This is a genomic window from Nostoc sp., from assembly GCF_036919675.1.
Classification (GTDB): domain Bacteria; phylum Cyanobacteriota; class Cyanobacteriia; order Cyanobacteriales; family Nostocaceae; genus Nostoc.
Window position 1 is genome coordinate 1 of record NZ_JBALCP010000034.1, and the last position, 83690, is coordinate 83690.

At 41.1% G+C, this 83690-nt stretch carries 77 protein-coding genes and 4 pseudogenes; 41 read left to right on the forward strand and 40 right to left on the reverse strand.

Annotation, left to right across the window (positions count from 1 at the left end):
- Positions 1 to 205: 205 nt before the first annotated feature.
- A pseudogene (locus tag V7K49_RS05505) lies at positions 206 to 475 on the forward strand (ISKra4 family transposase); the annotation flags it as partial.
- 41 nt (positions 476 to 516) lie between these two features.
- Here the strand turns inward: V7K49_RS05505 and V7K49_RS05510 are convergent.
- The 5 genes from V7K49_RS05510 to V7K49_RS05530 form a co-directional block, all read right to left on the reverse strand.
- Complete coding sequence (locus V7K49_RS05510; protein WP_334871417.1) at positions 517 to 1140, reverse strand: hypothetical protein; 624 nt, start codon at positions 1138 to 1140, stop codon at positions 517 to 519.
- Between the two features lie 416 nt (positions 1141 to 1556).
- Complete coding sequence (locus V7K49_RS05515; protein WP_334871416.1) at positions 1557 to 1886, reverse strand: MgPME-cyclase complex family protein; 330 nt, start codon at positions 1884 to 1886, stop codon at positions 1557 to 1559.
- Positions 1887 to 1949: 63 nt separating this feature from the next.
- Positions 1950 to 2669, reverse strand: a complete 720-nt coding sequence (locus tag V7K49_RS05520) for a SnoaL-like polyketide cyclase (protein WP_334871415.1) — start codon at positions 2667 to 2669, stop codon at positions 1950 to 1952.
- Between the two features lie 151 nt (positions 2670 to 2820).
- Entirely contained in the window at positions 2821 to 3546 is a 726-nt protein-coding gene (locus tag V7K49_RS05525; protein ID WP_334871414.1) for a pyridoxine 5'-phosphate synthase, read from the reverse strand.
- 349 nt (positions 3547 to 3895) lie between these two features.
- On the reverse strand, positions 3896 to 4135 hold the full coding sequence (locus V7K49_RS05530) for a cytoplasmic protein (RefSeq protein ID WP_335204810.1): 240 nt from the start codon (positions 4133 to 4135) through the stop codon (positions 3896 to 3898).
- A 336-nt stretch (positions 4136 to 4471) separates the two neighbouring features.
- On the opposite strand from V7K49_RS05530, the gene V7K49_RS05535 reads away from it, so the two are divergent.
- The 3 genes from V7K49_RS05535 to V7K49_RS05545 are packed head-to-tail and all read left to right on the forward strand — an operon-like array spanning position 4472 to position 5579.
- A complete protein-coding gene (locus V7K49_RS05535; protein WP_335204811.1) occupies positions 4472 to 5110 on the forward strand; it encodes a Uma2 family endonuclease in 639 nt (212 codons plus the stop codon).
- Between the two features lie 17 nt (positions 5111 to 5127).
- Positions 5128 to 5361 carry a type II toxin-antitoxin system HicB family antitoxin gene (locus tag V7K49_RS05540; RefSeq protein WP_335204812.1) on the forward strand — a complete coding sequence of 78 codons (234 nt, stop codon included), beginning with the start codon at positions 5128 to 5130 and terminating at the stop codon, positions 5359 to 5361.
- Positions 5358 to 5579 carry a type II toxin-antitoxin system HicA family toxin gene (locus tag V7K49_RS05545; protein ID WP_335204813.1) on the forward strand — a complete coding sequence of 74 codons (222 nt, stop codon included), beginning with the start codon at positions 5358 to 5360 and terminating at the stop codon, positions 5577 to 5579. The genes V7K49_RS05540 and V7K49_RS05545 overlap by 4 nt, the downstream gene beginning before the upstream one ends.
- Positions 5580 to 5656: 77 nt before the next feature.
- Here the strand turns inward: V7K49_RS05545 and V7K49_RS05550 are convergent, their stop codons facing one another.
- The 6 genes from V7K49_RS05550 to V7K49_RS05575 all read right to left on the reverse strand — a co-directional run bounded on the left by V7K49_RS05550 (position 5657) and on the right by V7K49_RS05575 (position 12450).
- The gene (locus V7K49_RS05550; protein ID WP_335204814.1) at positions 5657 to 6241 is read right to left on the reverse strand and encodes an ABC transporter substrate-binding protein; all 585 of its coding nucleotides are present in this window, start codon (positions 6239 to 6241) and stop codon (positions 5657 to 5659) included.
- A gap of 182 nt (positions 6242 to 6423) precedes the next feature.
- On the reverse strand, positions 6424 to 7452 hold the full coding sequence (locus tag V7K49_RS05555) for an ABC transporter substrate-binding protein (RefSeq protein WP_335204815.1): 1029 nt from the start codon (positions 7450 to 7452) through the stop codon (positions 6424 to 6426).
- 156 nt (positions 7453 to 7608) lie between these two features.
- Positions 7609 to 8451, reverse strand: a complete 843-nt coding sequence (locus V7K49_RS05560) for a caspase family protein (protein WP_335204816.1) — start codon at positions 8449 to 8451, stop codon at positions 7609 to 7611.
- 34 nt (positions 8452 to 8485) lie between these two features.
- Entirely contained in the window at positions 8486 to 8863 is a 378-nt protein-coding gene (locus V7K49_RS05565; protein WP_335204817.1) for a hypothetical protein, read from the reverse strand.
- Positions 8864 to 9156: 293 nt separating this feature from the next.
- Positions 9157 to 10842 carry a dihydroxy-acid dehydratase gene (ilvD, locus tag V7K49_RS05570; RefSeq protein WP_335204818.1) on the reverse strand — a complete coding sequence of 562 codons (1686 nt, stop codon included), beginning with the start codon at positions 10840 to 10842 and terminating at the stop codon, positions 9157 to 9159.
- Positions 10843 to 11019: 177 nt separating this feature from the next.
- A complete protein-coding gene (locus V7K49_RS05575; protein ID WP_335204819.1) occupies positions 11020 to 12450 on the reverse strand; it encodes a calcium-binding protein in 1431 nt (476 codons plus the stop codon).
- 1275 nt (positions 12451 to 13725) lie between these two features.
- Here V7K49_RS05575 and V7K49_RS05580 point away from each other — a divergent pair.
- A complete protein-coding gene (locus V7K49_RS05580; protein WP_335204820.1) occupies positions 13726 to 13914 on the forward strand; it encodes a hypothetical protein in 189 nt (62 codons plus the stop codon).
- Between the two features lie 174 nt (positions 13915 to 14088).
- Here the strand turns inward: V7K49_RS05580 and V7K49_RS05585 are convergent, their stop codons facing one another.
- Together V7K49_RS05585 and V7K49_RS05590 are read right to left on the reverse strand one after the other, a co-directional pair.
- On the reverse strand, positions 14089 to 14823 hold the full coding sequence (locus V7K49_RS05585) for a calcium-binding protein (RefSeq protein ID WP_334871405.1): 735 nt from the start codon (positions 14821 to 14823) through the stop codon (positions 14089 to 14091).
- Positions 14824 to 15753: 930 nt separating this feature from the next.
- A pseudogene (locus tag V7K49_RS05590) lies at positions 15754 to 17373 on the reverse strand (MFS transporter); the annotation flags it as partial.
- Positions 17374 to 18839: 1466 nt separating this feature from the next.
- On the opposite strand from V7K49_RS05590, the gene V7K49_RS05595 reads away from it, so the two are divergent.
- From V7K49_RS05595 to V7K49_RS05610, 4 genes are all read left to right on the forward strand, one after another.
- Entirely contained in the window at positions 18840 to 20150 is a 1311-nt protein-coding gene (locus tag V7K49_RS05595) for a histidine kinase (RefSeq protein WP_335204821.1), read from the forward strand.
- Positions 20151 to 20301: 151 nt separating this feature from the next.
- A complete protein-coding gene (locus V7K49_RS05600; protein WP_335204822.1) occupies positions 20302 to 20763 on the forward strand; it encodes a BON domain-containing protein in 462 nt (153 codons plus the stop codon).
- Positions 20764 to 20948: 185 nt separating this feature from the next.
- Positions 20949 to 21383, forward strand: a complete 435-nt coding sequence (locus V7K49_RS05605) for a CAAD domain-containing protein (protein WP_335204823.1) — start codon at positions 20949 to 20951, stop codon at positions 21381 to 21383.
- A gap of 485 nt (positions 21384 to 21868) precedes the next feature.
- Complete coding sequence (locus tag V7K49_RS05610; protein WP_335204824.1) at positions 21869 to 22279, forward strand: hypothetical protein; 411 nt, start codon at positions 21869 to 21871, stop codon at positions 22277 to 22279.
- 117 nt (positions 22280 to 22396) lie between these two features.
- Here V7K49_RS05610 and V7K49_RS05615 read toward each other — a convergent pair whose 3' ends face one another.
- Both V7K49_RS05615 and V7K49_RS05620 read right to left on the reverse strand, forming a co-directional pair.
- Positions 22397 to 23959 (reverse strand): metallophosphoesterase family protein, encoded by a 1563-nt coding sequence (locus V7K49_RS05615; protein ID WP_335204825.1) that lies wholly within the window; start codon positions 23957 to 23959, stop codon positions 22397 to 22399.
- 134 nt (positions 23960 to 24093) lie between these two features.
- The gene (locus tag V7K49_RS05620; protein WP_335204826.1) at positions 24094 to 25065 is read right to left on the reverse strand and encodes a YegS/Rv2252/BmrU family lipid kinase; all 972 of its coding nucleotides are present in this window, start codon (positions 25063 to 25065) and stop codon (positions 24094 to 24096) included.
- Positions 25066 to 25256: 191 nt separating this feature from the next.
- Between V7K49_RS05620 and V7K49_RS05625 the strand changes: the two genes are divergently transcribed.
- Both V7K49_RS05625 and V7K49_RS05630 read left to right on the forward strand, forming a co-directional pair.
- Positions 25257 to 25676 (forward strand): lysozyme inhibitor LprI family protein, encoded by a 420-nt coding sequence (locus V7K49_RS05625; protein ID WP_335204827.1) that lies wholly within the window; start codon positions 25257 to 25259, stop codon positions 25674 to 25676.
- Between the two features lie 89 nt (positions 25677 to 25765).
- A complete protein-coding gene (locus V7K49_RS05630) occupies positions 25766 to 25954 on the forward strand; it encodes a hypothetical protein (RefSeq protein WP_442948640.1) in 189 nt (62 codons plus the stop codon).
- Here V7K49_RS05630 and V7K49_RS05635 read toward each other — a convergent pair.
- The 3 genes and pseudogenes from V7K49_RS05635 to V7K49_RS05645 form a co-directional block, all read right to left on the reverse strand.
- Positions 25914 to 26045: pseudogene (locus V7K49_RS05635) on the reverse strand (Uma2 family endonuclease); the annotation flags it as partial. The gene V7K49_RS05630 and the pseudogene V7K49_RS05635 overlap by 41 nt on opposite strands.
- 246 nt (positions 26046 to 26291) lie before the next feature.
- Positions 26292 to 26894, reverse strand: coding sequence for a PIN domain-containing protein (locus V7K49_RS05640; protein ID WP_335204828.1), 603 nt, complete (start codon positions 26892 to 26894; stop codon positions 26292 to 26294).
- Positions 26895 to 26903: 9 nt separating this feature from the next.
- The gene (locus tag V7K49_RS05645; RefSeq protein ID WP_335204829.1) at positions 26904 to 27365 is read right to left on the reverse strand and encodes a hypothetical protein; all 462 of its coding nucleotides are present in this window, start codon (positions 27363 to 27365) and stop codon (positions 26904 to 26906) included.
- A 135-nt stretch (positions 27366 to 27500) separates the two neighbouring features.
- Here V7K49_RS05645 and V7K49_RS05650 point away from each other — a divergent pair, with 135 nt between their 5' ends.
- The 4 genes from V7K49_RS05650 (at position 27501) to V7K49_RS05665 (ending at position 32478) form a co-directional block, all read left to right on the forward strand.
- Positions 27501 to 27731, forward strand: a complete 231-nt coding sequence (locus V7K49_RS05650; RefSeq protein ID WP_335204830.1) for a hypothetical protein — start codon at positions 27501 to 27503, stop codon at positions 27729 to 27731.
- Positions 27732 to 27895: 164 nt separating this feature from the next.
- The gene (hemC, locus tag V7K49_RS05655; RefSeq protein WP_335204831.1) at positions 27896 to 28867 is read left to right on the forward strand and encodes a hydroxymethylbilane synthase; all 972 of its coding nucleotides are present in this window, start codon (positions 27896 to 27898) and stop codon (positions 28865 to 28867) included.
- 131 nt (positions 28868 to 28998) lie between these two features.
- A complete protein-coding gene (glgA, locus tag V7K49_RS05660; RefSeq protein ID WP_335204832.1) occupies positions 28999 to 30444 on the forward strand; it encodes a glycogen synthase GlgA in 1446 nt (481 codons plus the stop codon).
- 945 nt (positions 30445 to 31389) lie between these two features.
- On the forward strand, positions 31390 to 32478 hold the full coding sequence (locus V7K49_RS05665; RefSeq protein WP_335204833.1) for an acyltransferase family protein: 1089 nt from the start codon (positions 31390 to 31392) through the stop codon (positions 32476 to 32478).
- Positions 32479 to 32678: 200 nt separating this feature from the next.
- Here V7K49_RS05665 and V7K49_RS05670 read toward each other — a convergent pair whose 3' ends face one another.
- Both V7K49_RS05670 and V7K49_RS05675 read right to left on the reverse strand, forming a co-directional pair.
- A complete protein-coding gene (locus tag V7K49_RS05670) occupies positions 32679 to 33950 on the reverse strand; it encodes a HEAT repeat domain-containing protein (protein ID WP_335204834.1) in 1272 nt (423 codons plus the stop codon).
- A 373-nt stretch (positions 33951 to 34323) separates the two neighbouring features.
- Positions 34324 to 35115 (reverse strand): DUF3598 family protein, encoded by a 792-nt coding sequence (locus V7K49_RS05675; RefSeq protein WP_335204835.1) that lies wholly within the window; start codon positions 35113 to 35115, stop codon positions 34324 to 34326.
- A 368-nt stretch (positions 35116 to 35483) separates the two neighbouring features.
- Here V7K49_RS05675 and V7K49_RS05680 point away from each other — a divergent pair, with 368 nt between their 5' ends.
- The 4 genes from V7K49_RS05680 (at position 35484) to V7K49_RS05695 (ending at position 37738) form a co-directional block, all read left to right on the forward strand.
- A complete protein-coding gene (locus V7K49_RS05680; RefSeq protein WP_335204836.1) occupies positions 35484 to 35777 on the forward strand; it encodes a DUF1838 family protein in 294 nt (97 codons plus the stop codon).
- 480 nt (positions 35778 to 36257) lie between these two features.
- Positions 36258 to 36497, forward strand: a complete 240-nt coding sequence (locus V7K49_RS05685; protein WP_334871388.1) for a hypothetical protein — start codon at positions 36258 to 36260, stop codon at positions 36495 to 36497.
- Positions 36498 to 36530: 33 nt separating this feature from the next.
- Positions 36531 to 37436 carry a HEAT repeat domain-containing protein gene (locus tag V7K49_RS05690; protein ID WP_335204837.1) on the forward strand — a complete coding sequence of 302 codons (906 nt, stop codon included), beginning with the start codon at positions 36531 to 36533 and terminating at the stop codon, positions 37434 to 37436.
- A gap of 137 nt (positions 37437 to 37573) precedes the next feature.
- The gene (locus tag V7K49_RS05695) at positions 37574 to 37738 is read left to right on the forward strand and encodes a hypothetical protein (RefSeq protein ID WP_335204838.1); all 165 of its coding nucleotides are present in this window, start codon (positions 37574 to 37576) and stop codon (positions 37736 to 37738) included.
- 651 nt (positions 37739 to 38389) lie between these two features.
- Here the strand turns inward: V7K49_RS05695 and V7K49_RS05700 are convergent.
- From V7K49_RS05700 to V7K49_RS05715, 4 genes are all read right to left on the reverse strand, one after another.
- Complete coding sequence (locus tag V7K49_RS05700; protein ID WP_335204839.1) at positions 38390 to 38998, reverse strand: HEAT repeat domain-containing protein; 609 nt, start codon at positions 38996 to 38998, stop codon at positions 38390 to 38392.
- Positions 38999 to 39421: 423 nt separating this feature from the next.
- The gene (locus tag V7K49_RS05705; RefSeq protein ID WP_334871384.1) at positions 39422 to 39916 is read right to left on the reverse strand and encodes a bleomycin hydrolase; all 495 of its coding nucleotides are present in this window, start codon (positions 39914 to 39916) and stop codon (positions 39422 to 39424) included.
- A gap of 78 nt (positions 39917 to 39994) precedes the next feature.
- Positions 39995 to 40552, reverse strand: a complete 558-nt coding sequence (locus tag V7K49_RS05710; protein WP_273763924.1) for a bleomycin hydrolase — start codon at positions 40550 to 40552, stop codon at positions 39995 to 39997.
- Positions 40553 to 41077: 525 nt separating this feature from the next.
- On the reverse strand, positions 41078 to 41245 hold the full coding sequence (locus tag V7K49_RS05715; RefSeq protein ID WP_273763921.1) for an NblA/ycf18 family protein: 168 nt from the start codon (positions 41243 to 41245) through the stop codon (positions 41078 to 41080).
- A 318-nt stretch (positions 41246 to 41563) separates the two neighbouring features.
- Here V7K49_RS05715 and V7K49_RS05720 point away from each other — a divergent pair, with 318 nt between their 5' ends.
- The 3 genes from V7K49_RS05720 to V7K49_RS05730 all read left to right on the forward strand — a co-directional run bounded on the left by V7K49_RS05720 (position 41564) and on the right by V7K49_RS05730 (position 43855).
- Complete coding sequence (locus V7K49_RS05720; protein ID WP_335204864.1) at positions 41564 to 42181, forward strand: phycobiliprotein lyase; 618 nt, start codon at positions 41564 to 41566, stop codon at positions 42179 to 42181.
- Positions 42182 to 42733: a hypothetical protein gene (locus V7K49_RS05725; RefSeq protein WP_335204840.1), complete on the forward strand. Its 552-nt coding sequence runs from the start codon at positions 42182 to 42184 to the stop codon at positions 42731 to 42733.
- A 354-nt stretch (positions 42734 to 43087) separates the two neighbouring features.
- Entirely contained in the window at positions 43088 to 43855 is a 768-nt protein-coding gene (locus V7K49_RS05730) for a phycobilisome rod-core linker polypeptide (protein ID WP_334871381.1), read from the forward strand.
- Between the two features lie 427 nt (positions 43856 to 44282).
- Here the strand turns inward: V7K49_RS05730 and V7K49_RS05735 are convergent, their stop codons facing one another.
- Entirely contained in the window at positions 44283 to 44474 is a 192-nt protein-coding gene (locus V7K49_RS05735) for a hypothetical protein (RefSeq protein ID WP_335204841.1), read from the reverse strand.
- A 300-nt stretch (positions 44475 to 44774) separates the two neighbouring features.
- Here V7K49_RS05735 and V7K49_RS05740 point away from each other — a divergent pair, with 300 nt between their 5' ends.
- Positions 44775 to 45299, forward strand: a complete 525-nt coding sequence (locus V7K49_RS05740) for a hypothetical protein (RefSeq protein WP_335204842.1) — start codon at positions 44775 to 44777, stop codon at positions 45297 to 45299.
- A 218-nt stretch (positions 45300 to 45517) separates the two neighbouring features.
- On the opposite strand, the gene V7K49_RS05745 is transcribed toward V7K49_RS05740, so the two are convergent.
- The 3 genes from V7K49_RS05745 to V7K49_RS05755 all read right to left on the reverse strand — a co-directional run bounded on the left by V7K49_RS05745 (position 45518) and on the right by V7K49_RS05755 (position 47508).
- Positions 45518 to 46435, reverse strand: coding sequence for an RluA family pseudouridine synthase (locus V7K49_RS05745; protein ID WP_335204865.1), 918 nt, complete (start codon positions 46433 to 46435; stop codon positions 45518 to 45520).
- Positions 46436 to 46762: 327 nt separating this feature from the next.
- Positions 46763 to 47113 carry a DUF952 domain-containing protein gene (locus V7K49_RS05750; protein ID WP_335204843.1) on the reverse strand — a complete coding sequence of 117 codons (351 nt, stop codon included), beginning with the start codon at positions 47111 to 47113 and terminating at the stop codon, positions 46763 to 46765.
- Positions 47110 to 47508 carry a KGK domain-containing protein gene (locus tag V7K49_RS05755; protein WP_335204844.1) on the reverse strand — a complete coding sequence of 133 codons (399 nt, stop codon included), beginning with the start codon at positions 47506 to 47508 and terminating at the stop codon, positions 47110 to 47112. Before V7K49_RS05755 ends, V7K49_RS05750 begins: the two co-directional genes overlap by 4 nt.
- A gap of 571 nt (positions 47509 to 48079) precedes the next feature.
- On the opposite strand from V7K49_RS05755, the gene V7K49_RS05760 reads away from it, so the two are divergent.
- The 3 genes from V7K49_RS05760 to V7K49_RS05770 all read left to right on the forward strand — a co-directional run bounded on the left by V7K49_RS05760 (position 48080) and on the right by V7K49_RS05770 (position 50415).
- On the forward strand, positions 48080 to 49384 hold the full coding sequence (locus V7K49_RS05760) for a hypothetical protein (RefSeq protein ID WP_335204845.1): 1305 nt from the start codon (positions 48080 to 48082) through the stop codon (positions 49382 to 49384).
- A gap of 39 nt (positions 49385 to 49423) precedes the next feature.
- Complete coding sequence (locus V7K49_RS05765; protein ID WP_335204846.1) at positions 49424 to 50143, forward strand: hypothetical protein; 720 nt, start codon at positions 49424 to 49426, stop codon at positions 50141 to 50143.
- A 68-nt stretch (positions 50144 to 50211) separates the two neighbouring features.
- Positions 50212 to 50415, forward strand: coding sequence for a hypothetical protein (locus tag V7K49_RS05770; RefSeq protein WP_335204847.1), 204 nt, complete (start codon positions 50212 to 50214; stop codon positions 50413 to 50415).
- A gap of 94 nt (positions 50416 to 50509) precedes the next feature.
- On the opposite strand, the gene V7K49_RS05775 is transcribed toward V7K49_RS05770, so the two are convergent.
- Together V7K49_RS05775 and V7K49_RS05780 are read right to left on the reverse strand one after the other, a co-directional pair.
- Positions 50510 to 52024, reverse strand: a complete 1515-nt coding sequence (locus V7K49_RS05775) for a thioredoxin-like domain-containing protein (RefSeq protein WP_335204848.1) — start codon at positions 52022 to 52024, stop codon at positions 50510 to 50512.
- Positions 52025 to 52376: 352 nt separating this feature from the next.
- On the reverse strand, positions 52377 to 52850 hold the full coding sequence (locus V7K49_RS05780; RefSeq protein ID WP_334871372.1) for a trypsin-like serine peptidase: 474 nt from the start codon (positions 52848 to 52850) through the stop codon (positions 52377 to 52379).
- Between the two features lie 301 nt (positions 52851 to 53151).
- Between V7K49_RS05780 and glsA the strand changes: the two genes are divergently transcribed.
- Positions 53152 to 54066 carry a glutaminase A gene (glsA, locus tag V7K49_RS05785; RefSeq protein ID WP_335204849.1) on the forward strand — a complete coding sequence of 305 codons (915 nt, stop codon included), beginning with the start codon at positions 53152 to 53154 and terminating at the stop codon, positions 54064 to 54066.
- A 37-nt stretch (positions 54067 to 54103) separates the two neighbouring features.
- Here the strand turns inward: glsA and V7K49_RS05790 are convergent, their stop codons facing one another.
- On the reverse strand, positions 54104 to 55870 hold the full coding sequence (locus V7K49_RS05790; RefSeq protein ID WP_335204850.1) for a hypothetical protein: 1767 nt from the start codon (positions 55868 to 55870) through the stop codon (positions 54104 to 54106).
- 922 nt (positions 55871 to 56792) lie between these two features.
- Between V7K49_RS05790 and psaA the strand changes: the two genes are divergently transcribed.
- From psaA to V7K49_RS05830, 7 genes and pseudogenes are all read left to right on the forward strand, one after another.
- Positions 56793 to 59051 (forward strand): photosystem I core protein PsaA, encoded by a 2259-nt coding sequence (gene psaA, locus V7K49_RS05795; RefSeq protein WP_334871369.1) that lies wholly within the window; start codon positions 56793 to 56795, stop codon positions 59049 to 59051.
- 120 nt (positions 59052 to 59171) lie between these two features.
- Positions 59172 to 61403: a photosystem I core protein PsaB gene (psaB, locus tag V7K49_RS05800; protein WP_334871368.1), complete on the forward strand. Its 2232-nt coding sequence runs from the start codon at positions 59172 to 59174 to the stop codon at positions 61401 to 61403.
- A 261-nt stretch (positions 61404 to 61664) separates the two neighbouring features.
- Positions 61665 to 63413, forward strand: a complete 1749-nt coding sequence (locus tag V7K49_RS05805) for a hypothetical protein (protein ID WP_335204851.1) — start codon at positions 61665 to 61667, stop codon at positions 63411 to 63413.
- On the forward strand, positions 63403 to 63609 hold the full coding sequence (locus V7K49_RS05810) for a hypothetical protein (protein WP_334871364.1): 207 nt from the start codon (positions 63403 to 63405) through the stop codon (positions 63607 to 63609). The genes V7K49_RS05805 and V7K49_RS05810 overlap by 11 nt, the downstream gene beginning before the upstream one ends.
- Positions 63610 to 63674: 65 nt before the next feature.
- Positions 63675 to 63986 carry a hypothetical protein gene (locus V7K49_RS05815; RefSeq protein WP_335204852.1) on the forward strand — a complete coding sequence of 104 codons (312 nt, stop codon included), beginning with the start codon at positions 63675 to 63677 and terminating at the stop codon, positions 63984 to 63986.
- Positions 63980 to 64411, forward strand: a pseudogene (locus V7K49_RS34545) (DUF7689 domain-containing protein). Before V7K49_RS05815 ends, V7K49_RS34545 begins: the two are co-directional and overlap by 7 nt.
- A 130-nt stretch (positions 64412 to 64541) precedes the next feature.
- A complete protein-coding gene (locus V7K49_RS05830; protein WP_334871360.1) occupies positions 64542 to 65447 on the forward strand; it encodes a DNA-methyltransferase in 906 nt (301 codons plus the stop codon).
- Between the two features lie 73 nt (positions 65448 to 65520).
- On the opposite strand, the gene V7K49_RS05835 is transcribed toward V7K49_RS05830, so the two are convergent.
- Positions 65521 to 65733: a hypothetical protein gene (locus tag V7K49_RS05835; protein ID WP_190728355.1), complete on the reverse strand. Its 213-nt coding sequence runs from the start codon at positions 65731 to 65733 to the stop codon at positions 65521 to 65523.
- A 515-nt stretch (positions 65734 to 66248) separates the two neighbouring features.
- Complete coding sequence (locus V7K49_RS05840; protein ID WP_335204853.1) at positions 66249 to 66473, reverse strand: helix-turn-helix domain-containing protein; 225 nt, start codon at positions 66471 to 66473, stop codon at positions 66249 to 66251.
- A 496-nt stretch (positions 66474 to 66969) separates the two neighbouring features.
- On the opposite strand from V7K49_RS05840, the gene V7K49_RS05845 reads away from it, so the two are divergent.
- The gene (locus tag V7K49_RS05845; RefSeq protein ID WP_335204854.1) at positions 66970 to 68037 is read left to right on the forward strand and encodes an SGNH/GDSL hydrolase family protein; all 1068 of its coding nucleotides are present in this window, start codon (positions 66970 to 66972) and stop codon (positions 68035 to 68037) included.
- 69 nt (positions 68038 to 68106) lie between these two features.
- Complete coding sequence (locus V7K49_RS05850) at positions 68107 to 68469, forward strand: DUF4864 domain-containing protein (protein ID WP_335204855.1); 363 nt, start codon at positions 68107 to 68109, stop codon at positions 68467 to 68469.
- Positions 68470 to 68494: 25 nt separating this feature from the next.
- Here the strand turns inward: V7K49_RS05850 and larE are convergent, their stop codons facing one another.
- A complete protein-coding gene (larE, locus tag V7K49_RS05855) occupies positions 68495 to 69322 on the reverse strand; it encodes an ATP-dependent sacrificial sulfur transferase LarE (RefSeq protein WP_335130243.1) in 828 nt (275 codons plus the stop codon).
- Between the two features lie 502 nt (positions 69323 to 69824).
- The gene (gene hrmK, locus V7K49_RS05860; protein ID WP_335204857.1) at positions 69825 to 71693 is read right to left on the reverse strand and encodes a hybrid histidine kinase/response regulator HrmK; all 1869 of its coding nucleotides are present in this window, start codon (positions 71691 to 71693) and stop codon (positions 69825 to 69827) included.
- Positions 71694 to 71908: 215 nt separating this feature from the next.
- Between hrmK and V7K49_RS05865 the strand changes: the two genes are divergently transcribed.
- Positions 71909 to 72775, forward strand: a complete 867-nt coding sequence (locus V7K49_RS05865) for a branched-chain amino acid ABC transporter permease (RefSeq protein ID WP_273763891.1) — start codon at positions 71909 to 71911, stop codon at positions 72773 to 72775.
- Positions 72776 to 72796: 21 nt separating this feature from the next.
- On the opposite strand, the gene V7K49_RS05870 is transcribed toward V7K49_RS05865, so the two are convergent.
- Both V7K49_RS05870 and lipA read right to left on the reverse strand, forming a co-directional pair.
- Positions 72797 to 72934 carry a photosystem I protein PsaX gene (locus V7K49_RS05870; RefSeq protein WP_104907558.1) on the reverse strand — a complete coding sequence of 46 codons (138 nt, stop codon included), beginning with the start codon at positions 72932 to 72934 and terminating at the stop codon, positions 72797 to 72799.
- A gap of 197 nt (positions 72935 to 73131) precedes the next feature.
- On the reverse strand, positions 73132 to 74052 hold the full coding sequence (gene lipA / locus V7K49_RS05875; RefSeq protein WP_335204866.1) for a lipoyl synthase: 921 nt from the start codon (positions 74050 to 74052) through the stop codon (positions 73132 to 73134).
- A 358-nt stretch (positions 74053 to 74410) separates the two neighbouring features.
- Here lipA and V7K49_RS05880 point away from each other — a divergent pair, with 358 nt between their 5' ends.
- From V7K49_RS05880 to V7K49_RS05895, 4 genes are all read left to right on the forward strand, one after another.
- A complete protein-coding gene (locus V7K49_RS05880) occupies positions 74411 to 75076 on the forward strand; it encodes a response regulator (RefSeq protein ID WP_335204867.1) in 666 nt (221 codons plus the stop codon).
- Positions 75077 to 76150: 1074 nt separating this feature from the next.
- Positions 76151 to 77446, forward strand: a complete 1296-nt coding sequence (locus V7K49_RS05885) for a hybrid sensor histidine kinase/response regulator (protein WP_335204858.1) — start codon at positions 76151 to 76153, stop codon at positions 77444 to 77446.
- 42 nt (positions 77447 to 77488) lie between these two features.
- Positions 77489 to 78640 (forward strand): FIST signal transduction protein, encoded by a 1152-nt coding sequence (locus V7K49_RS05890; RefSeq protein WP_335204859.1) that lies wholly within the window; start codon positions 77489 to 77491, stop codon positions 78638 to 78640.
- Between the two features lie 6 nt (positions 78641 to 78646).
- Positions 78647 to 79690 carry a sensor histidine kinase gene (locus V7K49_RS05895; RefSeq protein WP_335204860.1) on the forward strand — a complete coding sequence of 348 codons (1044 nt, stop codon included), beginning with the start codon at positions 78647 to 78649 and terminating at the stop codon, positions 79688 to 79690.
- 376 nt (positions 79691 to 80066) lie between these two features.
- Here V7K49_RS05895 and V7K49_RS05900 read toward each other — a convergent pair whose 3' ends face one another.
- Genes V7K49_RS05900 through V7K49_RS05910 form a run of 3 tightly spaced genes read right to left on the reverse strand, consistent with a single transcriptional unit; the run spans position 80067 to position 82181 of the window.
- Positions 80067 to 80219, reverse strand: a complete 153-nt coding sequence (locus V7K49_RS05900; protein WP_335204861.1) for a hypothetical protein — start codon at positions 80217 to 80219, stop codon at positions 80067 to 80069.
- 7 nt (positions 80220 to 80226) lie between these two features.
- A complete protein-coding gene (locus tag V7K49_RS05905; protein WP_335204862.1) occupies positions 80227 to 81660 on the reverse strand; it encodes an oligosaccharide flippase family protein in 1434 nt (477 codons plus the stop codon).
- A 53-nt stretch (positions 81661 to 81713) separates the two neighbouring features.
- Complete coding sequence (locus V7K49_RS05910; protein ID WP_335204863.1) at positions 81714 to 82181, reverse strand: hypothetical protein; 468 nt, start codon at positions 82179 to 82181, stop codon at positions 81714 to 81716.
- Positions 82182 to 83690 lie beyond the last annotated feature (1509 nt).

Sequence of the window (83690 nt, forward strand, 5' to 3'; positions counted from 1 at the left end):
CAAGAAACCGATACATAGAGGGCAAGGAGCTAAATTAGAAACACTCACTTTTTCTATTCTTAGTACCGCTTAGAGCTTAACCGAACCGTATTGGGTCTGAGCAAGAAGAGGAAGAACCAAAAGATTGAATTCCTATATTATTCGCGATAAATACTCGCGAATAACATGGATTCTTTTATTTTTGCCAAATAGGGATGTTCCCACTACTGACGTGATTGAGGGTGCAATTCGTTACTTAATTAAAGACAGAATGGACATTACTGGCGCTCGATGGAGTCTTGAAGGTGCTGAAGCTGTTTTACGTCTTCGTTCTCTCCATATTAGTGGTGATTGGAATGAACATTGGCGCTTTCATTTACTGCAAGAACGTCAACGTCATCATCTGGCTTTACATCAAGGTGGCATTCCTTTGCTCAAAGATGTCACTCAAGCTCGTTGTTCTACTACTCCACTACCAATAGCGTTGGTTGCTTGACTACATCTTCTTAAAAGAGCCGCACCCCAAACTTAATATCACTACAACCGCACAGTTGAGCGCAGCAGAATCACCTTACGACTATCTACTATACTTGCAACAAAACCGCCATTGTTCAGCTTTTGCAATGTGTTGTATGCTTCAGTTTGGTTAGTGGTATAAACTGCCAACAAGTAAGGGCGTTGTCCATAAGAAACAAAACCTACGTTACCTCCCACTACTCGCTGCACACTATTTACTAGTTCTGGACGGTTGTAATAATCTACCAGCACTGCATAACCCTCTCCTAATGCTTGAGGATTATAGTTAACTGTCTGCTGAGGTGGCTGTTGCTGTGCCTGAACATTTGGTGTTGTTGGTCGAGTAGTAATTATGGCAGACAAGCCAACAATATTGCTGACATATCTCGCCCAACGATTGGCATCGTCAATTTTGTTAAAGCCCCCTACTCGCGTCACAGTTTCGTTGAGATATTTGCAAGTAATGGTCTTCAGTTGAGGTGGTAAGGCACTACGCAACTGCTTTTGATTATTTGCTGTGGGACTGACTACTAATAAAAGATACTCACCCGCATTTGGTGGTTGACAAAGGGGAATGGCTTGTTGGGCAAAGACAGAACTCATACAACCAATCAACCCTGCGTAAGCGAAGCTCGTCGTAGACATCGCTAATCCTAAAACACTTGGTAAAGTCTGAAATCTATGCACAAAAGTTAGATTATATAAATCAAGGTGTCCTAAAAGATTTTATAAGAAAAAAGCTGAAAACCCAGTTACTTCAGTATGGGGATGAAAGGAGTGTAAAAAAATATATTTTGTTATGTGCAAATAAAATAGGGAGTGGGGGAGCAGGGGACAAGCGAGATGAGGGGAACAAGGGGAACAAAGGAGAATTTACTCCCCCTTCTCCCTTGTATCTTTTCCATACCCCATGCCTAATGACGCCAGTTGCTTCTCCTAAGGGAGACGCTTTAGCGCAACGAGCGTCGGGAACCTCCCAAAGGGAAAGCCAGTCGCCTACGGCGGGAAACCCGCCTACAGCGCTGGACTCACCGCAACGCACTAGCTCCCCAATGCCCAGATTAGGAAACAGTAGCAAGCGATGCCAAGGCATCGGGTATTGTTTCAGAAGGAGCCTGAAATTCTCCAGTGATGACGTACTCTAAACGCAGTTTTAACCAAGTAATAAATTGGGGATTAGTGGAAATAATTGCTACTGCTGGTTGGGGACATTTCGCCTTTAGCTCTGTAAACTTCGGTGTTTCCAAGAAAGCTGGTTGCGGAACCAACCAAAAATCTATTTGTTTTTCTTGCTCGTGGTAATGACGGGTGCGCTCTTTGATAACTTCGTGTATTGGTTCTTCTTGGAGAAGAAAGCGTTGACTGGCCAAAACATAATAGTATGTTTGCATTTTCATCCTTTGGTTACTATCTAAATAATTTAAGGGCACAGTTCTGCACTGTACCCTTACAAACTAACTTTTTTGGAATTTCTTGAACCAAGAACTGAACGGACAAGCACTTCGCTGGTTTTCAGCATTTGTTTGTTTGCCACCAGATGTTAGCTTTTCCAAGAACAGACTATTGTCAAAGTAGTGTTCTAAGGAAATAACCTTTAAGTCATCGGTAACTTTTGCAATGCTCATGCCGATAATTTCTATCGTCTCTCCAGTCGGTGCATGGCCTTTATATTCTCCGTTAAAATGTCCCCAATGCCGCCACTTGAATGTCACATTTGGTGGCCCTGAGAAAACTTCCACCACTTCCCAAGGAAATCCTTGGGGAAATGTTGTGTAGAAGAGTTTTCCGGATGATTCAAAGGTTTCTTCTGAAGCCTTGTAATGTTCTGAATCAGCCATAAACAAATTGTAAGTACCTTGGGCTGATACATCTGCTGCTGTGTACTCTACTCCACCATTGGTACTCACACGAAACTTGTCATTCACAATAGACAGCCACTGTTGCGGGTTAGCTTTGAAGGATACCTCCATCTCAAAGGTTCGTACTAAGTTTTGCACGATCGCTTCCAGTGTACCTTCAAGGTGATTGTAGTTACTTTCTTGGGCGAGATTCTCGTTTGAACGAGAATAATCAGGCGGTGTCTGATCGCGCCACTCGACATCAGTGCTTTCTGCTATTACCTTATCCCGATGCTGTACCCAAAGCGGTAAGTTGTTAGATTGTGTTGCGCTCATAGAAGTTTTTGCTGAAGATTTGATTCCAATTTCTAGATTTCGCAGTGACAACCCCTCTTTTAAGACAGGTTATAGGGGAGCAGGCAGTGGGGAGTGAGGAGTGGGGAGCAGAAAGGAAATTGTAGTAAGTGTTTCCCCTCTACCCAATGCCCTATGCCCCATCCCCTCGGATAGCTTGTTTCATCTCACGGACTGCCCTTTCCATACCTACTAATGCTGCCCGACTGATGATGGTATGACCAATGTTGAGTTCTTCCATACCTGGAAGCGCAGCCACCGGATAGACGTTCCAGTAGGTGAGTCCATGTCCAGCGTTAACTCGCAATCCAGCTTGAATCGCTTGTTCACACCCTTTAGCTAATATGGCTAATTCTCGCTGGCGATTTGTTTCATCCTTAGCCTCAGCATATTGTCCGGTGTGTAATTCAATAAAGCGCGCCTGTAGCTTGACAGATGCTTCAATTTGTGCTGATTCTGCATCGATAAATAAACTAACTGGAATGTTAGCGCTTTGCAATTTATCAACTATCTCACCTATTCTAGCAAGTTGCCCGACGATATTTAGTCCGCCTTCTGTTGTAACTTCTTCGCGCTTTTCCGGGACTAAAGTCACGTAATCTGGTTTGATATTGAGAGCGATCGCTAGCATTTCATCTGTAGGGGCCATTTCTAAATTAAGATGCGATCGCACTGTTTGCCGCAACAGTAGCACATCCCGATCTTGGATATGCCGCCGATCTTCGCGTAGATGCACCGTAATTCCATCTGCACCCGCTAATTCTGCCAGCACCGCCGCCGCTACGGGGTCTGGTTCCACCGTCCGCCGTGCTTGCCGAATGGTGGCGATGTGGTCAATGTTAACGCCAAGTGTAGCCACCCCAAATTTCTCCCAAATCCACAGTCCTCAGAACTTGATTTTACCGGAAATAGTGGGAGTTATGCTTGAGAGCTAAAAACACATCACACACGTTAGGAACTTCCAAAAAATAAAACATTCCCGCATAGATAATGATAATCACTAGGAAGGGGAGACGGAGGCAACCCCTTTTCTCTTTATGATAATAATTATTATTTTATCTTCCCTGTATTTTGTTTTTTCTGGAATAATTTATTTTTTGGAAGTCCCTTAATATTCGGCGGTACTTCCCGGTGTTAGAGAACGACCAGAAAAAAGCTGCAAAAACTAGCTAGTAGGCGTAGCAAATAGCATTCATGGTCAGACCACCTTAAAACCAGTATTGATGCAATTTTTTAAGGGTTTCTAAATCAATTGGATATCCAGAATTTGAGCCAATTACACTGTCGATCCCGCATTTGGGACAAAGTACAGTTGCGCCCCAATCACAGTACTCACAAATTTTTTTAGGAGCAAAAATACTTAGGCAGTAGTAACATCCAGCTTTTTCACTTACTTCGATTTGTTCTCTATTATTTATGGAGTATTGACTTGCTAATTTTATATCCATGATTAATTTACTACTTAGCGTTACTAACCGTTGAAAGTTAGGTTGAAATTATTATACTAAAAGTTGTCATTTAGAGGGGTTACAGATAATACGAATAGAGTCTGGAACTATTTAATTTGATTCTAACCCAGGACGTGGCACAGAGTTTACTATCTGTATTCCTTTAAAAATCAAAAAGTAAAAATTGCGAAAAACATTGAAACAAGTAAAGATGATTTCAATGATTTATTGGCTAATTTCTATACTCATGCTCAAAAGCGATATACTTTAAGAAAGTTGATTTGTAAATTCAATCTACTGGATATAATAGCTACTACATCAACTCTTTGAGGTGATATGTTTTTAAAACTGCAACAAATTATCGTCAAACCTGGTCAACAAATGTTACTCCAGGATATTAGTTGGCAGCAGTTAGAAAATATTTTAGAAGAAATGGGAGAAAAGCGTGCCGCACGTATTTCTTATAGTCATGGCTGGTTAGAAATAATGGTTCCCCTACCAGAACACGAAAAAGATAAAGAATATATTGGTGAGTTAGTAAGAGTTTTATTGGACAAACTCCAAATTGATTTTGAGCCTTTTGGTTCCACAACACTTAAAAATGAGCGAATGCGGCAAGCCGGAGAACCAGATACTAGTTTTTATATTCAAAATCAAGCTGCTATCATTGGAAAAAATCGCATTGATTTAAATATAGACCCACCACCAGATTTAGCAATCAAAATTGATATTATCTCCCGGACTCGATTTGAGAATTATGAAATTTTGGGAGTTCCTGAACTTTGGCGACATACACAACAAGGTTTAGAAATTTCTTTGCTCAAAAAAGGAAAATATATAAAATCTGAATCTAGTCCTAATTTTCCTGATATCCAAATTGTTGAATTAGTCAATAAATATGTTCAGCAGTGTTTAACAATTGGAAGAAGTCAAGCTATACGTAATTTTAGAGATTGGGTTAAGAATAATTTATAATAGTAAGATAAATATATTTGCAACAAATCTTGGAGTCAAAGTTGAAAAGACAAGTAATTATTTATCCAGGAGAAGATGGTTATTGGGTGGCTGGATGTCCTAGCTTACCTGCTTGTATCAGCCAAGGGAAGACCAAAGAAGAAGTTATTGCCAACATCAAAGAAGCCATCGAATTATACATTGATGTTTTAAAAGAAGAAGGTCGCCCTATTCCAGAAGATCATCTGGAAACTGTTTTGGTTGATGTATGAGCAAATTACCTGTCCTTTCTGGTCAAGAGTGCATTAAAGCTTTGGGAAAGGCTGGTTCTTATATTTTACGACAACGTGGAAGCCACATTATTTTACGTCGAGATGAGCCATTTGCTGAAGTGGTTGTTCCAAATCATCAAGAATTAGATAAAGGAACTTTACGAGCAATTATTAGACAGGTTGGGCTGAGTGTCGATGAATTTATCGAGTTGCTGTAAGTGAAAGACTGGATGCGATCGCTATTTTGAAACATTACGACAAATAAGTGCGATCGCTATTAAGTAATGCTGCAAAACTAAGGTTTAATCGGCACAAACTCATATTTATCAGTACCAGGCTTTTGTTGAACTTTGACTAAAAAGATGGGGTTGTTGATGCGATCGCCTGATGCTAAAAACTGAATCTTTCCCGTTGCACCATCGACTGAAAAATCTGGACTGTGCAGCACCTTTTGCAATTCATCGCGTTTGTTGGTTAGTTGTAAACCTGCAATGATCGCCAAAGTTGCATCATAAGCCGTAGCTGTTCGCCAATTCACAGTTGCATCCCAAAGTTTTTGGGCTTTTTGCGGAAAGATGTTACTAGGAAATGCTGCGGGATACCAAGGTGCAGAGATTATCAGTCCGTTGATACCTCTGCCCTCCTTTAAGGTTTCGTCAGTGAAAAGTGTAGGACTACCAAATACAGTCAACTGCCCTTGATTAGATTGTACCACCGCTAGACCTTGCTTTATTTTGTCTACATAAAGACCTAACACCAAGGCATTAGCACCGCTACGTACAGCTTGAAAAATGACAGCACTCAGGGTAAGCGCATCTAATTTTGTAGTTATTGATACAGACAAAAAGCTTAAAACTTTGTCTAAATATCGATTTTTCATTCAAAATAGAACGAATTGTCGTAAATGATTGAAAAAACATGAGTGAAATAGCTTTTTAGGTTTTTTAATCACATAAAGATGGAAATGTCAATCCCACCCCTTGACTCAGTGTAGTAATTTTGAACTTATTTGTGTTTTGGGTGAACCCCAAAACTACCGGATCAATAGGGTTTGAGATGCGCTTACCCTGTGACAGCACTAGGGTTAAAGTCACGGGCAGAAATATCGCATTCTGTAGAATTAATCTGACCGCCAGCAGCCTTTATCGCTTTAACAAACTCACTGTTAAACGATTGATTATCCATCCCCTGGTAATCAACACAGATAAGAAAATTGGTTTTGCCCGCTATTTTAATAGCGTAATTAGAAACGTTATCTGCTATGGATTTAACACTAGGAGCAGTGCGGAAGATATAATTGCCAATACTGGTAAGATTTTGGGCATAACTGGTGGGAGATATCATCACTAATCCACCTTTTTGATACACTGGGGCTGCGGAGATGGAAGCATTACTAAAATTATGTCCCACGACAGCAAGGATGCTGGCATCTTTGACAAAACGACTGGCAAGCTGTACAGCTTCACTTGGATCATTATTATCATTAGCGATCGCAACCTCTAAAGCTTTACCATTAATGCCACCACTCTTATTCACCTCATCTTGAGCTTGAGCGATACCGCGTAGCATCTCCTTTGCTACATTTGGATTTGTACCAATGGGTACGCTCACAGCTATTTTAACGTGTTCTGCCTGCTGACGAGCCTTAGCGTTATTCAAGTAAATCAATGTTTCTGGGTCTGTAGGATTAGTTTGACGGGATAAATTGAACTTATCAATAGCAAGCTGACAATTACCCTCTAAAAATGCTTTAACTCCAGCTTCTTTATCTGGGTTCGTATCTTGTTGTTTTGATAAAATTTCTTCACCCAAGCTAATTCTGTCATTCAAAATATACGGATCTTTAGCACATAAATTTACTGGAGTCGGAACTACTGTTGAAGGTCTATTTGGGATTTTGGGCAGCAAAATAAAGTAGAATACAGCACCACCTAAAAATACTCCAATTACTACGATTATGATAGTTTTAATCTTAGCTATATCTTTAGTTTCTTGGACGATAATTTTTTGAGATTGTATATTATTAATTCGGTCTTCAATTAGTTTTATATCTTCATCTCTAAGTACTAAAAGTTCCTGAAGACGTTTCAACTTAGCGCGAGTTTTTTCACTTAAATTAGGATCTGATTCTATTGCCTTACAGAACGCTTCTTCATACTTTTGTAATTTTCTTTTGTACTCTTGATAAGGTTTTAAAACCTGAGCTTCTATTGAATCTGCCTCCTCAAGGGTAAGTTGTAGATTTTCCTATTTCACTTGTAATGTAATCCGATCAAGTTGATGAATTTCACCACCGCCTTCCTTTGCTAATTCTTGAACTAGTTTGTGATAAATAAGCTTTGGATCGCCTTTTGGTGCTTTAGCTATGTAAATTTTATAACCTTCTTCCAGTGGATAGATTTTCGGTGTCATTGCTGGCGCTTCTTGCTTGACCTTAATACTGGCATATTCATGCAGTTCATCAACATAAATCCGTCCATCTCCGTCTTTATCGGCGGCTCCTTTTTCAATCCCCTCCACTAAATAGCGTGTGTAAACTGAAAGTTCTGAACCTTCTTGCTCAAATGAATACTGAGTGGATGTGGAAGAAGTCAGAATTGCTCGTCCTTTTCCGCCTAGCTCCTCTTGCAAATTTACCGTGCTGTCATCTCTTGGAATAATATCCCGAGCAATTGCCCCACTAAAGCAGCAATCCAAAATGACCACCTGTCTCTCAGATTTGCTTTCATTCATATTTTCGTTCAGAACACTAGCTGCTAGCGCTGAGTGCTTAACTAGCTTCCCATTCTCTTTACGAGTATTACAGTTTGACAAGTAAAGCTTGCAGTTTTCATCTTTTATTCCATGACCAGAAAAGTAAAACAGCAACAGGTCTTCTCTTTGGCGATTGTCAAAAAGTCTGTATATTGCATCTTCCACTTCCTGCCGATCCGGATTTTTTAGTGCTATAACATCGGTCTCGGCAAATCCTCCCATTTCTGGGTTTAGTAAAACTCGCTGCATTGCCTCCACATCTTTTGTAGCTGCAAGCAATGAGGTAATATCTGCTCCATACTCGCTTACACCAATTAGCAGCGCTACCTTCGCCATGTCGCTATTCTCCTTTATTTGTGGAATTTATCGGCTAGCTGCCTGCAATAAACTTTTGAGCTTGTTCAATGGCGGCGGTTAATTCTTTCTGACTGCTGGCTTTAACTTTTAGTTTTTTACCGTTAGCCTCAACTTCCAATTCAATGATTTTGTTGCCCAAGCGATCGCCCAAATATCCCAACAATTTCTTAAAATTGGCAAGGCTCACCTCTGTTTGCAACACTCCCACCAGAAAACCGCCAACAGACTTGGCTCCTTCAGGTATTTCTGTAACTGCTACGAATTCAGCACTTTCTACATCTAAGTCTTTGATTTCTCGGAGGAGATTTCGCGTTTCCCGTTCTTGCTCGTCTGCATCTAAGTCTGGATTAGAAAGAGCGATAGTCAATTTGACGTTAGATTCAAAACTCATTTTGTACCCTTTTCGGTTTTAAGCAGTTAACAGTCAACTATATTTCCGTGATTTCTCTATTGACATCATAGCTGCTATGTAAATTTCCTGAAACTTCTTCAAGATTTTTACAAAAACTCATAAAATTTAGGTAAAAATTACTAGAAATAGGAGGATCGCCCCTTTAGCTTTCAATAAACCACGCACGCAGCAGTTCTGGGGCATTATATCCTATATTCCGCACTTTAAATGAATTGGGAAGCCTACACTGTACCGTCAGTCCAGTGTAGGTAGTTAATATCATGTCAGGTTATTTAAAACAAGTCCAAATCTGTCACAGCACCAATGCTGCTAGAAGATACCAATTTGGCATATTTCGCCAACACGCCTTTAGTGTAACGCGGAGCGGGAGGTTGCCAGTTGGCACGACGACGAGCCAATTCTTCTTCAGATATATTCAACTGCAATAGGCGAGCGGGTGCATCAATAGTAATACTATCGCCTTCTTCTACAAGAGCGATCGCACCACCAACTGCCGCTTCTGGAGCAACATGACCAACCACCATGCCGTAAGTACCCCCAGAAAAGCGTCCGTCGGTAATTAATGCCACTGCATCACCCAAACCAGCACCGATAATTGCTGAGGTGGGAGCCAACATTTCTCGCATCCCAGGGCCGCCTTTAGGCCCTTCGTAGCGGATAACCAGAATATCACCAGGTTGAATCTTACCCGCCAAAATTGCATCTAAAGTGGCTTCTTCCGATTCAAAGACCCGTGCAGGACCGGTAATTACTGGTTTTTTCACCCCGGTAATTTTGGCGACAGCCCCTTCTGTTGCCAGATTACCTCTAAGAATGGCTAAATGCCCTTGGGGATACATTGGGTTATTCCAAGGACGAATAACATCTTGATTGGCAGATGGTTCTTCTGGTATATCTGCTAATATCTCTGCAATCGTTTGACCGCTGATGGTGAGGCTATCACCATGTAACAAGTCATGCACAAGTAGCATCTTCATTACTTGCGGAATGCCACCAGCTTTGTGCAAATCTGTAGCTACATATTTACCACTTGGTTTTAAATCACACAAAACTGGAACACGGGCGCGGATAGTTTCAAAGTCGTCCAGCGTTAACTCTACATCAATGGCGCGGGTGATCGCTAATAAATGCAACACTGCATTCGTCGAACCACCCACCGCCATAATCACAGAAATGGCATTCTCTATAGATTTGCGGGTGATAATTTGGCGGGGTAAGATTTGTTTCTGAATCGCTTCAACTAACACAAACGCTGATTTTTCCGTGCTGTCGCCTTTTTCGGCATCTTCTGCCGCCATTGTCGAGGAATAGGGCAAACTCATCCCCAGCGCTTCAAATGCTGAAGACATGGTGTTAGCGGTGAACATTCCCCCACAGGAACCAGCGCCAGGACAAGCCCGACTTTCAACTTCTAATAATTCCTTTTCGTCAATTTTTCCAGCACTGTATTGACCAACAGCTTCAAAAGAACTGACAACAGTTAAATCGCGTCCATTGTAGTGACCGGGTTTAATTGTGCCACCGTAAACAAAGATAGCAGGGATATTCATCCGCGCGATCGCCAGCATTGCCCCGGGCATATTTTTATCACAACCGCCAATAGCTAGTACACCATCCATACTTTGTCCAGTACAGACGGTTTCAATGGAATCGGCAATGACTTCCCGCGACACTAGGGAATATTTCATCCCTTCAGTTCCCATCGAAATCCCATCGCTAATAGTAATCGTGCCGAACACTTGCGGCATCGCTCCGGCGGTTTTTATCCCAACCTCTGCCCTTTGTGCCAGTTGATTGATCCCCATATTACAGGGAGTGATCGTACTGTAGCCATTGGCAATGCCCACAATAGCTTTATTGAAATCTTCATCTTTAAAACCAACTGCACGCAGCATAGCTCGATTAGGCGATCGCTGCACCCCTTGCGTTACAACTTGGCTTCTCAAATTCTCTGACATCTTTTTTCCTTCCGTGCCTCATCGCTTGTATTGCGATTGTATTACCTGATTTTCTCATGTATACGTGGCGCGCTCAAACAACTATAAAAAGGAGAGGCAAGTTTAACTTGCCTCTTTCCGCAACTATTCAATGTCAGAATTCTGCCTCCTGCCTTATTTTCAACACAGTCTATTAAATTAAAGGATAATGTCGCTTGCCATTAGTTGTGCTGCTCCTGCAAGCTGAATCTCAAATTCAGCCGACAAATCCCCATCAGTGCTACCTTGGAAAATCCCTCCTGAATAACGGATCTGACCGATTGCAGAGAATGCACGACTCCCAATGAAAGTGAAGGCTTGGTTGCCCCCGATAGTGGAGTTGGCGTCGATAGTAGATAAATCGATTTGATCACCTGCAAAGATACCGTTTCCAACAAAGTCAGTGATCACATCCCGTAACAAACCAGGTTGACTCTCAGAAACGAAATTGAAATCGAAAACATCGTTACCTGATTTTCCAGTGAGAACATCAGTCCCACCAACACCAATCAGGATACCAGCGTTACCAAAATCACCGCTAATCGTATCATTGCCAGATCCACCGACAAGGCTATCGTTGCCAAATCCGCCAACAAGGCTATCGTCGTCAGATCCTCCGTCAATCTTATCGTTGCCAGAACCGCCGTTAATCGTATCGTTGCCAGAACCGCCGTCAATCGTATCGTTGCCAAATCCGGTGTTAATCGTATCGCTGCCAAATCCGCCGGCTATTGTATCATCTCCAGATCCGGCATTAATCGTATCGTTGCCAAATCCGCCGGCTATTGTATTGTTCCCCGCTCCAGCGTTAATCGTATCGTTGCCAGAACCACCATTAATCGTATCGTTGTTAAATCCGGCGTCAATCTTATCGTCGCCAGATTGGCCGTCAATCCTATTGTTGCCAGATCCGGCGTTAATCGTGTCGTTGCCAGATCCGCTTTGAATCTTATCATTGCCAAATCCAGTGTTAATCCTATCGTTGTCAGATCCGCCGTAAATCGTATTGTTGCCATCACCGGCATTAATCGTATTGTTGCCAGAACCGCCGTCAATTGTATCGTCGCCAGATCCGGTGTTAATCGTATCGTTGCCAGATATGCCGTCAATTATATTGTTCCCCGCTCCGGCGTTAATCGTATCGTTGCCAGATCCGGCGTTAATCGTATCGTTGCCAGATCCGGCGTCAATCTTATCGTCGCCATCACCGGCATCAATCCTATTGTTGCCAGATCCGCTGTTAATTGTATCGTTACCAGATCCGCTTTGAATCCTATCGTTACCCGCTCCACCGTTAATTTTATCGTTGCCAGAACTGCCGTAAATCCTATTGTTGCCAGATCCGCTGTCAATCGTATTGTCGCCTCTTCCGCCGTCAATCGTATCGTCGCCAGAGCCGCCAAGAACGCTATCATTACCGTTTCCGCCAAGAAGGCTATCGTCCCCAGAACCGCCATTAATCGTATCGTTGCCAGATCCGCCCCTAATCGTATCGTTACCGTCAAATCCGTTGATTATATAAGGGATAACAGAAAAAGAATTACCAAGATTGTCAGGTAGTAGTAGGCTGCTAGGGAATAAACAGATCATTTTCTACGCAATTGCATAGGTTTTAGGACATTTTCACTGTATTTCTAATCACAAGAATTATGATACTACCTTCAAGCGTGCTTTTTTCCCTTTATAAAAAATAATAATTAACTTTCTTTTATTACTCTCGGCAGAACCTATCTGAACAAAGGTTTCAGATAGTGTTAGTTTTGCCTATTGAGATTTGTTTGGTGGTTCCTGTAGTTATGTATAATGAAGTAATTGTCAATCACTTAAAAGCCTTGTTGACTGATGCGATCGCTGCACCCCTTGCGTTACAATTTTGCTTCTCAAATTCTCCGACATCTTTTTTCCTTCCGTGGGATCATCGCAACTGTTGCGATTGTATTACCTGATTTTCTCATGCATACGCGGCGCGATCGTTTCTTTGAATTTAGAGGATAAAGGTATAAGAAATGACCTCCTCATTTCCTCTGACTTTTCACGGGATGTGGAAAGGATCATTTTGAGGGTTTCCCAAACTCTGATTTTTCCGTTATCTATTTTCATTAACCTAGAACTATTGAGAATTAAGCTGTGGAAAAAGCCACGCTTTTTTAGGGCTTTATGACTTCCTGTGAAAAATCAGGTCATTTCCTAGTGAGGAAATGACGAGAAGAAATGAAGAAATCAGCTGAATGTAACCTGATTTTAACAGGTCTTTGTCGTCAAGTCTGAAGATTTGAGAAGCACTGCATATATGAATGATGTTGGCATCAAAAATTGTGCAAGCAATCATATTTTATCCTTGCGTCTGATGTCTTCGCTGATTCAAAGACCAGGCTGCTAGACAAGAAGCAGATCTTATCGGATGCAGATGTAACTATAGGTGTCTTGAGACGTTTTTAATCTATATTGACCTGATAGTACCCCTCAGGGTACTTTTTTATTTATCAGAAAAAGTTATTATGCCAAAACGTTTTGCGATCGCCATCACCTCAATATTTATATTTATAGAGTATATTAAATATACTCTATAATTGGGGATTGCATATGCATGGTGTTCCACAGTGGTCGTTGCCACCTGGTGTGTAAAAGTCTGTCCAATAGCTAAACTGAGATACTTGCCCGGAAAAAAGCAATTATTGCAGGGGCAACCTCCTGAGTCCATTGCTATTGATGTAACAGAAATTCCAATTGAACATCCTCGGCACGCACAGCGTTCATTAGACCTCTTGCAAAAGTTCCTTTCGGGATACGATGAGGACTGGTAAAAAGGGATCGCACACTTACACACAGGCGATCGCTACCGGATAATCATAAGGTAAGCTTATAATGCACTCAAAAGTCAAACATCTGAAACCAGCAGAATTTCAACGCTTCTGGGGTGTAAAACCTGAGATATTTGAGCACATGGTCGAAGTAGTCCGCCACCACAGCCAACAAAAACACAAACCAGGGCAACCAGGAAAAATCAGTTTGTCAGACCAAGTATTGATGACTATCAAAAGAATGGAAAAATAATTTGTACAGCACAATCTCAAGGGAAAACTCATGATTTCCGATTGTTTAAAGAAAGCAAACTCTCTTTAAATAAAAACATTAGACCTCTTGCATAAATCAAAAATAAGAACCCCACTCCTAAGAACTTGCTCTTAGGAGTGGGGTGTTAAAGACTTTTGTAAGAGTCTATTAGAATTAAAGGATAAAGTCGTTTTGCACTACTAGTGGTGCATTTATAAGCCGAACCTCAAACTCAGGCAACCGATCCGCATCAGTGCTAGCTTGGAGAGTACCTCCTGAATAACGGAGCTGACCAGGTGCGGAGAATGCAGCAGCCCCAATGAAAGTGAAGGCTTGATTGCCCACTTTAGTGGAGTTGGCGTCGATAGCAGATAGATCGATTTGGTCACCTGGCAACTTACCGTTTCCTACAAAGTCAGCGATCAGATCCCGTCCAACAACACCACTATCTGAAACTGAGCTGAACTTGAAAACATCGTTACCTGCTCCTCCAGTGAGAATATCAGTCCCAGGACCGCCAGCGAGTGTGTCATTGCCAGCACCACCGCTAAGGATATCGTTGCCAGCACCACCGCTAAGGATATCGTTGCCATTTTCGCCAAAGAGGGTATCTTTGCCACTACCAGCGTTAAGGATATCGTTGCCATTACCACCTTTAACGGTATTGTTGCCATTACCAGCGTTAATGATATCGTTGCCATTACCGCCAGTGAGGATATCATTGCCATTACCAGTGTTAATGATATCGTTGCCATTACTGCCGTTAATCTTTTGGTTACCACTAGTAGCGTTAATGATTTTGTTACCATTAGTAATGACCTGGATTTTGTTACCAGCGCTTTTCACGATTTCGTCGATGATGTTAACATCTGGGATACCAGGGAAATTGATACCGTTGATACTTGCCATAATGAACTTCTCCTAAGCTTAGATGGGAAAAAAATTACCTCGTCACATCCCCATGAGAAAACGGCGTTGCTGATTAATAGTATGAATTTCGTTTCCCCCAAAGGCGCAAAGGAAACAGTTTCAAACATTAAATTTTTGAATTTCACACTTCTATTCAGCAACGCCGAGAAAACAAGGTGGACAAATAACGAGTGGGAAGATATAACTGAACCAGACTTGATTGGAACAGGTCTTTGCTGTTAAGTCTGAAGACTTGAGAAGATTTCAGAAGGACTGGATGTATTGATGATGTTGGCATCAAAATTGTGCCAAAAGTCATGTTATATCCTTGTGCCTTATGCATTCAATGGTTTAGTAGTAGGCTGCTAGGGAACAAGCAGATTTTCTCCTACGGAATTGCATGTGTTTTAGGACGTTTTTACTGTATATCATGAATCACAAGACTATGATATAACCCTCAAGCGTACTTTTTTCTATCTATAAGAAAGAATAATTAACTTTGATATTTTACTCTCATCAAAGTAAAATATGAAATCCTTAGATTCAGATCGGGTTTTTTAATCTATATCTGAATAGCAAGGTCGTAATAGTAAGTAGGTTGGTGAGGAAAAACTAAACCATCTAAAGGTATGTAAACGAGCAACTAAGCTTAATTCAAGCATATTTCAAAATCTTTACAAAACTTTACATAGTCACTTTTAATAGCACCAACCTACTTACTCTGGGGGGTAGTTTGTTTTATTTATAAAAAAAAATGGCATTCATTTGTAAAGACTGAATGCCACTTTGTATTTGATCAAAATTCCTGATGATAGAGATATTTTACCCAGGTAGAGTTATGCCAGTGACAGCGATCGCACCGGCAATCGCACTGGCTGCAAGGGAAGTCAATGCTGTCCCAAATAACCACCAAGCAGAACTTGCAACGGTTTTTTTGGTTTCTTCAGCTTGCTTTTTAGCTTGCTTTTGGATCGCTTTCAGACGTTTTTGTGTTTCTTGCTGGATGCGTTCGGCTCGTTGCAATACGCCATCCCGGGCCGTTTCTATTTGGTCGATAATGCGATTAGCATCCGCCTCAGAAATATCCTCATGAGAACTGATCACAGCAACTAAGGTGTCACGATCAAATTCACTGAGGCGATCGCGCAACGCTTCAAATCCAGCTTGCGGATCATTTAGTTCTTCCAACTCCCGTCTCACAGTTGTCGGATCCGCATTTACGTCATAGATGACTTCTTTAAATTCATCTACTAGCGTAATTCGGTTAAAATGCCAAGGAAATGAATTCAATATGTAGTCTTCTACATCTGCCTTAATTGTGTTTTCCGGTGATGGCAATTTTGCAGCTACTTGCTCAGTTGCTTGCTCTCTGAACTTTTGTAGTTGTTCTATAATTTGAGCAACATCTACATCTTGAACTTTCTCTTTCAATTTTTGCAACTGAGTTGTAATTTTGTTGACATCTATATTGGAAAAGTTCGTGCTATCCAGTACTGCTGGTACAGCAGCGCTCAAGCCATATCGAACCGCTTGGTTTATCACACCTTTACTTAGCTTGCCATTACCACCTCCAACTGTAAGCAGTTGCTGAAGCTGTTCACCTAATTGTTCGGAATTCAGTTCTTCGGGAGTGGCAGATTTGAGAAAGTTAATTACTTCTTCCGTTGGATTTTTGCGATTCAAAGCTTGTTGCCAAGCACCTTCAAATTGGTCAGTAATTCGATTGATATCTTCTTTAGATAAATCAGCACGACTGCTGATTAAATCTACAAAAGTTTGGCGGTTAATATTTTGTAATAGGTCACTGTTAGCAACAGATTGCAAATCTGTATCTTTAAGAAGCTGCTCAAATTGAGTCCGAATTTCTTTAATATCTAGCTTTGGTATTTGTAGAGAACCTAAGGAACTTTGGAGCGTATTTCTAATACCTTCAGCGTCAAAACCTGAAGTTAATTCCTGCCGGACTGCGGCTGTAATATCTTCAACAGTAGAAACTAACTGTTTTTTTGCAGTATTCGCACCAATACCAGCAGTTGCTGTACCTATTATACCTTGAAAACCAGAGGTGACAGTACTAGCGATAGAACCAATTAAAGAACCTACTGCGGATGAACCGAACCAAATTACTAGTGCGAAATAGGTAGACCAGATAACTACACCAATAATTGCTCCTAGAAATGCACTTTCGATTAAGCTAAGTTTTACCGCTAGAAAACAAGCAATAAATAATGCAATGCTAACGGTTATCAACGCCCAAGCACCAACTTTAGCCTGAACTTTACGAATTGTCTTACCCAAACTCTCGGAATCATCGTCAGAATCTGAGTCAATTTCCTAAGATGAAATTCCGACAGCGACTGAAAAGTTTGTGAATAACAATTGAAAGGCAAATGCCATTAAGACGCCAGCCAGCAATGCTACCAAAATTTTAGGGCCAGAAAAAAGAACTGATGCTTCTTCTGGAGTTAGTACTTCCTGAGCTAAAGTTATCGGCGCTAATCCAAAAGGCAGCGAGTTCCATCCCCAAATAGTTAAAACATCTTGAAACATAGTATTTTCTCACTTGCACTCAATTAATTACCCATTTAGAAAATGGCTTACTCATAACTTTAATTATCAGTTTGATAGCCTAACATTTTCTTAAGTAATAAATTCTTTTGCCAAAAGTCGTATTTTAAGAAAAGATTTTTTTATCACTCTTTTGTTAAAAAAATAATGTGATATTTGGTGATTTTTTTATATAGAAATTCGATTTGATTGTGTGAAAAAATCTAAGTATATGTAGGGTATGTTACGGACTCTGTTCTAATGCACCAAAACCTTGCGACGATGCCGTATTTTCATCTAAGGGACTTCCAGTTAAAAAAATATCTCATCGTAGGGGCGCAAGGTCTTGCGCCCCTACAAATGTAAAAATAATTTTGGATAATTTATTTTTTTTCAGTCCCTAACATAACGCTCTGACGCTCGTTCTTGGCGTCTCACTTTGGGAGAAAACTCGCTATCGGATGACGCTACACACAGTCGTTATCCCTACACTAACACCAGTCACCGTGACAGTTGAAAACCAACTTGGGTGCGCTGGTTCACCAGTTGCTACAACTTTGGAAAAGTTCACAATGTACTGGCTCCCCTACGTGTATTTCAAAAATCAATATGAGTCCTATATATTCAATCTTTAAGAAAATAAAATATTCTTAACAAAAGTAAATTTTATAAAAATGCATCTACAGATATAGCAGGTTTGAAATGGGTCTGGTACTTTACCAGACGATAAAGGCACAACAATGTTATTGGTGTCAACTTAATGTAAAAGTTACGTTCTCCAGTTGCTTTCATCCCCTAACCCCGAATCCTCAGTTAGAATTCGGGGAACTTATCGGGTAAGCTTTTCCTGTGGTAAACCCTCACCCATTGAAAATATTGGGGAGACGTGAGGGCAAAACCTTAAAATAAAGCAGATTTTTCCTTAAGCTTTCACCGATGCATAGCTGTGTTTTCCTACCACATATTGGATTTAATCAATAGTTGTGTAATATAAATGTAGTTAATTTTACAAATAAAGTTCTTATATAAAAAATCAAAAATTTTTGACAAATAAAATCTTCTAATATTTTTTATAAAAAAAATATATTTTATCCAGGAAGTTTTTACTTATCTTTAGTCTTTAGATAAAATCACCTATGTCTCATGATAGAGATAAAAATTCTTCCAAGCGATTGATGAAAAGGAAACATAAACATGTATTAATAAGGGTTATTGCCCAATGGCAACTAAAAAAAGCGTAAATCCTTAAATATGGTTGACTTTTGGCTGTAAGGGTGTAATGCAATAGGGGTTGCACGGTCAAGAACTAGCACGTGAAATCTAAGATCCGAGCCAGTCAGTGGGTGCTAGCCTCTCGCCTACACCCAGCCCTAACAGGGATTTGATTTTTTCTTAGTGACATTCGGGTTATTACCAGCTATAAATTTGTTTGTAAGTAAATAATTGATTTTTCCTGAGGAGAAAAAATAATGGTTGTAGGTGTACATAAACGTGGTGTAGGTGTATTTTCTAATCGTCGAGATGTTGAACATGCCCTACATGAATTGAAAAACACTGGCTTTGACATGGATAGAGTCTCTGTTATTACGCAGGATGGAGACAAAGATGATATTGCTGGCGCTGAAGTGAGCGATCGCGTCGGTGACAAATCTGACGAAGGTGCTAAAGTTGGAGCAGTTACAGGCACTGCTTTGGGTGGATTGACTGGCTTATTAGTTGGTCTTGGGACTTTGGCAATTCCTGGAGTCGGGCCAATTATGCTAGCTGGAGCTGCTGCAACCACCCTAGCTACCACCCTGACTGGAGCTGGTATTGGTGCAATAGCTGGCAGTTTGCTTGGTGCATTGGTTGGTTTAGGAATTCCCGAAGAACGAGCTAAAGTTTACGACGAACGCGTCAGACGAGGACACTATTTAGTCATCATAGATGGCACAGATACAGAAATTCTTAGAGCAGAAGCAATTCTACGTAAGCAGGGTGTGGAAGAGTTTGGCATTTACGACAATCCAGATGCTACAAATGCAAGTACTGGTTATGTGGCTCCAACTTCTACTAACACTGATTATGTCACTCCAACTCCGACTGCGGCTCGTAGTGGTGTAGAGAGACGAGCAATTGGAGTATTTTCTCATCGTCGAGATGCAGAAGCAGCACTTACAGATTTGCGAGATGCTGGTTTTCCGATGAGTAGAGTCTCGATCATTGCTAAGGATGCAAACGGTCAGGGAATCGCTGGTGTAGATGTAGATAGAACCGCAGGTGCAGGTAATAAAGCAGATGACGGCGCAAAAACTGGAGCAGCTACAGGCGGAGTACTAGGCGGCTTGACTGGTTTATTAGTTGGTCTTGGGACTTTAGCAATTCCTGGAGTTGGGCCTGTAATTTTGGGTGGCGCAGCAGCGACAGCTTTGGCGACAACAGTCGCTGGCGGTGCTATAGGTGCAGCAGCTGGGGGTATTGTTGGCGCACTGGTTGGCTTGGGAATTCCTGAAGACAAGGCGCGAGTTTATGGCGATCGCTTCCAAAGAGGCGACTACTTAATAATTATCGATGCTAATGAAGCTGAAATCCGCCAAGCTGAAGCTATTCTCAAACGTCGAGGGATTGAAGAATTTGCGATCTATGATGGCACTGATCTCGGCGAACATCGCCCAAGTTTAGATCGAGCAACCGATTACGGCACACCAGTCGTTAATAGCGATCGCACCAATTACTCTACAGGATCTTATACAGACGATCCTGCCGTAGTAATTGTTGACCGCCGTGATGAAACCCTCTAAGCTAAGGTAGTTACCACTCACACTAGTTCCCCAAAATTGCCGGAGCAAGAAGTTGAAAACTTGCTCCTAACTTAAGTAAACTTGCTCCTCACTTATGCCGTGAATATCAATAAACTCCACAACTTTCATTTTGCGATTCCGAATTCAATATATGCAAAAGCTAACTCCTTTTTTAATTAGTGGCCTTTTAGTTTTTGGTGTTGCTGCTTGTGATAATGCTTCTAAAACAAGTGAATCTGCACCCAATAGTACTAATGAAGCTCCCCAAACGCCGAGTGTACAAACAACACAAGCTTCTCAACAAGACGCACAAAGTGATGTCCGCAGAAGACAACTAAATGAGGATATTCGCGCCCGTGAACAGCGCAATAATACTACGGGTGGTGATACACAACGAGCCAAAGGTGACCTAAAAAGTGAAGTTCGCTCCAAGTTAGAGGCTAATATACCCAAGAGTCAATTAACAGTTGATGCCGCAGACAATGGAACTGTCACTGTCGCCGGAACTGTGAGCAATCAGCAGGAGTTAGCTAAAATTGAACCTTTAGCTAAACAAATTAAAGGTGTCAAAAGTGTAGTTGTTAAAGCAACTGTTCTCGCAACGAAAAAATAAGGCAGGTAACAACAAATCCGCGTGAGTAGGTAGGCATAAAGAAATTTAGATGCCCCTGCTCATTCATGCTGGTCAGTTATACTTAATACTGACCATTAATAATTGACAACTGACGACCTTAATAATTATATTTATTGACGCTCAGTCAGTTATAGAAACTCTTTTACTTCCCGAAAATAAAAACTATGGAAACCGAACAACAGCAACGTGAGTCCATCAATGCCCCCTTATCACAAGGTACGCTAGCACTTGAAGGTGTAGATACAGTAAACTTGCCAAAGTTACCAGCAGCAGCTGAACCGGAATCTCAATTGCAGCAAATTAGCAGACAAGTTTCTGAATTTTTGGAGCAATTACCCGAATACTTAAGTAGCTTTTTTCAGGACTACAAGCAGCCTCTAATAACTGTGGCTTTAATTTTGGCGGCGATTGTTACAGCCAAGATAGTACTAGCAGTCCTGAATGCAATCAATGGGACTCCACTACTATCACCACTCTTTGAGTTAATTGGAATTAGTTACGCCACATGGTTCATTTTCCGTTATCTACTGAAGGCTTCAACTCGGCAAGAATTAGCGGATGAAATTCAATCATTGAAAAGCCAGTTTTTAGGCGGATAAATTTCTAAACCATTAAAGTAGTACACTATGGCGGAAGTTTATCTACCTTTAACAAGAGGCTTAAGCCCCTTGTGTTGTTAATTGAGATGGTAGCTAGGATTTACACGAAGCTGTACTAGCCTCAGCGTAGTAGTGGGTATGGTTCGCTAATTAAATATATTCAATCCAAAGGTTCATATTCCCGACTTCTCTAAAAAATAGGGAATTTTGTAACTATCGTATTTTAGGTGCAAAAGGCAGTAGGGGCACAATAATGTTCATTGGTGTCAGTGTCAACTTCAGCCAAAACCCTTGTTTTACCCAATGAACTTAAATTATCAGTATTTAACCTGACTTCATATTAGTCTTTTAGATACATCCAAAGATAGAGAATATAACATTATTTTTAAATTTAAATCACTTCTAAAGATAGTAGATTTGAGATGAGAAACAGCCTAATCTAGTTTTTGAAGTTATTTAATACATTCTTTAAGAGGACATAATTTATGGCTAATGAAGGAGTAAACAAAGGTATAGATTCATCTGATAGAGCCGAAGTAAATACATACGATCGCGGCATTATCCCAGCTGAAACTGCTGCTCGAATGGAAAGAGAAGGAAATGAGTACAAAACACTCCCCACAGAAGAAAGGGAGGCAGATGCATCTACCGATGATCAAACTGATTCAGAAAGTATACGCACCACTGACGGCTATACCATAGACAAAGAAGGTTTGTCTAACAACTATGCAATTGAACCGGAAATGTACTACGAAGAACCGGGTGATGCACGCCAACAAGCAGCAGAAGATAAGGCAGCACGTATTGAAGAACTTAGAGAAGTTAGTCAAGACGACGAGGAAGGCAAGTTGACCGAAAAGGGTGACAATCGTGGTAGAGGGCCAGGAATAATTTAATTAGCACCATCCTTTTTGCTGGGTGTAATTACACGTAAGAAGGCTAAATAGGCGGTTAGTAGAGACGCAATCATTGCGTCTCTACTTTTATGGGCTAATATTTCCAGAAGTATGTTACTAGATGATCAGCGGCTCAAGTTCCCGATTATGCCATTGTCGCTGATGCCATTCAGCAACCAAGGGACGGACAATGAACTTGGGATGATGTTCGCCTTTAACGTCAATGCGTAAACCTGAGTAAGGTCGTCGCTTCTGAAAACCTTGACCGTTGCGACCAATGAAGAGATGGGATCGCGCCACTAATCTATTTTCGTTCCCAAAAGTCTCCATTAAATCTGCTCCCTCAATCCGCTGGCGTCGCAAACTAAACCCGCTACCACCACAAATAATCCAGTGAATATGAGAATCAGCATGTCCCGTATCTATTGTTTCCAGGTGTTCAAAGCAGTGCGCGTGACCGTTTAATACCAAATCAACCAAAGGACGCCCCTGAGTTAGGGAACCTATTTTTTTAGCTACCGCATCCAGCACACTACGGAGGCGATCGCGAATTATCAGAGTTTGTGCTTGTTCCCACTTTGTCGCCTCAGTTACATAGGGAGGATGATGGAAATAAATCACTCTTCCCCGAACTTCAGGATTATTCCAAGATTCAATTAATCTTTGCTTCAGCCACTCCAGTTGTTCAGTATCAGTCAGCGTTGTTTTATCAGCAGCTAGTTGCTTATCGATATCAACAATAATTTCTTCAATTTGTGACAGCTTGGCGTGGAAGTCGTCTAATTGGTCGGCTTCGGTGGGGATTTCTGGACGAAGCTTGGCTGAGGTTTCAACGATTTGCAGCTTTTCTTGCTCTAAATCTTCACGGCGTTTTTCTAAAACTTTGCGATCGGCTTCACCTTTTTTTGTTTTGGGTAGCGGTGGTGGATCGTTAAATGTATTAGAATCCAAGGCAAAGAAATCTATACCGCCATAGCGAAAAGTATAGTAGCGATTGGGAAGGCGGGTGAAGTGCCCAGGTTCATAGCTAAGACAACGACCTGTATCTGTCTTGGCTGTGTAGTACTGATCTAAATGATGATTTAACTCTCCTGGAAGCTGAAACGCCTTAAGATAGTCCAGAAATGCCCGTGCGTAAGCGTCACCGGTTCCTGAGCCATGCAAGCCCACATCTAGGTCTAACCGCGATCGCAACAGGCCACGAAGGGGTAATGTTGTTAGGGACGCCAAGCTCAATAAAATCGGCAAGTTATAGTAATCGTGATTTCCTGGTACAGGTAAAATGGGCAGCTTAAAAATCATCTGGTCATAGGCAATCCGTTTGGGATGCTCTCCGCCCAAAATAAACTCTCGGTAAGGCTGGATGAAGTTCTGGTGGTAGTATTCACTCGACCCTACTAAATAGATCACATCCCCCATGTGCAGCATAAAACGGGATTCGTTGTGATGGGGCAGCATCAGTTCAGCTACCTGTCGCTGGGGATTGTGTCCCCGGTGCTGGCCGGAACCACTATCACCTATAACTAAAAATGAGAACTCCGGATTATCTGCTTGACCATCTTCTAGCACCAGCCGAGTTTGGTCGATGTTCCGTTCCACAATTAACGGATCTTGCCACCGTACCCGCTGATTCATTTTACTAATTTTGTTAGCGATCGCTGGATCAGATACAAGTTTCAATGCAACCTACTCCTGAATCTTCAATTAAAGGGGACAGGGGAGCAAGGTTGTAGCAAGTCTCTCCCCATGCCCCATACTTCGGCTCTTTTCGGCTTCGCTCAAGGCAAGTCGCTCAGTACAAGTGCCCCATGCCCTTATTCTCCTACTGTGTCTTTCATCTCAATAATCAGGTTGGGGAGTCCCTCTAGTTTTTCAGTAGGCTCAACTTCTTCTACTAATGGCACAAAAATTCTCAAGCCTGCTGGAACACACTTAATTTCTACTGGAGTTGTGCCCACTATTTCACCATCTAGAACAACCTTTTGTGGTGGATTAGTCGTAATTTTAAATTGTTTGGCTCGCAGGAAGCCAATATCATCCCGATCTACGGCGTTACCTGTAGAAGCCGTTTGAAATAGATGAAATGTAGCAGCGATCGCTCCTGCCTTATTAACTGAAGCTACAATCGTTAAATCTAGTAGCCCATCATCATAAACCAGACCTGCTGGGCCCTGAGCTAAGACAGAAGTGGCAGGTGCAGCATTTGCTACTGTTACTGCACAGGCACTAGTTTTAATTATTTTGTCCTCAGTTTCAATTTCAACATCAAAGTTTTTTAAGTTTCTCAGTTGCTGAATTCCAGCTAAGACGTAGGCCATCATCCCAAAGCGATTCTTGGCGTCTCGGTCTGCCAATTCTACAGTTTCAGCTTCAAAGCCAATACCTGCCAAGAGTACCATTGGCTGATCGTTGCAATAGGCTACGTCTACACTGCGGGTTCCTCCCTGTAAAATTGTGTGACACGCAGCTGCGATCGTGTCAGGAATTCCTAAAGCTGTGGCAAAAGCGTTTGCTGTTCCTCTGGAAATGATCCCAAATGGAATATCAGTACTCACTAAAGCCGCTGCCGCCGCTGAGAGGGTGCCATCTCCTCCTGAAGCAATGATTGCATCTACACCCCTCGCTACCGCTGCATAGGCCAGTTCGTCAGCGTCGATTTCTTCAGTTGTGAGATAAATATCTAGGTCAATCTCTGACTCTAATATTGTCCGAATTTCTGCTAGTTCTAAATCTGGGTCACCCTGACCCGCAACTGGATTGAAAATGAGGCAGGCGGAACGATTCATAAAATATAAAAGCTAAACTTTAGATTACTAAAATACCAAATTATTTTTAGCATTGTTGTGAAATTTCGACTTCCATCTGACGGCTGGTTTACCTTTTGTAAAAAGTTCAGAAGTATTCTGCGTTGGAACATACCAATGCTGACGCGTATTTTGGTATCTTTTGTCTATACCTAAACAATAACAATTTTGCCATGCGTCAATTATTACTAGTTTTGGCAAGTATGCTAACTCTCAGCAGTTTAGATACCCCCACCATGACAATAGCAGGCACAACGCCTGATTTACCAATGCGCTTAGTTCAAAGGCTTAACTGCAATAATCCTCAAATTCAAGCAGCAATTAATGAATGCAAGAAGTTATCTTATCAGAATGCAGATAAAAAACTGAGTCGAGTTTATCAACAATTGCTATCTACGTTAGAAAGCTCTAGGAAACAGAAATTGATTGCTGCACAGGTAGCATGGATCAAGTTTCGAGATACCAATTGTGAGTTTGAGAGAAGCAGATATGAGGGAGGAAGTATTGCCGCAACCATTTATTTTGGTTGTCTAGAAAATTCCACTAAATTGCGTACTCAACAATTACAGGAATATCTCAAAGCCGACCCTTAATTCGATAAAAACTGTTAATTTTTTTGATATTTACCGATTTTTCCGCATCCATTCCGATGTGAGGTAAAATACGATAAAAAAGTGTTTCCATGACCGTAACTACAGCGAAGTGGACAATAAATGAATATTACCGCATGATCGCGGCAGGTATCCTAGATGATCGGCGTATGGAACTTCTAAAGGGAGAAATAGTAGAAATCTTCGCGGAAGGAGAACCTCATGCCTACTTCAGCAGTGAAGTCGGGAGTGGCGGGTTTTCGGCATTGGTTTCTGGCTAATTTCACCATCAATATAAATACTTGCAGACTTTGTTTCTGGTAACTTCAGAAACTCCTCTAGGGTTAGGGATGCGGATTTTGCAACACTCATGACTTTTGCTATTTTGAAAGTCCTATATCCAGTTTATCAACGTTCGCCACTAGCTGAATGCAAAAAAGCGATTGCCTATACATAGCACTAACTCAAAAGCACTCCACCAATAACTTCAAAGTACTGCTTTTGCAACAACCCCGCAGGAACTTAATGTTGAACACAGATAGATAACATGATAATATTTGTGTCCTCTTCTTACTGAAAGATGGAGTAAACTAACAATCATACTGCTAAGTACTACGGTCAAAGTTGAGATTGAAGAAAACTATAGCCGTGATCAAATCGTGGGATCATTCTGCAATTAAATCGATTTAGTTCATCAACAATATCAGGACTATCAAAGTCTTTTGAGTTTCGGTTAAGAAAACATGCTAGTTGTGGTTGATACTGACGCAGATGATTGATGACCGATGCATAGACAAAAGCATCTTGTGGTCTCAAATCATAAGTAGCTTCGCAGGACGCTGCCTCAATTAAGATATCGGCAGTGAGTGCAATAACTTCTGCAATGTTAAAAAGCCGCTCTCGATAATTAACAAAACGTTGCCGTTCCTCTTCATTGCTCTGCACCATTAAGCTAGCAATATCTTGGATACTTTTGATCCGACTTACATAAGATGCTGTACGTGAAAGCTGCCGCAACTCAGCATCGAGCAATTGCTGCAAATCCCGGCGACTCTTTGCCTGACGACTTAATTTCTCATGAGGTTCAGCAAGGCTATAAGCTGGAATAATAAGTTTTGCCTGCCCTATTTCACAAGATTGCAGAATCTGCTCACAGCTTACGCACTGTTCTTGCTCAAAGACTAGTTCTAAGACGAAGTTAGTTTCAACGTAAATATTCACGCAACCGCCTTATATGATCAAAAACCTGCCTCCAGCTAAGGCAGCGTATAATCCTGAATCAATTAACCATTGCTGAGATTCATTTATATCTTCGGGGGTTTTTTCAGAATGAATAATTTCTCCAAGCCAGGATGCAACAATTAACTCAAGGCTTTGCCCACTGATTTGATCAGCCTTAACTCCAGCCTGTTCAAAGTAACGATGAAGAATAGGTTGTGCATCAATGGTATAAGTTGGCTCGCTCTGATCTAGTCGGACATCAGCATCAGTCCATAAATAAAATCGATCAGGAAACACCATTAGAAAATAAGGAGCCACTAGAAAAGTTCCGTGTGCAAGGATATTGCGTCGAAGTCTCGCTGCCCATTCTGGTGATGCATTAAGTTTACTCTTAACCTCGACGACAAGAGTAAGTTGACCATTACGGTTATCAACTGACAAATCCCAACCAGAATCAGAGTTAGCAGTCATGGATAAAGCCCACTTAAGGAGACTAACTACTCAATATTGTGACGCAGAATGTTTCCTAAAAAGTATAATCAAGCTTATTCATTAGGGAAAGCCCGCGCCATCGCTAATGTTAAATAAGCTGATGCAGAACCATGTGTGGCAGACTTTGTGAAACAGTTAGGGTCAGCGGACACGTTGGCATTGTCAGCAGACGCGTTGGCATTGTCAGCGGATGCATTAGCATTGTCAGCAGACGCATTGGCATTGTCAGCGGACGCATTAGCATTGTCAGCAGACGCGTTGGCATTGTCAGCAGACGCATTGGCATTGTCAGCGGACACATTGGCGTTGTTAGGTATTGCCAAGTTTAATTTGCTACGAATTTAACGAAATGCTGTACCAAGTAGTATTGTTCGAGATTCCTCAAACCAGCCTTTGGTAAAGAATTGTAATCCAAAATCCAAAATCCAAAATCCAAAATTGGTATGAGTCCCTGACTACGGTAGTCTAGATGAGAGTTGAATTTATCGCCTAGTTTGATATATTGTTTTATGACTTCAGTTGTTTCTAGTCCCCCACGCACTATTCGGATTGGTTCACGCAAAAGCCAACTTGCTCTGGTTCAAACCTACTGGGTACAAGAGCAACTCCAGAAAAGCTTTCCTGATATCACTTTTGAAGTCCACACCATGTCTACCCAAGGCGATAAAATCTTGGATGTAGCATTAGCTAAGATTGGCGATAAAGGACTTTTTACTAAAGAACTTGAAGTCGGAATGCTCAATCAGGAGATTGACTTTGCCGTTCATTCCCTCAAGGATCTGCCGACTCATTTACCAGAAGGGTTAACACTGGCAGCAATCACTGAACGGGAAAATCCAGCAGATTCATTAGTGGTGCATGAAAAGCACAAAGATAAACAAATCGATACTTTACCCGAAGGTGCTGTAATCGGTACATCTTCGCTGCGGCGGTTAGCACAGTTACGCCACCACTTCCCCCACTTTACATTTAAAGATGTGCGGGGAAATTTGATTACACGGTTGGCAAAACTGGATGCAGGCGAATACGATGCTTTGATTTTGGCAGCAGCAGGGTTAGAGAGATTGGGAATGAGCGATCGCGTTCATCAAATTCTCCCCGCAAATATCTCCCTCCACGCTGTTGGACAAGGAGCCTTGGGTATTGAATGCCGGGCTGATGATAGTGAATTGCTATCTCTACTTAAAGCGATCGAACATCCCCAAACACGCGATCGCTGTCTCGCCGAACGCTCCTTTCTACGCTCTCTAGAGGGCGGCTGTCAAGTACCTATTGGTGTAAATACAGAAATATCTGGTGATAATTTGACCTTAACAGGGATAGTCGCCAGTGTAGATGGTCAAAAGCTCGTAAAAGATACCGTCACAGGCATTGCCAACAATGCCGAAGCGCTAGGCATAGAACTAGCAGAAGTGTTGCGGCAACAGGGAGCGCAAGAAATTTTATCAGAAATTTTTGCGGTGATTCAGCGCGGTTCTTAAGCAATTGGGCAAGCCGATGTGATTAGATAAGAATTGATCGCCGTTGCACTCTCATATGTGCCAGACGCGACAAATCGCGTTGGTCGGGATCATAGACTGAATTTGACAATCTCAGGGAAGCAAAAATTACCATGCGGATTCTATTTGTTGCAGCAGAGGCAGCACCCATTGCGAAAGTAGGAGGAATGGGTGATGTTGTCGGGGCATTACCCAAATTTCTGAGAGAAATGGGGCATGATGTGCGGATATTCTTGCCTTACTACGGCTTCCTGCCAGACAAAATGGAAATTCCCCAAGAACCCATCTGGTGGGGAGATGCCATGTTCCAGCACTTTGCAGTATACGAAAGTGTTCTGCCTGGTACTGATGTTCCCTTGTATTTGTTCGGACATCCCGCCTTCATGCCCCGCCGCATTTATTCTGGAGATGATGAAGATTGGCGGTTCACTTTGTTTGCTAATGGTGCAGCCGAGTTTGCCTGGAATTACTGGAAGCCAGAAATTATCCATTGCCACGATTGGCACACAGGGATGATTCCCGTGTGGATGCACCAAGATCCTGATATCAGCACAGTGTTTACCATTCATAATCTGGCTTATCAAGGGCCGTGGCGTTGGTATTTAGAGAGAATTACTTGGTGTCCCTGGTATATGCAAGGACACAACGTAATGGCAGCGGCAGTGCAATTTGCTAATAAGGTAAATACAGTTTCGCCCACCTATGCCGAACAAATTAAGACACCTACTTACGGTGAAACATTAGAAGGTTTGCTATCCTTTATTAGCGGGAAATTATCTGGGATTATCAACGGTATTGATACTGAAGTTTATAATCCAGAGAACGACAAATATATTATCCAAACTTTCAGTACTGCTACTTTAGATAAACGCAAGGCCAACAAAATTGCTTTGCAAGAAGAACTAGGGTTAGAAGTCAACTCCAAAGCCTTTTTTATTGGGATTGTGACGCGATTAGTGGAACAAAAAGGCATTGATTTGATATTACAAATCCTCGATCGCTTCCTGTCTTATACAGATGCACAGTTTGTGCTGTTAGGAACAGGCGATCGCTACTATGAAACTCAGATGTGGCAATTAGCATCCCGCTTTCCCGGACGCATGGCAACTTACTTACTGTATAACGATGCCCTGTCTCGCCGGATCTACGCTGGTACTGATGCCTTCTTAATGCCCAGTCGTTTTGAACCTTGTGGTATTAGCCAAATGATGGCTTTGCGCTACGGTTCTGTACCCATTGTCCGCCGCACAGGTGGATTAGTTGATACGGTAACGCATAACGACCCCGAAAATGCCGCAGGTACTGGTTATTGCTTTGATCGCTATGAACCGCTAGACCTTTTCACCTGTATGATCCGGGCTTGGGAAGGCTTCCGTTTCAAACCGCAATGGCAAGAACTACAAAAACGCGGCATGAGTCAAGATTTTAGTTGGTATCAATCTGCCAAGCAGTACGTGAAGCTATACAGATCAATTTACGGTTTGCCAGAAGAAGAAGAAGAGGAGATACCACAACCAGAGTTAGTGTTAAACCAAGCAGTCACCACTAGCAAGCCCTGAGCCGCTTAAATAACTACTTTTTGTAACTCGTGAGAGCATTGTTCAGATTAGTCTGAAGATGCTACTCATGAGTTTTTTTGTTTCAGAAACTTGCCAATTTGACAAATTTAATTTCCTGATATTTTCCGAGTCAGCTTGAAACAGCAAATAATCAGAAAGTGTCTGAATTCTTGTCAGGACTTACGCAAAAATTGCTAAAAAGCTTAATTTCTCTAACTCTTCTCTACGAGAAGCTACGCAGAGCCTTTCGTAGAGAAGAGTTCGTATGTACGTAAGTCCTAATTGTTTTAACAGGCTTGAACTTATGAAAAAGTTAGCATTTATCGATACCGTAGTTATAGACTAATTGGGTTAATATCCTTAATTACCCTATTAACGGGACTTAAACATTTTTGAAGCAGAAACAAGCCTCAAACCCATACAGGGCAAGGAAAATACAATAACGGCTCAAAAATGTTTGAAACCCAGATATATGAATCAACTAGGCAAAACGATGTCAAAGTCTCTCTGTATATACATTTGAGTGTTTTTTGTGGCTATTTTTTGTCTAAGTCCGATTAATTACAACTACATCTGCTCTAACACAGTTAGCAGACGGTTCCTCAATTGGGCAAACTCTTATCGCTGCTTCTAACTTTATCTGGCCGACTCAAGGGTTTATTTCTCAGGGCTATATTCGCTCACTGAGTCCATAATTATCTATCATTAACTGTATATTCCCTGATGTAGCAGCTCATTTACATGTTAGTATACCTATACCTCAGTCAGGTAATTAAAACCAAAGTGAATCGACTCAGCAAAGACGATGTAGAACAATATTACCTCCTCATATTTCTGCTACTTGTGAAGTTACTACTTGAGGGGAAAAGTGAACAGTCAGACTACCTTTGCCATTTACTGATTTAAATGATTTATTCAGTTACTACAACTAACCCTGGAAATGCTATGAACAAAAAAATAAATTTGCTACAAGTATATCGTGGTGTCGCTGCTATATTGGTAGTTCTAACCCACGCGAATAGAATACTTTCTCGTAAAATGCACCAAGATGATTTATTGCAAATATTTCATTTTGGTTGGATAGGCGTGGATTTTTTTTTCGTACTCAGTGGATTTATTATATTTTATATTCATCAATCTGATATAGGCAAACCGAATAAGTTTAATTCTTTCTTTTTTAAAAGATTTATTCGCGTATATCCATTATATTGGAGCATCTTAGCCATCAAAATTTTAGTTTCTCTATTTAATACTAATAAAAATAGCATTTATCAGCGAAGTGCAGACGAAATTATCAAGGCTATTTTTTTGCTACCCCAAGACCGTTCTATTCTAGAGATTACTTTTATTGGTGTCAGTTGGACGCTTAGTTATGAAGTTTTTTTCTACTGTATATTCGGTCTACTAATATTGAAAAACACAAAAATCAGCCAGTCGATAATTTTTGCTTGGATCATTGGCATAATTCTCAATTTTTTCGATTTATTACCAATCGGCGAAAATTTTCTACCGAGGTTTATATTTGACGAACATAATCTAGAGTTTGTGCTGGGTTGTTTAGCTGCCTATACTATATCTAAATACGAATTCAAGTTTGCAGCATCATTAATTTACGCTTCAATTTTTATGTTGGTTTTATCAGTTATAAATACAAAATATGGAGAATTTAATGTTTCCGGTACCTCCTCATTAGTAGCTTATGGTATTCCGTTTATGATCCTTATTATAGGATCTGTTTATTTAGAAGTATCAAAGACAATCAATATACCACCAATTCTAATTTATATAGGAAATGCGTCTTATTCTATATATTTAACGCACGGTTTTTTCTTAAGTAATATAAGCAACATTTTCACTAAAGTTACAGAAAAACTAAATATTCTATACCTCATTCAAAATCCCAGCATATATTACAATGTTGGTGCATTTCTAATTGTTGTAATAGCAGTAGTAATGGGATGCGTAATCCATTCTTATCTTGAAAAACCATTAATTACAAATCTAAGGAAAAAAGTCTTTGCAAAAATGAACTGATACCGATTATCTGTGAGGTTGCTCCCGAACAAGGAGCTTAAGCCCCTTGTCTCACCAAGATTGATTTTGTGCAGCTTCACAAAGAATTGGTATGAGATACTAATTGAAGGCCAAATCTTGACAAGGTTAGATTAGCAGAAACCTAATTGATTTCTGCTTATTCTGGATGATTTAAAATATCAATAACTTATAACTCCTAACTATTGAGTACTCGTCGCTTTTGCTCTAATTAACCAGTCACCATCGTGAGCGCAAATTTCCCGACCGGACGAGTCTCCTAAGCGGTTTAGCGCTAATAAACAAGCATATTTCAAGTCCCAAATTGGCGTATTTAGGCAAATTTTGAGTTCAGGAATTGCTCGTGAATCACCCAATTCACCAAGAGCGATCGCACAAGCCGCACGAGATTTCTGAAACTGAGGTTCGCGGTTATACAGGTTTTCTATTAACAAATCGTAGGCGGGAGCATATTTCAGCCAGCCGAAAAGTTTCATCACATGATAATGAGCGCCATAATCGTTATATGCCTTGTCAGAATAAGTTGCTAGAAGTGCTGCTGGTGCTTCTTGTGCATAGATATCCAGTAAGGTTTTTGTCGCTAAATAACACCGTCCAAAATCTGTTTCATAGAGTTCGTTAATGACAAAGTCTAGTACAGGGGTAAGGTCATACTCATGTACTAAATCAAGGTCGTTGGGATGATCGTAGAGTACTTGCTCTAAGTAAGGTTGAATTTCTGTGAAGGTAATTTCACCACTAGGAACACCTGCATCCAAAAGCATCCGCAATCCTCGCAACCGAAATACTAAAGATACAGGACAACGGGCAATTTCTGGGATGGCTTTGTAGTAGTGTGAATCAATCAGGTCTTGAATGCAACCGCGCCGGGCATTGACGCTAGAACTTTGTAGCAGCGCCATCACCTCAGTGATTTGGGAGTAATCACCTGTGAACCGACAAACTGTAGCGATCGCTGCACTACGGGTAGGTTCATCCTCAGCTTGGGTAAATTTCCGAACACGTTCTAGGGATGCCTGATAGTTAGCGTTAGCTAGGGTGTGAATAATCACTCGATAGATTTGACCTGGTTTATCGAGCAGTTGCGCCACTTCTTCGAGGATTTCTGGATCTTTAGTCCCGATTTCCCCGATCGCCCACACGGTATTTTCAACAGTATAAATATCATCATCTTTAAGACACTGCCGAATTACAGGTAAAGCTGATTCGGCCTGTAATCGCCCCAGACTTTCCACAGCCTTGCGTCGAACAATCCGGTGGTCTAACTCATCAGGGTTACTGGTTTCAATCGCCCGCACCAAAGCCGCGATCGATTGCTCAGTCGGGAAGTTAATTAGATGGGAAACAGCAATATACTTATCAGAAGCGTCTTCAAGTTGTTCTAATGGTGTATCGATAATTGCGATCGCTTGATCTTCTGTTAGCCCAAACATTTTAAAAAAACGTTTATCCATTGATCTGTAAATAGCTTTTGGATAATTGCTCAGAGGTCACGTTTACTATCGTACTAGGGACTGGTGACTGGGAAATAGCAGTAAATGATGTTTATTGATTGAACTACCAAAAAATGCAGTTGCTTTTCACTGGAGTTTAGACTAAGTAGAACGGCTGAAAAAAACTAAACTATGTGAAGATAAGTAAGTAAGTGGGCGGGATAATTTATAAGTATGTCACAAAAAGTTAATCAGTTTAATTAGAGTTAAATTTAACACGTTGCGGACTGTAGCTTCCTTTTTCTCCCTAGTTTGAACACAATATACACTTTGATGTGCAGTTTGTACTATTGATTTAGAGCCGAGAAATTGGTGCGAGCGCCTGAAATTGGTTTTATTGTTCTTGTCGCCTAAAAACTTCGGAAATCAACATGGCGAATGCTCCCGAATTATCATATTTAACTGTCAGTCTTCTATACTCATTTTTCGTAACCATCTTCCCACATACTATCTCAAATTCTTCTCCAATATTCACCTTTTCAGGTACATTGACAGCAATATCATCTGGCAAAGATATCGTCTTATTTTTTTGTTCTGTTGGCTCTAACACAAGCTCTTTATTTTCTGCTGAAGCCGATATTTGTAAATCACTATTCATATACTCTTTTTGTCCGCTCCACTTTCCAGAAAAGTTTTCTATTTCGGCTTTGGCTGATCTATTGGAAAAGCTATTTAGATGCTCGTTAATTATCGTAATTCTCTCTAAATTGCCACTCTCAGCATAGATACTAGCTACACTAGTTCGCCAATCTTGATATCGGAAAAATAACTCTGTAACAAATTTTTTTCCAGCTTCCAGTTTTTTTGATACCCAGGCACTCTTACCCTCACCAAAGGACACTGCCCTCATCGATAAAAATGTTGGGTATATAACTCCATCAGGTTGACTACAAGTTTGCTTTTCAATCTGCCAAGTTTTTTCTGATTCCGTTCCATCAGAATAGCTATATTTATTAGTTTGAGTAATCAATGTTTTCTCTTCATTAGCTTGAATTTTCCTGACAGATTTAAATGAATTCAAAACTTTTTTATCTAGAGAATACATCGTCCATATTCCGTGCCAAGCACTACCTTGTGTCGTGATACATCCAAATAAATTTTCCCAGTTTTTATCTTGTGAATTCATCGTTTTTCTGATTGAGAAGTTGACAAAAGCTTTTTAATATTCCTATTATACGATGGCTACAGGTGTTAGATATTCCTTTCCTCTCATTGGAGGTGTGGTGGACTGCGATCGCCCCTGATCCTCTCCACACTGCTACCCCTGCCAAAATCGCCTACAATGCTCCTCACTCTACTAATGGCTACCTTTTCCTTGACATCGATTTTGGGAATTGGTGCGTTAAACCAAAGAAATTGGATATATTACCTCTGTCATGTAAATTCCTTTAGAATATTCCCATCCCTTAGCAGGAGATAGTAAATATTCAGACTATTGCCCTGGATAAAAGTTTAAGCGAGTTAAGCACTTTATATCAAATACTTGCCGACCTGATGCAACTGAAGTCCCTCCTGCTAAGTGGGCGAGGGACTGTCCTTGGTGTACCCTGGATGAAGTTAGGATATGCTCATCCAGCTAAATTAAGATTTGAAACCACAATATTTAGAGTAGATTCTTTTGAGCAGCTTCATCCTAGCTTGGTCAAGCTGGTGAGAGAAAAAGTACCAATTTATGAATTCACGCCAACGGAAAGCGATGAACCGAATGTTACGAGCATTCAATACTTTAAGAAAAACTTTGAGTCCTACTTGCGGGGAGATATTTTTCCACTAGAGGAAACCTCTTGAACGGTTTTTGTCCGGTACTAGACCATGCTAGCGTGATGTCTACGATGGTCACTGAGCTTTGTCGTACCCCTACGGGGAAGCAAGCTAGCAAGAGCGTCTCTTAGAGAAGTGTGGGCTATGTCTCTTACGAGACGCTGCGCGAACGAAGACTCGCTAACGCTTCTCTACCAGACGCTGCGCGAACGCTATTGGCGTCGCACTTTGATTTAAAAAAGCCTAAAAGACTTATCCGAACTTGCATAGAAGGCTGTAGTCGGCTTCGATTTTTGAAGATTTACGTTAAAAAGCTTTACCAGTGGTAACGCGATCTGAGAAGATCGGAATATATGCATTTGTCAGTTATTAGTTAGTTGCCTCTTGCCAATTGTTCAGTTCTATGTAACAGCTAAGTGCTGGTCTTTAGCAAGTAACCAAATATAAACTATAGGGAACACTGACCAGACATCATTTATATAAACACGCATTTAGGAAACAAAAGTTATGGATGAAACCTCAGAACTCACAACAACCGATAACCTAACCGCTCAAGATGTAGCAGAAGTTATTGCAGAACTTGAGCAGTATCGGGAACGTCTAGTCCAAGAAACTATGGAAACAGCAAAACGGGCTAAGTTGATGAGAGTAAATGTTATGGCAAAACTGGAGCCTGAGCTTGCCAAGATTGATTCTGCCCTCCAGGAACTCCGTAATCAGCAAGCTGCCCTGAACGTTAGCAACTAGTAATCCATCTTGATAATTTAGCTATTAAGTCATATGCTCAACTCCAAAACTCAATCCGGGGAGGATTCGTTAAATCTGTCTCAGGCAGAAACTGATGCTTTATTTGCAGTGGTGAGAGAGCAATTAGGCTTAAACACCTTCAATCCTGATGACCAAGACCTACTCAAGCAGATGATTGAGAGCATGGGAGACTCACGGGGGATGGTTAGGTTGAGTTTTGCAGAGGCATTGGGTAAAATCGGTAAACCAGCGACCCCTTTATTGATGGAAGCTGTGGCAAATCACCCAAACCCAGTTGTACGCAGAGCTAGCACCAAAACCCTGACACTCATCGCTGACCCGATCGCAATTCCAACCTTGGTCAAGGCTCTCTTAAATGATGAAGATACGGTGGTCAAAGCCTCGTCGGTGGGAGCGCTGGCCAAAATAGGTAAGGCCGCTGTGCCAGCATTACTAAAAATCTTAGCGTCAAGCGAGTATCCAGAAAGTGCCAAAGGATATGCAGTATGGGCGTTGGGATTTATTGGAGCAGAGGCGAAGGAATATTTATATCAAGAGATTAACTCAGACTCGGCTGAAGTTCGCGCTGCGGTAGTGGGAGCGATCGCTAAAATAGCTGAAGAAGGCACCCAAGAAGGAGCATTTAATATTTTAGTTAACGCCCTCACCGATTCATCTGAAATTGTGCGGTGTGAAGCAGCAGCTGCTTTGGGCAGCCTGACCTATCGACCAGCGATTCCTAACCTCATTGAGTTACTGCATCATGCTGATTGGGATACTCGAAAAGCGGCGGCTCTGGCATTGATGAAGATTGGCGATGGGGCTGCCTTAGAACCCCTGCAAGCCGCATTGACCAAGGAAGGGGAAGCGGGGGTTCAGGCAGTGTTCAAGTTGGCAATTTCTCAAATTGAGAGACAGTTAGAGGAAGATGCTTGGTAGTAGAGCGATACACATTTACTATCACTAATTATTGAAGCAAATATTAAAGATTTGTTTGGTTGTACCTTCGATTTTTCCTCCCCTAACTTCAACCAAAGGGTGCAAGCTCCCCAGGAGCATCTACTTGCAATAGACTATTGCCGCTGTACTCTACAGTACATCGGTTTGATTTGGTGAAATTGAGCGATCGCATTGCTCCCGTCAAAGCGCAACCTGTAATGTTTGACTCAACCAAAGTTGATCAGAGCAATTATGGCTGGAGTAAATTGAAAATAACTATCATTAATAGTTTTAGACTTTGAAGATAGCTTTTAATTAACTTAGTCCATCAATTGACTGAAATCGCTGTATTTTAATTAAAAACCTATTATCTATAAATTCTCCTCGTTAAGAAAACCTGACAATTATTTCCAATTGATTACTTATCCCCTGTAATATTATTCTCAAGTAGCTGATTATTAATCTCAACAATTAACAGTTAGTTATTTGATGCAATGTTTAGAGAAAGTGGTAAGTGGAGAGTAAGTGTAGGGGTAGCAAATGGTATTAAAGCAGATATTGAAGATTGTTTTGCTCACAAGCTCTGTTTGGTTGTGCGTTGCGACAAGCGTAACTGCTACTGAAGTAAATAAACAAGTACAAGCTAAATCTGTTGCATCGGGATTACGTAATTCTAGAACGATTAGAGAGATTCCACGACTCATGACCTAAGCTGTTATCTGCGTACCGATGCTAGCATCTTTTACAAGAGGAATAACTGGCGGGCGGGAATTAATTTCAAAAATATTTTCAATGTAGACTACATTGAGAATAGCTACAGCAGAGACCAAGTCACTCCTGGCGCTCCTTTTGCTGTTCTGGGGACATTTTCAATTGAATTTTGATTTTCCTGACTAGAAATCCATTACTTTAAGGTGATATCCAGTCTGTTCATTTAATGTATTTGCCGATCGCTACCCTCTCTTATAATTAATCACCTGATCTAATCGGGGCAAGGCACTCACTGCTGACTCTCGAACATATGCATCGGCAGATTCATCATTAGTCAATGCTGTCAGCACTTCCACTCCTCGGATATCACCCATCGAACCGAGTGCATTGACGATCGCCACAGCCACCGCAACATTATCCGTTGTTTTTAGAGCCTCAGTTAAAATTTCAAAGGCAGGGGAACCAATTTCACCCAGAGCCATCACAGATGCAATATAAACAACACCATTTGGGTCATTAAGCGCTGTTTTTAATCCCTGTAAGCCCTCAGTTGGGAAGGGTACGTCTGGATGGTTGGCGGCAACTTGTGCCAGGGACTTAGCACAACTGCCCCGAATGGTCGCATTATCGCTGTTCACTAATGACTCTACTAGTGATGGTACAGCATCTATACCAATCGCACCCAGTGCCTTTACCGCAGCTCGACGGTAGGTCACATCTTCTTCATCCAAAATACTCATCAGCCGAGGAATAGTATTTTCATCACGGACATCAGCCAATTCCCACATGGCTCGTTCCCGCAGATTGGGGTTGGGGTGTTTCAACTGTTCAAATAGAGAATCTATTGTCATAAAATAAAATTTTCCTGTTTAAATTCCCCAAGTTCAATCCTTGTCATTACTCACATTTTTGTAATAGTAAAATAGTCACCAAACCCATAGTTTGCCTAAAATTCAAATCTTGGAATGTATAGCAAACGTCAGTTAAAACTTACTCCAATTAGTCCGTTGAAACTGACTTGAGCTATTAGTTTTGGAATTTGTTTCCAAGCGGGATAGCAATGAAGCCAGAGATTGAAAAGATGTGGGTAATGACAATGAGTTCAATACATGGGAATTAACTGAAATAAATGTTAACTGATAACTGTTTATTGTTAATCACAACTGAAGGACTCCAAGTCGATTACTCAACCTAATTTAGGCAAAGCAACAGACTGAGAGTCCCTAGTTCTAGAGTATGACAATTGCTCGTCTAAGTCTAGTCAATCCATATCACTATGACAGGGAGTTGATTACGTAGTCGAGGAGATTGCGGAACTCAACCAACGCTTGAGGAGACAAATCACGAGGAGCGCAAGCGCGATCGCGAGTGTAAGTCATTGCGGTAACATAGGGAGCAGTAGGTAGAGCCAAAGAGCGATACACTTCACGAGCACCTGCAATACCCCACTCATCCAAAGGCCCAGTACCACCTACAACTAAGCTGTAGTTGATTAGGCGTAGGTAGTGCTTGATGTCGCGGAGGCACTTATCTTTTTTAACTTGGGTGTCGCCAGCTTCACCTTCTTGGTTCAAGAAAGGATATTTCTTGAAGGCAGCATCATAACCTTCTTTAGCTACAGCATCAATACCAGAAGCCAGCTTTTCAGCAGCTTCTAGACGAGCGTTAGCACGTTGAATACTACCTTGGACGGATTCTAAGTCAGAGGTGGATGGGAAACGACCTGCTGCATCAGCAGATGTAATAACCGTGGTAATAACTGATTTCATTACTTTTTATACTCCAGATGGGATTTGATCGGGTTTTAATTTCAGTTCGTTTGGCTAATAGCTGTTAGCCATGAGCTATTAGCTCAGAGCAGAAATAATGCGATCGAAGTAGCTAGCAGCTTCAGCAGCTAGAGCAGAGCAGTCGCCTTGAATTACTTCTTGCTTGCGGAACCTTTTACCAGCGTTAGCTTCAGTGTTGGTGTTGGTGATGTGGGCAACGCTGATAGCCTTCAGGAGCTGTACTGCACGTACAGAAGATCCGGTGGGGACGCCCAAAGCTGTATAGGTTTCTTTTAGCCCATTCAAAGCACGATCATCCAAAACAGAAGAATCACCAGCCAATAGCGCATAGGTCACGTAGCGCAGCATGATTTCGGCATCACGTAGGCAAGCAGCATGGCGACGAGTTGGGTACAGGTTACCACCAGCTTGAATTAAACCTTGATTTTCACAGGCAATCCCAGCAATGGCATCAGAAACCGCACAGCTAGAGTTGCTGGCGATCGCGTTTACAGCATCAAGGCGCTTGTTGCCATCAGCAATGAAAGATTTGAGGGCTGCTAAATCAGCACCACCGATAGGAGCAGTTTTGGCATCTGCTGTAATTACAGCTTTAGAAAAAGCATCAAGAACCATGAGTTCTCCTTAATATTCACAAATGGCGGATATTATTTCTGGCCTGTTCTCGATCAGATTAACTGCGAGTAGCCAATGAAAAACATAGGGGATCAATAGTACCCTAGTCTTTACTATGAGAGACAAAGTAATAATCTGTAATATTTATCTGTAATTCGGCTAGTCTAACAAAAAAATCAAATTTAGCCTAAATGGGCATTGGGGAGCCAGCGTCGCGGTAGCGAGTCATCTCCCTACAGCCCTTCTCAAAACAGGAGACGCTCTTGCGTTCGGGCATTTTACGGCAGGCGCTAGCCTCTCACGATGGGAGAAGGGGAGACGCCAAGGGCAATGAGGTTTCCCACGCCACATGCTTCAACCAGGGGAACCCCGGCAACGCAGTGGCTCCCCAGGAGGAACTGCCCCGTGCATGGTTTTCCGACTTGAGGCGACTGGCGTCATTGGGCAAAAAAATAAGACTTACACATTTTAATGGAACTCTACCACTGCGTAAGTCTTAAGGAAAAAATCTTGTTTTTTACTTGATCAAGCTTGTTTTAGCAGATGTTTGACCAAATTATCTTTCACCATCATCTGCCGTAAAACTTCTAACAAAAATTCCTGAGCCTCTTGTTGATTCAAATTCTTTACTTGGTCTTTCAAATTTTGTAAGCGAAACTGTTGCTCTAAGGTTAATTCGACTGGGAAGTCCATGAGCCATTCCTCTGATTGACTGAATCGAAGGGTGTTTGTTGTTACTGCTAGTGTGAACGCGTAGGCCGTCGTAAACATCGCTTTCCATTATTTTAGCACTGAGATATTAAAATTTCCATATTGTCAAGCCATAACAAATCAAACTCATAAAAATTTACAATTAGTTAACAATACGTCTGCCTCTCGTTTTGTTGGGAGTTTATTGAAGCTGACCACTAATCGCTGTAAAGTTTAGAATGTTTATATACCAACAACTCTAAAAATAAAGAAGCCGTAGAACATCATCCGCAGGAGTAATAATTAGGAGTCAGAAGATTGATAGACGCAATGGAATTTTTTCAGCTAAGTGCTGGTAAGTGGCGATCGCAACGGGCAACTCATCACCTAGCCTTCAAGCGTTCAGAGACGGGAGAATCGGATATACAGGTAGAAACTCTGGATGCCAATCATCCAGAAATCATTGAACTGTGCCAGTATCATCAGATTGACCCCAGCCTATCAGTAGGGGGGTCACGGGTGCGTTGGCTAGGCACAATGGCTTGGGATAGAGAGGGTGAAGAGAACCATCAGGGGAAAACCATATTTGCGATCGTGCCTGATGGCGATAACCCAAGGATTGGCAAATTACTCCGCGAAAGAGGCTACGCCGAAATTATGCCTGTAGTCGGTCTTTTTCACATGGATGATGAAGATGGACTAGTGTTGACAACCGAATACGAAACAATAAGTTCCATTGAGAGATTCTGGTTCGCCAGCCCAAATACGCGGCTGCGAACTAGTACGGTAAAACGGTTTGGCGGCTTTAGCACTGCATCGTTTTGTACTGAAACCCGCATTGAAACTTCTGTTGAGGTTTCCAACACAGAACAGGTAATAGAAAGACTTGGGGAGGATGTTCTGGAAAAAAGAGAGTTTTATTCAGTTTTGGGCTGGTGAATGATTCTTAAGGGAACTGATGCTTTTACTCGTGGGCGAGATTATCTGCATCGGGTACAGGGACTTGCTCTAGAACCGGGTATGGTAGATGTGTTTGATAACCTGCGCGATCGCATCTCCATTTGCACTTGGATCGGTGAGAATATTAACGCCGTTAACGCTCAGATCAACACCTACCTAGAAGTTTGTCATGAGTGCTTTCATCCCCAAGAGCGTCGTCACATCCAAATTTTTGCAGTCCCCATAGCTCAATCCTTCGGCATAGATGGGCTGTGCAACATTCTCACAAACCCAATCACTATTCTGGTAGATGTCGGTCGAGTTGCACCTAGAGACTGGTTTGGTGTAGTCGTCCATGAATACGCCCATGCCCATCTAGGAGACTTTGGTCATAATCAGCAGTTTGCTAGCATCCTATCTCATCTATGTTTAGGACTGGGATTGGAACCACCTTACTGGGAGGCAGGGATGGAAGCAACTTTGCGTAGCTGGCCTCACTGTAAGTCAACCATAGATCCCTTGGAATTTTGGATAGGTCACCGAAGGAGGTAGGGGGCATAGATCAGGGAGAATAACTAATGCAATGCCCCATACCCGATTAATTTCTTTTGCTAAGTGTTAAAAATTATTGCTTCAGTTCAAAAAGGTGAAACTGAATCTCCTAATCTGAAATATGTGCACAAAGTTTTTTAGTCATTTACGTACTCATTAAGCCGCAAGCCCCACTCCCTTTATTAATTAGCTATGGTTTGAATCCACCAGGCTAATCGTCTTTCCTACGAATACTGAAATCACCCTTAGTTAAGTTTCGTGAAATTTTATCAGAATCTGAGGTTCTGATCCAACTACTCCCTTAATATGTGATTTAAACTTGTTAACTTTAATTAAGAACATGGAGGCTTTAGAGTGGCAATTCCTCTGTTAACATATGACCCTTCAAGTCAAAATCAGCGTGTAGCTGCATATGAAGTACCGGGTGATGAACAGCCCAGGATTTTTACTACAGACAATATACTGTCCCCATCAGATTTAGGTGATCTGATTGAAGCAGCATATCGTCAACTTTTCTTTTATGCCTTTTCTGCCGATCGCGAAACATACCTAGAATCCCAACTCCGTAATGGACAAATTACAGTGCGGGACTTTGTTCGTGGGTTGGTGCTTTCTAATACCTTTAAGAAAAGCTTCTACGACCTCAACAATAATTATCGCTTTGTTGAGCAAGTAATCCAGCGGGTTCTAGGACGCGACCCATACAACGAGCGCGAAAAAATCGCTTGGTCAATTGTAGTTGCTACCAAGGGTATTGTAGGCTTCATTGATGAAGTTCTGAATACTGAAGAGTACCTGAGCAATTTTGGATACTCCACAGTGCCCTATCAGCGGCGTCGGATACTGCCATCCCAATCTGAGGGTGAGTTGCCATTCAACATCAAGTCTCCGCGATACGAAGATTACCACCGTGCTAAACTGGGCTTCCCCCAAATCATTTGGCAGGTAGAAATACGCAGATACACCCCACAAGAGCAAAAACCCAAGGCTGGAGATCCATCTCTCTTCTTAGGTATGGCACAAAGTATCAATGCAACTGGCAATGCTCCACAACGGATCTCGCCATACAACATCGATATCGAAAAGTCTGTACCTTATCGGCAACTGTCAGGAATTAAATAACAATTTTTGGTAGGTGGCTGGCTAATACATCCATTTGATAATTTTATAGCGTGCATAAGCCTTGGGTTACGTAGGAGTTTCATTTAGGTATTACTAGTGAAACAGACTCTATCCCATGTCTAATGCACGCTAGTCGTTTGTTTAGATGTACGTCTTAGAGGTTGTTTGAAAAGTGTTTCGCTGTGACTTTAGGCACTTTGCCTAACTACCTTGCACGATCGTCGCTTAGTAGATTTCAAACTAGATAAAGTCAGATTTGAGTAGAATCAAATAGCACCAAGGGTTTCTCATGTGGGGCTGGATGGGGAAAAAGGCTAAGGATCATATACAAATTAGAAGCAAGAGGTACTTCTAGCTCAGTTCACAAATCGCTCAGTTGGATAATGCACAATTGATTTCTCTGTTTGACAATAGTGAGTCAAATGAGTCAAGCACAGGTTGGGGGATGAATCACGCCATCGTCATTGGGGAATCCAACGTCTTTGTGAAACGTGTTCCGGTTACAAATATCGAATTTGACAACCTGTTCTCCACCAGAAACCTCTATGACCTGCCGACTTACTGTAATTATGGCTTCGGTTCCACTGGTTTTGGGGTCTTCCGGGAACTCGTTACCCATATCAAGACGACCGAACTGGGTATTGTCCGGGGCAATTGCCAGCTTCCCACTGATGTACCATTATCGGATTATTCCCTTGGACAGGCGGCGTGTGGATATGGATAAGTCGCATATAAGAGCTTATGTGAAGTACTGGGGCAATAGTACGAACGCCGGCAATTATGTGTTAGATAGAGCGAACGCCAAGTATGAGTTAGTTCTGTTTTAGAGTACATACCGCATGTTTTAGAAACATGGCTCCTCTTAAACCCCAACAAACTTCAGAAACCCCTGGATGACTTACGCACGACGATTACCTTTTTGAGGACCAAGGGAATCATCCACTTCGACCCACATTTTCGCAACATCCTCACCGACGGCAAGCAAATATATTTGACCGATTTTGGTTTAGTACTTGACAAGAGTTTTACGTTAACCAAAGATGAAAAGTCTTTTTTTAAGCAGAACACATTTTACGACTATGGTGAAGTCCTGCGGAATCTTAGTCACCTGATTCGATCGCCGTATGATTTATGTTCAAAGAACGATAAACGCACGATAATGGAAAAATATGGCATAAAAGAAGGCTTAAAACCTTATGAACTGAGGTCTATATTACTTGACAACATCGAGCAGATACATTCTGATGGGGTCATGAAGTTAGATGAGTTCTATGTTGCCAGCATCGTCAAATACCGCAGCATCATTGTGCTAATGCAAGACTTCTTCTCTGATATGTGGGAAAATAAGAAGAAGGACACGAAACTTCGTCATGCAAAACTACGGCTGCTGCTTAAAGAGACAAAATTTCTTACTGGTACTGGAATCCACGGCGGATATAAGTGAGACATTAAGGTAATTGCACTTTTGTCAAGAGGATGCTATGCGTCTTATAGGTACGACCAAGCAAGACAAAAAGCAAGCCGCAGCTTTAGACCCGATCGCCTTTCCTCTAAAAAAAATTGTTAGTTAAGTGCTTGAGCGCGCTCGCACTCCACAACCAAAAACCCCGGCGTTAATTACCGAGGTGAGAACGGGGGCGATCGCCTTTGAATAAAAAAAGGTTAAGATGCAATTCGTCTTTTTAGCATCTCCAAAAGTTTTGTAAAGTGGGCGGGAGGAGTAGCTGTCACCTCAATCAATTCTCCAGATATGGGATGCTGCAATTTTAGTCGCCAGGCGTGGAGTGCTTGACCGGGCAAATTTACGCCCACTGAATGACCAGAACTATAAACTGGGTCGCCGACAATGGGATGACCCATTTTGGCGCTATGGACACGAATTTGATGGGTGCGTCCGGTTTCTAGTTGGAAGTGAATTAATGTATAGTTACCGAGGCGTTCTAGTACTTGCCAATGAGTGACGGCAGATCGTCCACCTTGTTCAACAGACATAATAGCCATTTTCTTGCGGTCTTGGGGATGGCGACCAATGGGTAAGTCAATTGTGCCACTTTCAGTTTTTGGCGCACCGTAAACTACACCCAAGTATTCTCGTCGTGCTGTTTTTGCTTTGAGTTGTGCTTGTAGGTGATGATGGGCAATTTCTGTTTTAGCGATCGCGATCGCCCCCGTTGTATCCTTATCCAATCGATGGACGATTCCCGGACGTTGGACTCCGCCAATTCCTGGTAAATTGGGACAGTGTGCCAACAGGGCATTTACTAAGGTGCCATCTGGATGACCGGGCGCAGGATGGACAACTAAGCCTGCGGGTTTATTGAGAATAAGTAACTGGTCATCTTCGTAGAGGATATCTAGGGGGATATTTTCTGCAAGCAATTCTAAAGGTTGCGCTTCTGGTATTTGAAGAGTGATGCGATCGCCTACCTTGACATTGATCTTCTTGGATGTACAAACTTTATCGTTAAGTTGGACGTTACCCTGTTCGATTAACTGTTGGATGCGGGAACGGGATAAGTCTGGTAATTCTTGGCAAAGGTAACGGTCAAGGCGATCGCCTTTGGTGTTGACGCAGTGGATCGTATTTCTGGAGGGAAGTAAGCTAGGTGCAGCATTCTCCAGTGGAGTTGACAAGCGATCGCTATTTTCTTGGATTTGTAAATTAAATTCGGTCACAATTGCTCTAGATTAATTCCCGTTCTTTAAGTAAAGCGCGGAATGCTTATAGTTGGGCGATTAGAAACTGCGTCTACACGAGGCTTTACTCACCTCCATAGGTTTCAAAATCTTGATTTGCCCTTAGTCCGCAGAGGCGGAGGAGAGTTTGTGTCGCCATTTTATCAATATACACACCCACATCAAACTCCTGACTTCTCATCTCTCCTCCTTTGTGTCCTCTGCGGTTCGTTATTCTAAATTTATAATTTCTTGCGGCAACTCAAATAAACCATCTTCCCCAGCTTCAAAATCAATCACCTGATACACAGCATCAATATTTAACTCACCATAAACATGAGGAAATAATTCGCCTATTTCAGCAGGGTCATAGCGAATTTCAGCTTGCACTTTTTCAGAATCAATAAAAAGTAGTACCAATTCTTGTTGATTATCAAAAAATCTCTTTGCAACTTTGAGTATTTGCGTTAATTTTGAACAGTGGATAAAGCCTTCACTCTCTAGCGAATCAGCGCGATAGCTACCGAAATTTTTTGCTTGTTCCCATTGTTGGTATTTGGTAATGTGGAAAATAGTGTTCATGTTACTTGCATCATTTTACGAATATCATCTAAAGGTGATTCGGGTTCATTAGGATTATCAGGATAAAATTCTAACATTACAGTAATGTTCAGTTTGTAATTTTCAAATTTATTTGATGGAGGAAAAATTTCTGTAGATACTTTGATTCTGAGTTTTCCTGGTTGCCAGCCTGTAGACCCAACTCTGAAAACTTTACAATTTATACCTGCGCTAGAAGATTGCCATGTGATATCTTCAGCTTGAAAATTGACTTCGTTTATGCACAGCATTTGAAAAAGTGCTGAAACTGAAGAGTTATTATTTTCCTTTAATTGTGTATGAAATTTTTGCCTGAAATGTTGAGAGATCAAGCAGCATTGATACTTATAGTTTCTGCCTGTATACCTTCGTTCCAAGGCAAATTAGAGTAGGAGCATCCCAATTTTTAAACTAATTCACGTTAAATATAGAAAGCCTGGGGCAGGGATGATTTAAGTAAGTGGACATTTAGATTGCGTAATATAGGTTCATTTATTTTTGCCCACTTACTGCTTGTGCAGCTAAGGATTTTGATATTGATTTAACAAAAAGTTGAATGATAGGCGATGCCTACGGTGGTCACTGACTTGTACTGAGCATCTCGACTTCTCTACGATACGCTACGCGAACGCTCGATGGAGCCGCAGTAGAAGTAGGCTGTTGTACCCCTACGGGGAAGCAAGCTACGCGCAGCGTCTCGTAGAGAAGTGCGGTAAACTACGCTCTGACGATGAGCAAGCCGCAGCAGCCAGACTTAACTTTATGTGAACTGCTGGAGAGCTTTACCCCTGGGATGTATGAAATCAGAACAGCTATGCCCGGATTTCTCTTGTAAGAAATCCGGGTTAATTGGCTATATTTCCGTAATATTACTAGTTTCAATTAGGATGTTTGGCGTATAAATTGCTGTTGTATTACCGTAAATACTTTTATAGAAGGAATATTTTGGTGGACAAAATACAAAAAATTATCAATGGTAGTAATACTTATCAAATTATTAGTATTAACTATACTTACTGGAACTTAGGGACAATCTTGATAACTTTTATTCTACTGTTGACAGCTATTTTTACCAGTTCGGCAGTTGCAGCAGATAATATTGTTTCTGAAAATCAAGAGGCTCAATTGAGTGTGTCTCAAAATCTCAAAGCATCTTCTATAGTATCGAAACCTAATTCACAGCAAAAAAAGATAAGATCGCGGCAAAGGTTGTTGGCATCTAAAAAAATTAATCCTGTGACTGAATTAGAGACTGTAAGCATTAGTGATGGTTTTACAGCTAACCTTAAGTCTAAAACATTCAGCAATTCCTTTTCTATAGACAATTTTTGGTTAGAATCTCAAGAAAAGATAAAAATCAATAATAATTTAGCGAAACAGTTATTTACTTCTCCAATTAGTAATACTAATTTGTATTTAAAACAGCAGACTAATGTATTGAAGCAGAAACAACCTCAAATTTTAGTACAAGTAGACTCTTCCGAATTTTCGGGTGATACTTTTGGTGAGACTAATAAATTACGCCAAGAACTTTTAATTGATCCCATCGGGAGGCTAGGGAAATTGCGAAAAGCCGCTCCTGGTTCAACAGCTGGTACTCCTTCTGCCTATGGTGCAAGTTTTGGACAAGCCTATATTGGCGGTGGTTTACTTTTCCCTCTAGATGAGGATAAAGATAGGGTTGATGGTTCTTTGTCTGTTGGTTTTGGTTTGGGAGATGCAGTTAAATCTGTAGGATTGGAAGTTAATGTCAATATTACTAGTGTAGGTGGTGGTGACAGTTTTGATTTTGGTGATAGTGGTGGTGTAGGTTTTAAGTTACATAAATATTTGGGTGATGGTACAGCTGTAGCTATTGGTTGGTCAAATCCTATTAAATGGGGAGATGTTAACAAAGCTAAAGATACTATCTATGGAGTAGTTAGTAAGTCTTTTCCACTGCAATCAAATAACCCTAATAACAAATTACCTTTGACTGTTTCTGTAGGACTTGGCAGTGGTGCTTTTCGTTCTAAAGGTGCAATAGTAGCAGGTGAAAATCCTGTGAATCTTTTTGCTGGTTTAGGTTTGAGAGTCATACCTGAAGTATCTTTAGTAAGTAGCTGGACTGGAAATCGTCTCAACATGGGTGCATCTTTTGCTCCTTTAAAGAAGACACCTATAATTATCAATGCTATTTTCACGGATGTTACTAGCAATCTTAATAGTGGTGTGGGTTTTTCTCTGAGTGCAGGGTACAGTTTTCAATTTTAACTGCTGAGTTATCTTGGGATTTCATCAACAATAAAAACAATGAATAAACAAAAATTCTCTCTTATTCTTACTCTAGCGTTAATCTTATTCACTTATCTAGTGGGTGGGTCTACTAGAGTAAATGCTGGTAGTGCTGGCGTCACGGGAACTAGTGAAGATTCTACTTCTTCATCGGGGGATAATTTTAACCCAGGATCTTCAGAGCCATTTGTTGAACCTGCACCTGGGGTTGAAGTTGAATTTAGTGGTGATGGTAGGATTAGCGTAGCAACAGAAGTTCAGAATAATTTAAATAAAACTCTCATTAATATACTCACTCAAAATCCGGATGCAAATAGTCCGGCTGCTATAATTCTAGTTATCTTACTGGGTGGGGTAAATGCAGAAGCAGCAGCTAATCAGCTACAGGTTTCTATAGTTAGTTTAGGAGTATCATCACCATCAGTAGCATCACTGGTAAATGCTTTATTGGCTCTAGCCAGAAATAAATCTGCATCTGTATTAGGTGCTCCTGTAGGACAATTACAACCAGTGCAGCTAGTTGCCAGCACTAAAGGATTAATGGCAGATTTAGTGATAGCCCAGAAGGGAGAAACACCAAATGTGGATATAAAAAAGCTAAATGATGCTATTACTGCTTACAACAAGATTGTGATGCAAAGCAGTCCTAAAATTATCCAAAAACTTGCAAAAGATCCACAATTTTTAGAAGTTGGTAAGCTGCTTAAGCAATTAAGGGCTGCCCTGAATAAAAGTTAAAACTTAGACGTAATGAGACTAAAGTTATTAGTGGTGCAATTGACAATCCTCTGGCTTTAACCAGAGGATTGTTGTTTTCAGAATCGAGTTATCAACATCAATCTAGTGAAAATACTGGTATTCAAGCCATTAAAGATAGTTTATATAGTAAACCCTTTTCTCCAGGTGAAGCTCGTTCTGTAGATTTCCTGTTTGACACACCTAAAGGGATCAAGGCAGATAATTTTATAATTGAGGATGAAAAATTTAAACCTATCGTTTTCAAACTTTAACCGACAGTAGCACAATTTAATTTATTCTTTTTAAAATCTCATCTCATGCAAAGGCGCAAAGAAAAGCTCTGTGCCTCTGCGGGAGGTAATCATCTTATAAATTAGGCGGAATACAAACATCCGGCGCACATAAACCAGGAAATTGCAATGTCGTCACCTCAAGAGTATTCAAATCTACGCGGCGGATGGCATGATTATTGGTATCGGCAATATATAAAAAAGAAGCGATCGCACTCAATCCCGAAGGTTCAAAAAAGCGGCTATTCTTACTTTTGCCATCTTGTAAGCCACTAGCACCATCTCCTAAAACTGTTTGACAATTCCCACTAGGACTGACTAATTTAATTTTGTGATTGTAGGTATCTGTTACCCACAGGTAATTCTGGACGTATTCCACCCCTAGACAGTGTTGTAAACGGACATCTTCACCTTGTCCATCAACATCGCCAAAACCAAATAAACTTCCACTACCACAAACGGTTCGGACTTGGTACGGTTCTACAATTCCAATGCTACGAATTGAACTAACTTCACTGTCAGCAATATATAATTCTTGCTCATCTGTGCTGATATCGCTGGGTTGAGCAAAGGCAGATTCAGCAAGTGAACCATCAATGCAAGCTTCTGCACCAGTACCAGCATAAGTTTTAATGATGCTAGTTTCTAAATCCATTTCCCAAATCTGATGGGGCCCAGCCATTGCAATAAACAGGGTATGTCCCACTTTCACTAAATCCCAAGGGGAATTCAGCGCAGTTTCTAAACCAGCACCGCCATGAGGACGGATATTGCGGCTTTGTTCACCAGTTCCGGCTAGAGTTTCCACTACTTGGCGCTTTAAGTCAACTCGCCGCAGGGCATGATTTTCTGTATCAGCAACATAAAGAATCTGATTTTCTGCATCAAATGCCATTCCCTGTGGTGCAAAAAATTGCGCTTCGCTGAACGAACCATCGGTTAAGCCAGATTTTCCAGTACCAATCAAATCCAAAATTTCCCCGTCAAAGCTACTCATAATCAGGCGGTGATGTCCAGAGTCAGCAATGAATAAACCCGCTTGGGTAGCTAGAACTTTACCAGGAAAGGCTAGGGGTGTGATTAATGGTTGGCGCTGTTTTTCTAAAGTCAAGCTGATTTCTTGGAAATTAATTGTGCCTTTCTCGTAGTGTTGCTGAATTAACTTTTGAATCAACTCGTCTAAAGTGTCACGATTTCCTTCACCAGAAATCTGGCCAATCACATAACCTTCTGGATCAATAATTATTAACGTAGGCCAAGCACGCACAGCATACTCTTGCCAAATCTGAAAACCTCTGTCAACTACAACTGCATGTTCAATGTCGTAGCGCAAGATAGCTTGGCGAATATTTTCTGTTTCCTTTTCGTTATCAAATTTGGCGGAGTGAACCCCGATAATGGTAAGGCTATCTTTATATTTTTGTTCTAAATATTTTAGGTTTGGCAGAATATGCAGACAATTAATACAACAGTATGTCCAAAAGTCTAAAATTACGACTCTACCCTTGAGTTGCTTAATAGACAAAGGTTTGTCTGTGTTGAGCCAAGAGTAATTTTGCGGTAATTCTGGCGCTCTGACACGGGGAATCATAGTAATTTGTAATTAAGACACACTGTAAGTGGAACTTTGTGTAAAACCGTGGCAAATTGTTGGGACACATTTAAGCGATCGCAAGAAATAAACGCTCTTAACCCGATTCTTATGTAATGCGATGCTACAGCCGAAAAATAAAGATCATTTTTTCAAATTTGAGCGAAGCTATTCCTGGGAGATTTCAAACCTGAAACTCTTGTTAGGTATGAAACTTTAGGCTTTGGTACAAAGCCTAAATTGTCTTTCCAAAAGAGCCGCACCTAAATCATATGCAGCATAAGTTGCTGTTATATTTCCCCACTTGTTGGGTACGCTGCTTGCTGGTTATCCTAACAAGTCAAGGATCTGATTAACAGTTGCCAGACTTCCAAGCGCAGGCTGTTTTCAATATAGAGGTGAATCGGGTGTCGAGAATCGAACTGCCTTCGTAAAGAGGCTTTACAGAAGTAGAACCATACGAGGTAACACCAACAATTTGGTTGAGAGTTCTATCTGACCCATCAACTTGTCCAACGGCACCAATACCAAAATTTTCCACCCAAGGTCCTCCACTAGACCCGCCTGCCATGTCGGAACCATATATAGCTGTGTTATTGCCTCCACTACCATAACTTCCTGCTGTGACCTGATGCATTTTTTGACCGCTGTCCAAATTACCTGGATATCCCAGGATGGTAACGTGATTCGGCAAAAGATCAAGAGTTTTATATCCGAAGTGACCAACTACACTACCTATTTTGCGGGTTACTCCGCTAAAGGACTGGTCTGAGACTTCGATAATTGCGTAGTCAGCAGCATGTTTAAAGATGTAATTTTTGCTCAAAACCATTCGTCCATACGTATAGGTAATGTCGTGTTCCAATTGAACTTTTTATCGTCTTTTAACATCAATAACTTCCAAAAAGATTTTGCAAGTTATATAGCAATCTGAATTAAATTGTGAGAAAATACAGAGATTAAAAGTACATATTTATAGGCTTTTCAGCCTTTTACTTTCTCACAAAAGATTTAGGATTGCTATAGATGTTAATCTTAGTGTTTATACGGGGCTATAAAGCCTTGCTTAACTTCAAAATATACTGTTAGTTGCTTTTTAATAAATGAACTTTTAGAAAATTTTTAATTTGAAAGGACTTGACAAACTAACTACTACGAAGTTATCAGCCTGGGTGCAACTAGCCAAAACCCAAACTGAACGAGGACAAGTTACCGATCGCATTCCGCAATTAGCTTTGGCTGATCCTGGTTGGTTTGCAGTTCACATCTGCTGTGAATCGGGGCAAACTATCAGCTTTGGGGATACAGCTTGTGTGTTCCCGCTAATGAGCGTTATTAAGACATTTTCTCTACTTTATCTACTAGAACATCTAGGAGCAGAAACAGTTTTTGGGTGGGTTGGGGTTGAACCATCGGATGCACCCTTCAATTCTTTAGAACAATTAGTTAGCGATCGCGGTCATCCCCGCAACCCGATGATTAATAGTGGGGCAATTATCCTGTCTGATAAATTACCAGGAAAGGACGCTAGCGATCGCACTCTTTTATTTTGTCAATGGCTCAACCAATTAGCAGGTTGCCAACTCAGGTTAGATGAGGTAATGCTAGCTTCGGTGCGATTAACCCGCTCAACAGCCAATGAAGCGATCGCTAATTATCTCGCCAAAACAGGTTATTTAGAAAATCTGGAAACAGCGCTTGACACCTACGAGCAAATATGCTGTATATCTGGGCGAGTGGAAGATTTAGCCCTTTTGGGAAAATTCCTAGCTTGTGAAAATAGCTATTTATTAGCACAAAACCGCCGAATTGTCAATGCTGTGATGCTAACTTGTGGACTGTACGAAGCTTCTGCCCAGTTTGCAATCAAGATTGGTCTACCGATGAAATCAGGGATTGGTGGTGGACTTATAGCAATAGTACCAGGAGAGGGAGCGATCGCTTGCTATAGTCCTGGGTTGGATAATATCGGTAATCCTGTAGCAGCGATCGCATTTGTTGAAGCTTTAGCGCAAGAGTTACAGTTGAGTGTCTTTGGTTAAGCTAATCATTATTTTTTTACTTCTCTTCTGGTCTAGTTTATGGAACTACTGGGGTAGGTGTAGCTGGCAAACCGAGAGATGGTGTCGCATTTGGGAACTGACGCGGGTTGAAATATCTTTTTAATTCTGGTTTTTCTGAATCAGGAGCGATTTTTTTGGGTAACAGGGTTGATTCAGGTGTTGGTGTTACCTCTGGCTGTGCTTCTGGTGTTGGCGTAATTGTTTCTGGTGCAGGAGACTCGATAATCTCTGGCAGCGTGGGTGGCAAACTAGGAGATGGTGCAACTGTTTCTTGTGGAGTGGGAACTTTGCCCGCCCGACGGTTAAAAAATCCACCAAATCTAGGTTTTGTTGGCTGAGGTATAACTTTTTCGGGTAACGGCGTTGATTCAGGAGTTGGCGTTACCTCTGGCTGTGGCTCTGGTGTTGGCGTAATTATTTTTGGTGCAGGAGACTCGATAATCTCTGGCAGCGTGGGTGGCAAACTAGGAGATGGTGCAATTGTTGCTTGTGGAGTGGGCGTCTTGGGCGTCTGACGGTTAAAAAATCCGCCAAATCTCGGTTTTGTTGGCTGAGGTATAACTTTTTCGGGTAACGGCGTTAATTTAGGAGTTGGTATTACCTCTGGCTGTGGTTCTGGTGTTGGCGTAATTATTTCTGGTGGTGTCGGGGACAAGCTGGGAGATGGTGCAGCCGTTGGAACTTCTAATTTTGGTTGTTTTGGCTGTATTTTGGATTCTTTTGGAATTTCAGTTTCAGGAATAGGCTGTTTTTCTACCTCCGGTTGTATTTGGGGTGTTTTTTCAACAGAAGGCGTAGGTGTAGGTTTAGGTACAAGTCTGTAATTCGGGTCTACAACGGGGCGCACCTCATCTGCTGTGAGTTCCCCTCTGACAATTCTCGACAGAGTATCTTTACCTTTTGGCTGGTAATCAATCAATCTAACTGTGGTATTAAAGGCATTTTTGACAGGATTTCCCTGATTATCGAGAAATTCCAGTTTTACCCAGTTTTTTCCTGGACGGAAGCCTTTAAGATAAACTGCTTGCCAGCGATCGAAAATAAAGCTTTCACCATTAATTGTGGAGCGGATGCGCCAATCACTGAATTTATCGCTGGCGTTTTCCTTGCCGACGAGGTGCAGAGGAGCGTTAGTTAGGTAAAAGTCCAGTAAGATTGGTTCTGCTCCGTAGCTGCTTTGAGGACGGCTGTAAGTTAGCAGCGGTAATTTGGGATCTGGGTTGTTGTCGTCGGTTTTGGTGAAGACGTGAAATATTGTCTGGGCATAAGCGCCTTCATTCTTAAAGCTTTCATGCCAAGGACGGGAGGCAAACACGCGCAGGGTATGAGTCCCTGGAGACAAGTCTGGCAAAAGCAAGGGCTGATTCAGGTCGTAAATAGGTATATAAGGTTGGTTATCCAGAATTACGTGTAGATGGGGACCCAGTTGTAATTCTGGGTCTTTAAATATTGGTAGATCCTTAACCTGAAAACTGGCTGTGATTTTATTGTCTTGAAAAACTTCATCAGGTTTTGGAGTAACAATTGTCACTTGTGGCTGATAAACTTCCAAAATTGTCCGCAGTTCTTGGACAACAGATGGTGGGGAAACTTCCGAAAATTGCTTTGAAATTTGAGAAATCTGTGCAGGGTTTTCTCTATAGCCAGTCGATACTTCCTGGCTTCCGACTTTCTCCCCACAACTGGTCAAGCTTAATACCAGCACCAATGTCATTACCCACTTGAAAATCGGGAACCTCTTAGGGAGGAGCTTCTCTAACACCCTTTTCTGCCACGAGTTCATGCGTTGCACCCAGTGATAGTCTTCGACGATTGACCATATCAATTTTAGATTTTAGATTTTAGATTATTTTGGTTCATGCCCTGTCCCTAGTCGGCGGAACAAATCCACTCATTCGCTCGATAGCGTAGCTTTAGCGTTAGCGTTCACGCAGCGTTCTCGTAGAGAAGCAGTAGCGATAGCGCAGTGTTAGCTACGTAGGAGCGTCGGAACGAGCATCCGTAGGAGTGTATGACTAGCTAACGCCTACCAAGATTGGAAATCCAAAATCCTCAGAGCCAAGTACCCGTAATTCGTCCCGCTACGTTGGCGGAGCATCTCCTAAAGAAGATACTGGTCGGGGTCAGCACTGAGCGTTCGCGCAGCGTCTCGTAGAGAAGCCGAAGTGTCAATCCAAAATCCAAAATCCAAAATTGATTGACAGATTATTTTGGCTCAAACTGTCCATAGGGAACTATAGCCCAAAAGGTGAAATCTGCCTCACCTCCCATAAGTTTTCCTGTATATCTCAGGAAATTTTAAAACAAGTTATATTCTTTACAGCTTTTTACTTATAAGAATTGAAACATGACACAAATATTCACGAGTAACAGCAGCAAAAGCTGGAACATCCTCTATATACAGCCAAACCATAAATTTTACGAATTGTTATTCTTTGTAAATTAAATAGATAATCTATTGACTTTTGTACAAATAGTTTGCAGTGAGAAGGCATGTCAGGCATGAATTCCAGCAATATTTCCACAAGTTTGAATTATTGTTAAAATATCTCTAACAAAGTACAAGTGAAGACTCTATAATTCAACGAGAAACAACTTTCCACATCGGGTCTTCATCGCGGCTTCAGTAAAATTCTGGAGTATGTGGTAATGGTTCATTTTGTGGTATCCATGAATCCTCATTCCTTATCAAGAGAGGAGGTCGAATGACAATAAGTCCTCCGGAGCGAGAGGAAAAAAAGGCAAGAGTAATCGTCGATAACGATCCGGTTCCTACCTCATTCGAGAGATGGGCACAACCTGGACACTTTGACAGATCCTTAGCCAGAGGTCCCAAAACCACCACATGGATTTGGAACCTGCACGCACTCGCCCATGATTTTGATACACATACAAGCGATTTAGAAGATATCTCCCGCAAGATATTCTCAGCCCACTTCGGCCACTTAGCCGTAGTGATGGTTTGGTTGAGCGGGATGATTTTCCACGGCGCGAAGTTTTCTAACTACGAAGCTTGGTTAACTGACCCGTTAAACGTTAAGCCAAGTGCCCAGGTCGTTTGGCCCATTGTGGGACAAGACATTTTAAACGCTGATGTTGGCGGTGGTTTCCACGGTATTCAAATCACCTCCGGTTTGTTCCAAGTATGGCGTGGCTGGGGGATTACAAACTCCTTCCAGCTTTACGTAACTGCGATCGGTGGCTTGGTATTAGCAGGCTTATTCCTATTTGCTGGCTGGTTCCACTACCACAAACGCGCTCCCAAACTGGAATGGTTCCAGAATGTGGAGTCGATGCTGAATCACCACTTGCAAGTATTGCTAGGTTGTGGTTCCTTAGGATGGGCAGGTCACTTAATCCACGTGTCCGCACCGACCAACAAGCTTTTGGATGCAGGCGTTGCTCTTAAAGACATACCCTTGCCCCACGAGTTCATCTTGAACAAAGACTTGTTGACCGAGCTGTATCCCAGCTTTGCTGCTGGTTTAGCACCTTTCTTCACCTTGAATTGGGGTCAGTATGCTGACTTCCTTACCTTCAAGGGCGGTCTGAACCCGGTAACAGGCGGCTTGTGGATGACTGATATTTCCCATCACCACTTAGCGATCGCAGTTCTGTTTATCGTTGCTGGTCATCAATACCGTACCAACTGGGGTATTGGTCACAGCATTAAAGAGATCCTAGAAAACCACAAAGGTCCTTTCACCGGTGAAGGTCACAAAGGTCTCTACGAAAACCTGACCACATCCTGGCACGCTCAGTTGGCTACTAACCTGGCCTTCTTGGGTTCGCTGACCATCATCATCGCGCATCACATGTACGCGATGCCCCCCTATCCATATTTGGCAACTGACTACGCCACGCAGTTGTGCATATTCACTCACCATATTTGGATCGGTGGCTTCTTGATCGTTGGTGGAGCGGCCCACGCTGCTATCTTCATGGTGCGAGATTACGATCCAGTTGTGAACCAAAACAACTTGCTGGATCGGGTGATTCGTCACCGGGATGCGATTATTTCTCATCTGAACTGGGTGTGTATTTTCCTCGGCTTCCATAGCTTTGGACTTTACATCCACAACGACACAATGCGTGCATTGGGTCGTCCTCAAGACATGTTCTCTGATACAGGAATTCAATTGCAGCCAGTATTTGCCCAGTGGATACAAAATATCCACACATTGGCTCCTGGTACAACTGCACCCAATGCCCTAGAACCAGTTAGCTATGCCTTTGGCGGCGGTGTCTTGGCTGTTGGCGGTAAAGTGGCGATGATGCCCATTGCTTTGGGTACAGCGGACTTCTTAATTCACCACATTCACGCCTTCACCATTCACGTCACCGTCCTAATTCTGCTCAAAGGTGTGCTATATGCCCGTAGCTCTCGTCTAATTCCAGACAAGGCAAACCTGGGCTTCCGCTTCCCCTGCGACGGTCCTGGTCGTGGTGGCACCTGTCAAGTGTCTGGTTGGGATCACGTATTCCTCGGACTTTTCTGGATGTACAACTCCCTGTCGATTGTAATTTTCCACTTCAGCTGGAAGATGCAATCAGATGTCTGGGGAACCGTAGATGCAGATGGTACTGTGACTCACATCACTGGTGGTAACTTTGCCCAAAGCGCCATCACCATCAACGGTTGGTTACGGGACTTCTTGTGGGCACAAGCTACACAAGTCATCAATTCCTATGGCAGTGCGCTATCTGCTTATGGTCTACTCTTCTTAGGCGCTCACTTTGTCTGGGCATTCAGCTTGATGTTCCTATTCAGTGGTCGCGGCTACTGGCAAGAACTAATTGAGTCCATAGTTTGGGCGCATAATAAACTGAAGGTAGCACCAGCAATTCAGCCTCGCGCTCTGAGTATTATTCAGGGTCGCGCTGTAGGGGTAGCTCACTACCTCTTGGGAGGAATTGCCACAACTTGGGCATTCTTCCATGCACACATCCTTTCAGTAGGGTAGCAATCAGTTATTGAGTGCTGAGTACTGAGTGCTGAGTCAAAACTCATAACTCAGGACTCAGAACTCAGGACTCTAAACGCTGATATTTGATGGCTAAAGGTCAGAGGATTCATTAAACCTATGGCGACAAAATTTCCGAAATTTAGCCAGGATCTCGCACAGGACCCGACGACTCGTCGGATATGGTATGCGATCGCTACAGGCAACGACTTTGAAACCCATGATGGCATGACGGAAGAAAATCTTTACCAAAAGATTTTCGCAACTCACTTCGGTCACTTGGCAATCATCTTCCTGTGGGCATCCAGCCTCCTGTTCCACGTAGCCTGGCAAGGTAACTTTGAACAGTGGATTAAAGATCCCCTTCACATCCGTCCGATCGCCCACGCGATTTGGGACCCCCACTTTGGTAAACCAGCGATCGAAGCTTTTACCCAAGCTGGTGCTAGCAATCCGGTAAACATTACCTACTCTGGTCTCTACCATTGGTGGTATACGATCGGAATGCGGACGAACGGCGAACTGTACAACGGTTCAGTGTTCTTGCTGTTATTCGCGGCTGTATTCTTGTTCGCTGGTTGGCTGCACTTGCAACCCAAGTACCGTCCTAGCTTGGCATGGTTTAAGAGCGCTGAACATCGCCTAAACCACCACTTAGCAGGTTTGTTTGGTGTTAGTTCTTTGGCGTGGGCTGGTCACTTAATTCACGTTGCTGTACCCGAATCTCGCGGTCAGCACGTAGGTTGGGATAACTTCCTATCCACCCCACCCCACCCAGCAGGTTTGACACCATTCTTTACAGGCAACTGGGGTGTTTACTCTCAAAACCCTGACACTCCTGGACATATCTTCGGGACATCGCAAGGTGCAGGAACTGCGATTCTGAGTTTCTTGGGTGGCTTCCATCCTCAGACAGAAGCTTTGTGGCTGACTGACATAGCTCATCACCACCTAGCAATCGCAGTCCTATTCATCGTTGCCGGTCATATGTACCGGACTAACTTCGGAATTGGTCACAGCATGAAAGAAATGCTGAACTCCAAATCTGGTTTAGTACCTGGTACCACCAGTGAAGGTCAGTTCAACCTGCCTCACCAAGGGTTGTACGACACCTATAACAATTCGCTGCACTTCCAGTTGGGTATTCACCTAGCTGCTCTGGGAACTGTCACCTCTCTGGTAGCGCAGCACATGTACGCCATGCCTTCCTACGCATTTATTGCGAAGGACTACACGACTCAGGCAGCGTTATACACGCACCATCAATACATCGCTGGTTTCCTGATCCTTGGTGCTTTTGCTCACGGAGCAATATTCTGGGTACGTGATTACGACCCAGAGCAAAATAAGGGCAACGTCCTTGAGCGCGTGTTGAAGCACAAAGAAGCGATTATTTCCCACCTTAGCTGGGTATCCCTTTTCTTGGGCTTCCACACTCTTGGTCTGTACGTACACAACGATGTAGTAGTTGCTTTCGGCACTCCTGAAAAGCAAATCTTGATTGAGCCAGTATTTGCTCAATTCGTCCAAGCTGCTAACGGTAAGGTACTGTACGGTTTAGACACCTTGCTATCTAACCCAGATAGTATTGCTTACACAGCATGGCCCAACTACGCTAACGTCTGGTTACCAGGCTGGCTAGATGCGATCAATGCTGGTACTAACTCCCTGTTCTTGACAATAGGCCCTGGCGACTTCTTGGTACACCATGCGATCGCCTTAGGTCTGCACACCACCACCTTGATCTTGGTCAAAGGTGCTTTGGATGCCCGTGGTTCTAAGCTGATGCCCGATAAAAAGGACTTCGGCTATGCCTTCCCTTGCGACGGTCCCGGTCGTGGCGGTACTTGCGACATCTCAGCTTGGGATTCCTTCTACCTCGCTACATTCTGGATGCTCAACACCATTGGTTGGTTGACCTTCTACTGGCATTGGAAGCATCTAGGTATTTGGCAAGGCAACGTGGCTCAGTTCAATGAGAACTCTACATACCTCATGGGCTGGTTCCGCGATTACCTCTGGGCTAACTCCGCTCAGTTGATTAACGGTTACAACCCCTACGGCGTGAATAACCTGTCTGTCTGGGCTTGGATGTTCCTGTTTGGACATCTAGTTTGGGCTACTGGCTTCATGTTCTTAATCTCCTGGAGAGGTTACTGGCAAGAGTTGATTGAAACCCTTGTTTGGGCACACGAACGCACTCCTCTAGCTAACCTAGTTCGCTGGAAAGACAAGCCCGTGGCTCTGTCAATTGTTCAAGCTCGTGTAGTTGGTCTAGCTCACTTCACTGTTGGCTACATCGTAACTTATGCAGCATTCTTGATTGCTTCTACAGCTGGTAAGTTCGGTTAATTCGGCTGCTAGTTTTGTAGGTAAGTAATAAAAATCCCCTGCCGAAAGGTGGGGGATTTTTTGTTGGATAAATATAAAGGTGGCCAAAATTTGGATTTAACACAATACAATATGACAGATAACCCAAATACGGTTCAGTTAAGGAGAATGGTAGCTTAAGCTTTTTGGTTCTAACTGAACCCTTACATCCACGTTTTTAAAATAGAAGAATTAAGGGATTAGCAAAATGGTTACTTTTATAAATGCAGTTTAAAGGCGGTTATGACTGAAAATATAAATAAAGCAAATTCTGGAGTTAGTCGAGAAGAAGCAGAAAATATTCTTAAAAAATTCTTGGATAATGAAAATTATAAGGTTTTAGCAGTCAAGGGAAATTTGGGTGTTGGAAAAACCCATCTAGTACAGAGTTTTTTATATAAACATAAGGGAGAATATTATTATTATGGTTCTGTCTTTGGTATTTCTTCAATTGAACAACTGAAATCACGGATATTAGCAAATAATAAGAATCAAGCAGGTAGTAATTCTGCCAATGAATTTTTAGCTAATATTTTTGAAGGGTTTCATCGCAACTCTGAGAGATTACAGCGAACAACAAAAATAGACTTACCGCTACCAGGGCAAACTTCCATTCCAGTGGTAGGATCATTAATTTCTATGGCTGGTGATTTAGCGCTTAACATACTTTTTAATGGCATTAAAAACTCAATTATATGCATTGATGACCTTGAAAGTAAATCCAAGTTTCCGCTAGATGAGTTACTTGGGTTTGTTGAGTATCTAGTTCAAGAACTAAAATGTAAAATTATTTTAATTGATAATGAAGATATTCTCTTAGAAGATGCAGCATCAAAAAAAGCCTTAGAGCATTATCGACAGAAAGTAATTGATAGAGAATTTAAGCTTGATCCAACAGTAGAAGAGAACTTGGATTTCATATTTAAAGATAATCCTGATATAGAAGTAATTAAATCAGTATTTATAAATGCTGGTACAAATAATATTCGCGTTATACGCAAAACTAAATGGCTTATTGATGAGCTTATTCCCTTAATGAAGGATTGGCAGCCTAGTTTACGTAATCAAGTTATAAGAAATAGTATTGTTATTAATTTAGCAAAACTCGATACTGGATTTTTTCAGCGTTTTGCTATTAGTATCGGCGCTATATTATCCTTAATAGACTCTTCAAAATATCAATACAAGGATCAGGAAACTTCTGACAAAAGAATACAATTGATACAACAAACTTTACTTCTGGGGTATACTCCTTTAGAGCTTGATAAACTTATAATTCAGTCGGTTGAAACCTCGTTATCTATATCTGCTGAATCTGAATTTATTAAAATAGGTGAGATTCTCAATCAAAGAGAACAAGGAGTTTCAATTATTGAAAAAATTCGTAGTCTTGGAAAGCCATACTATAGTTCCTTTGGAGATTCTGAACAACAGATTATTAATGAAATTATTACTTTCCTGGAAGAAAATAATTTTTATTTGAGTATTTCGCAATTTGAGCAAATTGAAAAATTTGCCTCAGTTATAGAATTGGATATTTCTCGCTATGAAAAATCTTTATTAGAATATATGCTAAAAACTTTAGAACCACATTATTTCAATGATTTAAATGTTTTTAGAGCTAAATTGCGTAAATATCCTGATTTAGAAGCATATCTAGAAGAGAAAAAAAATCAATATCAGCAAACCCTAGATATTACTATAGCTTTGAGAAAAATAATTAATAGTAATACCCAGTCAATATCGCCTTGGTTGAAAGTAGATATTGAATTTCTAAATAACTCTACTATTGATGAATATTGTCAATGGCTTCAAGAAGGTCATCCTGATCTATATTTAATGGTGAGACAATTTTTAGATCTGGGTTTACCTGCATCGCAAAAGTTAGAACAAGCTATTCGCAGTTTAGCAAAAAATAGGAAACTAAATAAAATTAGAGCTAAGTTTATTTATAACATAGATATAGATAATCTTTCTAATAATGAACATTAAACTAGTAGAATCTCTCATACAAGCTATCTTATCTCTCTCTGATGAGGAGCGATCGCTATTGGAAGAAAAACTGTTTTTCGATTTATCAGAGCCTTCAACTGGTGATCTAATGCTACTTGCCCAGACTGGTAGAGTCTTTCAAATTCTTAACGATGAACCAGATATATACTTACTAAAAGATGGAGAACTTATTTAAAAAGAAAGCGATGTCTACGACGGGCTACGCCTACGCCTAAAATTAACTTAGTGATCAGCAGCAATATGGAAGAACTGCAAAACTCAGAAATAGAAGCTACCTTTACAGCGCTTGTTAAGCAATGGCGTGAAGAAACTTTTGGGATATCATCTACTAACCAAATGTCGATGCACCCTGCATACCAGCAAATTATTGGTATGGGAAATGCTGTAATCCCACTTTTACTTAGGGAGCTTGAAAAGAAATCTGGACACTGGTTCTGGGCATTAAAATCCATCAGCAGAGAAGATCCTGTTCCTCCAGAATATAGGGGAAAGGTAAAAGAGATGACTAAAGCTTGGCTAGAGTGGGGTAAGCAAAGAGGCTACAGGTGGTAGATAATAACGCTTGGGTTAAGTTTGTCACAGAAAAAATTGAGCGTGATTATCCTAACCTCACTGTCTATGGATACAAACTTACCAGTCCAGATACAATTGATTACAACTGTATTGCTTGGGCAGCAGAAGATGATGAAACATGATGGTGGCCAGATATTTAACATCAATACTACTGGCCACCCGGTATTCGTAGAGAAGAAACGCTTGAAGCCTTTCAAGAAGTATATAAAATGCTTGGCTATGAAATCTGTCAAGGTGATGTTTTAGAAGAGGAATTTAAAAAAATAGCTATATATACTAATTCCAATAAAGTACCAACCCACGTTGCGAGACAATTACCAACTGGCAAGAACGCATTACTCAAAACCCAACTATATGTCATGTGTCGGAGACGCTACGCGATCGCAAAGCGTGCCGAAAGTTAATGTACTCCTCTGCGTAACTTTGCGCTTTCCTCTATGTTCCTCTGTGTTAAAAAAATAACTTTTAAAATTAAATAGTTGGATAATACCAAAACAAGTTATAACTATAAAAAACGAAATAATTTTATCACTCTTGCAAGAAAAACCAATAACGCCAGCAAAAGAAATAATTTTTGATCCCTCTTATACCCAGCCGAACGGAGCAGCATATTTAGGTGATAGCCTGAAACTTATTAAATTTATTGATGATAATAGTATTAATTTAATTATCACATCACCTCCATTTGCTCTGACACGAAAAAAAGAATACGGTAATGAAACTGCTGAAAAATATATCGAGTGGTTTCTACCTTTTGCCTATGAATTTAAAAGAGTACTGGCAGATAATGGCTCATTCGTACTAGATTTAGGCGGTGCTTACCTTCCTGGTAATCCTGTGCGGAGTATCTACCAATACGAACTTTTAGTTAGATTATGCAAAGAAGTAGGTTTCTTTCTTGCTCAAGAATTTTACCACTATAATCCGGCTCGACTGCCAGCCCCTGCTGAGTGGGTGACAATCAGGCGGATTCGTGTGAAAGATTCTGTAAATACAGTTTGGTGGTTGTCTAAAACACCTAATCCTAAAGCAGATAACAGAAAAGTTTTAAAGCCTTATAGCCAAAGTATGAAACAATTACTCAAAAATGGCTATAAGGCCAAAATACGTCCTAGTGGACATAATATTTCTGATAAATTTCAAAAGGATAACCAAGGTGCGATTCCGCCAAATTTGCTAGAAATTGCTAATACTGAATCTAATAGCGCTTATTTACAACGCTGCAAAGCAGCAGAAATTAGACCCCATCCAGCACGTTTTCCTCAAGGGTTCGCCGAGTTCTTCATCAAATTCTTAACTGATGAAGATGATATGGTTTTAGATCCATTTGCAGGTTCTAACACAACCGGGTTTGTTGCTGAAACTCTGCAACGCCAATGGATATCTTTTGAAATTAATGAAGATTATGTAACGGGAAGTCGTTATCGATTTAGCCAATAAGCAAATTAAGTAAAGAGTCAGGACTGAGGAGTTAAAACATATAATTTATAACTCGTAATTCATAACTACTCACTCAAATTTCTCCATTCACCTGCATTTGATGAACTTGATCTGCAAGCTCTTGACGACCTTGATCATCTAGTTTGTCAATTGCTAACATCCCCATGAGAATAACTTCTTTCAGGGTCAAACGTGTTGAATGTGCCTGTTTTTGCACAATCTCTTTAATAATGGGACTGACACCAATCGCTGTACTAGCTCTAGCCACGGAAGAAAAGGAAAACACTAATGATTCAGCCTAAATCTTAGCACTTCCAATGAAGTTATTTTCTATAGTTAAAACTTAATTTAAATGTGTTTAAACTCATACTTCAATGAGCAAACATAAATTTTCAATTATGTATATATATAATTACAATAGAAATACAGGGAATTTTTCTACTACTGGACAATCTGCATCAAATCTTTAATTATCGCATCAAAGGTAAGAGGCAACTTTTGGATGTAAACAAATTTAACTTTTTTCATCTCAGCGTAACATGTATAGTGTTTAACAGCGCTGTAGATTACTCCAGAATTCTCTCAAACCAATTTGAGAGTCTAACCTTTTTTTGAGCAAGTTCTCGAACTCTCAGTAGAACTAACCTTTTACTTGCTCATTAAGGGCACATCATCGTATGATAAGCTAATCGTCATTCATTTTTCCAGACTGATTCGCTTGTAGTAAGCGGCTCTAACCCTGGTTTTATGCAACTTAAATGCTCATTAGCTTATGAACATCCTCAACAGTTAAACTTTTGCCTATTCCTCTAGAATTTCCACTAAGTCTTCAATCGTCACATCAAAGGTGTGAGCTAATCTGTGGATAGCAGTAAAGTCAACTGTTGTCATTCCTAATCGACGGGTATAACTTCTAACTGTGCTGTTAATTACCCCATAATGATCAGAAATTTCTTTTAGTGTCCATGCTTTCTCTTCTGCTAATTCTCGAATCTTTAATAATCTCATATTTGATAACTGATGCATTTGCACCGCTCAATTTTATATGAGAAATTAAAAAGCGTAGACGAGAAGCGCTTTGTCGTCAGACATCGCCTAGCAGTTTAGCAAACTATCATGCGATCGCCACAATATCCTGAGATATGGAAACCTGAAATCAAATGGTTATTTCCTATAGTAGCAACATCAAAAGCAAAAAACTCTTTCCTGAGATAATCAAAAATTATCCACTAATGACCGAGTTTACATCCACTTGCAATATTTGTGACCACTGGTTATAAAAAATGGTCAGCTTGTGAAAATAGTGCTTTTATTAGAAGTATCCTCACAAATAAGACTTGTATACCACCGAAAAAACCGTACTTTAAAGAGATCGTGAATTGTCTAATATAATCTCGTTAATAGGCTTTACAGAACTATACAGTGTAAATAAGAATAATACTTAACCGAAGTAAAATTTTCCTGAATACAGGCAACTAATGCTGTCATAGGGAAAAGCAGTGAGTAGAGGAGAGACAAAGCGATGAGGGATCCTTATCTGTTGGCAATAGGCTTGTTAACAGGATTAGCAATACCAGCATCGGCTCTTCCACATTTGTCGATTGTCCTGCCAGAAAATTCTGGATTCCTGTGGGATTTAAAACAAGGCTCGCAGACAATAGTAAGTAGACAAATCATCCCCAGTGTTGATCTCCCCTTACCAGAACTCAGTGGCCAAACGTTCCAACCCCTAAAAAGTTCGCAGCCAACAACAGGTGAGAAAAATATCAAGAGCTTTGATCTTTCCTTACCAGAACTGAGTAGTCAGGGATTACCAGTCCCAACAGAATCATTAGTCAACCCCAGCGCCCAAGCAACTGGTATCTCACTGACATCTGGTAATCAACTTTACTACCAAAGATTGGCGGCTCTGAAAACAGGTCAGATTTATACACGTGTAGATAATGATAATTTGCAATCATTGTGGGAGTCGATCAAGAAGCGTCAACTAACTTATGATGACTGGAAAAGTTTACTAGCTTTAGAAGCTAGAGCGATCGCTCAAGGTCAAGGTGCAAATCATCTAAGTATCTTAGTGGGTGATTCTTTGAGCATGTGGTTTCCTAGAGAAAAACTACCTGCTGGGAAATTGTGGCTGAATCAAGGCATATCTGGAGATACTTCCAGTGGAGTTTTAAAAAGATTGGGGGCATTTTCGGCAACGCGGCCGGATGTGATTTACGTCATGGCTGGGATTAACGACTTACGAAAAGGCGCTAGTGATGACACAATTTTGCGTAATTATCGCCGGATTATCCGTCGTTTACGGCAGGCTCACCCAAAAGCTCAAATCATTGTCCAATCAATTTTGCCTACTCGCCTAGCAAAACTTTCCAATAGCCGCATTCGTCACATTAATATACAACTAACCCAGATTGCCAAACAAGAAGGCGCTAATTATCTAAATATTTATAGCTGGTTTACGGATATGGAAGGCAATTTGCGCCCAGAGTTGACTACAGATGGGTTGCACCTGTCTCAAGAGGGTTATGATGTGTGGCGCTCGGCACTACAGCAGATAGAATACAAGCTCACTCAGCGCCAAAATTGAGCGGCTCACTACGCCGACGCTTGGAGCGATGTCTACGACGGACTGCGCCTACGCAATTTTAGATTTTTTATGGAAGTTACCGACAACGATGCCATCACCATCCGTTCTCTAATTGAACACCAATTGGCAGCCTTTAAAAAGGATGATGCCCAAGGTGCTTTTGCCTTCGCCAGTCCGGCAATTCAGGCGCAATTTGGAACCCCAGAAAATTTTATGCAGATGGTGAAGATAAGCTACCCAGCAGTATACCGTCCTCGTTCTGTCTTTTTTGAGAAGATAACAACCATGCAGGGAAACATAACTCAACCAGTGTTGCTACTTGCTCCTGATGGAGTTCCCTTGAGAGCTTTATATTTTATGGAAAAACAGCCAGATAATACCTGGAGGATTAACGGTTGCTTTCTAGTTTCTCTAGAAGGTAAAGAAGTATAAATTCTATCTCTATAGAACCAAAATCTTATAATTTAACGCTCAAGGCTTCCCGATTCAAAACCTGATTCAACTTACCACTGCGATAACCTTCTAAATCCAGGGTTACGTAGATAAATCCAAAATCCTGAAATGCCGAAACTACTTTCTGTAAATCGTTAGTCAACACAAACTCTTTAATTTGTTCTGCGGGTAATTCAATCCGTGCTGTATCCCCTTGTGATCGCACGCGCAAATTCTGCCAACCTAGCTTTCGCAGGAAAATTTCTGCTCTACCAACTCGTTGTAACTTAGCTACAGTAATCTCTTCACCATAAGGAAAACGAGAACTGAGGCACGGTTGAGCGGGTTTTTCCCACCAAGGTAAACCGAGTTGTTGCGAAAGTTGCCGAACTTCAACTTTGGTAACACCCACTTCTGCTAAAGGCGATCGCGCCCCTCTTTCTTTTGCCGCCTGAATTCCTGGGCGATAATCATGCAAATCATCGGCATTTACCCCATCCACTACATAGGGATAACCCAACTCTAAAGCTAAAGGTTTGAGAGTGTCGTGCAACTCACTTTTGCAAAAATAACAGCGGTTGACAGGGTTAGAAGTGTAATTGGGATTTTCCATCTCGTGAGTCTGGACAATTTTATGAGGAATCCCAATAGTTGCAGCTTGAATTTTGGCATCTTCCAACTCTTCTGGCAACAGCGAAGGAGAAACAGCCGTGACAGCCAAAGCGCGATCGCCCAGCGCATCATAAGCAATTTTGGCAACCAAAGTGCTATCAACGCCCCCAGAGTAAGCAATCAACGCCTGCTCCATTTCTATAAATAAGGCTCTTAATTGCTCAAATTTTTCTGTCAGCATCATTTCCCAATCCTGCCCAAACCCTATAGCACCCAACAAATTCCATTCTAGGCACAAATTCCGAGGATGTGGAATTTTCCAGAGCAGCTAAACACAGATAATTATCGGACTTACGCATCATACATATGTACTATACATTTGGGCTTTTGAGCCATATCTAACACCCAACACAGTAAATATCCGACTAAATCAGGGTTGTGAGCAGAGCCAGAAACGGACATCTTGCGTAATAGACATTAGGGTGAGTTTGTAAAGTGCGTAAGTCCGAAATTATCCCAAATTATCAGCGGATATCAGTATCTCAGTGCAATCTATGTAATATTTAGAGGTGTAAAATGTAGTTTTAATAACCATATTCTTGGTCCATGAAGCAAACAAAAATAGTCTATCCTAATCCATAAATTCAGGGAATAATATGTTCTTTACCAGACTAGAAGCGAACGGCTACATAAATATAGATAACTGCGATTTTAATTGCTAAGTATATTTATTGAGATGTTTTTTACTCTATCTCCCCATCAACCTCGGTTGATGCTTTGCTGTACTTGGCCACCAGACTGGCTAAAAGTGGTAAATCAATCGGTTTAGAAATATAGTCATTTACTCCAGCTTCTAGACAAGTTTCGCGATCGCCTTTCATCGCCATTGCTGTTTGAACAATTATTGGAATCGTCCGATATTGCAGATTTTCTCGCAGTTGCTGTACCAAGTTAAGACCATTTGCATCTGCCAGACAAACATCCATTAAAATCACCACTGGGTCTAATTGTGTTAGAGCTTCCCACATCTGGGCAGCATTCTTAACCCAAGTCACCTGATATCCCAATTGATGCAGATAAATTTGCATCAAATCAGCGTTGGGTAAGTCATTTTCTACCAGCAAAATGTCTACAGAGGAACTAGGGGTGAAAAACAAAGGAGATGAGGAGTATTTTGCTCCCTGTACTCCCCCTGCTCCCCCTGCTCCCTCATCTCCCTCATCTCCTCCCACTCCCGTCTCTTGCTTAAGGGGAAGTATGAGGATAAAACGGGAGCCGCGATCTACTTCAGATTCCACTTTCACGGAACCACCATGAATTTCGGCAAGTTTGCGAGTCACTGCTAAACCCAAACCTGTACCTTCAACACCACCAGCAACAGCCTTGGCAATTTGGAAATAGGGTTCAAACAGTTGAGCCTGGTCTTGTTGGGAAATGCCAGTGCCAGTATCCCAAACTGTAAAATGCACAAATACACCTTTGGGAGCAACTTGTAAGCCAACACTTCCTTTACTAGTAAACTTTAGGGCGTTAAAGAGTAAATTCAACAGCATTTGCTTGAGTCGTAAGGAGTCGGCTACTAGGGTTGTAATATCAGGTTCAAGTTCTAGGCACAGTCTCAAACCCTTATTAGCGGCTTTCTCTTTTACCAGTGCCAAAACATTGATACACAACAGTGGTACATCTACCGTTTCCCATACCACTTCCATCTGATTTGCTTCAATTTTAGACAGGTCCAAAATATCATTAATCAGAGCTAGCAAGTGCTTGCCGCTAGACTGAATGATATTTAAATACTCTTGCTGACGTTCTTTGGTTGGTTGGTACCCTTGGGCTAAAAGCAGGTGGGTAAACCCAATAATAGAACCAAGCGGTGTGCGAATTTCGTGGCTGGTGTTTGCCAGAAACTGATTTTTGAGTTGATTGGTGCGCTCCAATTCTTGATTAGAGTTACTGAACTGTTGATACCGCTGCTGCCAAGATAGGATGTGTCTAAGTTGTACCAAGGCTGTAGTACAGTGCTTGGCAGACCTTGCCATCAATTGTGATCTGAGTTGAGCTTGTAATTCTATGAGCGACTCACGATCAGAGCTTAGGGGCGCTGCGGCGATAATTAGCCAGCCCATGACGTTGTCAGAATCATCAGCTAACCGCCAAGCGCTCGGTGGTTGTTGATTCTCAAGCTGCTGTAAATCTTCGAGTTCTATAACCTCTTGCAACCTCAACAGCAGCTTTTTTTCTGCTGTTAGCACTTCTAGAAATGGAGGTTGTGAGTTTGGGGATGGAGAACAAGAAACATAGCAAACTGTGGCAACAGTTTCTTGTCCTTGAAACAGAGCAATGCCTACGGCACAATGCGTAAACGCCACATTACTGCTGTCCACAGCACTGTTAATCTCTTTAACCACAGTTTGAAAAATTTCTGCTTCTGCGGCTCCTGCCGGTCGGACAGTGTTACAAGCAGAAAGCAGGCAATCATTAAGGCAACTTTGCAACTGGTTCAAGCTGCTCTCCAGCCACAACTTGGCGCGAAGTTGCTGAATTATTGTCAAAAGTTTTGGCCTTGCATCTATCTGTGAGTTCTGGTCTGGTAAGCTTGAATACTGCTGCATGGTCAACTAGACCGCTGAACAAGTTTAGCTTCGCATAAAAATCCGAACAGGATTCTCTGTATATTAGCGGACAATTCTTTTTTATTTATAAACCATAACTTATGTTGTTATCAACCATAACTTATGATGTCGAACGATGTCGAATTTAGCAGCTAGACCAAAAAAATTATTATATGAATCACTGACCTAAAATTTTTTAAAGCAACTTAAGGCTTATGGATACACAATTCGCCCAACTAATCGTTAATGGGATTGCGGTAGGGAGCATTATTGCTCTAGCCGCAGTTGGACTCACTCTTACCTATGGAATTTTACGGCTATCTAACTTTGCTCATGGTGACTTTCTAACTTTGGGAGCCTATCTAACCTGGCTGATAAACACTATTGGAGTCAATATTTGGCTGTCGATGATCCTGGCGGCGGCGGGAACAGTAGCAGCAATGCTGTTATCGGAAAAGTTACTCTGGTCAAAGATGCGCTCTATTCGTGCTACTTCCACTACGCTGATTATTATTTCTATCGGGCTTGCCTTATTTCTTCGCAATGGGATTATTTTTATCTGGGGTGGCAAGAACCAAAATTATGATTTACCTGTTACCCCAGCTTTAGATATTTTGGGTTTAAAGATACCGCAAAATCAATTATTGGTATTGGGGTTGGCGGTGCTAGCAATTTTGGCGCTGCATTACCTGCTGCAAAATACCAAAATTGGTAAGGCGATGCGAGCAGTTGCTGACGATCTGGACTTAGCCAGGGTTTCAGGTATCAATGTTGACCGAGTAATTTTCTGGACTTGGCTAATTGCCGGCACTCTTACGTCATTAGGCGGCAGTATGTATGGGTTAATTACAGCCGTGCGCCCGAATATGGGATGGTTTTTAATTTTACCGTTATTTGCCTCAGTGATTCTTGGTGGCATTGGCAACCCTTACGGTGCGATCGCAGCAGCTTTTATCATTGGTATCGTCCAAGAAGTCAGCACCCCTTGGCTGGGTTCACAGTACAAACAAGGTGTAGCACTGTTGATCATGATTTTGGTGCTGCTCATTCGTCCCAAAGGTTTATTCAAAGGAACGATTTGAGCAGCACCACTCCACTTCTAACTATTGAATAATGTGGAAATAGTAGGCTGCTACCAAGAAATTGATAGCTAACAACAGCAGTGCCCAGCCTGTGCGAAAGGCGTAGGGAGGTTTAGCTCCACTGTCGGCAACTGGGGAATTCTTAGCTTTAGCAGTCATAATGCGGTTCTCCTAATGTCAGGACTTTTTAAGAAATACCAAACTGGTGTACCAAATATCCAAATTCTTTAAGAATATTTGTGTGAAGTTGGGAATTGGGCATGGGAAGAGGCAGAGGGGTAGGGCGCAGGGGGCAAGGGGGAGAATTAAAATTACCTCCTTTTCCCTCTGCTCACTGCTCCCCGCCTCTTCTCCTCCTACTCCCCACTCCCTACTCCCTCCTCTCCAGCATGATAGGAACTGCGAACCAGAGGCCCAGAACGAACGTGGTTGAATCCCATTTCCCATGCTAATCTGCCGAGTTGATCGAATTCCTCTGGAGTCCAATATTTTTGGACTGGTAGATGTTCTAGAGAAGGACGCATATACTGCCCAAGAGTCAAGCGATCGCACCCCACAGCCCTTAGATCAGCCATTGCTTCGACGACTTCATCGGTAGTTTCTCCATGTCCCAGCATCAAACCTGATTTGGTGGGAATTGTCGGATCAATTTCTTTGACCACAGCCAGTACCAAAAGCGAGCGATCGTACTTGGCTCCCCGGCGCACTGGCCCAGTTAACCGTCGCACTGTCTCGATATTATGATTGAAACAAGCTGGTTTGGCTTTTACAATAATGGCTATCCGCTGGCGTTGACCTGACTCCCCAACACCAGCACCACCCCAAAAATCTGGGGTCAGCACTTCAATTTGAGTCTCTGGGTTCAACTGGCGGATAGTCGCGATCGTCTTCACAAAGTGGACTGCGCCCTGATCGGGCAAGTCATCACGGGCTACAGAAGTCAGCACCACATAACGCAATCCCAAAAGCTGCACCGCCTGTGCTACTTTTTGGGGTTCCTCTAAATCAACAGGCATTGGTGCATGACCTTTATCTACTTGACAGAAAGCACAAGAGCGTGTGCAAGTAGGCCCCATTAGTAAGAAAGTTGCAGTTTTTTGGGCATAGCACTCTCCCCGGTTGGGACAGCGTCCTTCTTCACAAATCGTGTGAATTTGGCGCTGCTTAATAATGCGTTGTACGGTAGAGATTTCACTGGCTTTGCCAATAGGGCGACGTAACCAGCTAGGCATTGCCGTAATTTCAGACTTTAGTTCGGCTTGTTGTGACGAAATCATAGACATCCAAGCAAGATGCGGATATAGAGTAGTGGTCTGTCAATTAACAAATGATGCATAAGAATAGACGCAGGAAGCGCCAGACGCAGGGACGCTCTTAATGAAGTCACCATGTCTTTGTGTCCTCATGTCCTCATGTCCCTTATGCCCTAGATCAAAGCTAAAGCCTTAAATATCACCATGACACAATTTGAAAAGAGCGCAAGCAAAAGTTTTGCAAAACACCTCTAGCAATGTCATTTATACCGAAATATACTATCCCCCAATTCATAGAAATTTTGTATATAGTGGGAGAATTCTCAAGGACAATCGGCAAGGCCGCTATTTACACTTAAAGTTTCTGTTAGAGCAAACAGTCGTGGCAAGCAACAAGATTTTAGTTATCGATGACACTACAGTTGTCAGGGTAAAAGTACGAGAAATGTTGCCTCCGGGCAATTTTGAGGTACTGGAAGCAAAAGACGGTTTGGAAGGACTAAATTTCATCCTTCAGGAAAAACTCAGCCTGATTATGCTGGATTTCCTGTTGCCTAAAATGAGTGGCTGGGAGGTTTTCCAGAAAGTTCAAGCCGATCCGGAGTTAAGGAAAATTCCTTTGGTGATCATGTCTGGTCGCAAGGAAGAGGTGACCGAGAAAATCACAGAACCTTTTGAATATTTTGAATTTCTGGGCAAGCCTTTTGATCAGAAGCAACTAATTAGTGCGATTAAGTTAGCTATGACCAAGGCGAAACAGCCACGCCCAGAACTAGTCCCAGTAGCAGCAGAAATTACTGTAAAAAATGGCATAAATGCAACTTCTGGTGTCACCAATGGTACGGTAGCAGCCCCTAGCGTCGTAAATACTGCGATCGCAACTCCTACTGCAGCAAATACTGTGATCGCAACTCCTAGCGCTGGAGGAGTCTCTGACACAGAAATTAATGCGTTGAACGAGAAAATTGTCAAAATGCAAGCAGAAATTGATGGTTTGAAGAAACAGCTAACTCAGGTTGTGACTTTTATTAAACAAAAAATCAAGTAGCATTTGTGCTCGTTATTATTATCACAGCCAAAATACCCAGTCTCTAATAACAGGTGTCCCATTAAAAGCGGATAAAAATGGTTAGTTCAAAAACACTTATTTTGATAAATCATGGTTGACAACAAAATTCAAAAACAGGGAAAAATAACTAGTACACTGTGGCGGAAGTTTGACTACCTTTAACAAGGGATTTTGCCCCATGTTAAGCTCCAAGTATTGTTAATTGAGATAGTAGGTGGATTTCCGCCATGTTGTACTAGCAATTATCTGCGCCTCTATAAATTTTGAATTTTGAATTCCCCCTTTATGCAGCGTCTTCGCAGGAGAAGAGGTTGACAGTTTAGCAAAGCAGTTCTAAACCCACTAAACCTGCCGCAGTTTGCTCTTAAGCTAAGGAGAACGGCAGGCTTTTTTGTTGTTTAGTCTTTCGCATCCAAAATTTGCATCAAAACTTGATAGCTAGTTCACAGATCGAAAGCAGCAAGAGCAAATATTTACCAGATAAATTTAGTAGTAATAGTTCATTTAAATCCCGCGTTTTTAAACGTGGGTCACTGTAGCAGAATTGCCTGTTAGCCTTTCCTTTTGAACTACTTATTGTTCAATTTTTTTAGAAAAATAACCGAAATTCTCCGGAATTATAATTTATTTTTAAAAATAGTTATGGTTGTATGAACTCATAATAAATACTCTTGATTAACTGAAAAAGTTAACTTGTGGTATCAACAATATTATTCTGGAATAGCACTATTTTTATAAAAAGACAAGGGTAATAATCACTAAGATCAGAGCGATCGCCTTCATGAAAGAGGATCTTCAACTTCGGTGAAAGTGCAGATTGCTGGTTAATTTCCACCCTGTAGCGATTGCCTCTGTGGTCGCATAGGGCAACTTAGTGTGAGAATGTTGCTGTTATCAGAGTTTTTGGGAACTATAGGATTGTCAGACTAGAAATTTATCAATCAGTCTGCTAATAAAATAGAGGTGACTTAGCTGCGATCACAGGGTGAATAGTGAACAAGTAACAAGGAGTTAAATTAATTTCAATACATGAATTATAAGAAAGTTAGAAACATGCCGAATGTACCAGAAGATAGTTTAATTTTAGTTGTAGATGATACTACTACTAATTTAGAAATGGTCTTTGAGATATTGACTAATGTAGGCTTTGAAGTTGCTACAGAAATGGATGGTAAAAGAGCACTTAAACAGGCTGAATCTATCCTACCTGATTTGATTTTATTAGATGTGATGATGCCGGGAATAGATGGATTTGAAACCTGTAAAAAGTTGAAACAAAATTCAGCAACTTGTGATATCCCAGTAATTTTTATGACAGCCAATTCTGATACAGATAGTAAGGTAACTGGTCTAAGTATCGGGGCAGTTGATTACATTACAAAACCCTTTCATGAAGAAGAGTTATTAGCTAGAATTAAAACCCATCTTCAATTACGAAATCTCACAAAAACTTTAGAAAAACGAGTTGCAGAAAGGACAGCAGCGTTGTCTAGGGCATTAAAAGACCTACAAGAGTCTCAACTTCAGCTTGTACAGACGGAAAAAATGTCTGCCCTTGGTCAATTAGTAGCAGGAGTTGCTCATGAAATTAATAATCCCGTTGGTTTCATTCATGGCAATCTCAGACACGCTTCAGTATATTTCCAAGACATGATTAACCTCATTGATCTCTATCAGCTGCACTATCCGAATCCGGTTCCAGAAATTCAAGAGGAAATTGCAGCGATAGATTTGAAGTACATGCTTTCTGATCTACCTAATTTAATTTCCTCAATGAAAGAGGGTGTTCAGCGTATTCGCAACATTAGTACTAGTCTGAGAACCTTTTCTCGAGCAGATAGCGATCGCAAAGTTTCTTGCAACATTCATGATGGCATAGACAGCACAATCATGATCCTCAAATACCGCTTAAAAGCATCTGAGGATCGACCCGATATTCAAGTAATTAGAGATTACGATAATTTGCCAGAATTAGAATGCTTTCTCGGACAACTAAATCAGGTATTTATGAATTTATTAGCTAATGCCATTGATGCTTTAGAGGAGTCTAATGTAGGACGCACCTATTTTGAAATTGAAGCAAATCCCAACCAAGTTTTGATTCAGACTACCCTCAATGAAAACAAAAATCATATTTTGATTCGCATTAAAGATAATGGCATGGGAATGTCTGCTGATGTCCAGCAAAAAATATTTGACCATTTATTCACCACCAAGCCTGTGGGTGAAGGTACAGGATTAGGATTATCAATTGCCCGTCAAATTGTTGTCGAAAAACATGGAGGAACTCTAGAGGTAAATTCAGCAATAGGACAAGGTTCAGAGTTTATTATCAAGCTTCCCATTTAAGAATCATAGCAAATCACGTTCATCAATGTAATAGGTAAATTTATGTTCAAAGCAGTAGTAGGTCACAGTAACGATCCAGATTCTCTATCAGCAGTTGAAGAAGTTCTTCAGCAATGTACCAATTCTCTTGCAGGAAATATACCAAAAGCTGGAATTATTTTTGCTGCAATTGACTTTGAACATTCCCTGATTTTGCAGCAAATTCATCAGGCTTTTCCGGGGATTGAGTTGATTGGTGGAACAACAGATGGAGAAATTTCTTCTGTCTTAGAGTTTCAGCAGGACTCAATCACCTTAATGTTATTTTGCTCAGACGAAGTTGAAATTCATGCAGGAGTTGGACGCAAAGTTTCAGGTGATCCAGTTACTGTAACTAAACAAGCTGTGGAGCAAGCTAAAGCAAAAAGTACCGCAGCCCCAAAGCTATGCTTAACTCATCCAGAGAGTCTTACAACTAGTGGTGTCTCTATATTGAATGGCTTAAAGCTAGCTCTTGGGCAACATGTGCCGATATTTGGTGGTTTGGCAGCCGATCAGTCAAGATATCAAAATACATATCAATTTTTTCAAACAGAAGTATTAAGTGATTCTGTACCAATTCTACTTTTTTCAGGCACAATATTGTTTTCCCACGGTGTTACAAGTGGTTGGCATCCCATCGGTCAAATAAGCAAAGTGACTAAAGTAGATAAGAACATAGTCTATGAAATAGATGGTAAGCCAGCTTTAGATTTTTATCATCATTATTTAGGTTTGCTTCCTCCTTCAATTGAATATCCACTAGCAGTGTTTGATCAGAATGGAGACAATTTTTATATCAGAGCACCTATTGCTTACAATCAGGAATCTGGTAGCATTACCTTTTTTGGAGATATTCCCGATCAAGCAGTTATTAAAATTGCGGAAGCGGGTTATGAAGATATTCTGGCGGCTTCTAAAACATCATTCATGAATGCCTTAGATAACTATCCAGGTGCAGAACCAAGTGCTATTTTGTTTTTTTCATGTGTAGCTCGTCGGCAAATACTTGGTACAAGAGCAAAAGAAGAGTACCAGAATATAAAACTTTGTCTGACTGACTATTTACCTGCCTGTGGATTTTATTCTTATGGAGAGATTGCTCCTATAGAGGGAATTAGTCAGATGCAATTTCATAATGAAACTTTTGTCACTTTAATTCTGGGAAATCGGTAATATCTGATGGAAATTGTAGATTATCAACAAGAAATTAAGGAACTAAAAAAAGCGAATAGAATTATTCAAAAACAATTGGAGCGCTCTGAATCAGACCGGACAAAACTCGAAGAAACAAATAAAAAAAAAGAATGTTTGCTTAGGAAAGTAATTGATGAATTAAAGGAATATCAAAATAAGTTAGAAGAAAGAAGCCATGAATTAGAAATGATGCTTCTTAATCTTCACATAATGCAGAATAAAATGTCTACTTTGGGAAGTCTTGTCGCAGATGTAGCTCACGAAATTAACAATCCAGTTGGGTTTATAGCAGGTAATCTCGCTCCTGCTCAAGAGTATATTCAGAATTTATTACATCTCATCGACCTCTATCAGCAAACCTATCCCAAAGCATCTCAGGAAATTCAAGAAAGAATCCAAGTGATTGACTTGGAGTATGTGCGCGAGGATTTACCTAAACTCATTTCCTCGATGAAAGAAGGTACAGATCGCATTTGTAACATTAGTAACAGCTTGCGAACTTTCTCTAGAGGAGATACAGAACAAAAAGTTCTCTTTAACCTTCATGAAGGTATTAACAGCACTCTCCTAATTCTCAAGCATCGTTTGAAAGCTAATAAGATTCGTCCTGATATTCAAATAGTTAAAGATTACGGTAAATTTCCTCTAGTAGAATGCTTCCCAGGACAACTGAATCAGGTATTTATGAATCTATTGGCAAATGCCATTGATGCTGTAGAAGAGTCTAACTCTGGACTTAGTTTTAATGAAATTAAGCAAAATCCCAATAAAATTACAATTCATACTGCCCTAATTAAGGATACAAATCACGCATTGATTCGGATTCAAGATAATGGTGTAGGAATATCGGGTAATGTTCGGCAAAAAATGTTTAACCATTTATTCACAACCAAACCTGTGGGAAAAGGAACAGGATTAGGATTATCAATTGCCTATCAAATAATTGTTCAAAAACATCAGGGAACTCTAGAAGTAAATTCTGTGCTAGGACAAGGTTCTGAATTTATAATTACCATTCCAATTTTTTAGACTAGTAGGTCTAGTAATTATTTCAAAGTGATTGTAAAAAAAATTAATGTTCAGTGTGGTAAGCTAATCGTCATTCATTTTTGTAGAATGATTCGCTTCTAGTAAGCGGCTTCAGCCCTGCTTTTATACAACTTAAATGCTCATTATATGAGGTCATAGTGACCGAATAGTTCGTAATTCGTAATTGATTACGGTTTCAGAGTTGCTAAGTTTATTTAGGGAAAACAGGGATTTTTATCCTTATTGTGAGCAGCGGATTTATCCGTCAGGGTAAATGCACGTGATTTCTGAAATGCTTACTGGATAAAAATCTTGATTAAAAAATAGTCTTTGATGCTCAAGATTGGAACTCTTGCAGAAAAATGGTTTTTATACTTTAGATACGTTTGCCCTGGATTGTTTGGTTAGTTTCATTTATCGGTGCTAATTTTTTGGTTGTTGCTTTTTGTGGTTGAAGATATTCAATATTAATTGCTTTAGTTATTTTAAGATTTTGCAAATTTGCTATTTTATAAGTAGGGTCAAGCATTGAAACTTCATCCCTTTTTTACCTTTTTTACAAACTTTTCCCAGATAATATGAATTCCACCTAAAACATGAATACTCATCAAAATAACAAATAAAAAATAGAAGGAAGTCGCAATAATCAGAGTTAATAAAAAGTCTAAATTAATATTTTTTAAAATTAAAAATATAACTAGCATCAAAGTGCCGATTACAACTGGACGGCGAATAATTCGCCAAAAATGTAATGGAAATAAGAGAGTATAAGTAAAGTAAACATACTGGCTAAAGCCAAGAACAGTCATTACCAATGTCATTATAGCTGCACCTAGTAAATGATATTGCGGAACTAATGCCACACCTACCAAGCTTGATAATATAGTTGTAATAAAGACTTCACGCAGGTTCACTATCTCAAAATGATTGGCTACAAGTAGATTGCACAGTGTGCGTATGAAGGGCAAGAAAAGCAGTGATACAGCAGTTATATTCAGAGCTAAACTTCCTTGAGCAAAACTAGGGGTATAGATAAAAACTAGTAAATCTTTACCAAAAAATAACAATCCAAGGAATAAGGGTAATCCCATAGCTAGTATAATTTCAATAAAGCTTTCAGTGATCTGCTGCTGCTTTTCCTGTCCTTGATCTGCTGCTTTTGAGAGTGTCGGGAACATTCCTACACTGATACTGTTGGCAATAATCCAAAAGGGTTGTAGCACTTGTCCTATTCCACCAAAAAGACCAACTAAAAATTCATTTCCTAACAATGAAAGAATCAAGATTTGCATTCTGCTACTGACTACAGCCATTGCTTCAATAGCAACAAATGTCCGTACATTTTTAATTGTATTCCATATAAAAATTCTATCAATCTGCCATTGGATTTTGACTGACTGTGTGATAAAAATCCATTCAATTACCAAAATTAGTGTTTCTGAAAAAAATAGAATTGCCCCCACAGATTCAATTCCATATTTCAGTTGCATCGCCCAAATCATTATGATTACGCGTCCAATGTACACTGGCACTGTAGCGATGGCAATCAGATGCATCTTTTCTTGAGCTTGAAAAATTGCCTCAGTGATATTAGAAAGTGCAAAAGGAATGATCGTGAAGCCCATGATGTAGCAAATAGTCGAGGTTTTAGAACTATAGGGAAGTAAAAACACTACAATCACCAAAGCCCCATAACTGAAAAAACTAAATATTAATTGCAACCAGCTACCACTTATTAAACAAACAGATGTTTTTTCTGGTTCACGGGCTATTTCTCTGGTAAACAATACTTTTAGCCCTTGTGAAGCAATGCCCATAAACATATAGTAGAAGCTATACGCTAGTAGATACTGCCCTAAAGCCTCAACTCCTAGAGTCTTAGCAATAGCAGCGGTTAATACAAAGGCTGTAATGCTTTGTGCTAACCGATTGACCATCATTGAGAGGGAATTACTTATAGCAGTAAACATTTGGCTCAGATACGAACGTGTGTACTATGAAGTTAATTTGCTGAAATTAAGAGTTATATATAATACTCGCTTACTGACTCTAAATATTCCGTAAGGCACTGTTCTGTTGCCTCCAGAATAGCTGTCGAAGCAATAACACCTCGCAATGCGATTGCACTTATATAGCGGTGTGCAGTTGAGTGAGATACAAAAACTTTGCTGAAATGATTTGACAGCAAGGATTTTGGTGTTATCATCCAATCGATAACCGCTATAAGACTCACATTCTTACCTCGTTGTTGAAGACGTGTTCCATAAGCTGTTTGTGCTGATAATGCCCGTCTAAATTGACGAGTCATTCCTAAATTGACTACAGCTTCATCCACAAATACCAAATCCTTTACTCGTAGGGTGGTTATTTGTTTCTTGTAATCTCTTCGTAAGTTTTGAACTTGCTCTGTCTGCTTTTGAGTGGCATGGAATGTTTTTTTCGGGTGTAATCCCAAACGTTTCAGTACACGACTAATAGTGGAGCTACTCACCTCAGCCAGGGTCTGTTTTCTCGAATACTATTTCTCCCAAAACTATCAAGCATAAAAGTATTCTGTTTTTTAGAGTATCCCAAGGTATAAAAATTTCTGTTACAGCTAATTGATTAAGTTGATTCAAGTTTTGCTGACGTTGATATCTGCCTAATGAATTAGCATTCGCCGTTCCAGATACAATATAATACTTTTCTTTTTTTATAAAGCTAGCAATCTGCTCATGATCTTAAGGTTCACAAATAATGAATGCAGAAGAACGAACTATTTTTTCCTGCTTGTGCAGATATTCAAGAGTAATATTTACAGCATATATACCAGTATAAATAACATACTTAGCACCCAAGATAATAATATTAATTTGGGACATGTAATATCAACAACTGGTTTATACAATAAACAAGCAAGAAGTCTTAATCCATGAGCAAAAGTTAGTGATTTGATAATATTGAAATAGTCATAGCGTTTTTTACTTTCTCGATAAATACTTTAGACAGCTAGTGATCCTATTTGAATCCCAACTTTAGCATGTTTCGCTAGACTAATTGAGTCTTGCTTAGAAGTTCTTTGTTTATTTACGCATAATTACTGATTAACAAAACTTGCAAATATATAATATAAAGAAATGCATCAAAAATTTAATTATCGTTACAAAATTTTACATATAGTGTTTCCCGATCTAGTGAGGTACAGCTAGAGAATAGCTCAATCGTATTTCCTTCAATAGAAATAAAAGCATACTCACTTGACCTACGCCAGAAAATTGTTGAGACATACGCTGAAGGGAAGATTTCTCAAAGGCTGCTAGCCAAGCAATTTTGAGTCGCGTTAAGTTTTATTGAAAAATGACTCAAACAACATCGACAGACGGGAAGTATCGTAACTAGCGCTCTTTTATGTCTCTGGCAAGAGAAAAAAGATGCTGACCTTGAATCTTGTTCAAAGCCTTGTTTTATCAACCAAAAAAAATCTTTGCTCGTAACCAAGCATGGAAAAACAAGGCTTATAATATTCTCTAACAAGAGTAATAAAACAGCGCTAGGGCGTGTCATCAATTACTTAAACTGAAATCAGAACTGCTAAAGAAGAATAGACAACAAAAAAACGATGACGCGCCGATACGCGTTTGCGTGATGACCAGTAGGAGAGAATCAAAGACCTGCTACCTGGGTGAGAGGGCGATGTGGGAGTTACCGCTAAAGCACAATCGATTGTTTATCGAAGCAGTGTTATAGCGGTTCCCGACCCGGTGAGGTACATTTTCAAAGCTACTAACCTTGTGAAACAATATTTGGGTGTATCTCAGTTGCTTAGGAAACGCTATATATCGTTACCGAGCAGGTATCCCCTGGCGTGACTTGCTCTTTCCCGATTCGGGGATTTTCGGGTGTGAATCACCCATTTCAGTCAATTAAGGTTGAGTCGATGGGGAGTATTATCTCCTGCACCTCTCAGTTAGATCCAGACGTGCCCGTTTCCGTGCATCTGGCTCCCGATGTTCTTAGCTTG

What these genes read in the sequence shown, in the direction of transcription:
- V7K49_RS05625 (WP_335204827.1), top strand. Translation starts at nt 25,257, where the DNA reads ATGCGTCAATTATTACTAGTTTTGGCAAGTATGCTAACTCTCAGCAGT.
- V7K49_RS05530 (WP_335204810.1), bottom strand. Translation starts at nt 4,135, where the DNA reads ATGGATATAAAATTAGCAAGTCAATACTCCATAAATAATAGAGAACAA.
- V7K49_RS05705 (WP_334871384.1), bottom strand. Translation starts at nt 39,916, where the DNA reads ATGAAATCAGTTATTACCACGGTTATTACATCTGCTGATGCAGCAGGT.
- V7K49_RS05560 (WP_335204816.1), bottom strand. Translation starts at nt 8,451, where the DNA reads ATGGCGAAGGTAGCGCTGCTAATTGGTGTAAGCGAGTATGGAGCAGAT.
- psaA (WP_334871369.1), top strand. Translation starts at nt 56,793, where the DNA reads ATGACAATAAGTCCTCCGGAGCGAGAGGAAAAAAAGGCAAGAGTAATC.
- V7K49_RS05805 (WP_335204851.1), top strand. Translation starts at nt 61,665, where the DNA reads ATGACTGAAAATATAAATAAAGCAAATTCTGGAGTTAGTCGAGAAGAA.
- V7K49_RS05600 (WP_335204822.1), top strand. Translation starts at nt 20,302, where the DNA reads ATGCAAAAGCTAACTCCTTTTTTAATTAGTGGCCTTTTAGTTTTTGGT.
- V7K49_RS05865 (WP_273763891.1), top strand. Translation starts at nt 71,909, where the DNA reads ATGGATACACAATTCGCCCAACTAATCGTTAATGGGATTGCGGTAGGG.
- V7K49_RS05690 (WP_335204837.1), top strand. Translation starts at nt 36,531, where the DNA reads ATGCTCAACTCCAAAACTCAATCCGGGGAGGATTCGTTAAATCTGTCT.
- V7K49_RS05610 (WP_335204824.1), top strand. Translation starts at nt 21,869, where the DNA reads ATGGCTAATGAAGGAGTAAACAAAGGTATAGATTCATCTGATAGAGCC.
- V7K49_RS05670 (WP_335204834.1), bottom strand. Translation starts at nt 33,950, where the DNA reads ATGGATAAACGTTTTTTTAAAATGTTTGGGCTAACAGAAGATCAAGCG.
- hrmK (WP_335204857.1), bottom strand. Translation starts at nt 71,693, where the DNA reads ATGCAGCAGTATTCAAGCTTACCAGACCAGAACTCACAGATAGATGCA.
- V7K49_RS05580 (WP_335204820.1), top strand. Translation starts at nt 13,726, where the DNA reads ATGCACTCAAAAGTCAAACATCTGAAACCAGCAGAATTTCAACGCTTC.
- V7K49_RS05595 (WP_335204821.1), top strand. Translation starts at nt 18,840, where the DNA reads ATGGTTGTAGGTGTACATAAACGTGGTGTAGGTGTATTTTCTAATCGT.
- V7K49_RS05620 (WP_335204826.1), bottom strand. Translation starts at nt 25,065, where the DNA reads ATGAATCGTTCCGCCTGCCTCATTTTCAATCCAGTTGCGGGTCAGGGT.
- V7K49_RS05725 (WP_335204840.1), top strand. Translation starts at nt 42,182, where the DNA reads ATGATTCTTAAGGGAACTGATGCTTTTACTCGTGGGCGAGATTATCTG.
- V7K49_RS05845 (WP_335204854.1), top strand. Translation starts at nt 66,970, where the DNA reads ATGAGGGATCCTTATCTGTTGGCAATAGGCTTGTTAACAGGATTAGCA.
- V7K49_RS05520 (WP_334871415.1), bottom strand. Translation starts at nt 2,669, where the DNA reads ATGAGCGCAACACAATCTAACAACTTACCGCTTTGGGTACAGCATCGG.
- V7K49_RS05850 (WP_335204855.1), top strand. Translation starts at nt 68,107, where the DNA reads ATGGAAGTTACCGACAACGATGCCATCACCATCCGTTCTCTAATTGAA.
- V7K49_RS05630 (WP_442948640.1), top strand. Translation starts at nt 25,766, where the DNA reads ATGACCGTAACTACAGCGAAGTGGACAATAAATGAATATTACCGCATG.
- V7K49_RS05575 (WP_335204819.1), bottom strand. Translation starts at nt 12,450, where the DNA reads ATGATCTGTTTATTCCCTAGCAGCCTACTACTACCTGACAATCTTGGT.
- larE (WP_335130243.1), bottom strand. Translation starts at nt 69,322, where the DNA reads ATGCTGACAGAAAAATTTGAGCAATTAAGAGCCTTATTTATAGAAATG.
- glgA (WP_335204832.1), top strand. Translation starts at nt 28,999, where the DNA reads ATGCGGATTCTATTTGTTGCAGCAGAGGCAGCACCCATTGCGAAAGTA.
- V7K49_RS05710 (WP_273763924.1), bottom strand. Translation starts at nt 40,552, where the DNA reads ATGGTTCTTGATGCTTTTTCTAAAGCTGTAATTACAGCAGATGCCAAA.
- V7K49_RS05890 (WP_335204859.1), top strand. Translation starts at nt 77,489, where the DNA reads ATGTTCAAAGCAGTAGTAGGTCACAGTAACGATCCAGATTCTCTATCA.
- psaB (WP_334871368.1), top strand. Translation starts at nt 59,172, where the DNA reads ATGGCGACAAAATTTCCGAAATTTAGCCAGGATCTCGCACAGGACCCG.
- V7K49_RS05665 (WP_335204833.1), top strand. Translation starts at nt 31,390, where the DNA reads ATGAACAAAAAAATAAATTTGCTACAAGTATATCGTGGTGTCGCTGCT.
- V7K49_RS05700 (WP_335204839.1), bottom strand. Translation starts at nt 38,998, where the DNA reads ATGACAATAGATTCTCTATTTGAACAGTTGAAACACCCCAACCCCAAT.
- V7K49_RS05815 (WP_335204852.1), top strand. Translation starts at nt 63,675, where the DNA reads ATGGAAGAACTGCAAAACTCAGAAATAGAAGCTACCTTTACAGCGCTT.
- V7K49_RS05535 (WP_335204811.1), top strand. Translation starts at nt 4,472, where the DNA reads ATGTTTTTAAAACTGCAACAAATTATCGTCAAACCTGGTCAACAAATG.
- lipA (WP_335204866.1), bottom strand. Translation starts at nt 74,052, where the DNA reads ATGATTTCGTCACAACAAGCCGAACTAAAGTCTGAAATTACGGCAATG.
- V7K49_RS05735 (WP_335204841.1), bottom strand. Translation starts at nt 44,474, where the DNA reads ATGGGTAACGAGTTCCCGGAAGACCCCAAAACCAGTGGAACCGAAGCC.
- V7K49_RS05900 (WP_335204861.1), bottom strand. Translation starts at nt 80,219, where the DNA reads ATGCTTGACCCTACTTATAAAATAGCAAATTTGCAAAATCTTAAAATA.
- V7K49_RS05810 (WP_334871364.1), top strand. Translation starts at nt 63,403, where the DNA reads ATGAACATTAAACTAGTAGAATCTCTCATACAAGCTATCTTATCTCTC.
- V7K49_RS05870 (WP_104907558.1), bottom strand. Translation starts at nt 72,934, where the DNA reads ATGACTGCTAAAGCTAAGAATTCCCCAGTTGCCGACAGTGGAGCTAAA.
- V7K49_RS05515 (WP_334871416.1), bottom strand. Translation starts at nt 1,886, where the DNA reads ATGCAAACATACTATTATGTTTTGGCCAGTCAACGCTTTCTTCTCCAA.
- V7K49_RS05905 (WP_335204862.1), bottom strand. Translation starts at nt 81,660, where the DNA reads ATGTTTACTGCTATAAGTAATTCCCTCTCAATGATGGTCAATCGGTTA.
- V7K49_RS05550 (WP_335204814.1), bottom strand. Translation starts at nt 6,241, where the DNA reads ATGAAAAATCGATATTTAGACAAAGTTTTAAGCTTTTTGTCTGTATCA.
- ilvD (WP_335204818.1), bottom strand. Translation starts at nt 10,842, where the DNA reads ATGTCAGAGAATTTGAGAAGCCAAGTTGTAACGCAAGGGGTGCAGCGA.
- V7K49_RS05715 (WP_273763921.1), bottom strand. Translation starts at nt 41,245, where the DNA reads ATGGACTTCCCAGTCGAATTAACCTTAGAGCAACAGTTTCGCTTACAA.
- V7K49_RS05565 (WP_335204817.1), bottom strand. Translation starts at nt 8,863, where the DNA reads ATGAGTTTTGAATCTAACGTCAAATTGACTATCGCTCTTTCTAATCCA.
- V7K49_RS05645 (WP_335204829.1), bottom strand. Translation starts at nt 27,365, where the DNA reads ATGACTGCTAACTCTGATTCTGGTTGGGATTTGTCAGTTGATAACCGT.
- V7K49_RS05605 (WP_335204823.1), top strand. Translation starts at nt 20,949, where the DNA reads ATGGAAACCGAACAACAGCAACGTGAGTCCATCAATGCCCCCTTATCA.
- V7K49_RS05895 (WP_335204860.1), top strand. Translation starts at nt 78,647, where the DNA reads ATGGAAATTGTAGATTATCAACAAGAAATTAAGGAACTAAAAAAAGCG.
- V7K49_RS05675 (WP_335204835.1), bottom strand. Translation starts at nt 35,115, where the DNA reads ATGAATTCACAAGATAAAAACTGGGAAAATTTATTTGGATGTATCACG.
- V7K49_RS05885 (WP_335204858.1), top strand. Translation starts at nt 76,151, where the DNA reads ATGCCGAATGTACCAGAAGATAGTTTAATTTTAGTTGTAGATGATACT.
- V7K49_RS05750 (WP_335204843.1), bottom strand. Translation starts at nt 47,113, where the DNA reads ATGAACACTATTTTCCACATTACCAAATACCAACAATGGGAACAAGCA.
- V7K49_RS05510 (WP_334871417.1), bottom strand. Translation starts at nt 1,140, where the DNA reads ATGTCTACGACGAGCTTCGCTTACGCAGGGTTGATTGGTTGTATGAGT.
- V7K49_RS05840 (WP_335204853.1), bottom strand. Translation starts at nt 66,473, where the DNA reads ATGCATCAGTTATCAAATATGAGATTATTAAAGATTCGAGAATTAGCA.
- hemC (WP_335204831.1), top strand. Translation starts at nt 27,896, where the DNA reads ATGACTTCAGTTGTTTCTAGTCCCCCACGCACTATTCGGATTGGTTCA.
- V7K49_RS05585 (WP_334871405.1), bottom strand. Translation starts at nt 14,823, where the DNA reads ATGGCAAGTATCAACGGTATCAATTTCCCTGGTATCCCAGATGTTAAC.
- V7K49_RS05790 (WP_335204850.1), bottom strand. Translation starts at nt 55,870, where the DNA reads ATGAACTCGTGGCAGAAAAGGGTGTTAGAGAAGCTCCTCCCTAAGAGG.
- V7K49_RS05680 (WP_335204836.1), top strand. Translation starts at nt 35,484, where the DNA reads ATGCAACTGAAGTCCCTCCTGCTAAGTGGGCGAGGGACTGTCCTTGGT.
- V7K49_RS05545 (WP_335204813.1), top strand. Translation starts at nt 5,358, where the DNA reads ATGAGCAAATTACCTGTCCTTTCTGGTCAAGAGTGCATTAAAGCTTTG.
- V7K49_RS05765 (WP_335204846.1), top strand. Translation starts at nt 49,424, where the DNA reads ATGAATAAACAAAAATTCTCTCTTATTCTTACTCTAGCGTTAATCTTA.
- V7K49_RS05685 (WP_334871388.1), top strand. Translation starts at nt 36,258, where the DNA reads ATGGATGAAACCTCAGAACTCACAACAACCGATAACCTAACCGCTCAA.
- V7K49_RS05775 (WP_335204848.1), bottom strand. Translation starts at nt 52,024, where the DNA reads ATGATTCCCCGTGTCAGAGCGCCAGAATTACCGCAAAATTACTCTTGG.